Raw genomic sequence first — 110172 nt, 5'->3', positions numbered from 1 at the left:
GCGATGGTCTCGCCGTCCGGCCCGATCAGCCATTGCGCCAGATAAAGGCTGCCGCCGTCGCGCTCGGAGAGGCCGATCACGGCCGTGAGCTTGGCTTTGCGCACGGCATCGCGCAGTCGCTCGGCCTGCGGACTGTCATAGGACAGCGAATTGTCGAAATAGCGCTGCACGAAGCCACGGCCGATCGCCCAGGCCGGCGAGTCCATCCAGATGTGCCAGGGGTAACCGGGGATGAATGCCTCGGGGAATGCAATCAGCTTGGCGCCTTTCTCGGCGGCCTCCCCGATCAGCGCGATCGACTTGTCGATCGAGGCGTCGAGATTGAGCCAGACGGGGGCCGCCTGCACCACCGCGACCTTGTATTTCGGATGTTCGATGCCCATTGCCGCCTCCCTCGCCGGTTGATCGGAGACTACGTCCGATGCAGTCTATTGGGCCAAGCTTGGCGGCCGCGCGCTCGACCACGGCGGAACAAAAACTCGACTGAAAGGGATCGCCACCCGGTACGGAACTTGCCTGCACTCCGGCGAGATATGTGCCACCATGCGGTTTTGCTGGATATGAAAAGGAGGCCTGCCGATGACGATCCAGTTCACGACAGACGGCAGCCCCGGCTACCGGCGGCTTGCCCTCTGGCAGGACATCGTCTGCGACGTCTTCGTCGGGCTTGACTGCAAATCGGACCTCGGCAGCGCCTTCCATGGTTCGGTCACGCAGGTCCCGCTCGGCAACGCCGTTTGCTCCGAGGTCTGCTCGGATCGTCAGCATGTGTTTCGTACGCCCTCGCGCATCGCGCGCTCGGATCAGGATTATGTCCTTGTTGCGCTCGGCAATCGCGGCGATGGCGGCGTGGTGCAGGACGGCCGAGAGACCGTGATCCATCCCGGCGAGTTCGCGCTTTACGACACCACGCGTCCCTATGAGCTGAAGTTCAGAGACGCGTTCTCCCAGACCATCTTCAAGGTGCCCAGGAACATGCTGCAGCGTCGGCTCGGCGGCACCGAGACACTCACCGCAATCACCTTCGGGACCGATGTGCCGCTCGAGCGGCTCGCCTATGATTTCATTTTCAGGCTTTGCCAGAGCGCTGACCGGCTCGCGCCGAGCAGCGCCGTCGCCCTGTCGGAGCAAGCCGTCGACCTGCTTGCAATGGCGCTGAGCGAACGGCTCGGCAGGACGTCACTGCCATCCTCGACGCATCGCTCCGCCCTGCTCTATCGGCTCAAGGCGCATATCCGCGCGCGCCTCGCCGATCCCGACCTCTCGCTGGCCGAGACCGCCGCCGCGCTCGGCATTTCATCGCGTTACGTCAACGATCTCCTCGCCGACGAGGACACCTCTTTTCAGCGTCATGTGCTCGCCGAGCGTCTCGCCCAATGCCGGCGCGACCTCGCCTCGCCCGTGCTCAGCCACCGCCACATCAGCGAGATTGCGTTTGCCTGGGGCTTCAATGACGTCTCGCATTTTGGCCGCGTCTTTCGCGAGCATTTCGGGATGTCGCCGCGCGATTTCAGGCAGAGCCAGCTGCCGCACTGACATCCGGTACGCTCAGCCATCATCGCAAGCCTTCGTCTCAGGCGAAGGCCATGCTCGCCAATTCCAGATTGTCCCCTCGTGCAACCTGCATCAGGCTGGCCCGCATGAGGACTCACGCGACGATATCAGGATCGGAGCTGCTGCTGAGCGTGATCGCGTTCCGGCTCGCGGTGCTGGTCCTGGCGGGCTGGGGCTTGACGCTCCTGCCTCGGCAGACTTTGGACACCCAGCCCGCCTGCGTCCTCTCCTCCGCAGCCAGGATCGAAACGCAACCTCCGGCGACGACGATCAGCTCGCATGTCGCAGATGCAGCGGTCGATGATATGCGTCTGCACGACTAGGCCATTCCGCGGCAAGGCGGGTATGTCGGCAGGCGGTAGGACAACGCGTCTGCTTGCACTACGATCTGCCTCCACGGCCGCGCCAATCAATCAGCGGCCGCGAGGAGCAGTTCGATGGAATACCGACGCTTGGGCCGATCCGGCCTCATGGTGCCCGCTTTGAGCCTTGGCACGGGCACGTTCGGCGGCGTCGGCCGCCTCGCGGCATGGGGAACGACCGATGCGACCGAGGCGCGGCGCCTTCTGGACATTTGTCTGGAGGCCGGGGTGTCGATGTTCGACACCGCCAACGTCTATTCGCTCGGCGAATCCGAGCGGGTTCTCGGCGAAGCCATCAAGGGCCGCCGCGAAAAGGTGCTGGTCTCGACCAAGGCGACCTTCCGCTTCGGCGACGGCCTCAACGACCTCGGCTCGTCGCGGCAGCATCTGCTTGCGGCCATCGACGGCTCGCTGAGCCGGCTCGGCACCGACTATATCGACCTGTTCCAGCTCCATGGCTTCGACGCCCTCACCCCGCCTGAGGAGGTGCTCAGCACGCTGGACGTGCTCGTGCGCGCCGGCAAGATCCGCTATATCGGCGTCTCGAATTTCTCGGGCTGGCACCTGATGAAGTCGCTTGGTGTCGCCGACAAGCACGGCCTCCCGCGCTACGTCGCCAACCAGACCTATTATTCGCTGATCGGGCGCGACTATGAATGGGAGTTGATGCCGCTCGGCCTCGACCAGGGGCTCGGTGCCGTGGTCTGGTCACCGCTCGGATGGGGCCGCCTCACCGGAAAGATCCGCCGCGGCCAGCCGAAGCCTGAAGTGAGCCGCCTGCCCCAGACTGCCGACTTCGGACCGCCCGTGTCCGACGAACATGTCTATCGCGTCGTTGAGGCGATCGACGAGGTCGCCAAGGAGACTGGCAAGAGCGTCTCGCAGATCGCGCTGAACTGGCTGCTCCAGCGTCCGACCGTTTCAACGTTGATCATCGGCGCCCGCAACGAAGCGCAGCTGCGCGAAAACCTCGGCGCGGTCGGATGGAAATTGACCAAGGATCAGATTGCAAAGCTCGACGCCGCGAGCAAGGTGACGCTGCCTTATCCTTACTGGCACCAGCGGGGGACCTTCTCCGACCGCAATCCGCCGCCGGTGTAATTGACCTCCTCGCAAGGGCCGGCTTGATTTTTGAGCTGCATCAATCCGGTCCATGCCGATCGTGGCATCGTGCCCGCCTCGCGAGGCAGCCTGATGCGCCGATTTGCCATGAAGGCCCTGTTCACGATCCTCAACCTCAACCGCGAGGAGCGGACGCGGATCGACTGGGATCGCACCGCTATCGTCGCCTCCACGGCAGTGACGCTCGGGCTTGTCGCCCTCTATATCTATGGCAAGGCGACCTCGCGCTGGTGAGCGCGCAAACGGGGCGCAGATCCATGCCCGCAGCGCCGGCAGACCTGCTTCCGCCACAGGAACCGTCCGTGTCCTGCCGGGTTGCGATGGTCAGCGCAATTTCCTAATCCGGGGATCACCACGGCTCGAATCAAACACGCCTTCACCATGTCGTCTGTCCCGATCGAGCATGCCGACGGCCTGCCGCAACCTCAGCGCAACCAGGCGGTGCTGACGATTGCGCTCGGCATCCTCATGGCTGTCGTCGACAGTGCCATTGCCAATGTCGCGCTGCCGACGATCGCAGCCGACCTGAACGCGAGCCCGGCCTTCTCGATCTGGATCGTCAACGGCTATCAGCTCGCGATCACGATCTCCCTGCTGCCGCTGGCTTCGCTCGGCGAGATCGTCGGATACCGCCGCGTCTATCTGGTCGGGCTCGTGCTGTTCACGCTCGCATCCGCGTTCTGCGCGCTGGCACATACGCTGCCTCTGCTGACGACCGCGCGCATCGTCCAGGGGTTCGGCGCAGCCGGCATCATGAGCGTCAACTCGGCGCTGGTCCGCTTCACCTATCCGCGCAGCCTGCTCGGGCGTGGCATCGGGCTCAATGCGCTCGTGGTCGCCTTCTCTGCCGCGGTCGGGCCGACACTCGCCGCCGGCATCCTCGCGGTCGGCAGCTGGCCCTGGTTGTTTGCCATCAACGTCCCGCTCGGCGTGGTCACGCTCGTGCTCGGCCTGCGCAGCCTGCCGCATACAACGCCAGCAAGCCATTCGTTCGACTGGCAGAGCGCGGGGCTCTCAGCGATCACCTTCGGCGTCGGCATCGCGGCGATCGACAGCGTCGGCCACGGCGAGGCGACAATCACCTGTCTCGTCCAGTTCGCCATCGCGATCGTCGCCGGCGCTTTGCTCATCTATCGCGAGACGCACATGAAGTCGCCGCTGCTGCCGGTCGATCTGTTGCGCATCCCAGTATTCGGACTGTCGATTGCGACCTCGATCGCCTCGTTCTGCGGGCAGATGCTGGCCTTCGTCGCGATCCCCTTCTACCTCCAGAGCCGCTTCGGCTATTCGGCCGTGCATATGGGCCTCCTGATCACGCCGTGGCCGATCGCGGTGGCCTTCGCAGCCCCGCTGGCCGGCCGCCTGGTCGAGCATTATCCGGCCGGCCTGCTCGGGGGCATCGGGCTGACGCTGTTCGCCTGCGGCCTCGCCGCACTCGCTTTCCTGCCCGCAAGCCCGACGTCGCTCGACGTGGTCTGGCGGATGGCACTGGCGGGCGCAGGCTTCGGCCTATTCCAGACGCCAAACAACCGCACCATGATCGCGGCCGCACCGCGCGAGCGCGCCGGCGGCGCCAGTGGCATGCTGGGCACCGCGCGGCTGCTCGGCCAGACCACTGGCGCTGCGCTCGTCGCGCTGTTCCTCGGCCGCTATCCGATCGACGGAACCCGGATCGCGCTCCTCGCTGGCGTCGGATTTGCCCTCTGCGGCGCGATGCTGAGCATGTTGCGGCTGTCGCCTGCCGGCGCACGTGGCGCCGAACACGTCCGCGTGCAGGACGACCAGCGCCTGCGCGGCGAATAGCAGGCCCCCGCTCAGGTTACCGCTACTTCCAATCCCAACCTGTGCGTGGCTTAACTAGCTGGACATATGGCGTATTGCCCTCCCGCCCTGATTGCGCTTCAGTGGCAGCGGGGAATTAGGGGCATTTCATGCGTTCATTTGGAATTGTGGCGCTCAGCGTCATGCTGGGCGGCTGCGCGTCTGTCACGCGCGGCACGACCGAGAATATCAGCATTGCGTCAACACCGTCGGGCGCCGAAGCCGTCATCAGCGGAATGGAAGTACCGACGACCTGCACGACGCCCTGCTCCGTGGTCGTCAAGCGGAACGCAGATATCTCCATCACCGTCCAGAAGGCTGGCTACGAGCCGCAGATCGTCCCACTCAGCCGGGACATTCAGACCGGCGGAGCTGCTGGCTTTGCCGGCAATCTTTTGCTGGGGGGCGTCGTCGGCATGGGAGTCGATGCCGCGACGGGAGCAGCAACCGATCACAAGCCCAATCCGGTCATCGTGACGATGCAGCCGTCGGCCCCTCCCCGCGCACGGCCGCCCGCGCAGAAGAAACCGCGGCCGCCCGCGGCAGACGCACCCGAAGCCGGGACTTAGGACCCGGCACTCCAACGCAAATAAAAAGGCCGGCTTCTCAGCCGGCCTTTCGGTTCATGTGCGTCGATCAAGCCTTGACCAGCGGGCCCTTCGAGGTCGGCCCCTTGGAGCCGCCGGGGCCGCCCGGCTTGTTGGGCTTGCCCGGCGGGCGCTTGCGGGTGCCGGGCAGCTTTTCCTGCTTCGGCGTGACCGGGCCCTCGACGAACTCGAAGCCGATCTTCTCCTTGGTCTCGTCGGCCTCGTCCTTGACCAGAACGACGCGAACGTGGCCGCCACCCTTGAGCTTGCCGAACAGCACCTCGTCGGCCAGCGGCTTCTTGATGTGCTCCTGGATCACGCGAGCCATCGGCCGCGCGCCCATCTGCTCATCATAACCGTGCTGGACCAGCCAGGTCTTGGCGGGCTCGGACAGCTCGATGGTGACGTCGCGATCACCGAGCTGCGCCTCGAGCTGAAGCACGAACTTCTCGACCACGGTGCCGATCACCTCGACGCTGAGATGACCGAACGAGACGATGGCATCGAGACGGTTGCGGAATTCCGGCGCGAACTGCCGGTTGATCGCCTCGTGGTCGTCGCCTTCCCGCTTCGAACGCGTGAAGCCGAACGCCTGCTTGGCGAGATCCGAAGCACCCGCATTCGTCGTCATGATCAGGATGACGTTGCGGAAGTTGACCTGCTTGCCGTTGTGGTCGGTGAGCCTGCCGTGGTCCATGATCTGGAGCAGCACGTTGTAGAGGTCGGGATGCGCCTTCTCGATTTCGTCGAGCAGCACGACGCAATGCGGGTGTTGGTCGACGCCGTCGGTGAGCAGGCCGCCCTGATCGAATCCGACATAGCCGGGAGGCGCGCCGATCAGGCGCGACACGGTGTGCCGCTCCATGTATTCGGACATATCGAAACGCAGCAGCTCGACGCCGAGCGACGCCGCGAGCTGCTTCGCAACCTCGGTCTTGCCGACGCCGGTGGGCCCCGAGAACAGGTAGCAGCCGATCGGCTTCTCCGGCTCGCGCAGGCCGGCACGCGCCAGCTTGATCGAAGCGGCAAGCGACTCGATCGCCTTGTCCTGGCCGAACACTGTGCGCTTCAGGGTCTGCTCGAGATGCTTGAGCACCTCGGCGTCGTCCTTCGACACGCTCTTCGGCGGGATCCGCGCCATCGAGGCGATCGTGGTCTCGATCTCCTTGATGCCGATCGTCTTCTTGCGCTTGTTCTCGGCGACCAGCATCTGCGCCGCACCGGACTCGTCGATCACGTCGATCGCCTTGTCGGGCAGCTTGCGGTCGTGGATATAGCGCGAGGAGAGCTGCACCGCAGCCTCGATCGCCTCATTGGTGTACTTCAGCCGGTGGTAGTCCTCGAAGTACGGCTTGAGGCCTTTGAGGATCGCGATGGCGTCCTCGACCGTCGGCTCGTTGATGTCGATCTTCTGGAAGCGCCGCACCAGCGCGCGGTCCTTTTCGAAGTGCTGGCGATATTCCTTGTAGGTGGTCGAGCCCATGCAGCGGATCGTACCCGAGGCCAGCGCCGGCTTGAGCAGGTTCGAAGCGTCCATCGCGCCGCCCGACGTCGCTCCCGCACCGATCACGGTATGGATCTCGTCGATGAACAGGATGGCATTGGGATGGGCTTCGAGCTCCTTGAGCACCTGCTTGAGGCGTTCCTCGAAGTCGCCGCGATAGCGCGTGCCCGCAAGCAGCGTGCCCATGTCCAGCGAAAATACCGTCGCAGCCGCCAGAACCTCCGGCACCTCGCTGTCGACGATGCGCTTGGCCAGGCCTTCCGCGATCGCGGTCTTGCCGACGCCGGCTTCACCCACGAACAGCGGATTGTTCTTCTGGCGGCGGCACAGCACCTGGATCGCCCGGTTGATCTCGGAATTGCGTCCGATCACAGGATCGATCTTGCCGTCACGCGCCTTCTTGTTGAGGTTGACGCAATAGGTCTCGAGCGCCTCACCCTTCTTCTTGGTGTCCTCGCTGCCCTTGGTCTCGGTCTCTTCGTCGACACCGCGCACGGGCCGCGCCTCGGAGACACCCGGCCGCTTGGCAATGCCGTGGCTGATGTAGTTGACGGCGTCGTAACGTGTCATGTCCTGCTCTTGCAGGAAGTACGCGGCATGGCTCTCGCGCTCGGCGAAGATCGCGATCAGCACGTTGGCACCGGTCACCTCTTCGCGGCCGGAGGACTGCACATGGATTACCGCGCGCTGGATCACGCGCTGGAAGCCGGCGGTCGGCTTGGCGTCATCGGCGCCATCCGTCACCAGGTTTTCGAATTCGGTTTCAAGGTAGTTGACGAGACTCGTGCGGAGCTTGTCGAGATCGACGCTACAGGCGCGCATGACGGCGGCCGCATCGGAATCATCGATCAAGGAAAGCAGGAGATGCTCGAGCGTCGCGTATTGGTGATGACGCTCATTGGCGATCGCCAGTGCACGATGCAGGGATTGTTCAAGGCTTTGAGAAAAAGTCGGCATTCGCGTCCTCTATGGCCCCCACCATCATGATCGCCATCGCCCGGTCAGGCAACAACAACCTTTGTCACATATAGTTATACAAGATCGCGGCGAAAGACCGGTTCCGCGACTCGGCAGCTCGGCACCTGCGGTATTCTCGATGCAAAACCCGTTCCGATTTGGGCAGGATTCTTAGACGGATTCTCGCCGGTGCGAATTTCCGTAGTTTTGCCGATGGCCATAGACACTTCGCCGGGACAATACGCCGGTACACAACACCAAGGCATCACGCGACACTGCGTCATGCGCAAGGCTGGCTCGAACCTGCCGTGACGCGTCCTATTTCTTTTCCATCACGCATTGCAGCGGATGCTGGTGCTTCCGGGCGAAATCCATCACCTGCGTCACCTTAGTCTCGGCGATCTCGTAGGTGAACACGCCGCACTCGCCGATGCCATGATGATGAACATGCAGCATGATCTTCGTCGCGGCCTCGACGTCCTTCTGAAAGAACTTCTCCAGCACGTGGACGACGAATTCCATCGGAGTGTAGTCGTCGTTAAGGATCAACACGCGATAGAGGTTCGGCCGCTTGGTCTTCGGTTTGACCTTGGTGATGACGGACGTGTTAGGACCCGCCGGACCTCCGGAACGGTTCTCGTCATTGCTCATCCGGGGAGCGTGGGCGGCGGCGGACAGGTCGAGTCTGGAAGTCAGTTGCGGCATGGCTCAGGCGTTCAAAATTCCCCACGGAAGCGAGTGACGGTCGGCCCCGCCCTTTCGGAGCTTGGCACGGGCGCGCCACCTTGTTGGATCGCCGCTTCCAACCGGTCCGGTCAGGCCCGGATCAATTCTGGGGAATATGGGCCTGCCCCCGGCTCCCTGCAAGCGTGCAACAATCTGGCCGATATGGCCAAGGCAATCCCGATTCCCGCTCCGGGCGATCCTATCCAAGGTTAATCAATCCGGACCGATTTGACAAAAATTTCCGCCTCGACCGCCTAGAAGCAACTTGACCAGGAACCGGCCCTCAGCGTTGCGCGCCCGGACATCTCCGGTTTTCTACGGTCCGATTGAACTTGCCGACCCAGTCCCAGGACACGGCCTTCGGATGACGATCGTTGCGCGTTACCTTCGCGCACGTCTCGATGTTCAAGCACATACCGAGCTGCGCGCGGCACGCCGACGAAATCGTCACGACAAACGAAAAAAGCCCGGCTGAACCAGCCGGGCTTTTCGATTCCAGAAGTTCAGAAATTACTGGGCGGCCGGGGTGAACTTCGACACGACCGTCTCGACCGGCTTGAACGCCTGCTTGGCGAGGTCGCTGTAGAGGCCGGCGATTTTCTGCGATTCCGCGACGAAGGTCTCGTAGGAGGAGCGGGCAAAATCGGTCTGCGCTTCAAGCGCCTTGTCCAGCGACTTCACGCCGGAAAGCTTCTCGACGAAGGACTTGGTGTCCTCGAACGACTTCTTGGTGTAGTCGCCATAGGCGCTGGCGATCGCCTGGAGGCCGTGCTGCACCGAGGTCGCGGAAGCAACGCACGACTCGAAGTGCTCTTTCCCATAGTTCTGAAAGTCTTCAACCTTGAACATTTTGGAATCCTTTTCCTTGGCTCGCGTCCGGAAGCCCCGGCTCCCTGACTCTGCCCACAATTAGTGCAGCGCACAAAAAAGTCAAGAATCTTGTGCGTCGCACAAAAATCAATCCAACTTACGGAGATTCCCGGGCTTTCCCGCAAGGGTTCCTTAAGCTTTTGGAAACCGCGGCCCCCTACCCTGATTCCCTGGACGTGTTCACCTTCCGCAGACGGTCAAAAGCCGTTTGAGAACATCACCTTAGCCAGAACAGCGGCTCAGGCCCAACAGTCTCCCGCGGTGAGCACCAGCGGAGCGACAGCCTGAGCAGGTAATGATCCCGGGTCCGCAGGGCACAATTTCGCCTCACGAGCCGGTGATCAAGTCACAAACGGGGACGGGGTTCCATGCTTCGTAACAACTGGTCTTCCTCGCGCTTGGCGCGGGTTGGCGTTTTCGGGCTTCTTACGGCCGCCACAGCCGTCATTGTCACAACCGATGCCGCGGACGCACGGCGCTATCGGCGGCACTACGCGCACCACCGGGTGCATCGCGATGTCTCCGAGAGCTACAGCCCGCAATTCGCGTCGATCATCGTCGACGGCAATTCCGGCGCGGTACTCCAGTCGACCAGCCCCGACGGGCTGCGCCATCCCGCCTCGCTCACCAAGATCATGACGCTCTATCTGCTGTTCGAGCGTCTCGAGTCCGGCAAGATGAAGCTCGACACCGAGATGCCGGTGTCGCAGCACGCCGCCGATCAAGATCCGACCAAGCTCAATCTGCGTGCCGGTCAGACCATCCGCGTCGAGGACGCGATCAAGGGTCTCGTCACCCGCTCCGCCAACGACGCCGCCGTCGTGATCGCGGAAGCGATCGGCGGCGACGAGGACGATTTCGCCGCGATGATGACGCGCAAGGCGCGCGCGCTCGGCATGTCCAAGACGGTGTATCGCAACGCCAACGGACTTCCCAACGACGAGCAGGTGACGACCGCGCGCGACCAGGCCACGCTCGGCCGCGCCATCCAGGAGCGCTTTCCGCGCTACTACCGCTATTTCTCGACCACCTCGTTCACCTGGCGCGGCGAGCAGATCCGCAACCACAATCACCTGCTCGGGAGCGTCGAGGGCGTGGACGGCATCAAGACCGGCTACACCCGCGCCTCCGGCTTCAACCTCGTGAGCTCGATGCGCCGCGGCAACCGCCATCTGATCGGCGTGGTGCTCGGCGGCCGCAGCGGCGGTTCGCGCGATGCCATCATGCGCAACCTGCTCGCGGAGAACCTCGAGAAGGGTGCCACCACCCACACCGTCGTGGCGGTGACCGAGCGCAACAGCGCTGACACCAGCAACGACGTCGCCGATGCTTCGGATACCCCGGCCCGGCCCGCTGCGCCGGTTCAGGTCGCGGCTGCGCCCGCCCCCGAGACGGCCGCACCGCGTCTCGCATCGCGCCTGTCGGCGCTTGCAGCTGCGACCGCTGCAATGCCCCCGGTTCAGGCCAAGCCTGAAGCCAAGCCTACGGAGTCAAAGATCGAGCCCGCGCCGCTCACCAACGGTGTGATCGCGAGCCAGCCGCTCTCCCTCATTCCGGGCTCGTCCGAGCCAATGAAGCCGGTCCGGGTGAAAACGGTTCAGGTCAAGGCCGGCGCAGTGAAGGTCGCGTCCGCCGCACCGACGCAAGTTGCGCCACAGGTCACCAACACGATTTCGTCCCATAACGACGTCGCTGAGACTTCCGGCGCCGTCGTCGCCAGGGCCGACATCATCAACAAGCCGGAACCGGTCAGGACCGAAGCCGCCCGTGCCGAGTTGCCGCAGCAGCCGGCGGGCTTCGGCACCGGCAACGGCATCCTCGGCGTGCTGCCGGCGGCCACCGCCGCGGCCCCGGTCGCCAAGCTCGCCTCCGCCGATCCGGCCCCCCAGCCGATCCAGCTGAGCGCCACCACCAAGCCGGTCGTCACCCATAGCGGCTGGATCGTCCAGGTTGGCGCGCTCGAGAGCGAGAGCGAAGCCCAGCAGCGCATTGAAGCCGCCCGCAGCTCGGCCCGCGGCCTGCTCAGCAAGGCCGATCCCTTCACCGAGCCTGTTGTCGCCCGGGACAATCGCAAGCTCTACCGCGCCCGCTTCGCCGGGCTCGAGCGGGACCAGGCCGAGGCGGTGTGCAAGGCGCTGAAGCGCGCCGACATCTCCTGCATGACCGTCCGCAACTGATCTCTCTTACCTTCCAAGCCAAAATGCCCGCGCCTTGCGCGGGCATTTTTGTTTTGGGGATGTGGTGGCGCGGGAAGCTGTTCCGCGACAACCTCTCGTCAAGAATTTACGGTTAAAACTTTGCTCAAGGGATCGACCACGCCGACAATGGCGGGCATCGGGGCGACGGCAAACAGAGCAAGCGGGGCCCACGCGGTACGGGCGTTTGTGGCGTGGTGCCGGAGTTAGCCGTTATGCGTACGAAGCAGAGTATCCTTGGCCTCGTTTACCCGGGCAGCGAGGTACGTCGAGCCCCCCTGGTCGGGATGCAGTTTCTTCATGAGGGATTTGTGCGCCCGGCTGATGTCGTCGCGCCCCGCTCCCGGCTGCAAGCCAAGGATCTGATAGGCTTCCTCCGCCGTCATTTTGCCGCTCGCCGCCGTGCGGCGCTGCCCCCCTGCCGCGTTGCCCTGCGCGTTCTGACGCCAAGCGGGAAACCGGCGGTCCAGATAGCTTTCAAGTAAGGCCACGCTCTCAGCGTCGAACGCCGGGACCATTGCCAGCAGGCTAGCAAGATCGAACTCGTCGAGACTGCGCCCGGCGTAAGGCCCGGCGACGATCTGGCCCGACAGCTGGCCAGACTCATGGTCGAGCCGCATATCCAGGAATTGCGAGCGCACGTGCGAGGTCTGACCGGATGGGCGCGTTGCGCCACCGCCGAACAACCCACCCATATTGCCAAACCCCGCATTCGCCAACGGCGTCCAGCCAAGCAGTCCGGCGCCGAATATCCCGAGCGGGATCGCCACCGCCAGCTCGCCCCTCAAGCCGGTGAAGGCGGCCACCGCGAGCGCGACCACGCCGCCACCGAGCTTGAGGGCGCGCGCCAGCACCGCCGGATTGGCGGCGCGGAACATCTGCAGCAACAGATAGAGCGTGATAACGGCGACAACGCCGGCGATCAGGGTCATGGCCGGAATATAGTCGCGCTTCCGGCAAAATGCACAACATCCGCCTCCGCCGCGCTGGCCGGCTATTTCATCTGTCCGATTAGCTGCGCCGCGCCGCTCGCCGTCTTCGCCAATCTCAACAGCGCCTCGCGACCTCCGGCCGCGTAGGCCGCCGCAGCCCGCAACAACTCGCGCAACTGTGCCGCCGCACCCGGATCAAACCGGCACCAGGCGCCGCCGGTCAGACGCGCGATCTCGCGAAACGCCTGCTCGGCGCCCGCATCATGGCCTTCCTGAAACAGGAACACCGGCACCTTCAGCATGCCGAGCTCACCTGCCTTGGCGCAGAGCGCGTCGACCTTCTCCTCCATGGCATCGCCGACGAAAACCACGGCGCGCACGCCCGATGCAACCGCCTCGCGCCGCGCGTCCGTCAGCACCCTGCCAATCTGGGTGTCGCCGCCACGGCAATCGATCTTGCTCATCAGCGTCGCCAGTTTGGCGCTGTCGGAAATCCACCCGGTGGCGCGGCATTCGTTGTAACCGCGGTAATAGACGAGCCGAATGTCGAGGCTTCCGAGCGCTGCAGCCTCGCGAAACATGTCGGCCTGAAGCGCGCAGGCCATGTCCCACGTCGGCTGCCGGCTCATCGTCGCATCCAACGCAAAGATCAAGCGGCCCTTCGCGCCAGGTGCATGCGGCGACAGCGAACGCGCCTTGGCGACGAAGGCGGCGACGTCCTCCGACGTCGACGTCTTTGCCTGCGGCAACGCGCCGTCGCTTTCGGCTCTCGCCGACACGGCCTCGCCATTACGCGGTTTGATGGGGTCGCCGGGCATCCGAAGTTACACCTGGTCTCACACCACCAATGTGGATAGCGTGCCCTGCCCGGTCAATGTGCAAAGCCCCCGCGGGCGGAAGCCGGCGGGGGCTTTGAAACTCGTTTCCGATTATGACCGAATGGATCGGCTGGTTTCAGATCAGCTTTTGGCGGGTGCCATCAGCGCGACCGGACCGGGCTCCAGGATCTTGGGCGGAGCCGAACGGGTGTCTACCGGCGCGATTGCGCTGTCGGTGTCGGTCAGGAATTTATCGAGCATGCCCTGGATCGAGTTCTTGGCGTCATCCGGGCCGGTGTCGCGCATGTCGTTGTGCTGGAAGTCCGTCTTCACGACCTGAATGCCGGCCTTCTCGCACTCCTCGTCGGTCGGGATCACGCCCGGATCGGTCTTGAACTGCGGATCATGAGAACGGAACGACAGGATCTTGAACTTGCCCGCGGTCACGAACGGCACGCGGAGATTATCCAGCGTCACGACCTTCTTGACCTCATCCGGATACTGCTTGGCGAAGTACATCGTGATGTCGCCGCCCATGGAATGGCCGACCATCGTCACCCTGGAGTAGTCGGCGTTGGGCTGAACCTTCTTCATTTCCTGCATCGCCAGATGAATGTTGGCGACGCCGCGCAGAATTTGCGGCAGGCGGCCGACATAGAGTTCTCCGGGCTTGGTCACCATCGGAGGATCGGTCGGCAGATCATGCTGCGGGCTGACAACGAGATAACCGCGGGCGGCGAACGCGTTGGCGAGGAATCCGTACTCGGTATTCTTGACGGTGTTGCCGTGATTGATCACCGCGACCGGCATGGTGATCATGCCGGCATTTGCCTGCATTTCCTTGTCGCGACGGATCGCGATGTCGACAGGCACGGGACGATTGTCGCGCGAAGCGTCGTAGAAGGTGATGGTCTCGTGCTTGATGGCCCACTTGCTCGCCGTGAAATAGGCGACACCGCAGAGGGCTCCGACAGAAACCAGAACGGCAATTCCACGCTTCATTTTCGTCCTCAGCCTCAGGCCTTGCGACCTGATCCCTGTTGAAAATCGTGTTGTTCGAGGAGCTCTTCGGCCCCTTCGCGCCTATTCCCTAATATATGTCACAGCCGCGTGACAGGAAGGCTAAATATTGTGATCCAGCAGCCCTTTCATTGTGCGACGCACACGTTTGGTGAGCACCCTGTTCTGATACCGCTACGTCCGAATGCAGATGACCCTCCGACGCAACCCGTCACGATCGGGTTCAATCTCACAGTGAATGCCTGATGAAAACGGCTTTGCAGGCGTTCGGTTCCCGCAGGAACTCGCTGCCGTGATCGAGCGGAAGTAGCAACGTACCGCTTAGGCGCCGAGGATGTCGTGAACCTCGAGCGGCTTATCCACCTGGCTGAACCACTCTGCGCGATTTGCCGCACGTCGCCGGCCGCGCTCGTCGAGTGGCAGCTTGAGCTGGCGCAGCAGGCCCGTCACCTCTTCCCGCGCGGTGAGATGGCCGAGATTGGGCCGCATGCCGAGCGTCGTCTCGTCGATTTCGTCCAGCGCCGTCAGGCCGCGCGGGAAGAACTCGCGATAGACCACGCGTTCGGCGAAGCCATCGACGTAACGGAAGCCGAGCCGCAGCGACAGATCCTTCAGCCCCTCGGCGACAAGCTGCTTGTTGCGGGAGCCGAGCATCGACAGGCGGTTGCGCACCACGATCCAGTCGGTGGTCGAACCGTCGAGCTGGCGACGCTTGCGCCTGACGTCGCGCACCATCTCGGCGTAATGGCTTTCCCCGGTCACCGCGTAATTGGCGGGGTCGACGGTGCCGAGCACGTCGAAATCCAGGAAGCTGTCATTGATCGGCGTGACCAGCGTGTCGGCCATCGAATGGGCGAGCCGCATCAGATAGCTGTCGGTGCCGGGGGTATCGATGACGATGAAATCGAAACTGCTCTCGACCGCCGACACCGCCTCCATGAACTGCTGGAACTCGGAATTCTCGTTCTCGGCGATCTGCATGGTCTCGCCGAGCTTGATGCAGCGATGCACCGGAAGCTCGAGGTCGATCTTGCTGCGCCGGGCCCAGACGGAGCGGTTGTTGATGTAACGGGTGAAGCTTTGCTGGCGGCAGTCGAGATCGATAGTGGCGACGCGCTGGCCGGCTTTCAGGAGCGCAACCGCGATGTGCAGGGCGGTGGTCGATTTGCCGGAGCCGCCCTTCTCATTGCCGAGCACAACGACGTGCGCCGAGCCGGATTGGCTTTGGCTAGCCTGCACGAGCATGGCGATCCTCAACACCCCTGAACAATATCTTCGAGTTGGCCGCGTCTGCGGTCAAGTGAAATGCGTGACAGGATGACGAAATCACAAGTGCGCTGGTCATCATCATGAATCGTGTCGCGATGTCACATCAGTGATCCAGCCCACAAGGGCGCGACATCCTCATTACGACGGATGCTGTGCCGCATGTCGATGCATGGCGTCCACGATCGCGGCTTGTTAAGGTTATCCGGCTGCGCGGCAGGCCGCGCCCTCCCCCCAACCTTGCCGAGTCCTGATGTCACGAAGCCCCTTGATCACCCGCACGGTGCCCGCCCTGCGACGCGCCGTCGACAGTCTTCGCAGGCGAAAGGCCACGATCGCGCTGGTGCCGACCATGGGGGCCCTCCATGACGGGCATGTGTCGCTGGTGCGGCTCGCCAAGCAGCGTGCGAGTCGCGTCGTGGTCTCGATCTTCGTCAATCCAACCCAGTTCGCCCCGACCGAGGATTTCGGCGCCTATCCGCGGACCTGGAAATCCGACATCGCCAAGCTCGCAGCCGAGAACGTCGACATCGTCTGGCACCCCGGCGTCGAGGCGATGTATCCGGAGGGCTTTGCGACGCGCATCGTCCCGGAGGGGCCGGCGCTGGCCGGCCTGGAGGACCGCTTCCGCCCGCACTTCTTCGGCGGCGTCGCCACCGTCGTCGGCAAGCTGTTCACGCAATGCCGGCCGGATGTCGCGATCTTCGGCGAGAAGGACTTTCAGCAATGGCGCGTGGTGACACAGATGGCGCGCGACCTCGACCTCGGCGTTAAGGTGATCGGCTCCCGCACCGTGCGCGAGCGCGACGGGCTCGCGATGTCGTCGCGCAACGTTTACCTGTCGCCTGCGGAGCGGCAGACCGCCACCACCCTCTTCCGCGCCATGAAGGATAGTGCCGCGCGGATCCGGTCCGGCGAAGCCATAGCCAGCGCGATGGCCCGCGGCGCCGAGATGATCACGGCGGCCGGCTTTGAGCTCGACTATTTCGAGGTGCGGCGTGCCGACACGCTGGCGCCGGTCACCTCGCGCAAGGATGGGCCGCTGAGGATCCTGGTCGCCGCCAAGCTCGGCACGACGCGGCTGATCGACAATCTTGCGGTTTAGAGCAGTCCGAGATCGCGCAGCTCGCGCCGCATCGGCTCCGGCATGGCCGCAATGGTGCCGGCAGCGGACTTGCCGAGATCGGCCGGCACGGAATCATCCGTGAGATAGCGCCAGCCCTGGAACGGGCGCATCGGCCGCGGCGATACCGAAATCACCTTTGGCTGCATCACGATCCGGCAACGCCCGATACCGTCCTTGTCGCGGAACGGCTCGATGCCGATGATTTTCTCGCGCGCGGCGATCTCGCCCTTGATGACCCAATAGAGCGAGCCGCCTGCGAGAATCTCGGCGTCGCGCTTCGGCACCATGCGGGTGATATGGATGTGGCGTTGCGGCAGGCCTTTTTTCTTGGCCGTCTGCATCCGTTCGGCGACCCACCCCTTCAATTCCTTGACGGAGTCGCAGCCGACGGCAAGCTTGATCAGATGGAGTGGCATGGCCCAGCATTAGCGGGCCAGCCACGCCTTTTCAAAGCCGAACTAGTCGTTATCCGCAGCCGCAGGAGCCGTGGCCGGCGGCGGTGCCAGCGGAACCGGCGCAGCGGCCGGCGCGCGTGCAGCCTTCGGCGCGGGCGGCTTCTTCGCAGCCGGAGCCCCAGGCGCGGTGGCCTGAGCCGAGGTCGCAGCCGGAGCGCGTTGCGCCGGCGCTGCGGCCGCGTTGGCAGCCGGCGGCTGGCGTGTCGACGGCTCCGGATTCATGATGCTCACCGGCGGGGTCGACGAAGCGCTCGGGAACTCCGCATTGGTCGGCTTGCCCGTCGGCATCGACGGCGGCAGCGCGGCGACCGCGCCCGGGAATGGAGTGCCCGCCGGCGCCGAACCAGGCGCGTTCCAGGTCGGCGCGTAGCGCGCGACCAGCATGTCGTAGAGATGGGCGTCCATGTTGGCGGCGACCTGCTGCTGATCGGTCAGGGAGCGGAACGCGGCACAATCGAACTGGGTACAAGCGTCGCGCATGACCAGCACCTGCGCGACGAGGCCATAGCGATCGTGCTCCAGCGACTTGCGCAGCACCTTCAGGTCCGGTGTCAGGCTCTTCTCGGCAGTCGCGACATCACCAAGCGCGGTCAGGCGGTCGATCCGCGCGGCCGTGTAGGAGACGGCGGTAGCCGCCGCATCCGGCGAGCCGAACAGCGCCTTCTCGCAACCGACCTGCACGGCATCGCCGGCGATGTCGTCGAGGCACGACAGCGCCGGCAGGGTCGCGGTCACCGTGGCTTGTGTGCGGGCCTCCACAGTCGAGGTTTCTTGCCCGAGCGGCCCATAGATACGCATGGTGGCGGCCACCGCGATGCCGATGGAGAGCAGCGTGATGACGGTCAGCGCGCCGTTGGCGACCGATTTCTCGGCGCGCAGCAGCGTGATCAGCAGGATCAAGCCGAAGAAGCCGGCCGCCGCCAGCGTCAGCCACATCGGAAAGGCCGGCGAGCGCCAGACTTGGTCGAGCGACGAGGCCCATGCCCAGTTCATGCGCGATGTCCCCTCACGCGAGCAAAGAGCGAATGGTCAAGCGAGCACCGCGAACCGGTAACTGCCCCCGCGCCACCTTGCCGAGCCGAAGCGGGCCTTTTGACGGCAGGCGGAGCAAATTCCTCCGCGATGTCAATGCGTGGTGCTGTCAGCGCACTATGAGAGGGCGAGCTGGCTTTCCTTGGCGACCCGTTCGAAGGCTTCGGTCGAGCTCTTGATCCGGTATTGGCAGTCGTCGCCTTCCGTCGGCAGCAGGCGAATGACCTCGTATGCGCCACTCGCAGCCGGGCGCGCGACGTTGCTGGCCGTGAACAATACGCGCGTTCCCACGGGGAATTTATGCTTCAACGCCCATCTCCATCACTCAAACAGCGCCGGCCGTGCCCAGGGTCCCCACTGCGACGGACCGGCTGAAAACCCGATCCGACGTATAGCACGCGATGCGGCGTTTTGGCCAGCAGTATGCAGGCCAGGCAAACCCAGCAATCCCGCAGTGTTTTCAGGATGATAGATAGGGGTCGAGCGTTCTGCGATACCGTCGGAACCGCCCCACTCAGGCACCGTGGGGCAGATGGCCCTGCGGGCTTGCCTGATCCACGGCCTTGGGCAGCTCCTGGGCCAGGATCTCGCCGAGCTGGTCGACCGGAATGTTGTAGCGCGCGGCAAGCTGGCGGACGGTGTCGTTACCGAGCACGGCGCGGAGCTGGTCGGCCGAGATCGGCAGATTCTGGCCATTACCGAGCCAGGATTTGACCTGATCGCCGAAGCCCGCCTGCTGAAGCTTGGCGACGATCGCGCCTAAGCCCCCCTGGTTGTTGCTGCCGAGCACCTCGTTCAGCACGGCCGGCAGGACGGCGGCGCCGAGCTGGCCGAGCGCACTACGCAATGCGGGATTGTTTTCCAGTGAGTCCAGAATTCCCATTACCGTCCCCTCTCCTGAGCCGTCTTCCCTTCGATTGAGCGCTGCGAGCCGGCATGCCGTCAAGCCGCGCCAAATCACATTTCAAGCGAGCACGACCTTGTCGGAGCAGCGGTGCCGCTTCTCCGATCATGTCCACGATCAGACGCTCTCGAACTTTTCGATGACGAGCGTTTCGGCGAGCCCATCGCGGGTCCATTCCTGGAACGCCGGCATCGCCATCATCGTGTCCATATAGGCCTTGGCCTCCGGCGTGACCTCGATCGCGTAGGTGCGGAAGCGATGGACGACCGGAGCATACATCGCATCGGCTGCGCCGAAGCGGCCGAACAGGAACGGCCCGCCTGCGCCGTAGCGGGTCCGGCACGTGCGCCAGATCTCCTGCACGCGCGCAACGTTGGCCTTGGCGTCCGCCGACAGCGTCACGGGACGCACCGGACGATGCAGGTTCATGCCGCACTCGCTGCGCAGGGCCATGAATCCGGAGTGCATCTCGGCGCACACCGAACGGGCAAACGCCCGCGCCGCCAAATCGTCGGGCCACAGCTTCTTCTCCGGATAGCGCTCGGCGACGTACTCGATGATGGCAAGCGAATCCCACACCGTGACGTCGCCGTCGACCAACACCGGCACCTTGCCGGCGCGGCTGAAGGACAGGATCTGCTCCTTGTCCGCGGGATTGTCGGTGTAGAGCGGGATCACGGTCTCCACGAACGGGATGTCGTTGGCGCGGAGCGCGAGCCAGGGCCGCATCGACCATGACGAGTAGTTCTTGTTGCCGATCGCGAGCTTGAGCGCTGCCATGTCACTGGTCCTTCCGTAGGTCTTTCGGGTGCGGCTGCTTTTAACGCCATCGCCTGCCGCCAATCAATCGTTGCCGCTACCAGCCATGCGTGGCAATCGTGGCGGCTCGCGAGGAGAGAGACATGAGCAGGCATTGGGTCGACATCACCGCCGTCGGCTTCTTCATCATCGAATGGCTGGCCTATGCCGCCACGCTCGAGCATTCGGCCTATGGCCGCGACAGCCTGTCGGCGCGGATGAACCGCTATCGCGAGGTCTGGGTCCGCCGTCTGCTCGATCGCGAGACGCGCATGGTCGACATGCAGATCATGGCCTCGCTCCAGAACGGCACCGCCTTCTTCGCCTCCACCAGCCTGTTCGCGCTCGGCGGCGCGCTGGCGCTGCTGCATGCGACCAACGACGCCATCACCATTCTGGGCAAGCTGCCGATCGATCTCAGCCCCTCGCCCGCGCTGTGGGAGCTGAAATGCGTCGGCCTGGTGCTGATCTGTGTCTATGCCTTTTTCAAGTTCGCCTGGGCCTATCGGCTGTTCAACTATGTCGCGATCCTGTTCGGCGGCATGCCGCCGTCTTCCCTGCGCGACACGCCAGAGGCCGAGGCCCATGTCATCCGCACCTCGCGCGTGTTCGAATCCGCCGGCCGCCATTTCAACCGCGGCCAGCGTGCCTTCTTCTTTGCGCTCGGCTATCTTGGCTGGTTCGTCAGCCCCTGGGTGCTGTTCGTGACCACGGCCGCCGTGGTGGTGGTGACCTGGCGCCGGCAGTTCGCCTCGAGTGCCTGGGCGGCCATGGCGCCGGATGTGATCGCAGGCGACGAGGAGTTGAAGCGCGGTCATTGAGGCCGGCTCTTTCCATATCGTCATTGCGAGCGCAGCGAACCAATCCAGAATCCCTCCGCGGATACGCTCTGGATTGGTTCGCTGCGCTCGCAATGACGGAGTATGAGGAGACAGCTTCGCTCTTCCCGTTCACACAGAGTAGCAGACACGCCTTCGCGGCCTCGCGGCGCAATTCGCCCGAGCTTTGCTTGGTCACTCTGCCCTCTCGTCCGAGAGGGCGCAGGGAAGGCCGGGTGCTGACCTCGCACCCGCGGTCTGCTGCGCAAATGTAGCGCAGTGAAAGACCGCACAGCAGCATACAGGTGAAGCCCAACACACGGCCTTCCCTGCGCGATGGGTTGACGGCTTATGCCGTGCTCTCCCGGGAGCCGAATTCCTTCTGGCCTCCCTCGCCTCGCGAATTGACGATGTGGTTGATCCGGTTGGACGCTCCACATCTCCGCGACGGCTTGACCGTAGCAACGACGGCCGGGACCACACGGTTTTGCCGTACGCGCATTCGCCTGATGCCACAGGGTTTTCCCGCACTGTCGACGTTGCGGTAAAAATGTTGGCGAGACGAATTTCACAGCGCCGCTCGTCTGCACGCGGTTTCGGGCTCACAGGGACTACCCGCCCTGCCCGCACCCTCTCGTGCCGACGCTGCCGCGTCCACCGCATCCCCGGCTCGCAATTCGTGACGCCGTACGATCGCCCATCAAGGATGAGCCGGGACGGGCGACACATACGCCATTTCCGAATTTCGGTAAAGAAGAATATTTTCACACAGGTGCATTGACAGAGGGCGACACAGCGAAGCTGCGCGCACGCTGCCGCAGGATGAGCAAAGCGCAAGCGTGCCCAACAATCGATTGCGATTGGAGAGAGATCGCGGGCACGGTGCGTGGCGCCTCTGCCCAGCCTTCGAGACCTCCGTGATCGAGATCACGCGCACCACTTGACATTGCGCCCGCGTTTCCCCGACAACTCAAGCCGTGATCAGTTTTCCCAATATTGCCGACCTGCCGACGACGCCCTTCTCCGGGACCGATGTGGTTCGCGGCGTCGAATGCGCCACGTCCGACGGCGACGGTCCGGGACGCGTACGGGTCGAAGTCGACGGCAAGCCCGATGTTCTCGCCTTCTATGGCGCGGCGTCCGAAGGCACGCCTGATGATCCCGTCATCTTCCTGCGCGGCGATGCCGTGGAGAAGCGCGATGATGCCGTCGTGGCCAACGAATGGTACGTCGCGGCGACGGCCTACGACGTGCAGGCACTCGCCGAACAGTTCAGCGCCACCTTCCATCGCCCCTATCTGCATCTGGCGCGCCCCGGCATCTTGGGTTCGACGGGGCACCATCTCGACCGGCGCCGGCCGCGCGAGGTCGCGCTGGTCGATGCGGCGCTGACCCGCCTCAAAGCGCATTTCGGCTGGCGCCGTCTCAATCTCGTCGGCCAATCCGGCGGCGGCCATCTCGTGGCCGCACTGATCGCGCGTCGCGATGACATCGGTTGCGCGGTGATCACCTCGGGCAATACTGCGGTGGCCCAGCGCAATCGCGAGAACGGCTGGACCGCCGACATCACCGGACACAGCGATTTCCTCGACCCGATCGACCATGTCGCCGGCGTCGCGCACCATCCCCCGCAAAAGATCATCGTACTGACCGACCCGCACGACCAGCGCGTGTCGGCCTCGGTCCAGACTGCTTACGTCGAGGCGCTGCGCCGCGCCGGCGTCGCGGTGGACCACCGCCTCCTGCCGGCGTCAGGCAGACTTCGTCATGATCTGCAACTGCCGGGAATTTTGGCGGCGCTCACGTGGCTCGCGAGCGAACGACGAATGTGATCGCGTAGCCCGGATGAAGCCAACGGTTTGCGCGAATGCGCGCCCGATGACGGGCTCCGCGAAATCCGTGCTGCGACCTACGATCCGAAATCTCCCGGCGTGAACGACAGGTCCATCACCTTCCATTCCTCGTACTTGTCGACGGGCAACATCTTGTAGGGCTGGCAGGCCTGCAGGGCGCTCATCGCGGATTTCACGATGGCCACGCCCTTCGTCGACGGCGGGGCCTCGATCAGGATCGGCGGGCGGGCCAGCGCGCCGTCGGCGGTGAACACTGCGCGCAGCTTGACGCGCACCGCGTCGGTCGGCGCAACGTCCGACGGCAGTTTCGAACAGCTCCTCAGGTGCCGGCGAAGCTCGGCGACGACCTCGGGCGGCAGTTTGGCACCGATCGAATCCCTGGCATCGGCGCCGTCATCCTTGGGCGCGTTTTTCGGCTCGGGCGGCAATTCGGGCGGCAGGCCAAGCATCACACCGTATTTGACGGTCACGTCGGGCTGCGGCGCCTGATAGGCTGGAGGCGCAGCCTGTGGCTGTGGCATCGCGGGGGGCGGCTGTGCCGGCTGAGCCTGAGGTTGCGGCTGCGCGTTGGCCTCTTGCTTCTGGACCTGCGACGGCTGAGGCTGCTTCTGTTGCTGTTCGTGCGATGCCTGCTTTTGCGGCGCCGCCTTCTGCTCAACCGCAGGCTTCGGCGCGGCGTCCGGCTTGTCGGTGAAATCGAACTTCGGCAGCTTCAACTCGGGGAGCGGCTCCGGCGGCTTCGCATCCTGGGCCTTCTCCTCGACTTTGGCTTCCTCCTGCTTCACCTGGTCCGGCGTGACGATATCGACCGCGACAGTCTCGATCGGTGCGGAATGAAACGGATGGACCTCGCTGATAACGATGATCAGCGCCACCAGTGTCAGATGCGCGATGGCTGACGCCGCAACATCCGTCCGTATGATCTTCCGCAGGTCCATCGCCCGATCTTGGGTTGCCGTTCTGGTCCTAGCATAACCAAACCGACCCTCAATCCCATTTCGGGGCGAAGCCGAAATCGGTCAGACGGCCCTTCGGGCTGGCCAGCGCGGCGATCTGCGCCATCTCGGCATCTGAGAGCTCGAAATCGAAGATCTCGATGTTTTCCGACAATCGCTCGACACGTGAGGTTCTGGGAATCGCCGACACATTTTGTTGCGCCAGCCAGCGCAGGCAGATTTGTGCCGGCGTCTTGTGGTGGGCGCGGCCGATCGCGGCGAGCGTCTGATCCGCCTTGATGCGGCCCTTGGCGATCGGGCTGTAGGCAACCAGCGCCATCCCGTGCTGGTCGCAGGCCGCCTTTACCTTCGTCTGATCCAGATAGGGATGATATTCGACCTGGTTGCAGACGAGCGGCTCGCCCGACAGCGCGGCCGCCTGCTCGATCAGAGCCACCGTGAAGTTGGAGACGCCGATATGGCGGGTGAGGCCCATGCGCTTGGCATGTGCCAGCGCGCCCAGCGTCTCCTCCAGCGGCACATGCGGATTGGGCCAGTGCAACAGCACGAGGTCGACGGCGGGAAGCCGCAGCCGCACCAGGCTCTCCTTCACCGACCGTTCGAGATCGTGGGGCGCGAAATGATTGGTCCAGACTTTGGTGGTGACGAAGACGTCGTCGCGGCGCACGCCCGAGGCGCGCAATCCCTCGCCGACCTCGCGCTCATTGTCATAGACCTGGGCGGTATCGATGTGGCGGTACCCGAGCCGCAGCGCCTGCTCGACCACGCGCGCGCAGATGCGCCCCTCCAGCTCCCAGGTTCCGAGCCCGATCGCCGGTATCCTCGCGCCATTGGCCTCGACGAACAGCATGAGGAATCCTCTCTGTTGCGGCAGCCCAAGAGTCGTTAACACCATCATTATGGACCCGGCCCGCCAGAGTGCAACGGACGACGCCCGGTCCCGGTTGCGTATCTTCGGTGGAAAGCTAACGGGAGGTTCGTCTCAGGCCTTGGCGAGCGCCTGGAAGACCGTGTCGGGCGCATGCGCGATCACGGCCAGGAGGGCGCGGGCGGGCCCGCGTGGGGCGCGCTTGCCCTGCTCCCAGTTGCGGATGGTCTCCACGGGAACACCAAGCTTGGCGGCGAACTCCATCTGGGTGAGACAGGCGCGCCGGCGCAAATCGCGCACCGCGAGCGAGCCGGCTTCGGCCGGCGGGGTCTCGACGGCAGGCGGGACCGGCTGGACAGGAAACTCTTGCCCGTCCCGCAATTCAACGACCCGTCCGTCTGCCTTCAGCCGCAACCGCATGCTCATTTCCCCAAGCGGGAGGATCATGCGGGAGGTCGCTTAAAGTCGGATTAAAGCTGGCTGGCCGTCATTCCGGGGCGCGCCACTTGGCGCGAGCCCGGAATGACAGAACGGAGATGAGCCCTACTTCAGCCCGAACCACAGCGTCGCGATACCGAGGAAGGAGAAGAAGCCTACGACGTCAGTCACCGTCGTCACGAACGTGCCGGAAGCCACGGCCGGATCGGCCCTGACGCGTTCGAGCGCCATCGGGATCAGGATGCCGCCGAGCGCACCGGCGATGAGGTTGCAGATCATCGCGAGCCCGATGACGACGCCGAGGCCCGGGATCTTGAACCAGGCTACCGCGGCGATGCCCGTGATCACGGCAAAGGCGACACCGTTGATGAGGCCGACCAGCGTCTCGCGGATAACCACGCGCCAGGCGTTGGAGGAACCGAGCTCGCGGGTCGCGAGCGCGCGCACCGCGACCGTCATGGTCTGGGTCGCGGCATTGCCGCCCTGGCTCGCGACGATCGGCGCCAGCACGGCGAGCGCCACCATCTGCTCGAGCTGGCCCTCGAACAGGCCGAGCACGGAGGACGCCAGGAATGCCGTGGCAAGGTTGATCAGCAGCCAGTTGAAGCGGCCGCGCGCAATGGTGAGAAACGTGTCCGACAGCTCTTCGTCGCTGGTGACACCGCCGAGCGCCTTGAGGTCCTCGTCCGCCTCCTCCTCGATGACGTCGACGACGTCGTCGACGGTGATGACGCCGACCAGGCGATCCTGGGTGTCGAGCACGGGAGCCGCGACGAGGTTGTACTTGCCGAACATGTGCGCGACTTCCTCCTGGTCCTCCAGGACGGAGACGCGGCGGCGATCCTCGTCTGTCAGCTCGGTGAGCGGCACCGGGCGGCGCGCGCGCAGCAGCACGTCGAGCGGAACCGCACCCTGCCAGTGCTGATCCTTGTCGACGACGTAGATTTCGTAGAAGCGTTCCGGCAGATCGGGCGTATCGCGCATGTAGTCGATCGCCTGCCCGACCGTGAAATCCTGCGGCACGGCGATGAACTCGGTCTGCATCCGCCGCCCGGCGGAGTTTTCCGGATACAGCAGGCTGCGCTCGAGCGCGACGCGTTCCTGCAGCGGTAGCTTCTCGAGGATCTCCTCCTGCTCGTCCTCGTCGAGGGTTTCGAGCAGCTCGACCGCGTCGTCGGATTCGAGCTCGCGGACGCCCTCGGCCACCGTCTCGGGCGGCAGCTCGTCGAGAATCTCCTCGCGGACGGTCTCGTCGACCTCGTTCAGCGCGGAAAAGTCGAAATCGGCGCCGGTCAGCTCGACCAGGCGGACGCGATTGTCCGGCGCGAGCGCCGCGATGAGGTCACCGAGATCGGCCTCGTGGAGCTCGGCGACGCAGGCGCGCAGCGCGGCGCTGTCGGCGGCCTCGATCGCATGGGCGATTTCCTCGACGAATTCCTGCCGAATTTCACCGTCTTCATTGCGCATCGGCACGTGGTCGAGTACCGAGGTCTCAGCGGCAGGGGTACCGTCCATATGTTCATCCATGGTACGCCTCGCCGTCTGACAGATTGGGTTGATAATTTGGGCTGACGGTCACGCAATACCCACAAGGCAATCGCGAGCGCAATGGCAAAGATGCATCGACCGAAATGGACCTCGATCACCACGGGCCTGGCTCTGGCGAGCCTCGCCGCGATCGGCTCGGCCAAGGCCGCCGACTGCCCACGCAAGGACACGCTCGGCACCTCGCGCGTGCTCGCGGTCGACCCGAAAACCTACCCACGCGTCGGATTGAAGAGCTTCCCGCAGACCCTGCCGCTCGCGGATCACGAGGTGGTGCTGACCTTCGACGACGGCCCTCGTCCGCCCTACACGCAGAAGGTGCTGGCGGCGCTGGCGCAGGAGTGCGTGCGGGCGACGTTCTTCCTCATAGGCCAGTCTTCCGCCGAGTTTCCTGACCTCGTCAGGCGCATCGCCGCCGAGGGCCACACCGTCGCGCACCATTCCTGGTCGCATCCGATGACATCCAAAATCCCGTTCGAGCAGGCGAAGGAGAACTTCGATCGCGGAATCGCGGCCGATGAAGCCGCGCTCAACGGCGTCTCGACCAACACGCCCTCGACACCGTTCTTCCGCTTCCCCTATTTCGACTCGACGCCCGCGACGCTGGACCTCATGCAGTCGCGCGGCATCGCCGTGTTCGGCGCCGACCTGTGGGCGAGCGACTGGGAGGAAATGACCCCGGAGCACGAGCTGAAGCTCGTCACGGATCGCCTCAACGCCGTCGGCAAGGGTATCATCCTGTTCCACGATCCCAAGGCCCACACGGCCGCCATGATGCCGGTGTTCCTGCGATATTTGCGCGAGAACGGCTATCGCGTCGTGCACATCGTCCCGGCGGCCCCAGGGCAAAAAAGCGCTGAAATCGCGCATTGATGCCGGGATGTCACGCCTGACCAAAATGGGGTGATTTGAGCCCTATTAATACTCTGTTCATGCTATGCCGTGCAAAGATTGAGGCGAGCGCCAGGTGGCAAAGGTCTTTGCACCTGAACCGTTTTCCGACGTCTCCGACCTACTATGACGGCAAACGCAGATGAGGGCAGACCGGGTTCATGATCCGTAGTAGCGTTGTTGTCCGGACGCGATCGTGGGCCGTCCTGCTTCTGGGATTGCTGACCGCGGCGTCGCCAGCAGCCTTCGCGGCCGACTGCCCCGGTCATCCTGATGCGCTCGGCACCTCCCGCACCCTCGTCGTCGACCCGCGCGAGCATCCGCGCATCGGCACCATGCAGTATCGCGAGACGCTGCCGCTGAAGGACCACGAGGTGGTCCTCACCTTCGACGACGGTCCGCTGCCGAAATATTCCAATCAGGTGCTTCAGATCCTCGCCAACGAGTGCATCAAGGCGACCTTTTTCATCATCGGCGAACAGGCCAAGGCGAATCCGGAAGGCGTGCGCAAGCTGGTCGCGGCAGGCCACACTGTCGGCACGCACAGCATGAACCATCCGCTGACATTCGATCGCATGCCGCTCGACAAGGCCGAGGCGCAGATCAACGGCGGCATCGAGTGGACGTCGGCGGCGATGACCGATCCGTCCAAGCTCGCGCCGTTCTTCCGCATTCCCGGCCTGATGCGCGCCGACGGCGTCGAGAACCTTCTGATCTCGCGCGGCATTCAGGTGTGGAGCGCCGACTTCCCGGCGGATGACTGGCGGCATGTGTCGCCCGATCGCGTTTACCAGCTCGCGATCCAGCGGCTGGAGGCCAAGGGCAAGGGCATTCTGCTGCTGCACGATATCCAGGCGCGCACCGTAGCGGCGCTGCCGAAGATCATCCGCGACCTGAAGGCGCGCGGCTATCGCATCGTGCATGTGGTTCCCGCGACTGCCGACCGGCCGGCGACACCGACCGCCGCTGTGGAGTGGCTGCTGCATCCGCCGACGGAGACGACCCCGATCGCACGCTGGCCCGCCGCGCCCAACTTCGTGTTCGCGCAGACCGCAACACTGCCGGCGCCCGGCCTCGCCGATCTCAACGCACAGACCGCGCATCAACCGCTGGTGTTGCCGCGCAGGACCATGGCGCTCGCCGACGTCGCTGCCACCCTGCCCGCGCCCGGTCGCGATCTCTTTGCGATTCCCGAGGGCTCGGTCGAGGTGTTGCTGTCGACGACCTTGTCGCGGCGCGCCGCGACACGGGTCGCGATGGCGGCCGAGGCGTCGCATGCCGGCAAGGGCAAGGCTGGCAGGATTCAGGTGCGCCGAACCGCGCATGCGGCACACGCCATGCCGAAGCACGCAGCTCAAGCCAAGATCGCAGCGCCCCGCCCGACCCGGGTCGCCACCAGCGTGAAGAAGCGCGCCTGAGTAAAGGCCGTTACTGCCGCATGATGTTGGCGACGCAGAGCAGCACGATCAGCGCCAGGAAGAACAGGTCCATATAGGACTTGAGCTCGCCGTCGCGGCGCAGCCGCGCAACATCCACCACGATCTGCTTGCGCGCATTGGTTCCGCCAGAGCCGTCATTGATCGGCGCCTGCAGCCGCTTGGCTTCGGCTTCGAGCTTCTCGATCTTCTGGAAAAAATAAAAGGCGCGCAGCGTCGAGGCCGCGCGCATGCCGGCATAGACCAGCACCAGGATCGCGAGGATCGCCCGGTTCTGATACTTCTCCATGAAGTTCAAGCTGAAATAGACCAGCGCCATGAACGCGAAATTGGTCAGGAAGCGGTAGACGAAGCTTAGAAAGACCATGCTGGCTCCAGCCGAGAGAGGTCGCGCGAGGCCCGTCTACGCCAACCTTGTTTCAACAAAGATACCAGTGCCCGCGCGCCGCCGCCTTTTAGCCACGCGCCGCCATAATGCAAGCGAGCGCGCGAGCCGCCCGCCGTGTTCCACGCGCCACGCGCCGGCGGCGGCTCGATGGAGATTCGACGGAAGCTACGGTAGAGTGCTGCCGCCGCTACAGGCGAAGTCTGCGGATTGGGGTCTGCCGATGCCGAAGAAGGGAATCACGGGTCACGACGACTGGGTCCTGACCGAGGCGCTCGCGACTGCGCTGGTTGCACTGGAGCAGCTCGAGGCGAAGCACCAGCCGAGCGCGCATATGGACGACATTCGCAAGATGCTCTCGCACGGCAAGGAGCCGAACGCGGTGAGCTTGCATCTGGCCCAGGCCAAATGCCGCCTGTTCCCCGACCTCGATCCGCTCGAGATCTACCGGGAATACGGCATCGGCGATGAATACGGCTGATGGGCCCGCGCGGGGCCGCCTGCTTCCCGAAATGAGATTTGAAGGTGGTGCGCTCGGAGGGACTCGAACCCCCACGGTGTTACCCACTGCCACCTCAAGGCAGCGCGTCTACCAGTTCCGCCACGAGCGCAAGAAGATACCGGCCTGAGGTCGTTGGCTGGCCGGATCAGCGGTCGCCGATCTAACAAATCCATCAGGGGGATACAAGCCTGCAAGGGCCCCGAATTCCACAAGCTTGGCAGGAAAGTCTCCGCCCCGCCCGGATCGGCCCTATTCGGATGGCCGACCTTAGCGGATCCCCAGGCCGCTACCGCGTGCCCGGCGTCCGCGGCAGCATCTGCTTGACCTCGACCGCGATCCGGTTGCGGTCGACCAGCACGACGCCCGAGGCAACCGGCAGGTTGTTGGCCAACACCTTGACTTCGTCGGCCTCGGTTGCGTCCAGCTCGATGATGGCGCCGCGGGAAAGACGTAATACCTGATGGATCGGCATGGTGGTCGTCCCGAGGACGACCATGAGATCCACGGTGACTTTGTCGAGTGTGGGCACTGTCAGGACCGCCGCAACTGGGACTCAACGCCAAAGGACTTGGCATTTGCGCCTGTGATCATCACCACGTTATGGTTAGCCAATGGTTAATTCGCCTCGAAACCCCCGCCAAAACCAGCGTCAAGAGCTCGATCTGACGTCGTTTTCCACTGCCGGCGGCGAGCCCGTCGAATGGCGAATCTCGGACGCGCCGGTGCCCTATCCGGAGGCGGTGGCCGCCATGGAGGCGCGGGTCGCAGCGATTACGGCGGGCGAGGCGCCTGAGCTGGTCTGGCTGCTCGAACACCCCCCGCTCTACACCTCCGGCACCTCAGCCAAGGAAAGCGACTTGGTCGACGCCCGATTCCCGACCTTCGCCACCGGGCGCGGCGGGCAGCTCACCTATCACGGGCCCGGCCAGCGGGTGGCCTACATCATGCTCGACCTCAAGCGGCGCCGGCCAGACGTGAGGGCCTATGTCGCGAGCCTGGAGGAGCTGATCCTGAAGACGCTCGCGGCCTTCAACGTGCGCGGCGAGCGGCGCGAGGACCGGGTCGGCGTCTGGGTGAGGCGACCGGACAAGGGGCCCGAGCACGAAGACAAGATCGCGGCGATCGGCGTGCGGCTGAAGCGCTGGGTCTCGTTCCACGGCATCGCCATCAATGTCGAGCCCGAGCTGTCGCATTTCGCCGGCATCATTCCCTGCGGCGTTGCCGATCCCCGCTATGGCGTCACCTCGCTGGTCGATCTCGGCCAGCTCGTGACCATGGTAGATGTCGACATCGCGCTGCGGCAGGCGTTTGAAGAGCTGTTCGGGCCGACCCGCGCGCTGCTGCCGGAAACCGCGGCCTGACATTTCTGTTGGCGAGGCGCCGCGCGCGTTCTCGCTCGCCGTGGAATCGGCTATGCCTGCGCCAGGTGCCGCCCACGCCTCCCCCCTCCGCCGGGAAAGTACACGTCATACCGGGCGACGAAACCATCGGACCGACTATTCGAGCGCCAGGCATAAGGAGGGATTGCGCTTTCTGCTCGCAATGGGAGGTTTGACGATGAAATTGTCTGCACCGATCTATCATCTGAAGCGAAAAGCAAAGCGCCTGTCCCGCGAGGAAGACATCCCGCTGCACGACGCGCTCGACCGCATCGCCACGACGGAAGGCTTTTCCGCCTGGAGCATGCTCGCGGCAAAGGCCGGAGCACAAACGCCCGCCAACAAACTGTTTCCGCAATTCCGGCCGGGCGATCTCGTGCTGGTCGGCGCGCGTCCCGGTCAGGGCAAGACCTTGATGAGCCTCGAACTCGCCGTGGAGGCGATGAAGTCCGGCCAGCGCGCGGCATTCTTCTCACTCGAATACACCGAGAAGGACGTACTGGACCGCTTGCGGGCGATCGGCGTGGCGCCTGCGCAATTCGACAAATTGTTGGAGGTCGATTGCTCCGACGCCATCAGCGCCGATTACGTCGTCAAGCAAATGGCAAACGCCCCGCGCGGCACGGTCGTCGTGATCGACTATCTGCAGGTGCTCGACCAGCGGCGGGACCACCCCGACCTCACCGTTCAGGTGCGCGCGCTGAAATCCTTTGCGCGCGACAAGGGGCTGATCGTCGTCTTCATCTCGCAGATCGACCGCTCCTACGATCCCGCGATCAAGCCCTGTCCTGACATCCACGACGTCCGGCTGCCGAACCCACTGGACCTGACGTTGTTCGACAAGACGTGTTTCCTGAACAACACCGAGGTGCAGTTCCGCGCGGCGAGCTGACGATCAGGCCGCGGGCGAGATCGCTCACCCGCGGCTCGCAGCCTCACGCCGCAGCCAGCGGCACTTCGAGCTTGCCGGCGATGTACCGCCGCTCCTGGGTCAAGCCGCCGAAGCCATAGGCGTCGCCCTTGACCTCGTCGACATGCAGGTACGTCTCGGCATGCAGCGGGCCCAAAATCTCGGCCATGCGCTTGAACATCGCGGCGAGATAGGCCGCCTTCTCGTCCTTGGTGTTGGTGCCTTCGCTGACATGGATGTCGATCCAGTAGCTGGCGAGCTTCTGCTCGGCGAGCGACTTGCCGCCGGCGAACCAGTCGCCGGCATCGACCGACTTGACGATGATGGCGGTGACCTTGGGATCCTTGTGCAGGATTTTTGCGGTGAGCTCGGATACGGCGCTTGCGATGTCGGCCTTCAGCGACGGCGACTGGCGGGACGAGGTGTAGGATACGGTGATCAGGGGCATTGTCGTTCTCCTCAGGATGTCGCGCTGTTTGCGCGGCGTTGGGGAGAAAGCTAGACCACCACCTGTCATTTTGGTATCTTATCCATATTGATACCAGTGATAACCATTCATAATGACAGCCACACTCGACATCGCCACCGTCCGGGCCTTCCTGCTGGTCGCCGACCTCCAGAGCTTTACGCGCGCCGCGGAGGCGCTGGGCACGACGCAGGCCGCCGTCAGCCTCAAGCTGCAACGGCTGGAGACATTGCTTGGCAAACGTCTCGTCGAACGCTCGCCGCGCGCGGTCCGGCTCACCGCCGACGGCGCCAGCTTCCTCGATGGCGCCCGCGCGCTGATGGCAGCGCATGACCGCGCGCTGTCGGGTGAGATCCCAGCGGCGCAATCGCTCTCGCTCGGCATCTCCGACCACGCCGCAGGCCCCGAACTGGTGCCGCTGCTGGAGCGTCTGCATGCGATGTCGTCGAACCTCACGCTCGCCGTCACCATCGGCTTCTCGCGCGAGATGCAGGATGCCTATGACGCGGGCGCACTCGATGCGGTGATTGTCCGCCAGGAAGGTAGCCGCCGCGGCGGCGAGAAGCTGACCGAGGACGAATTCGGGTGGTTCGCGTCACGACGCTTCACCCTGCCGAAGGGCGAGCCGCTGCCGCTTGCAACCCTTGCCCCGCCCTGCGGCGTTCGCGCCATTGCCGTCCGCGCACTCGACAAGGGTGGCACCGCCTGGCGCGAGCGCTTTGTCGGCGGCGGCGTCACGGCGGTGGTCGCGGCCGCGCTCGCCGGGCTTGCCATCGCGCCGCTGGCGCGGCGGATCGCGCCTCCCGGGCTCATCGACATCGGGCCCGCGCACAAGCTGCCGAAGCTCGGCAGCTCGAAGGTGATGCTGCATTCGAAGGTCAGCGATCCCGCAAAACTGGCTGCGTTGCGCGCAGTGCTCGCAACGTTTCGCAGCGTGGCGGCCACCTGACGTCTCACAAAATTGCCTCGAACGCACTGCGCAGCGTCTCGTGCCGAAACCTAAAACCGCGGCTCAAGGCCTTGTTCGGCAGCACGCGCTGGCCGCCGAGCAGAAGCTCGTCGGCAAAGCCGCCGCCGATCCGGCGCAGCAGGCCGCCGGGAATGCGGAACACCGCAGGTCGGTGCAGACGGCGCCCCAACTCTTCCGTGAATTTTGCATTGGTGACCGGGATCGGTGCGGTGGCATTGACCGGCCCCGACAGATCGGGCGTCGCCATCACATAGGCGATCAGCCGGATCAGATCGTCGCGCTCGATCCAGGACATCCACTGCCGCCCGGTGCCGAGCGGGCCGCCAAGCCCGAACTCGAACGGCGTCAGCATCCGCGTGATGAAGCCGCCCTCCGTGCCCAGCACGAGACCGATGCGCAAGCAGACCACGCGGACGCCAAGCTCTTCCGCCGGCCGCGCCGCCTTCTCCCAGGCCGCGCACAGCTCGTGGCTGAAGCAGGCATGCGACTTCGCGGACTCCGTCAGCACCTGATCGGCCCACAGCCCGTACCAGCCGATGGCGGAGCCGCTGACGAGCACCTCGGGCTTGCGATCGAGCCGCGCGATCAGTTTGACGACGTCGCCGGTCATGTCGATGCGCGAGCCTATGATCTTCGCGCGCTTGGCTTCGGTCCAGAGGCCGTTGCCGATCGGCTCGCCGGCGAGATTGACGATGGCGTCGATGGATGTGTCCGCGGCAAGCTGGTCGAGGCTGGTGATCAGCGTCACCGGCGGCGGCAGCATCTCCGCCTTGGCAGGGTTGCGGATCAGCGCGATGACATCGTGCCCTGCCCCGCTGAGGCTCGCCGCGAGGCGGCTGCCGATGAAGCCGGTGGCGCCGGTGATCAGCACGGTCTTGCGCCCCGAGATCTTCTCAACGAGTCCTTCTGCCGGAACGCTCTTCATGCGGCCAAGCCGTCGCATTGCCGCAAAATCCCTGATGCCGCAGAGCGATGCGCCAACGGCGCAGGCGCTCGCGGCGATGCTGAGCAGGCCCTGATACACGACGCTCACACCAAAGGGCTGCGTCGCCCAATCGATCAGCACCGGTAGCAGTAGCACCAGGATCGCGCCGTAGTTGATCGCAAGCAGCGTGTGGTTGATCCGCTCGCTCGGCGGCAGCTTCCGGCTCAGATCCTCCTCGACGAAATCCATCAGCGTGATGACGATCTCGCCGACCAGCACGGCGATGATCGCAAGCGCCAGCACACCGTAGACCTCGAGCCAGCCGAGCAGCAGGAACAAGAGCGCATAGAGCATGTTGCGGATCCCGTGCAGCTTCAGCTCGAAGCGCTGCGACGGCCGCCACGCCAGGCGCTCGGTGAATTCGTGGTGATAGAAGGTATCGAACACGCCCATCACGATCTGGATGGCGATGAGCGTCCACAAGAGCGGGGTCATGACACGGCCTCCCTGAACACGGCGGACTGGTGGATCAGCGCGCCGTAACGCGGATGAATGACGTCGAGGGTGAAGCGGAAGGCGCCCTCGCCGAGATCGCTGTGCGTCACCGTGAGATCGCCCGGCGTGAGCCATTGCGGCAGCGGAATCCAGAGCCGTCCGAACTGCAGGCCGTAGCCGGCGCTGCGGAAGGTCAGCGTCTGGCCCTCCACCGCAATGCGCAGCGCCATGGAGACGCCGAAGCCGACATATTCCTCGAGCCCGGTCGGACCGGCGAAGCGCTTGGCCGAATGGATCACCTGCGGAAAGCCACGCTTGCGCGCGCAGATGCGGGTCCAGGTCTGGCCGCCGGTCGCGCTGTCCTCGGTGACCGTCACGATCATGGGCACACCGGTGTCGCGCCCCGTCGGCAGCGGCCCGCCGATCAGGCGCGCGACTTGCGAGAACCACCAGCCGATGTCGCTGAAGGAAACCTCGTCGACCACGCCGACATAGACCACGCTGTCACCGTCGGCGACGCGCTTGGAGAAGCGCCGCCAGGTTGCGAGCGGCAGGCGGCCCCAATCCTCGTCCGACAGCAATGCGCGGAAGCGGCGGTCGTCGAGCAGTTTAATGTGAGCGGAGGTTGGTGCGTTGGAGCCTGATAATCTCGCCGACGTCATCACAACCTCCTCAACACTATTTGGCCTTGCCTAGCGGCAGCAGGTTCGCGATCTTCTCGCCAAGCCGCATCAGGGCGACCACGCGCGGCCGCGGCACTTTCAGCATCTGCATGAACCAGTGGTCGGCGAGCTCGGTGAAGGCGAGCATCTCCTTCAGCCGTTTGCTCGCGACCGGATTGATGGCCGGATCGTCGGCAGCATCGGACACGCAGGCCCTGAGCGCCGTGATCGCCGGATCGAGCTCGCGCTCCTTGCGCCGGGCCGCGATGCGAGCCGCGACCTCCCAGATGTCAGTCTCGGCCTCGTAATGATCGCGGCGGTCGCCGAGGATCGGCACGCGCCGGATCAGGTTCCAGGCGAGCAGTTCCTTGAGCGAATTGGAGACGTTGGAGCGCGCCATGCCGAGCGTGTCGGCGATGTCCTCGGCCGTCATCGGCGCTTCGGCCAGATAGAGCAGCCCGTGGATCTGGCTGACCGAGCGGTTGACGCCCCACTGATCCCCCATGTCGCCCCAATGCAGGATGAAGCGCTCGACGGCGGCGGGCAGTTTCTTCTTTCCGGTTATTTCTGTCATGACAGAAACATCTGACCAATATGATCGTATGTCAAGTGCTCCTCGCGCCTTGCCTCTTGCATACCGTTCGCCCTATTTGCCTAAAAACGTCCCAGAAAGCGGGAACCAAACGCGCCCTGCAGCGTTTGTCCCCGTCGAGGCGGGGTCCGGAATGGTCAGAAAGTCCAGTCAACAGAGAGACTTGTTCGAAAGCGAGCGGAGTTTCCGGCTGTTGGTGGAGGGAGTCGCGGACTACGCGCTCTATATGCTCGATCCCACCGGCATCATCACGAGCTGGAACATCGGCGGCGAGCGGATCAAGGGCTATTCGCCCCAGGAGATCCTTGGCCAGCATTTCTCGCGCTTCTATACCGAGACCGACCGCGCCAACGGCAAGCCTGCCCGTGCGCTCGGCATCGCGCGGGACCAGGGCCGCTACGAGGAGGAAGGCTGGCGCGTTCGCAAGGACGGCACTTTCTTCTGGGCGAGTGTGGTGATCGACCCGATCTACGAGGACGGCACCCTCGTCGGCTTCGCCAAGATCACGCGCGACATCACCGAACGCCGCAACACCCAGATCAAGCTCGAGGCGATGCAGACGCAGCTTGCCGAGTCGCAGAAGTTCGATGCGCTCGGGCAGCTCACCGGCGGTGTCGCGCACGACTTCAACAATTTGCTGATGATCATCAGCGGCAGCCTTCACGTCCTGAAGAAGGGCGACCCCGACGATGCCAGATTGCGGCACGCAATCTCGGCGATCGAAACCGCCACCAAGCGCGGCGCCGCGCTGACGGGTCAGCTCCTGACTTTCGCGCGGCGGCAGAGCGTCAATCCGCAGGCGATCCATTTCGGCGATCGCATCGAGGCGATCCGCGAAGTGCTTCACGCCGGCGTCGGCAGTGCCGTTCGTCTGGCCTTCGAGATCGAGCGCGCGGTCTGGCCGATCAAGGCCGACGTCTCGGAGTTCGAGACCGCACTGCTCAACCTCGTCATCAACGCGCGCGACGCAATGCCCGACGGCGGCACTGTGACGATTGGCGCGCACAACGTTGTCCTCGACGATCCGCTCCATAGCGGCGAATACGTCGCCATTACGGTCGCCGATACCGGGCTCGGCATCCCCTCCGACGTGGTCGACAAGATCTTCGAGCCGTTCTTCACGACGAAGCCGGTCGGGAAAGGCACCGGTCTCGGCCTGTCGCAGGTGCACGGCTTTGCGCATCAGGCCGACGGCACGGTCAAGGTCGCAAGCGAGCTCGGCAAAGGTACGACCTTCACCATCCTGCTGCCGCGAGAAACCGGGGCGGCCGCACGGACCGAGACGCCTGCGGCGGCGCCGCTGCGCGGCAGCGGCACGGTGCTGCTGGTCGAGGACAATCCCGACGTTGCCCTGGTCAGCACCGGACTTCTGGAGCAGCTCGGCTACAACGTACGGCGCGTCGCCGATGCCGAAGCCGCCTTGCGTGAGGTCGAGACGAACGGCATCGACTTCGTCTTCTCCGACATCGTCATGCCCGGCAAGCTGGACGGGCTCGGCCTCGCCCATCGCCTCCGCCAGATCCGCCCCGGCCTGCCGATCCTGCTTGCCACCGGCTACAGCGACGTCGCAGCCGGCGTGCGCGGCGATTTCCCGATCCTGCGCAAGCCGTATGAAATCCACGAGTTGAGCGAGGCGATTTCGAAACTGCCGCGGTGACCCTTAACCTCTCCCCGCTTGCGAGAACGGTGCAAGGGAGCGCACCGCTGGCGCGGCGAAGAGCTTGGCTCACACGGTCGGCAACACCGAGAACGCCTCCCCTGCCCTGCGCAGATTCAGCTCATCCGCATTCGCCGTCTCGCTCGTCACACTGTCGACGCGCGACGACGGCGGGCCGTGGCGACACAGCGCGACCATGTCGGCGACATGGTTCGGCGCGCCGGCGAACAGCGCTTCCACGCCGCCGTCGCGGCGGTTGCGGACCCAGCCTTCGAGGCCGCTCGCGGTCGCCTGGTACTCGACCCAGGCCCGATAGCCGACGCCCTGCACGCGACCACGGATCATGACCTGAAGGATTGCGCGGCTCATTTTTTCAGCCCGAGAAGATCGGCGCTGCGCGCTTTGACGTCGGCTTCGCGCATGACGCGGTTGGTCAACTCCGCCGACGGCACCCCCTTCAACGCTTTCGGCGCCGTACCTTCGCGCAATGCCTTCTGAATCTCGTACACCGCCTGCGTCGCCGCCGCGATCGGCGCGTGGCCCTGGAGCGCAATGCGCACGCGCTGGCCGGCAAGATAATCGATCGCGTTCAATTCGTCTGGCGCGCCGCCGAGCACGATGGGAAGACGCGTTGCAGACGCGATCGCCTCGAGTTCGGCGCGCGACTTGATGCCGGTAAAGAATAGCGCATCGACACCCGTCGCCTCATAGGCCTTGGCACGTCTGATCGCGTCCTCAATCGAGGTGATCGAGGCCGCCCCCGTTCGACCCATGATGACCAGCGAGGGATCGGCCCGTCCGTCGAGGGCGGCTTTCATCTTGCCGACGCCCTCCTCCAGCGAGATCAGCTGCACCTTGGCTTCGCCAAAAGCCACCGGCAGCAGCGTATCCTCGATGGTGAGGCCGGCGGCGCCCGCGGTCTCCAGCTCCTGCACGGTGCGGCGCACGTTGAGTGCGTTGCCATAGCCGTGGTCGGCATCGACCAGCACCGGCAGGCTTGCGGCGCGCGACATCCGCCGCATCTGCTCGGCAAGCTCGGTGAGCGTGATCAGAGTGACGTCGGGATCGCCGAGCACGGCGAGCGAGGCGACCGAGCCGCCGAACATGCCGAGCGGAAAGCCGAGATCTTCGGCGATACGGATGGAGATCGCGTCATAGACCGAGCCGGGATGGACGCAAGTCCCGCCCGACAGGATCGATCGCAGTTTCTCGCGGCGGGAACGAAAGGCCATGGGATGTCTCGATGATTGCAACGCCCTCGCAGCATACTCCGTCATTGCGAGCGAAGCGAAGCAATCCAGAGATGCATCCGCGGAGGCAGTCTGGATTGCTTCGTCGCAAGGGCTCCTCGCAATGACGGTGGTTGCGGGCAAACTGGCCCGCCCCACTCTCGCCTTACGCAAACTCCAGGATCAGCGCGTCGACCGCGAGCGTCGCGCCGGCACTGGCGTGGATCTTCTTCACGGTGCCGTCCTGCTCGGCGCGCAGCACGTTCTGCATTTTCATGGCTTCGACCACCGCCAGCGTCTCGCCGGCCTTGACCTCCTGGCCTTCGGTCACCGCGATGGAGACGATGAGACCGGGCATCGGACACAGCAGCTTCTTGCCGGTGTCGGAGGCCGTCGTCACCGGCATCAACCGTGCCGAGGCCGCTTCCGCCTCGGTCCAGACATAGACCGGCACCTCGACGCCCTGATGCGCAAGACGAATGCCGTTGGCGATCGGGCGCGCCTGGACCGCGACGAAGTGACCGTCAATGGTGCCCTGCCAGACCGGATCGCCCGGCCTCCATGCGGACTGCAACAGATGCGCGTTGCCGGCCTTGCCGTCGGCATCGACGAAGCGGATCGCAATGGCATCGCCCTCACGCACAACCTCGAGCGAGATTTCCTGGCGGTCGAGCCAGACCGCGCGCCGGCGCTCGCGCTGCACGACGCGGCCGCCAAGCTGACCCGAGATCTGCCGCTTGCGCTCCCCTAACACATGATCGATGGCAGCGCCGACCGCAGCGATGCGACGCGCGACCTCGCCTTCGGGCACGCGCACCGCAAAGCCCTTGGGGAATTCCTCGGCGATGAAGCCGGTCGAGAGCCGGCCCTCGCGCCAGCGCGGATGATGCATCAAGGCCGACAGGAACGGGATGTTGTGCCTGATGCCGTCGACATAAAACGAGTCAAGCGCGGTCGCCTGCGCCTCGATCGCGGCCGCCCGCGACGGCGCGTGCGTGACCAGCTTTGCGATCATCGGATCGTAATGGATCGAGATCTCGCCGCCCTCCTGCACACCGGTGTCGTTACGCACCGTGATGCCGTCATGGCTCGCTTCCGCCGGCGGGCGATACTTCACCAGGCGCCCGATCGAGGGCAGGAAGTTGCGGAACGGGTCTTCGGCATAGAGACGCGACTCCACGGCCCAGCCGGTCAGCGTCACGTCCTTCTGCGCGATGCCGAGCTTTTCGCCGGCGGCAACGCGGATCATCTGCTCGACGAGGTCCACACCGGTGACGAGCTCGGTGACGGGGTGCTCGACCTGGAGGCGCGTGTTCATCTCCAGGAAGTAGAAGCTCTTGTCCTGGCCTGCGACGAACTCGACGGTGCCGGCGGAATCATAGTTCACGGCCTTGGCCAGCGCCACCGCCTGCTCGCCCATCTTGCGGCGCGTGGCCTCGTCCAGCAGCGGCGACGGCGCCTCCTCGATGACCTTCTGGTTGCGGCGCTGGATCGAGCATTCGCGCTCGCCGAGATAGATGACGTTGCCGTGCTTGTCGCCCAGCACCTGGATCTCGATGTGGCGGGGATCGACGATGAACTTTTCGACGAAGACGCGGTCATCACCGAACGAGGCCTTGGCCTCGGCCTTGGCCAGATTGAAACCTTCGGCGACCTCGGCCTTGGAATGTGCGATGCGCATGCCCTTGCCGCCGCCGCCGGCGGAGGCCTTGATCATCACGGGATAGCCGATCTCGTCGGCGATGCGGACCGCGTGCTTGTCGTCCTCGATGACGCCGAGATAGCCGGGCACGGTCGAGACATTGGCCTTGGCGGCCGCCTTCTTGGATTCGATCTTGTCGCCCATCGCGGCGATCGCGCCCGGGTTCGGGCCGATGAAGACGACGCCGGCGGCTTCCAGCGCCCGCGGAAACGCCTCGCGCTCGGACAGGAAGCCATAGCCGGGATGCACGGCCTCGGCGCCCGTCTTGCGGCAGGCCTCGACGATCTTCTCGATCAGCAGATAGCTCTCGGCCGCTGCCGGCGGGCCGATCAGCACGGCCTCATCGGCCATCTCGACATGGAGGGCATCACGGTCGGCCTCGGAATAGACGGCGACCGTCTGAATTCCCATCTTGCGCGCGGTCTTGATGACCCGGCAGGCGATTTCGCCGCGATTGGCGATCAGGATGCGTTTGAACATTGTTTGTCTTGAGCTTCGTCCCTTGGGCGGGACCCCCTCCGGGCCGTTGGCGGGCCGACGGGACGGGGCCGTATGCTTTCGTGGTACAGCAAAATGGGCCGGAGGCAACGGGCAAAATCCGGCCCGCTCTGGCGTACCAGCGCAAGACCGGATCGCGCCTGGTGAGCCCTGGGCGCCCTATTGCTTTCTGGCCTTGGCCACGTCCCGGACCAGGCTGTGAATGAAGCCCAGTTTGGCGACCACGGCCGGCGACAGGATGAAGGGATAGAGGTCGCGCAGGCCCATGGCGCGGTTGACGCTGTTCATGGCAAAGGTGAAGGGCAGCCATGCGTCGACGATCGCCTCAACGCCTTTCGCCTCATAGGGATTGAAGCGGATCCGCGTCGACAACTCCCCATCGCGGTCGACCTTGGGGCGCACCTCCATGCCGAACTCGCCAGCCATTTCCAGGGTATCGACGATGTGGAGGTAGTGCGCCCAGGTCTCGGCGAAATCCTCCCAGGGATGCATGGTCGCGTAGGCCGAGACGTAGTTCTGCTGCCAGTCCCGCGGCGCACCTTCGGCATAGTGGCGCTGCAACGCCTGACCGTAATCGACGGAATCATCGCCGAACACGGCGCGGCATTCCTCCAGCTTCCCGCCATCACGCACCAGCACGTCCCAGAAATAGTGCCCGACCTCGTGGCGGAAATGCCCGAGCAGCGTGCGGTAGGGCTCGCCCATCTCCAGCCTGCGCCGCTCGCGCTCGATGGTATCGGTCTCGGTGAGCGCGATCGTAACCAGGCCGTTGTCGTGGCCGGTCAGGACCTTCTGTCCGCTGTTCGGATCATCCGCGAGGAAATTGAAGATCAGGCCATGCTCGGGATCGTCCTGCCGGGTTTGGAGCGGCAGCTTCCAGCGGATCAACGAATAGAACAACCGGTGCTTCGCCACCTCCAGCTCGCGCCAGCCGGCGAGTTGCGCGGCATCGGAAAGATCTGGCACGATGCCGTTGTGGCGGCAGGCGCGGCAAAAGCCCGTGGTATCGCTACCGTCCGTCAGCCAGTTGCAGGCGTCGTACCCGGCGTTGCGGCACAGCATGCGTGCCCTGCCCTTGTCGGCGAGCGTGGCCCAGCCTTCCCCGTCGGGCTCGATCGCGGACATCGTCTCCTTCTCCGGCAGAAAGGCGACGCGATGGCCGCAGCGTTCGCAGGCGCGGTTCTCGAAATAGAGAACATTGCCGCAGTCCTGGCAGACAAAGAGCTTCAAGCTTTAGCCTCTTGGGAAAGGGAGCCTTACGATATCAGCTGTGGGGCCTCGCAGATACGCGCGCCGGCGGCCCATCGTTCCAATATCGGGGAACAAATAGCCAGCCCCGGCATTGGCTCATGCGCGCCCACGCCGTTCGGTGGGCGTTTGTTGAGCTATTCCCTTTTGAGCAATGGCTATCAGGCTTTGACTGTGTGAATATCGGTCCGGCACGTGCGCTCCCGCATCACAACGGCCGACGCCTTGAACGATCTTTTGCCCGAGACCATCGCCGCCGAGAGGCTGCGCCAACACCTCGAAGACATCGCGCGCGAGCGCGACAACGCCTATCGCGCGTTGCAGGAGCGCGAGGCCGAGCTCGCGCGCATCCAGCGCATCGGCAAGGTCGGTGGGCTCGAGATCGACTTCCGCGAAGGCTTCAAGAACCGCCGCTCGCCGGAATATCTGCTCGTGCACGGCCTGCCCCCTGAAGCAACCGACGAAACCTACGAGGATTGGGTCGCCCGGATCCACCCGGAGGATCGCCAGCGTACGATCAAGCATCTCTTCGAGACGCTGAAGAGCGAAAGCGGCGATTATGCCGACGAGTACCGCATCATACGGTCGAACGACGGCGAGACTCGCTGGATCCGCGTCGTCGCCAAGATCGAGCGCGACAAGGACGGCCGCGCGCTCCGGCTCGTGGGCGCCGACTTCGACATCACCGACCAGATGCTCGCCCGCGAGACGCTGCGCGAGAGCGAGGAGCGTTTTCGGCTGATCGCCGACAGCGCGCCGGTGCCGATCTGGGTGACAAAGCTCGACCGCACGCGCTCCTTCGCCAATCAGGCCTATGTCGACTTCGTCGGCCTGCCCTACGAGCAGGCCATTGTCTTCGACTGGCGCAAGGTGCTGCACCCCGACGACCTCCCGCACGTCTTGCAGCAGTCCGTGCAAGGCGAAGCGTCGCTCAAGCCGTTTGTGCTGGAGGCGCGCTACAAGAATGCATCCGGCGAATGGCGCTGGCTGCGATCGGAATCCCAGCCACGCTGGGATCCGACCGGCAAGCATATCGGCTTCATCGGCGTTGCCCACGACGTCACCGTTGCCAAGCAGGCCGAGATCGAGCTGCGGCAACTCAACGAGACCCTGGAAGAGCGCATCGTCGAGCGCACCGCCGAGCTCGAATCCAACGAGGCAAGGCTGCGTGCGATCCTGGAGACCAGCAATCAGTATCAGGGACTCGTCAACCTCGAGGGCGAGCTGCTCTACGCCAACAAGACCGCGCTCGACGGAATCAAGGCGCGCTCCGAGGACGTCATCGGCAAGCTGTTCTGGGACACGCCCTGGTTCACCGGCACGCCCGGCGTGAGCACAACCGTGCGCGAGGCGTTCCAGACCGTGCTGCGCGGCGAACCAGTGCGAATTGAGATGCGGCTGCGGTTGCCGATCGGCGAGCGCGATTTCGAGTTCGGCATGCGTCCGGTGCTCGACCGCCACGGCAACATCACCGGCGCCGTGCCGGAAGCCGTGGACATCACCGAGCGCCGCCGCGGCGAGGAAGCGCTGCGGCAGTCGCAGAAGATGGAGGCGATCGGCCAGCTCACCGGCGGCGTGGCTCACGATTTCAACAACCTCCTCACCATCATCCGTTCGGCGACCGACTTCCTGCGCCGGCGCGAGTTGCCGGAGGAGCGCCGCCGCCGCTATGTCGATGCGATCTCCGACACTGTCGAGCGCGCCTCAAAGCTGACGGCGCAGCTGCTGGCCTTCGCGCGCCGGCAGCCCCTGAAGCCGCAGATCTTCAACGTCGGCAGCCAGGTCGAGGGCGTGGCGCAGCTGGTGCGGCCGCTGGTCGGCGGCCGCATCGAGATCGTGGTCGAGATCGACGATGCCGATTGCTTTACGGTGGCGGACATTGCGCAGTTCGAGACTGCGCTGATCAACCTCGCCATCAACGCCCGCGACGCCATGGACGGCGAAGGCCGCCTCACCATCGCCGTCCGCAAGGTTCAGGGCATCCCGAACCTGCGTGCGCAATCGGCGCGCGGCGGCCATTATGTCGCGATCTCTCTCACCGACACCGGCAGCGGCATCGCCCCCGAAAACATCGACGCCATCTTCGAGCCGTTCTTCACCACCAAGGAGGTCGGCAAAGGCACCGGCCTCGGCCTCAGCCAGGCCTTCGGCTTCGCAAAGCAGTCCGAGGGCGACATCGCGGTGACGAGCGCGCCCGGACAGGGCGCGACTTTCACGATCTACCTGCCGCAGGTGCAGAGCCCCACCGCCGAGAAGGAGGCTGCAGCGCTGACCGGCGAGGCCGCCACCACCGGCCGCGGCTATCGCGTGCTCGTGGTCGAGGACAATGACGATGTCGGCCAGTTCTCGACCGAGCTTCTGGAAGACCTCGGCTACGTCACCCGCCGCGTCGCCAACGCCAACGCGGCACTCGCCATCCTCGGCGAGAACGAATTCGCGGTCGACCTCGTGTTCTCCGATGTCATCATGCCCGGCATGAACGGCGTCGAGCTCGCCGGCGTCATTCGTGAACGCTATCCAGGCTTGCCGGTCGTGCTCACCTCTGGCTACAGCAACGTGCTTGCGGAAAACGCCCATCGCGGCTTCGAGCTGATCCAGAAACCGTATTCGGTGGAAGCCCTCTCGCGCATCCTGCGCAAGGCGATCACGGAGAAGCTGTCGGTGGCAAGGTGAGTGCGAGCCAACCCACACGGTGTCGTCCCGGTGAAGGCCGGGACCCATAACCACGAAAAGGTGTTTGGCGAAGATTGCCAATGACCATCTCGTGTCAAACTTCTCCCTGTGGGTATGGGTCCCGGCCTTCGCCGGGATGACGGCGGAGTGTTAGGATATACCTGCCTAAATAAGGACGAACGAAGCGATACCTGCCCCCATGAAACCCGCCCTCCTCTCCGCCTGGCAGGCCTGGGCGCTCCTCTCCGCCTGCTTCGCCGCATTGACCGCGATCTTCGCCAAGGTCGGCGTCGAGAACATCAATCCGGACCTCGCGACCTTCATCCGCACCATCGTGGTGCTGCTCGCCTTCTCGGTGCTGCTGCTCTTCACCGGGCAATTCGCCGTACCCTCGGCGGTCTCGTCGAGGACCTGGCTGTTCCTGGTGCTGTCGGGCCTCGCGACCGGCGCGTCGTGGCTGTGCTATTTTCGCGCGCTGAAGCTCGGACCTGCCACGCTGGTGGCGCCGATCGACAAGCTCAGCGTCGTGCTGGTGGCGCTGTTTGCCTTCGCCTTTCTCGGCGAGCGGCCGACCGCGCAGGGCTGGATCGGGATCACCATGATCGGCGCCGGCGCAGTGCTGCTGGCGATCAAGTTTTGACGAGCCCGGCGTGATCAGGGGAACCAAGCCGACATCATGAAGGTTGCTGCCGGGCTATTTGGAGCCTCGATCGAGAGACCGATGTCGCGCGAGAACCCCGATCAGGCAAGGCAAGCCGGCCGCGCGCTGGATGCGGCCAACTTCTTTCTCGCCGACGTCCGCGACGGGCTCGGCCCCTATCTCGCCGTCTATCTCCTCACCGAGCAGCATTGGGACGAGGCACGTATCGGCCTCGTGATGTCGATCGCGATCATCGCCGGCATCGTGGCCCAGACACCGGCAGGCGCACTGGTCGATGCGACCCGCGCAAAGCGGCTGGTGATGGCCGTGGCGGCCATCATGGTGACGTTCGCCTCACTGTCGCTGCCCTTGTTTCCAACTTTCCTGGCGGTTGCGATCTCGCAAGGCATCGCGCAGGCTGCCGCCGTGGTCTTTCCTCCCGCAATCGCCGCCGTCTCGCTCGGCATCTTCGGCCACGCCGCTTTCACCCGCCGGATCGGCCGCAACGAGACCTTTAATCACGCCGGCAACGCGGTCGCGGCGGGACTCGCGGGCGTGTTCTCCTACTGGTTCGGCCCGACTGTCGTGTTCTATCTGCTTGGCGCCATGGCAATCGCGAGCCTCGTCAGCATCCTGGCAGTTCCCGCCCGCGCAATCGATCACGATCTCGCCCGCGGGCTGCACGGCGCGGAAACCGACAGCGAACGCGAGCAGCCATCCGGTCTCGATGTTCTCCTGACCTGCCGGCCTCTGCTCGTCTTTGCGATTTGCGTTCTGTTGTTCCATCTCGCCAACGCGGCGATGCTGCCGCTGGTTGGGCAGAAGCTGGCGCTGCAGGACAAGAACATGGGTACCAGCCTGATGTCGGCCTGCATCGTCGCGGCGCAACTGGTCATGGTGCCATTCGCGATGCTGGTCGGCGCGAGAGCCGACCGCTGGGGCCACAAGCGCTTCTTTCTCGCCGCGCTCCTGATCTTGCCGATCCGGGGCGCGCTTTACACGCTCTCGGATAATCCGTTCTGGCTGGTCGGCGTGCAGTTGCTCGACGGCGTCGGCGCCGGCATTTTTGGCGCGATCTTCCCCGTCATCGTCGCCGACCTCATGCGCAACACCGGCCGCTTCAACGTCGCGCAAGGCGCTGTGATCACCGCCCAGAGCATCGGCGCCGCGCTGTCGACGACGCTCGCCGGCTTCGTCGTGGTTGGCGCGGGCTATGGCGCGGCTTTCATCATCCTCGGCACGATCGCGGCGATCGGCGCCCTGGTCTGCCTCCTCGCTTTGCCCGAGACGCGGCAAGTCGCAGATGAAGGTTTGCGCCCACAGGGGAAGACAGCGGCGTCGGCTTCCGCTATCGCTGCCGAATAACCCCATTTCAGCATAGGATTGAACGTGCCGTCTGACGCCATCTGGGCCTGGAGCATCATCGTCGCCGCGACCGCCGGCGTCATCATCCGCCCTTTTCGCCTGCCCGAGGCGATCTGGGCCGTGCTCGGCGCCGCTGCGCTGGTCTTGCTCGGCTTCCTGCCATGGAAGGATGCGGTCACCGGAATCGAGAAAGGCATCGACGTCTATCTCTTCCTGATCGGCATGATGCTGATCGCCGAGCTGGCGCGGCTTGAAGGGCTGTTCGACTATCTCGCAGCGCTTGCGGTGGAATATGCCGCAGGCTCGCCGCAGCGGCTGTTCCTGCTGATCTATATCGTCGGCACGGTCGTCACCGTGCTACTATCCAACGATGCCACCGCGATCGTGCTGACGCCCGCCGTCTATGCCGCAACGCGCGCCGCCGGCGCCAAGCCGTTGCCCTATCTCTTCGTGTGCGCCTTCATCGCCAACGCCGCGAGCTTCGTGCTGCCGATCTCCAACCCCGCCAATCTCGTCGTGTTCGGCGCGCACATGCCGCAGCTGACAGAGTGGCTGCGCCTGTTCGCCCTACCCTCGGCGGCCGCGATCCTGCTCACCTACATCGTGCTGCGCCTGACCCAGCATCGCGCTCTGAAGGAGGAGACCATCGCGCGCAGGGTGCCGCATCCAAAGCTTGGCCGCGGCGGCAAGCTGACGGCGGTCGGCATCATCGCCATCGGCATCGTGCTGGTCACGGCCTCGGCACTCGATAAGCAGTTGGGCCTGCCGACCTTCATCTGCGGCGTGGTCACGGCCGCCATCGTGCTGCTGATCAACCGCCAATCGCCATTTCCCGTGCTGCGCGGTGTCTCCTGGAGCGTGCTACCGCTGGTCGGCGGTCTCTTCGTAATGGTGGAGGCGCTGGTGAAGACCGGCGTGATCGGTCAGCTCAGCGCGCTCTTGCACCAGGCCGTTGAGCAATCCGTCTCGAAAGCCGCCTGGAGCGTCGGCATCGCCACCGCGATTGCCGACAACATCGCCAACAACCTGCCCGTCGGTCTCGTCGCGGGCTCGGTTGCCGCCAGCGATCATCTGCCCGCCTCCGTCGTCAGCGCCATCCTGATCGGCGTCGATCTCGGGCCCAATCTGTCGGTAACAGGCTCGCTCGCCACCATTCTCTGGCTGGTCGCGCTGCGGCGGGAGAAGATCGAGGTCGGCGCCTGGCCATTTCTCAAGCTCGGCCTGCTGGTCACGCCGCCGGCCTTGATAGCCGCGCTGGCGGCCGCCATCCGGTAATCGCGCGCAATTTGCGGCGCATCAATGTGGCCGGCAAAGCCGAACCTATACTCCTTTCCGTCGCGCAGCCTCATAGGGCGCGGCAAGGAGGTCTATCGTGCAGATCCAGTCAAAGGCATTGCCGCAGAGTTTTTCCCTGCGTCGCGCGTTGCTCGGCTTCAGCGAGCCGGGCGAATCATCCCATCCGATGCTCGTCTTTACGGCCGTGGTGCTGTTGGCCCTGTTCGCCATCGTGCAGATCGACCTGCACAGCGCCCAGCTTCAGGCCATCGGCCTGCTCGGCCAGGCGGCGACCGGGATTGATCCCGTGTTCATGAGCCCATAGGGCACGACGGTTCGCCGAGCGGCGCCTTAGTACCCCAGCGCCCTCGGTAGCGCCGTGCTGATCTCCGGGACAAAAGCGATCAGGAGCAGGCAGAGGAAGAGTATTCCGAGATACTTCAAAATCGGCACGATGGTGTCTTCGAGCCGCACACCGCCGATGAGGCACGCACCGTAAAGGCCGAGACCGAGCGGTGGCGCGAATAGTCCGATTCCCATGCCAACGACAAGGATGACCCCGTAGTGGAGGGAATCGATGCCGAGTTGCCGAGCAACGGGCATCAGCAGCGGCGCGAAGATGATCAGCGCGGCGGCTCCCTCCAGAACAGATCCCATCACGATCAAGATCAGAATAGACAGAAGGAGAAAAACCCATCGTCCGTGCTGGGCGGTCAAGGCAACCAGGAGATCCGCAATCGCATGCGGGATCTGCTGAAGGGTCAGCACATAAGCGAGGCTCTGAGCAGCCGCCACGATGAACAGAACCATCCCCGAGCGCACGGCGGCGTGCCGCATCACCGAGCCGACTGCCGTCCAGGTCATCTCACGGAACAAGACCCACCCCACCGCGAGTGCATAGACGACCGCAAAGGCAGAAATCTCCGTCGCGGTCGCAAACCCCGATCGGTAGCCGCCGAAAATCAGCACGATCAGACCGAATGCCGCAAAGCCGCTGGTCGCCATGCTGGCCATCGACTCGCCCCCCGCCCCGACGATCGCCGCCTGGGTCGTGCGACGCCCCGCGACAATAGAAACGAGAATGAGCGCCAGCGCCATCAACGCCGAGGGCAGCAGGCCAGCCATGAACAGTCCGCCGATCGACAAATTCGCGACGAAACCAAGAATGATGAGATTCACACACGGAGGAATGGTCTCGGCCATCACCGCCGAGGCCGCGAGCAGAGCGACCGCATCGCCGGGCTTCTGCCCGGATTTGCGCGCAGCCGGCACCAAGACAGAACCGACGGCCGCGATGTCAGCCATCTTCGAGCCGGAGATGCCGGAAAAGATGACCATCGCGAGAACCATCACGACGTCGAGACCGCCACGGATTCGGCCAGCGCCTCTCTGCAGAAGCGAGATCAAGCGAACGGACATGCCGTTCGCCTCCATCAAATAGCCGACCAGGATGAAGAACGGGACAGCAAGCAACACAAAATTGTCGATGCCGCGCGCCATCTGCTGGGCAAGAAATTGGCCGGGCAACATGTCGCCGCACCAGACAAAAACGAGCGCGGAAAGTGCCAGGACGAAAGCGATGGCGACGTTGGCCATCAGCGATGCAACGAAGACCAGCCCCATGATCCATGGCAACCCGGGCGTGGTGTCGGGTGCGAGCGACAGCCACGCCGTCCAGATGGCGGCCAGGATTGCGTAGCCGATAAGTGCCGCGACCGTATCCCGCCGGCGGAAGCGCAGGCAGGTATCGATCGCGAAGAGCATCATGGCCGCCGTCGCAACGCATAGCGGAGCGAAGAAGACTTCCTGCGGAAGCCCAGCCCCGACCGTCTGGCCTGCCGTTTCAATCAGCAGTTGGGTTGCGTAGCAGAACGACGCAGCCGCGATGAGCACAACAAGCGCAGCCACCGCGGCATCGACCTGCTCTCGTCGGCGGGGCCTGAGCCGATCGACAAAGAAAGTCACGCCGGCATTGTCGCCGCGCGCCAAAGCCGCGGCTGCGCCGAGAAAGGTCACGGCGAGGAGCAGCGCCCGCGCAACGTCGTCGCTCCACTCGACTGGCGTGTCGAACAAGTGGCGGGCCAGGACCGAACCGACAACGACAAGAAGATCGGCTGCGAGCAGAGCCGTTGCGGTCCATTCAAGAGCGAGCAGCAGGCCCTTCATGAAGGCCGGCCAGACGCCTCCGACTGCGAGCCCCCCGGCTCGCTCCACCGTGACAGGCGTTGTCATCCATCACCCGTTTTCGGTTTGACGGATCGCATCCAGCAACGGCTTCGCGGCGGGCGTCCGGTCGGCGAAGCGATCCCACATCGGTCGAACGTGGTCCCGGAACGCGTTACGATCACACTCCGCAATGGTCACGCCGAGCTTTTTCAACTCCGCCATGGCGTCGGCCTCAATCTGACCGGCCCTGGCGAAGTGTTCATCCGTGGCCTGCTGGACGGCCTTGACCAGCCCATCACGCTGCGCCGCCGGTAGTTTGGTCATGGTGCGGTCGCTGATGAAAGCGCCGAAAGGCGTGTGGATGTGCCTGGTCAGCGTGAAGTTCTTGGCGGTTTCATAGAACTTCGCGGAGATGATTGTCGGAGCGTCGTGCTCCAGCCCATCGATCACTCCGGCCTGGAGGCCGGTGTAGATCTCGCCGAATGCCATCGGCGTTGCAGCAGCCCCCATGAGTTTGACGGTCTCCGTCACGACAGGGTTCGGAAGGCATCGTATCTTCTTGCCAGCGAGTTCCGCAGGATCCTTGAACGCGAACTTCGTCATGAAGTTTCGCGCCCCGAGATTCCGTCCCCAGGCGGGGAAATGCACACCGGCCTTCTTCACCAGGAGCTGTCGCACGGCATCGCCCGCGGGTGACGCTGCTACTCTCCGCACATGGTCATAGTCCTGGAAGATATAGCCGAGATCGAACGCGCCGATCTCGGGCACGACGTTGGTCCAGATCGGCGTGCCGACGAGCATCATGTCGACCACGCCGGATTTCACCTGGTTGACGACATCAGCCTCCTGACCAAGCTGATTGTCAGGGAAGAACTGCGTCGCAAGCTGGCCGTCGGTCGTCTCCTTCAGCCGCGACAGGAAGAGATCATACCAGATCCGCGCCGCCGAAAATTTCGGATCATTTGGAAATGACGTCGAAACCTTAAGCGCCGTGGCGGCCGCAGCCCGCCCGATCAGGGTTGGAGCTGCGAGTCCTCCTGCGATCCCCGCCAAAATCACGCGGCGCGAAAACTTGGTCATGATGTCTCCCCTCCAGTTTGTTATTGAGCGTTGTCCGCTCAGTCGTTCTCGTAGCCGTAGACTTCCGGCAGGATGAAGATTGCGGCGAGCAATCCGATCAGCGGGAAAATCGCGACAAAGAGCGTGGCGTTGGCCTGACCAATCGCGGCGAACAGCGACGGGAACAGGAAGATCGCCAGGAACGACGGCAGCTTCACGAACATGTAGGCGAAGCCGCTGGCGGTGCCGCGATACTTGGGCTTGGCGACCATGGTCGGGATCGTCATGCAGTTCGAAGCGTCCCAGTAATGCCCCCACAACATGGCGGCGGCGGCGAACGGCAGCAGGATCTTGTTGTCGGTGTAGAGCGCAAAGGCCGCGACGAGCAGTGAGACCAGCACAATCGAGAAGCCCGCGATCGAGATGCCGCGATGGCCGATCTTCGGTGTCAACAAGGGTCCGACCCAGCCCGACAGCCCGGCGAAGGCAAACAGCGCCATCGTCACCAGATTGTTGCCGAGAATGGACGACACGCCAACCATGGCGAACAGCACCGGCAGGTAGAACGCGAAGGTCGAGAACTCGCTCGCTTGCATGAAACAGGCAATCCAGCCGTAGACCGTCGCGCGCCAACGGATCGGGTCCTGCTTGAGGTCGGCGAGGAAGGCGCGAGTCGATACCTTCGGCATCACGACATCCTGGTCGGGCAGCATGGCGAGATCGTCGTTGAACATCTCGCGCGCGACCTGCTTGGCTTCGCGATAGCGCCCCTTCTGAACCAACCACACGGCCGTCTCCGGCACATCGTGACGCATGATCAGGATGATCAGCGCCGGCAGGGCACCGAGGCCGAGCGTCACGCGCCACAGCGTCTCGTGATGGATGTCGAGCAGCAGGAAGATCACGATGACGCCGATGGTCAGCACCTCGCCGACGGCGAACATGAACTGCCAGCGGTTGCCCATGACCTCGCGCTCACCCTTGGCCATGGATTCCATGATGTAGGTGTAGCCGGTCGAAATATCCGAGCCGAGCGGGATGCCGAGCATGAAGCGGATCACGACGAGCCATGTGACGTTGGGCACGAAGGCCTGCGCCAGCGCCAGAATGATGAACATCACCATCGTCACCAGGAACATGACGCGGCGGCCGATCTTGTCCGACAGCCAGCCGCCGAGCAGCGCGCCGATCAGGGCGCCGCCTTGCGTCCCTGCTGCGGCGAGGCCCAGCATCAGCGGATCGGGATTGTATTGTTCCTTGATGAAGATCAGCACGAAAGCGATCGAATAGAGATCCCAGGCCTCGACCAGGATCGAGGCCATCATCAGCCAGCCGACCTTGTTGCCCTTGGGACTGTAGTTCGTGATGAGGTAGCGGACCGCAGCTTCGCTCGCCGTCGGTTGTGGCACAGCCATCGTTGACATATATTTTGTCCTCCCTTCAGAATTTTTTACGTGCCAAGCAGCGGCTCGATGCTGCAATCGAGCAGGCGCGGATCGATCCCCGCCTCCATGCCGACGAAGATCGAATCCATGAAATCGATGAGGGCATCGCTCGCCTTCACCGCGTCCTCGACGCGACGACCGGCAACTGCGGCCAGGATGCCGAGATGATGATCGATCGTACCTGACAGATCCGTCTGTCCCGGCATGAAGCGGTGATGAATGTAGCCGATGCGGCGATACAGCGTGTGCAGCGGCCGCAACGTATGCACCAGGAACGGCTCACCCGCCGCCTCCAGCACCAGCGCATCGATGCGGCGGTCGATGCTGTTGAACTCGTCGAGGGTCAGGGTGGCGCGGCGCTCGCGCAGCACACGTTCGATATGGAGCGCCTGATTGCGATGCGAGAGGCTGGCGCGATCGGCCGCGAGGCGGATCACGAAACGCTCCATATCGCGCCGCAAGCCCAGCAGCATGCGCTCGCGCGCAAGATCGATCGGCGCGATGTGCAGGCCATGGCGGGGCCGGATGATGATGAGCGTGTCGGCGGAGAGACGATTGACGGCGTGATGCACCGGCGTACGGCCGAAGCCGGTGATCTGCTGCAATTCCAGCATGGTCATGAACTGGCCGGGCTTGAGCTCGCAATGAACCAGGAGCTCCTCGATCTTCTGATAGGCCAGCTCGAAGAAATTGAGACGGTTGCGCCGCGAGGGCCTGCGCTCGCCGCCGTCCTCGTTCCTCACAACCTCGAGCGCGCGCTTACGCCGTGCCATGCATGCCTCCCTTGGGCCACGCTGTCGTTGCAGAGCGGCGCCGTATTTGTGATATCCTTAAAACATGTTGTGATATATTACAAGCGGGCGTAAGACTTCTCCATGGCCCGCGGCATGCTGCGGCGCGAAATGAAGACAAGCAGGCCGAGAGCCTGTCATGGGAGGAAATGGCCATGAAGATCACGTCGATCGAGACGCTGCGCACGGAGGAATTCTCAAACGTCATCTGGGTGCGCGTTCACACCGATGCGGGCGTGATCGGTCTCGGCGAAACGTTCTATGGCGCGGGCGCGATCGAAGCGCAGATTCACGACACTTTTGCCGGCCGCCTGCTCGGCCGCACCCCCCTCCATATCGAAGCGATTCACCGCGACATGCTGAACCTGCCGATGGCGCAGTCCTCCACCGGCGTCGAATATCGCGCGGCATCAGCCATCGACATCGCGCTGTGGGATCTGTTCGGCAAGGTCTGCAATCAGCCGGTGCACCAGATGTTGGGCGGCCTGTGCCGCGACAAGCAACGCATCTACAACACTTGCGCCGGCACCCAATATGTCCGCTCCACCAATATCAGCCCGGTTTCGAACTGGAATCTCGGCGCCTCCAAGGGACCTTACGAAGACCTCGACGGCTTCATGAACCGTGCCGATGCGCTCGCCGAAAGCTTGCTGGAGAGCGGCATCTCAGCGATGAAGATCTGGCCGTTCGATCCAGCCGCACAGGAGAACAAGGGGCTCTACATTACGGCTGCACAGATGAAGCAGGCGATCGAGCCGTTCGAAAGGATCCGCAAGGCGGTCGGTGACAAGATGGAGATCATGGTGGAATTCCACTCCTTGTGGAATCTCCCGACCGCAAAACAGATCGCGCGCGCGCTCGAGCCCTACAAGCCGACCTGGTACGAAGACCCGATCCGCATGAACTCCCCGCAGGCGCTGGCCGAATATGCGCGCTCGACCGACGTCTGGGTTTGCGCCAGCGAGACGCTGGGCTCGCGCTTCCCCTACAAGGACATGCTCGACCGCGACGCCATGCACGTGGTGATGGCCGATTTGTGCTGGACCGGCGGCCTCACCGAAGGCCGCAAGATCGCAGCGATGGCCGAGACCTATCATCGGCCTTTCGCCCCGCATGACTGCATTGGGCCAATCGGCTTCATCGCCGCTATCCACATGTCGTTCAGCCAGCCCAACACGCTGATCCAGGAATCAGTGCGCGCCTTCTACAAGGGCTGGTACAATGAGCTCGTCACGACGATGCCAACCATCAAGGACGGCTATGTCTTCCCGATGGAGGGTCCCGGCCTCGGCGTCGACCTTCTGCCCGCCGTATTCGATCGCTCCGATCTGATCGTGCGCCGGTCCAACTCTTAAGGACTTCTCAAGATGAGCACTGCCCTCTTCGACCTTTCCGGCCGCACGGCGCTGGTGACCGGCTCCTCCCGGGGCCTCGGCCGCGCCATTGCCGAGGGCATGGCCAAGGCCGGCGCCAAGATCATCGTCAACGGCGTCGACGCCAAACGCGTCGAGCAAGCGGTCGCCGAGTTTCGCGCTGCCGGGCATCAGGCCGAAGGCGCTGCGTTCAACGTCACCGACGAGCCCGCGATCGTCGCAGCGTTCAATAATTTCGACAAAAAGGGCATTGCGATCGACATCGTCGTCAACAATGCCGGCATCCAGCATCGCAAGCCGCTGGTCGAGTTCACCACCGACGAATGGCGCAAGGTGATCGAGACCAATCTCACCAGTGCTTTCGTGATCGGCCGCGAGGCAGCCAAGCGCATGATCCCGCGCAAGCACGGCAAGATCGTCAACATCGGCTCGCTCGCCAGCGAGCTGGCGCGCCCGACCATTGCGCCCTACACTGCAGCGAAGGGCGGCATCAAGAATTTGACCCGCTCGATGGCGGTGGAATGGGCCCAGCACGGCATCCAGGCCAACGCGATCGGCCCCGGCTACATGCTGACCGATATGAACGAGGCGCTGGTCAACAACCCCGACTTCAACAACTGGCTGATGGGCCGCATCCCCTCCAAGCGCTGGGGCAAGCCGGACGAGCTGGTGGGCGCGGCAATCTTCCTCGCGTCGGACGCCTCAACCTACGTCAATGGCCAAATCATCTATGTCGACGGCGGTATGACCGCCGCGATGTAATCGCGAACACCGAGGAGCAAGCCCATGCGCGCTGTCGTCATTCATGCCCCGAAAGATCTGCGGATCGACAATTATCCTGATCCGGCGCCCGGCCCGGGCGAGGTCCGCGTCAAGATCGCCAATGGCGGCATCTGTGGCTCCGACCTGCACTACTATCACCACGGCGGCTTCGGCGTCGTCCGCATCCAGCAGCCTATGGCGCTGGGGCACGAGATCGCCGGCGTCGTCGCTGCGGTCGGTGACGGCGTCACCAACGTGAAGACAGGTACCCGCGTCGCGGTCAATCCGAGCAAGCCGTGCGGCCAGTGCCTGCATTGCCAGGAAGGCATGCGCAACCAGTGCCTCGACATGCGCTTCCTCGGTAGCGCGATGCGCTTTCCCCATGTGCAGGGCGGATTTCGCGAGTTCATCACCGTCGACGCCACGCAGGCCGTGCCGATCGCCGACAAGCTCTCGCTGGCGGAGGCCGCGGTCGCCGAGCCGCTCGCTGTGTGCCTGCATGCCGGCAAGCAGGCCGGCCCCCTGCTCGGCAAGCGCGTGCTGATCACCGGCTGCGGCCCGATCGGCGCCCTGATGATTCTGGTCTCGCGCTTTGGCGGCGCATCCGAGATCGTCGTGACCGACGTGGCCGACGCTCCGCTCGCGGTCGCCAAGAAGCTCGGCGCGACGCACGCGATCAACGTCGCGACCAATGCCCCCGCGCTCGATCCCTGGCGCGCCGGCAAGGGCGTGTTCGATACGCTGTTCGAAGCCTCGGGCAACCAGGCCGCGCTCCGCACTGCACTCGACGTTCTGCGCCCCGGCGCGACGCTGGTGCAGCTCGGCCTCGGCGGCGAGATGACATTGCCGATCAATTCCATCGTCGCCAAGGAATTGCAGCTCCGCGGCACCTTCCGCTTCGATCCCGAATTCGAGCTGGCGGTGCGGTTGATGGGCGAAGGCCTGATCGACGTGAAGCCGCTGATCACGGCGACCATGCCGTTCGAGAACGCGGTTGCCGCCTTCGAGCTTGCCACCGACCGCTCGCAGTCGATGAAGGTGCAGCTGACGTTCTAGGATGTCATCAGAGCTATTGGTTCTCGATCAGCCGTTCGCTGACCAGGCGGACGGCACCGCGCTTCCAGGAATAATCCGCGCCCAGGCGCAAGCCGCTGTCGCCGCGTGACACGACGGCGCCGGTTCTGGCATCGCGAACCTGGAAACCGAGCGTGTACTCGGTGCGGCTGACCCGCCGCACCACGCCGATCAGAGACTGGTCCGCGCCGAGCTTTTGCGCGATCGCGGCCTCGCACCCATCGCAGTCGCGCAGAGCGCGCGCGCTTGCCTCGCTGCTCGCGCTGTCGACATCGACGATGCGATAGCGGCCGGATTGGCCCAGGGCCTCGCGCACGCTGCCAGTCACTTCGGCGAGGTAAGACGCATCCGACATGGCCGAGGCGCCCGCCGAAGCTGCGGTCGCGTCCTCCAGCTCGAAATTGAACACGGCAAGCGCAACCGGCGCGGGTGCGCCAAGCGCTGCCATGATCTCGCGGGACACAAATATCTCGGCGCGCTCCCACGATTCGTCATTGTCGCCGCGGAAGGTGTAGAGCTTGTCCATCACGAGCTTCCTGGCGCCGACGTCGATCACGGCGACCTTGGCCCATTGCACCAGCGTGCTCGTCTTCTGGATACCGCCGATAACCTTGAAGGCCGCGCCGTCCTGCACCGACGACGCAAGCCGGTAGCGCGGGTCGGCGGAGATATTCCGCCGGAGCGCGACCATAAACGTCTGGAGGCGCCGCTCATGGACGGCGCCCTGATCGGTCGGCTCGGCCGAGGTATCGGTATAGCTGAAATCATCGAGAGCGATGGCGGTGGCATCAGTGGCTGCGGCCTGGCCACCCAACCCGGCCCCCATGAGAGCGAGGAGGGAGAGGAACGACAGGATACGGCGCATCGCGGGCCTCGCATGGCGGAAAGACCGCAAGCTAGGCGAACGTTTCGCACACCACAGCCGTTGCCATCCCGATCAGCGCCGGGAAAATTTCACGACGTTGCACTGCGGTAAGCGTGCCGCTTTGCGCGGCCAGCGTTCTGCCCTTTAATGCGGGGGCGACAATTCCGTTCGTACCAGGTGCCCGCCGATGTGGAACCGCCCGAGATTCGATCTCAAGGTCCGCCTGACCTTGCGCGTGGCCGCCATATCGGCCGCCTGCTTCGCCGCGATATCAGCCTATTTCCTCATCACCGCCGACCGCGCAGCACATGCACGGATTGACAGCATTGCCGCCATCGTGGCGAAGACGCTGGAGCTGCAGCAGGGCAAGGTCCTGTGGGCGGCGAGCCCGCGCTCGGACTTTCCCAACCTCGACCCTGTTTCGGCCTATGTGATGACCCCGGGCCTGTGCCTCGCCTTCCGCGGCGTCGGCGGTGACATCCTCCAGCGCTTCTGTAGCGGCGCGCCCATACCGGCGGACCCGCCACCGCAGGCTTTCGCGGCGTTTTATCACAGCCTGTTCGACCCCGGCCGCGAAGCGGCGCGGCCCGTGATCCTGCGCGGAACGAAGCTCGGCGACGCGGTGGTCTCGGTTGATCCGGCCGTGCAGACGGCGGAAGCTTGGCACGAGGCCGGCCGTCTGATGCTGGCGCTTGCGATCGCGCTGCCGCTGCTGTGCGTCCTGGTCTACGCCGCGCTGGCCCGCGCGCTGCGCCCGACCCGCATGATCCGCACCGGCCTCGAGCGGATCGCCGCCAATGACCTCACCGCCCGGTTGCCGCCGTTCGACCTCGCCGAGCTCTCCGCGGTTCGCGACGTCTTCAACCATCTCGCCGAAAGCCTTGATACCGCGCTCGCCGAACGCGCCGAGCTGACGCGGAAACTGATCGCGCTCCAGGATGAGGAGCGCCGCCATCTCGCGCGCGAGCTGCACGATGAATTTGGCCAGTCACTGGCTGCGATCCGCGCGCTCGCCTCCTCCGCCCGCCAGACCGCCGCGCAGGACTGCCCTTCCCTGCTCGGCGAATGCGACGGCATCGCGCGGACCGCGACCGGCATGATGGAGACGCTGCGCGGCGCACTGTTCCGGCTGCGCCCGCCGGATGTCGAGGAGCTTGGCCTCGTCGCCAGTCTCGAAGGGCTCGTCGCCGGCTGGAATGGCCGCAGCCGCGGCGAGACCCGCTTCTCGATCCGCTTCGATGGCACCTTCGAGACCCTGCCGGCCACGACCAGCGCCAACCTTTACCGCATCGTGCAGGAGGCGCTCACCAACGCTGCCAAGCATGCCGGCGCCACCAAGGTGAGCATGGAATTGGCCATGCACGCCGACGAGATCGCGCTCGCGATCAACGACGATGGACGCTCTACCGAGCCCGCCACGAAATCCGGAATGGGCCTGCTCGGGATGCGCGAGCGGGTTGCGGCGCTGCGCGGCCGGCTCAGCTTTGAGGCCGGCCCCAACGGCGGCTCTTCGCTGCGCGTGGTCATTCCGCTCGCGGCCACAAATCCGCGGGCGCTGGAGCACGCGGCATGACCGCGACGATCCTGCTGGTCGACGACCATTCCGTCGTCCGCGAAGGCTATCGCTCCGTGCTCCAGAAGCAGCCGGGCCTGCGCGTCATCGCAGAGGCCGGCGACGGCGCCGAGGCCTATCGCCTGTTCAAATCCGAGGCGCCCGACCTCGTCATCATGGATCTCAGCATGCCCGGCATCGGCGGCGTCGAGGCCGTCAGGCGCATCAGGCAATGGGACAAGGCGGCAAAGATCCTCGTCTTCACCATGCATGAGAATGCCGGTTTCGCCGTGCAGGCGATCCGCGCCGGCGCGAGAGGTTACGTCACCAAGACCAGCCCGCCGGAGACGCTGGTGCGCGCGGTGATGGATGTACTCGCCGGCAAGATCGCGATCAGCCCCGACATCGACCACGAACTGGCGCTGAGCCGGATCAGCGGCGAGAGCTCGGCCGCCGACGTCCTCACCCCGCGCGAATTCGAGGTGCTGCGGCTGCTCCTCGCCGAGAACACGACGGACGAGATCGCCGAGACGCTGCACGTCAGCCCGAAGACGGTGGCGAATTTGCACTCGCTGATCAAGGACAAGCTCGGCGTCGGCTCCGACATCGAGCTGGTCCGGCTGGCGCTGCGGCAGGGAATCTTGACGGAGCCCGATCTCGGCGGCGCCTGACCCTCAGGCCAGATAACGGGTGAGATAGCCTTCCATGGCATAGAGCGCACACAGCGCGAGGCTCGACCAGACGGCCGCACTGAAATACAGGAACATCCAGGTCAGCTCGCCCTTCCAATGCGCGATGTCGTGGGTCACCACCCAGCGCGTCGCAACGTCATGCAGGCCCTCGATGAAACCGAGGAACCTGCCGCCTTCGGCGTGCCCTGCCCGCCAGCGGCTGAGATACATCGGCACATCGACGGTGACGAGGAAGGCGAGGAAGCAGGCGATACCGATGATGCCTGACATCAGCGCCCAGCGCACCGGGCCCTGGAATTCCGGCATCAGGCGGCACAGCGCGATGCCGGCGAGGAAGAACGTCACCGCCCACAGCGAGTTCTCGATCGCGTTGAAGAGGAAGTTGGTGGTCACCACGGCGTACCAGGAGAAGCACTCCGCAATGACAATGATCGGCACGATCACGAGCGCGATGTTCACCGCGGTCTCCGCGCCCGTCATCCGGCCGAGCTGATGCAGGATGATTGCCCATTGCGCGACGAAGCAGAGCTCGGCGACGGTCGCGACCGTGCGGCCGACGAACACGCTCGAGAGCCAGGTGTCGAACAGGCAGATGCGCTGTACATCGGCGCGCGGCAGCACCGAGCGGAAGGCGCAGCCGAACACATAGCCCGCGCACAGCAGGAACATCAGGCCAATATCCGAACCGCCGCCGACGCTGCCGGCCACGGTCGGATAGAACTCACGGTACAGCATGAACCAGACGAGAATGTTGGCAGCGCTGACCAACGTCAGGGACCCCCACCACCACGCGAGGGGATTTGACCGCGCCCGCCACTGCAACATGAATCGCTCCGCCGTTGCCGTCTTGACATCCAACGGTAGCAATTCTGTCATAAATCTGCAGCACGGCGCGACAAAAATCTGCGTGACGGCACTGTCATAATTCGCCTGCGCACTGTCACAATTGCAAAGGCGACGACGCTTCCAAACGTCGCCCGGGGGCGCTTTTTCGAAGGCCCCCGGAACAACGTAAACGTTCTATCTCTTCATTCCGCCGACATAGGCCGCGAGCTTATCCAGCGTCTGGTAGCCATACTCGACGGCGCCGAAGCCGATCATGCCGTCGCGCTGCTCGGCGCTCGCTGCCAGCTGCCGCATCATCAGGACGGTCTTGCCGTTGCTTTGCTCGGCAAAGGTGATGGTGAAGCGGAACATGCCGGGATCATCGTCCTGATCGACGCCATGGTCCATCTCCATGAATGACGGCCGCTCGATGCGGCGAAAGCGCATGCGGTTCGGATAGACGGTGCCATCGGGGCCGATCATGTTGAAACGCCAGACGCCGCCGACGCGCACGTCGATCTCGAAAGTCTCGATCTTGAATCCCTTCGGCCCGAACCATTGCGGCAGGTGCTTCGGATCGGACCACGCCTCGAACACCAGATCGCGCGGCGCGTCGATCACGCGCGACATCACGATCTCGCGGTCGATCGACCATTGCGACAGGGCAGCATTGGCAGAACTCGTCATCACTCAGCACCTTTCCGTTTGCTTGTCTTGTTGGTTGTCTTGTCTGTCGTCTTCGACGGCCGCCTGGCGGCCGCCCTCTCCTTCTTGAGCTTCATCACATAGGCTTCGAACCGGTCGAGACGCGCCTCCCAGATCGCGCGCTGATGCTGGAACCAGTCTTCCGCACCGACGAGCGCCTCGGGGCTGAGGCGGCAGGTGCGCACGCGGCCGGACTTTTCCGACCGCACGAGCCCGCTCAGCTCCAGCACGTGGATGTGCTTCATGAAGCTCGGCAACGCCATATCGAAGGGCTCGGCGAGCTCGCCGACCGAGGCCTCGCCGGCACACAGCCGCATCACGATCGCCCGCCGCGTGGGATCGGCAAGCGCCGCAAAAACCTGGTCGAGCTGGGACAATTGGTTAGCCATTAAGCTAACTATAGGCGCGCCGCGATCCGGCGTCAATAATTGTTAGCTCATAAGCTAAGTCTTTTTCCACGACCGCGGATATGGAACCGACAACGCGCAATCGTGAATTGGACGCTGCCCCCACCTCGCTAAGATGGTCACCGGGGGTGCTTCGCATCATCAGTCAGAGCACGTGCCGCCTGTTGTCATCTCCCCACAAATCACAAGGCGAACTCTCGCCCGCGCCGCGCTCGTTCCCATTGTGGCCGTGCTCACCGGGCCTCGCCAAGCCGCGGCGGATTCGGACATGATCGCGCAGATGCGCGACATCGTCGCCGCCGAGCTCGCGCCGACCACGACGCCGGAGCATCCGGGCGGTCTCGCCGCCGCGCTCTATGCCGGCCGCCATGTCGAATTCTTCAGCTACGGCTTTGCCGACGGCGCCACCAAACGACCGGTTACACCGGACACGCTGTTCAACCTCGCCTCTTTGAGAAAACCGTTCGAGGCAACGCTGGTGGCGCTCGGCATGCTCCGCGGCGAGCTGCGGTTCGACGATCCCCTGCCGAAATTTCTGCCGGAGCTGAACGGCGATTATGTTCGCAAGGTCACCGTCGGCGAGCTCGCCACGCACACCTCCGGCTTGCTGCTGCCGACCGATCACCCGCCCTGGCCGAACGACTCCTACTCGCTGGCTCAGTTCATCGCGATGCTGAACGCCTGGACGCCGCCCCCGGGCGTCGCGCCCGGCAAGCAGCGCATCTACAGCCATGCGGCTTACGTCCTGCTTCAGCTCGTGCTCGAGCGCTGCTACCGCACGCCGATCGCAAAGCTGGCGGAGAGCCGTATCCTCACGCCGCTCGGCATGCACGCAACGTCCGTTCCCGAACGCGGATCGGATAATCGTGCGATCACGGACGAGGCCACGCTACGGCGCGCCGTGCAGGGCTATTCCGACCAGGGGACCGCGATCGGCCCGATCGGCGACCAGCAGAGCTATTTCGACTTCCCCGGCACCGGCCAGATGTTCTCCTCCGCACGGGATCTTTCGACATTCGTCGCGGCTTGCGTCGACGGCCGCGCGATCGACCCGCGCTTGCGTGAGGCGCTGCGGATGACACAGCGCGAAACTTTCCACGTCGACCAAAGGTTCGGCCAGGCCACGTTCGGGCAAGCGATGGCCTGGGAGACCGTGCACCTGCCCGACGTCACCATCGTCGACAAGCCGGGCGGCCTCAACAACGCATCCGGCTATATCGGTTTGGTGCCGGCACGACGGATCGGCATCGCGCTGCTCGCCAACCGCGGCGAGTATCCGCACGAGATCGCCCGCTACAAGATCCTGCCAGCGCTGGCGAGGCTAGTGGCGCACAGCTGAGCTTCAAGACAGAAAGCCCCGGCCAAACCGGGGCTTTCGGCGCGAGAGCCGGATCGGGATGCTCAGTACCTGGCGACGACAGGCCCGCCAAACTTGTAATTCACGCCGACGCGCACGATGTTCGACTTGATGTCGACGGAGTGGGTGTACACGTTGCTCGGGAAGGATATGGCCGGCACAAAGGCTGCCAAATTGTTGCTGGTCGCGCTGGCGCGGCCGAGATCGACGTAGAGGTATTCAGCCTTGAGCGACCAGCCACCGCCGAAGGCATATTCGGTGCCGGCACCAGCAGTCCAACCGACGCGGGTGTCGCGGATCGTGCCCGACTCAGTCGCGGCCGCGAACGTATCGGTGAAGTTGAAATTGCCCTTCACCTCTGCGATCGCCGCACCGCCCGTAGCGTAGAGCAGCCAGCTTGGCGTAGCGAGGAGGCCAATGCGACCGCGGATCGTCGCGAGCCAGTCAGCCGAGACCTGCGATGATACGGTGAAGCCGGTTGGCGCGCAGCAGGGATAGAGCGCGGAGCCCGTCGCACTGCCCTTGAAGCCGAAATAGTTGATGTCGCCCTCGAGACCGAAGACGGCGCGGTCAACCTGCCAATTGTAGCCGGCGGTGAAGCCTCCAGTCACGCTGGAGCCGTTGACGTTCTGGGCGCCGACCGCAGCGATGGCGGGAACGCTGCTGGCTGCGAAGTAGCCGGTTGGACTAAACACGGTCGATGTCGTCGGGTCCGCACTGCCCCATTGCCCGCCGACGTTGCCGCCGACGTAAAAGCCGGTCCAATTATAGGTAGCCGCCATCATCGGCGCCTTGGTGTAATGCGCCGCGAGATCGGCGGCCTGAACGGACGCACTGCCCAACACAGCCATTGCCGCCGCCAGCAAAAACTTTCTCATTCCAGTCTCCTTGCCCCACGCGCTCGAAACGCGCGCTTTCCGAATGCACCAGCCGGGTGCTTCCGGCACGGGCTAGGCATAGGCGGTCCATCGCCCATCGTCTTGGGCTGCAACGAAGTTTGCAGGGACTGTGACGCAGTGCGCGGGCCGCCACGCCCGAACGGTGACGAGTGTGACTCAAATGCCACGGCGCGGTGACGCGCAGGGCAGCCTTGTGTCGCGCTGCGACAAGCAGGCAAACGCGAAACTCGAATCGGCTCCTGCCGGCGCGGCATGAGATGCCCGTTGTCGTCCCATTCAGATGGGGCAGCGGCGCTTGCCTATTGCGTGTGAGCGTTGCCGTTGACTCGCAATCACGGCCGCCTACACTCCGCAGATTGCTACTACGAATTGTTGAGACATGGAGCTACGGCCATGGCCTCCGATTTTTTCCTCAAGTTCGACAGCTTCGACGGATTTCTCGCGCACAAGCTCGATCACGACTTTCTCAAATTCGGACATGATTTCGATCGCGTCGGCGATGCACTCACCGATGTTTTCTCCGACGCCCTGAAGTTCGACGATCACAAGGTCGCGGTCGACTTCAAGTACGACGTCGAGCACGTCGGCTTCGACTTCATCAAGCTCGGTTTCGACACGCTGAAGCTCGACGATGTCCTGCATAAATTCGACGACGTCATCCTCAAATATGCCGACCAGACGCCGACCGTCACCGCGTTCGCCGAGACCGGCGGCGACGGCAGCTCGCTCAAGCTGTCCGACGACTTTATCAAGCTCGACACGGATTTTCAGACCGCGAGTTTTGAGGCGATCAAGCTCGGAATCGATACGCTCAAGCTGCATCTATCAAGCGAAGGCGCCAATGAATCCTTCATCAAATGGGCCGGCGATCTCTCCGATTTCAGCACCGGTCTGCACAAGGTGGGCGACGACTTCCTGAAGGTGGGCGAGGATTTCCTCAAGCTCGGCACTCTGTCAAATTCCGAGACGATCGATCAGGCCTTCATCAAGCTCGGCGGAGGCGCGCTGAAGGTCAGCGACGACCTGCACAAGGTCAGCGACGACTTCCTCAAGATCGTCACCGACATCACCAGATCCGGAGACAATTTCGGCACGCTCAAGATCGACCAGATTGCCCTGAAGTTCGGCGACGATTTTCACAAGCTCGATGCGGATTTGCACAAGCTCAACATCGACGTCGGCGCCCTCGGCGACGACTACATCAAGCTTGCTGGCGCGCTGACCGGCCATGGGCCGGGCGGCGGTACGACGACCTCAGTCGACAGCGATGGGCTGCACCAGCTTCTGCAGCACGCCCATGATTTTTCGCTGTTATAGCGATGCCTGATCCGGGAACCCGCGCGCAACTGCCTTAGACGATCCCGAGCCGCCCCAGCAGCGGCACGACGCTGTCGTCGATCGCGGCGATTTTGGTGGCGATCTGCGCGCGGACCTCGTCCGCTGAGAGCTTTCGGCCGTCCTTCTCAAAACTCCCGCCACCGAGAGCGGTGAGGCTCGCGAGCAGCGCGGCCGGATCGGCGATGCCTTTGCGCCTGGCCTGCATATAAAGCTGCGTGAGCGGATCCACCCTGATCCCGCCGCCGGTAACGGGCGAAGCCAGATAACGCAGCTCTGTCGTCTCCTTGGCACGCGCCGTCACCGCCGCGTTGAACGCCTGCGTCGACCTTTGCCGCACCGCCTCGTCCTCAAGCGGCAGCGCTGGGGCGAGGTGCCCCTGCCCGACCAGTACTTTGATCGCGTCGGTGAGCGAGGCCCAGCCCAGCGTCGTCTCCGGCAGGCGCTCCACCACCTCGCGCAAGGTGAGCGGAGCGGCGGCAAAAGCATCGATCACGGGCTGGTACAGTTCGCTGCGCAGTTGAAAGCGGCCAAGCGGCGCATCGAAGGCCAGCTCGATATCGTCGCGCGGGCTCGTCAGCACGAAGCGCGATGCCAGCCAACGGTCCCGCGCAGCCATCGGCGTCATCGGCGCAAAACCCTTGGCAAAGATGTCACGACGAAACTGACGGCCGATGATCATGTCGCGCGTGGTCTCGTTGATCAGGGGATCGGCGAGGTCGGCCAGCAATGCCTGCTGCGCGTCCGTGAAATTGACGCGATCGACATGATCGGTGAGATGGGCCGAGCCGAGATAAGTGAGCTTTGCCGCAGCGAGTTCCTGGGCGAGATCGGCAAAGGTGAACGCCTGCCAATCCCGCGTCAGAAGCTCGTGTGCGAGATAGGACGCCGGAAGCTTGCGCAACCGCTCGAGCTGCACGGCGGCCTGCGGATACATCCGGTAGAAGTGCGCGCCGGCCTCCTTCAGCCGGTCGGCGAGCGCGAGCGCCTGGTCCAGCGCGCGGTTCGACGAGACCTGCGGCTGAGCGCCCTGCAATTGCACCATCAGCCGCCGCAGGGGTGCCATCCCCGCCCAGCCGGGCATCGCGTCGTAAGAGACGTAGACGAGGCCGCCGGGCTTCAGCCGCCGCCGGATCAGCGCGACGATCGCCTTGCGATGATCTGCACCGATCCAGCTATAGACGCCATGTAGCGCGATGATGTCGAACTCCGGCACCGACGCGTCATCGGCGAGCTCGGCGAAATCGGCCTCGCGAAAGACGATGTTATCGAGCCCGGCGGCATCGGCAAGCGACCGTGCACCCGCGATATGGGTCGGGTTGAAATCGGCGGCGAACACCTTCGTGTTGGGATTTGCGGCTGCGACGATGGTGGCGGTCAGCCCCTGCCCGCAGCCGAGATCGCAATAGGACAGCGCCTCGCCGCGTCCGCCGGGCGCCGCCACGCCCTTGGCGAGCGCGGCGAAACTGAGCATGGCCGGGACCTGCACGCGGCAGAAATCGTGCACATAGGCCGTGTCGACGATGTATCCGGATCCCCAATCGGCCATGCGACCCTCGCGAGGACATCCAACAACGCTTGCCCAGCTTGTTTGAGCATGGTCTTTTCGGAAAACCGCTTCACGCCTTTCCGGACCCTGCTTACAGGCTCGCACAAGTCGGCTAACGGCTCAAGCGAGGCCCGCGGTCCTCAGACCGAGCGGGTCAGCCCGCCATCAACGCGGATGTTCTGGCCGGTGATGTAGGCGGCGCCATCGGACGCGAGGAAGGAGATCGTTGCGGCGATCTCCTCGACCTTGCCGTAGCGCATCAGCGGCACGCTGTCGCGGCGTGCATCAGTCTGCGGCAGGCTGTCGATCCAGCCGGGCAGCACGTTGTTCATACGGATATTGTCGGCCGCATGGGTGTCGGTGAAAATCTTGGTGAAGGCGGCAAGGCCCGCACGGAACACGGCCGAGGTCGGAAACATGGAACTGGGTTCGAACGCCCAGGCGGTCGAGATGTTGATGATGGCGCCGCCCTTCTGCGCCTGCATCACCGGCGTCACCAGCCGGGTCGGACGAATCACGTTGAGGAGATACGTGTCGAGGCCAAGATGCCATTGCTCGTCGGTAATCTCGGTAATCGCCGCGCGCGGGCCGTGGCCGGCGCTGTTGACGAGCACGTCGATGCGTCCCCACTCCGCCAGCGCCCCGTCGACGAAGCGCTTCAGATCGTCATTGGACTTGTTCGAGCCGGTCACACCGAACCCACCGAGCTCGACCGCGAGCGCCTCGCCCTTGCCGGAGGACGACAGGATTCCCACGCGAAAGCCGTCGGCTGCAAGCCGGCGCGCGGCCCCTGCTCCCATGCCGCTGCCACCTGCGGTAACGAGCGCGACCTTCTCTGCTGCCATGATCGATCATCCCTGTGATAGCGTTGAGGCGAACCGAAGGCCCAGCCTGTCATCAGGCCTTCTACAGCCAGACTTGTCCGCAAGCCAGACTTGCCAACGAGCCCCATCGCCACGAGGCACCACGACATGAGCGATTTGCAGATCCGCAATTTGCGCCCCGATGAGATCTCCATCGCAATCGACTGGGCCGCGGCGGAAGGGTGGAATCCGGGCCTTGCCGATGCCCGCTGCTTCGCGATTCCGGACGCGGACGGTTTCTTCGTCGGCGAGATCGACGGCGAGCCGGTCGCCACCGTCTCCTGCGTCAATTACGACGATCGCTTCGCCTTCCTCGGCTTTTATATCGTGCGCACAGGCTTTCGCGGCAGAGGTTACGGCCTGCGTATCTGGAACGCCGCGATCGCGCATGCGGGCGCGCGCGTGATCGGGCTCGACGGCGTCGTCGCGCAGCAGGACAACTACAGGAAGTCCGGCTTCCAGCTCGCTTACGCCAACATCCGTTACAGCGGGACTGCCGCCGTTCCATCTCGCTCGCCCGCTGATGTCGTTGCGCTCGACACGATCCCATTCGCGGTTGTGGACGCCGACGACGCAACAGTCTTCCCGGCGCAGCGCAGCGCTTTTCTGCGCGCCCGGATCAATACGCCTGGACACGTCGGACGCGCGTTGATGCGCAACGGCAAGCTTTCCGCGTGGGGGGTGATCCGCCCCTGCCGGGCGGGCCGCAAGATCGGCCCACTGGTAGCCGATCACCGCGCCGCCGCCAACACCATCGTGCAGGCTTTGCTGGCCAGCCCCGGAAGCAACGAGATTACGCTCGACATCCCCGCGGTGAACCGCGAAGCTATCGTACTTGCGGAATCCCTTGGCCTGAAGCCGACGTTCGAAACGGCGCGAATGTACACTGGTGCAGTCCCATCGCTGCCGCTCGACCGCGTGTTCGGCGTATCCAGTTTTGAGCTAGGCTAGTACCACTTTTGATATAGCCCCCTTCCGGCTTGAAAATTGTAATCTGCTTCACGTCGCCGCGGCGACTTAGCGTGTAGTCGTATCGCATCCGCCGATTTTGCCGGCCGGCTCGATCAGCATTTTTCTCACAACGAAATTTCATGCGGGAGGATTTTCATGACCGAGGCCAGAGGCAAGGCTCGCCCTTCGCAACATACGGCCGACGACCTGCAGCGCCCCGGGATCGCGGCTGCGCTGCTGCTTGCCGTCGTGACGGCCTTGGGACTGCACACTGTCGTCTCGGCGCCAGCGCTACGCGAGGCCGCCGAGACGGAGCTCGCGCGCGTCATTGCGGATGAGGATCGGGATGTCTGCGGCCAGTTCGGGCTGCGCTCGGGAACGATCTCTTTTGCGGCCTGCAGCCGCGAGCTCGCGAGCGTCAGGCGGAAACAGTCCGAGCGCGACCAGGCTGCCGCGGCAGGAATTCTCTAAAGCAATCGATAATGCGATGCGCCGCTCAGTAGCAACGCATGACGTTGACGGTGTGCTCGCCGCCACCGCGCCCGGGCACGGTCACCTGCTCGGTCGGACAACTCGGCACATAGGGCCGGTCTGACGGAACGACGTTCGGCGGGAAGCGATGCGACCAGTCCCAGGGAATGTCATAGGTGTACGTGTAGCGCACGTCGGTGGAGACCGGCTGCCCAGGATCGACGAAAGGCTGGTTGGAGCCTGCATTGTCGTAGAAGAACCCGCCGCCGCCCGGCCAGTAGACCCAGGGCGTGGTGCGGCCGCGGAATCGTGCGCCCGGTGCCATCGGCGGATGGACTGCGGCCGGCGGTGTGGCCGCGGTCACCATGCCATGCGGCGCGACACCGCCCGCTCGCGCAAAACTGTCGCTGGAACCGAGGAGCAGCGCGGCTGCGCCGAGCGAGGCGAGCAACGCCCCATATGATCTGGACATCATGATACGCACCACACTCGTTTGGCTTCGCGAACTCGCTCCCCACCCCCACGCTAGGCCGGGCTGTCGCCCACCCGCAAATGTATAATTAATTATTGGTTAAGGCGCGGGATTAACGGGGAACCAGGTGCGGCAGAACGCCCGGCATTTTCGGCTGGTTCAGGCAGGTGGACGACAACACCTTGCCCAGCCTAGTTGGACAAAACGGGCAAACTGCCCGTCAATCGGCGCAGCCAAAATTCCACCTTATCGAAATTCCGAAATCGCGCAGTCAGAAGGCTCGGGCGAAATGCGCCGGGCGGATGCGAGGGCGTGTCTGCGATGGAGATCGCTAGCTGGAGAAGTGAGGCCTGCACCTTGCTCCGTTATTGCAATGACGGTCGACGCAGCTGTGCTCGACACCACGCTGTCCTGCCCCTTTCGCACCCCGCAATGCCGAATCTGTGGAGGCCTGGCCGCCTCCCCCTCACTTCTGCATGCCCATTCGCCCTTGTAACAAAACCGTCATGCAGCAAAACTAAACGATTGCCGGGGGCCGCGGTTCGGCGGCCAAGCCGCCTCACCGCTAGGAGATTTTGATGCGCCGTTCACTGGTGTTGCTGTCAGCCGGGCTGACAGTGTTGTCCACCGGATTTGCCTCCGCCGAAAACAACACGCCCCGCAACCTGATCCTGTTCATTCCCGACGGGCTGCGCGCGCTGAAGATCACTCCTGAAACCGCGCCTGCGATGGCCGAGGTCCGCGACAAAGGCGTCAACTTCAAGAACTCGCATTCGCTGTTCCCGACCTTCACCATGGCCAACGGCTCGGCGATGTCGACCGGTCACTACCTCGGCGACACCGGCGTGTTCTCCAACACGATCTGGACCAACTACACCTCAAGTCCCGCCGGCAACACCGTGGTCCCCTTCATCGAAAACGACGCCGTGCTCGGCGACATCGACGAGCATTTCAAGGGCGACTATCTCAACGAAGACACCGTTTTGAAGATGGCGCGCGACAAGGGCCTGAGCACGGCCGCCATCGGCAAGGTCGGACCGACCTATCAATGGGACCACACAGATCATCCGGAAAAGCCAGGCAAGCATTCGATCGTCATCGACGACTCCACCGGTGGCAAGGCCAGCGTGGCATTGTCGGACGAGATGAAGGAAGCCCTGACCAAGGCCGGCCTCCCCCTCGTCACCCCGAGCCGCGGCGACAACGCCAAGGCGGGCGACGCCAAGACGCCCGGCACCACCGTTGCCAACGTCGCGCAGCAGGCTTATTTCGCCGACGTCGCCACCAAGGTGGTGATGCCGATGTTCAAGGCGCGCAACAAGCCGTTCGTGCTGGTGTTCTGGTCGCGCGACCCTGATGGCACCCAGCACAACCAGGGCGACAGCCTCAACCAGATCCTGCCGGGCATCAACGGCCCGAGCACGATGGCGAGCATCAAGAACGTCGACAACAATCTCGCCCAGATCCGCAAGGCGCTGGACGAGCTGGGCCTCGCCGCGAACACCAACATCATGATCCAGGCCGACCACGGCTTCTCCACCATCTCCAAGGAGAGCAAGACCAGTCCCTCGGCCAAGGTCAGTTATGACGACACGCCGAAGGATTTCTTGCCGATGGGCTTCGTCGCCCTCGATCTGGCAAAGGCGCTCGACCTGCCGCTGTTCGACCCCAACGACAAGAACGCGGTCGCCACCGGCAACGCCCATCCGAAGGCCGGCAACGGCGTGCTCGGCAAGGATCCGACCAAGCCCGAGCTCGTCGTCGCCACCAATGGCGGCTCGGACCTGATCTACCTGCCGAACAAGGACAAGAAGCTGGCGGCCAAGACCGTAAAGGCGCTGCTGGAGCAGGACTACGTCTCCGGCCTGTTCGTGGACGACTCCCTCGGCCGCTTCCCCGGCACGCTGCCGTTGTCGAGCATCAATCTACGCGGCAAGGCGGCGACACCGACCCCGGCGATCGTCGTCAACTTCCGCTCCTATGCCAGCGAGTGCGGCGAGGCGCCGACCAACTGTTCGGTGCAGGTGGCCGACACTGTGCTGCGCCAGGGCCAGGGCATGCACGGCAGCTTCAGCCGCGGCGACACCTACAATTTCATGGCCGCGATCGGTCCGGACTTCAAAGCCGGCTTCGTCGACGAGTTGCCGGTCAGCAACGCCGACGTCGGCATGACCGCGGCCCGGCTTCTTGGCCTGCGCGGCTCACAGAATGGTGGCCTGGTCGGCCGGGTGATGTCGGAAGCCCTGCCCAACGGCATCGTGCCGAAAGCGTACAAGGCCGTGGAGAAGTCGAAGAAGAAGTCCGAAAACGGGCTCGAGACCGTGCTCAACGTCCAGCGGGTCGGCAGCCAGCGCTATTTCGACGCCGCTGGCTTCCCCGGCCGCACGCTGGGCCTGGAGCCGGATGCCGGCAAACAAAAAACGGCGGGGAAATAACCCCGCCGCTCCGTCGCGTCTTCAAAGAAGCGCGATCAATCACATGCCGATGTCGAACACGCTCGGCAATTGGCCCGCCAGAGGCAGCGCGGTGGCGCCCAGGAAGGTCGCCACCATCGCCATCAGGCGACGGTTGTTCTGGCGCTTGCCGCGCATCTGGCCGGCGATCCATTCAAGCATCTCGCTCTTGACCTTCGAGGCATAGGACGGCGCCCAGCTCTCGATGTCGGAGTCCTGCGCCAGCGCGATGCTGCGCGGCGGCACCTTCAGGCCCGAGGCGCTCGCCGCGTAATGGGCGACGGCCTTGGCCAGCAAATCGTCGAACCGGCCGTCGTCGGCGCGCTCGGTCGCGGCTTCATTGATCTCGAACAGCACCTCGGCTTCGGCGCGGCTCACCGGCTGGTCGTTGACCGCCGTGGCGGTCAGGATGCGAGCGCACCAGGCGGCGTCATCGGCATCGATGGAACGGGAAAAGTGCACCCGGCCCTTGGTGGTCGGGCCTTCGCCCGTGATCACGCCGTCGCGCACGATGGAGAGCGCATGGGCCGCGGTATCGCGGCAAGACGGTTCGAGGGACGACGGTTCAACGGACTTTTCAGCGGACTTGGGCAGTGCGGCAGACATAGTTCACTTCCAGATTTCTTCTGATCGACCAGCATTTTCATGCGGGCGTAAAGGGGTGGTTAACGATTCGGTATGGGGATCGCGACTTTTCTCAATGGTTGCCGATTAGTCGCTGCGAGGACCGTTTCGGTTCCGGAGAGCGTCGGGCGGGCGTGATGCGGGTCATAAAAGGCTTTATCGGGGCAACCGAGACCGTGAAGCCCCGGTGGAGATGTTTCGCCGCAGGCGTGTCCCGGTAACAGAAAGGTGCTAGGAATTCGGCCTTTCAGAGAAGGAATTCACATTTTACTTCAAGCGGTTCACTTGAGGTCGGCAAGATCCTATACTGAGCTGGACGGCAGACGGAAATTCCCAAGTAAATTCAATGCGATGAGGTCAAACCATGACACTTCCGATCGGTACCACCGCCCCCGACTTCGAAGCCGAGACCACCGAAGGGAAGATCAAGTTCCACGACTGGATCGGCAATAGCTGGGCACTCCTGTTTTCGCACCCGAAAGACTTCACGCCGGTTTGTACGACCGAGCTCGGCGCTCTCGCCAAGTTGAAGCCGGAATTCGACAAGCGCGGCGTCAAGCTGATGGGCCTCTCGGTCGATCCGGTCGACCGCCACTCGAAGTGGTCCGAGGACATCAAGGAGACGCAAGGCGCGGCCCCGAACTATCCGATGATCGGCGACACCGATTACAACGTCTCGAAGCTGTACGGCATGCTGCCGGCGGCGATCTCGGGCGATCCACTCGCCCGTACTGCCGCCGACAACCAGACCGTCCGCAACGTCTTCATCATCGGGCCGGACAAGAAGATCAAGCTGGTGCTGGTCTATCCGATGACCACGGGCCGGAACTTCCACGAAATCCTGCGCGTCATCGACTCGCTCCAGCTCACCGCCAAGCATCGCGTCGCAACCCCGGCCGACTGGCAGCAGGGCGAGGACGTGATCATCGCGGGCTCGGTTTCCAACGACGAGGCCAAGACGATTTACCCGCAGGGCTGGAAAGAACCGAAGCCTTACATCCGGATCGTGCCGCAGCCGAAGTGACGGGCTGCGGTTGCACCCGCAACCGCTGATCGTCATCCCGGGATGGTCCGACGGACCAGACCCGGGATCTCGAGATTCCGGTTTCGTCCAACGGACCGCCCCGGTATGACGGTGTTAGGTCACACGATCCGCTACCAAAAGACCCGCGGTCGACGAGACCGCGGTCACCACCGCGCCCCAGCCGATGTCGAGAAACGCGACCGGCCAGGTCCAATGCTTGAGCAGCGCCAGCGCGGTGAGATCGAACGTGGCATAACAGAACAGCCCGAACAGCGCGCCATAGAGCAGCGTCGACGGCCATGTCGCGCCAGCTGCACCACTGACGAAGATCAGGACACCGGCGACATAGAGCAGATAAAATAGGATCGCCGGCAGAGGCTTCAGCTCGCCCAGCATGCCGCCGACTTCCGCGGTGAAGAAGCCCTTGGCGATCAGGCCGAGGAACAGGAAGTCCAGTCCGGTCAGGACGATCAGGGTCGCGGCATAGAGAACGGCGATGCGGTTCACGGGCGGCCTCCCTGCCCGCGACGCGCGGGCAGTCACATCATGCCGTCAGTTACGTCACGACGGGCCGATGGTTTCAGCCAGCCAAGCCGGGGATCAAGCCGCCTGCACGCGATCGAGGAAGCCGTCGACCTCGGTCTTCAGATTCAGGCTCTCGCCTGACAGCGCCTTGGCGGAGGCAAACATCCGGCTCGAGGTCTCACCCGTCTCGCTCGCGCCTTCGGCCGCTTGACGCACGTTGACAGCGACGCTCGCCGTGCCCGAGGCCGCCGCGCGAACGCTGGCCGCGATGTTGTGGGTGGCGGTCCGCTGCTGCTCGACCGCAGCCGAGATCGAGCCGGCGATGCCGCTGATGCGCTCGATCGTCTTGGTGATCGCCTTGATGGCGGTCACCGACTCTTCAGTCGCAAGCTGCATGCTCGCGATCTGGGTCGAAATCTCGTCGGTCGCTTTCGCCGTTTGGCCGGCCAGCGTCTTGACCTCCTGGGCCACCACCGCGAAGCCGCGCCCCGCATCGCCCGCGCGCGCAGCCTCGATGGTGGCGTTCAGCGCCAGCAGATTGGTCTGCTCGGCGATCGAGGTGATCAGCTTGACGACGTCGCCGATGCGCGCGCCGGCTTCCGACAGCTGCGCGATGCGCTGGTCGGTGGCCTCGGCCTGCTGCACCGCCTCGGCGGAGATCGCGTTGGATTCCTGCACGCGGCGGGTGATCTCGGAGATCGACTGCGACAGTTCGTCAGACGCCGACGCCGCCGAACGGACGTGGTCGGAGGCCTCCTCGGACGCACCGGCCGATTTCGCCGACAGGTCGGCGGTGGAGCGCGCGGCGTCGGTCAATTGCCGTGCCACCCGTTCGAACTCGCCGGACGAATGCAGCACCTTGTCGAGGATGCCGCCGACGCCGCCGCGGAACTCGTGCACGAAATTGCGCAGATCGGCTTTGCGCTGCTCGGCCGCCGCAGAAGCAGCTTCCGCCTGCTCGCTGCGCAGCCGCGCCCGCTCCACTGAATTGCTCTTGAAAACCGCCACCGTACGGGCGATCTCGCCGATCTCGTCGGCGCGGTCCTCGCATTCGATCGCGACGTCGCTCTCGCCGTTGGCGAGCGCCGTCAGCGAGTGCGTGACCGAGGTCAGCGGCCGGGTGACGCGGCGAACGACCAGCATGGTGAGCACCAGGACCAGCAGCGCTGCAACGCCGGCGGCGGCTGCCATGCTCGAAATCGCCTGGTTCAGCATGGCTTCGAACTGCGCCATCGGGATGCCGACATAGAGAATGCCGATAACCTTCCCCGCGCCATCCTGCACCGGAAAATAAGCGGTCATGAAGGATTTGCCGAACAGCGTCGCCGGGCCCTTATAGGCCTCGCCACGGCGCAACACGGTCTGCGCCGGATGGTCAGCGGCGAGCTGGGTACCGACGGCGCGGTCGCCATTCTCTTTCTTCAGGTTGGTCGAGCGGCGGACGAACTGGCCGCTCGCATCGTCGAACACGAACAGGGTCGCGCTGCCGCCGACATAGGACACCACGCGATCGACGATGGCGTGATCCTTGAAGTCTGGCATCTTGGCGATCTCGGCGCGCGCCACCGTGCCATCCCGCATGGCAATCTTGGCATCGGGAACGATCTCGGCGAAGGCCAGCGCCAGCGTGCGCAGATTGACTTCGATGTCGCGCAATGCGCGATCATTGAAAGCAGAGGTGAGCGACCAATAGCCGGCGCCGACCACGAGCGCCGTATTCATGGCAATCAGCAGCACCGCACACAGGACGGATTTGGTGCCGAGCTTGAAGTGCGGCAGAAACTTCGCCGTTAATGATTTGGACATGAATGGAACTACCCCCGGAACTCCTGCATATTCATGCAATCGGCTTACGACCCCATTAACGGTCGTTCACAGCGCCGAACGTCGCATGTTTTCCAAATCGTGAACGAGGACACTCCCTGACCCCGCCAAGCCCCCCGCCTGTCATCGTCTGGTTTCGCGACGACCTCCGCCTGTCCGATCACCCCGCCCTCCATGCCGCCACCAAATCCGGCGCGCCGGTGATCTGCCTCTACGTGCTCGACGACGCCGCCGGCCGGGCCCCCGGCGGCGCGGCGCGCTGGTGGCTAGCGCAATCGCTGCGGGCGCTCGGCGCCGACGTCGCCGCGCGTGGAGGGTCATTCGTCCTGCGCAAGGGGCCGGCGGCCCGGGTAATCGCTGACCTGGCACGCGAGAGCGGTGCCGGCGGAGCCTACTGGAACGCGGTCGCTCAGGCCCCGCATCAAGCCATCGAGAAACAGCTCGAAGCAGCGCTTGCAAAGCTTGGCGTGGATTCGCAAAGTTTTCCCGGCGACTTGCTCGTCCCACCCGCGGCGATCCGCAACAAGGAAGGCCGCGGCATGCGCGTGTTCACGCCGTTCTGGCGGCGGGTGCTGTCGCTCGGCGACCCGCCCAAGCCGCTGCCCGCACCGAAGGAGCTGCGCCCCGCATCGAAGGTGACCGGCGACACGCTTGAGAGCTGGAAGCTCGAACCAACCACGCCCGACTGGGCCGGCGGCCTGCGCGACACCTGGACGCCGGGCGAGACCTCCGCCCGAGCGCGCCTGCGCGACTTCCTCAAGCACGCCGCGCGCGGCTATGTCCGCGACCGCGACCGCCCAGACCACAAAGGAACCTCAGGTCTCTCGCCGCATCTGCGGTTCGGCGAGCTCAGTCCGCGCCAAGTCTGGCACGCCGCGCGCTTCGCAGCCGCCGAGAATCCAGCGATCGGATCCGGTATTGAAAAATTCCTCAGCGAGCTCGGTTGGCGCGAGTTCTGCCGCCATCTGCTCCACGACCACCCGAACCTTGCCACCGAAAACCTGCAAACCAGCTTCGACGATTTCCCCTGGAAGAGCGACAAGAAAGCGCTTACCGCCTGGCAGCGCGGTCGCACCGGCTATCCGATCGTCGATGCCGGCCTGCGCGAGCTCTGGCACACCGGCGTGATGCACAACCGGGTGCGGATGGTTGTCGCCTCGTTTCTGGTCAAGCACCTCCTGATCGACTGGCGCGACGGCGAGGCCTGGTTCTGGGACACGCTGGTCGATGCGGATGCCGGCAGCAATCCGGCCAACTGGCAATGGGTCGCCGGCTGCGGCGCCGACGCGGCACCTTACTTCCGCGTCTTCAATCCCGTGCTGCAGGGCGAGAAGTTCGATCCTGATGGAACCTATGTTCGGCGCTGGGTGCCGGAACTGAAAGACATGCCCGCGAAGCTGATCCACCAGCCATGGCAGGCGACGCCGATCGAGTTGGCCAGTGCCGGCATCACATTGGGCAAGACTTATCCGCAACCGATCGTCGATCACGCCAAGGGACGCGAGCGCGCGCTCGCCGCTTACGCAAAGATCCGCAAAGGTTGAGCGTTGCTTTGACACAATTATGAAACTCGCTATCGTCGTCGCTCCATGCAAAACCGTGGGGGACACGATATGGACGACGATAAGCCGATGACCGAGCAGGCGATGGAGACGATCACCACCGCCGTGGAAGCGACCAAGGACGCCGCAGTCACCGCCGTGAAGAAGGTGAAGAAGGCCGCCAAGAAAGTCGCAAAGAAGGTAGCGCCGAAGAAGGCAAAGAAGGCTTCCAAGAAGAAGGCCAAAAGGGCTGCCAAGAAGGCTGCCAAGAAGTCGTCGAAGAAAGCAGCCAAGAAACCCGTGAAGAAGGCCGCCAAGAAGACCGCGAAAAAGGCTGCCAAGAAGAAGAAGAAGGCCAAGCGCTGATCGCGGCTCGAGAACCGGTCTCCGGGGGCGGGCGCGCCCGGAGACTTCCTACCCTCTCCGCTTCGACGCGCGCCGACCCGGGTGGTGAACGCCCTTCGGATCGCGAAACTCGCTGCGATGGCCACGCCGGTCTTCGGCGTTGAAGCGCCGCCGCTTCGCAGGCGAGCCGAACGCCTTGATCACCTTCCTGCCATTGACCTTCTTGATGACGTAGCCCCCCTCGGTCATCGAGAACGGCGCTTTCAACGTTCCCTTGTGGTCGAACTTGGTGCCGCCGGGATGCTTGAAGGGCTCGAACCAGGACGGATAGACGAAATTCGACATCGGTAGTCCGTCGACATCGAAAGAGTCCTCCTCCACCGCATCGCAGACCTCATAGGCATATTGGGTGTTCGGATTCTTGTCGGCCCAGAGATTGGCCATGGGGTCGAGCACCATCTCAAACAGCTCATGCGAAGCCGCCACGCTGATCGGCTCCTGCCCCAGCGCCTTGACGAAGATTTTCGAGATCGGCTGGCCGCGATGGGTCAGCTCGTGGCGCCCAAGCATGTTCTTGTGCAGGGCATCGTCGAAATAGACCAGTTGCCAGTCGGCGGCCTTCGGCTTGCGCGTGACATAGAGGTCAACCGGATAGCCCCATACCGGCAGGAAATGCTTGTCGTAACACTTCTGGAGCGCCGCGGTGAGCCGGTTCATCGCGCGATCGTCGATCGTCTCCCTGGCGTAGTTGATGCAGGCAATCCGAACCGGCTTCATGGTCCTGCCGAGCAGTGAGCGTCTCGCCTTCTTCATGGAAATCACCGTGTGAAAGGGCCGCTGAAAAGAGGTCAGCCTAACACGACCGCTTCTGCACGTCAGGGATGTATTCCGGCGGCCCGGCCCTACGAGCCGAAGCGCCGGTTGACCACGAACACCGCGGCGGCGCACATCGCCATGCCGGCGATCGCCACCGCGTCCAGCTTTTCCCCGAACAGCAGATAGGCCATCAGCGCAGTCACCGCAGGCACCAGATAGAACAGGCTCGCAACCGACGTCGCCGCCGCGTGGCGGATCAGCCAGTACAACAGACTGATCGATCCAATCGAGAGCGCGACCGCAAGCCAGGTCAGCGCGAGCACGAACTCCCGCGTCCAATGCACGACACGGTCCTCGAACAGGAAGGCGCCGATCGCGAAGAAAATCGTGACCGCCACATATTGCACGAGATTCCCCGCGCGCCAGTCGATGTGGTTGCAGTAGCGGCGCTGATAAAGCGTGCCCAGCGTGATGCTAATCAGCGAGACCACCGAGGCGAGCCAGCCGAGCCCGGCCTCACCCGTCATGGGGCGATTGTGCAGGATCAGCGCCACGCCACCGAGCCCGAGCAGCAGGCCGCCCCACTGCACCGGCGTCACCTTCTCGCCAAGCCAGCGATTGGCGATGGTCGAGGTGAGGATCGGCTGCAGGCCCGGAATGAGTGCGGAGAGTCCCGCCGGAATCGAATGCGCGATCGCGATCGCGGTGCCGCCGAGATAGAAGCCGTGAACGAGAATGCCGGCGACTGCGCTATGCGCAATGCCAATGCGATCGGGCCATTTCGGACGGACAATGCCCGCAATGATCGCCATCAAGCCGACCACCACCGCCATTCGGATGGCGAGATAGGTCAAGGGATCGGCGTTGTTGATGACGTATTTGGTGCCAATAAAGCCGGTGCTCCAGAGCAGCACGAACAGCACCGGCGCCGCCCGCGCGGCCAACTGATCTTGATTATGGTTCATTGCCGCTCTCATTGCCCGAGCGGGCGCGGTGCGGCAATGCGAATTTCGGATGCTGCGCTGCGAGGGAGACGCCGGCTCGGATCAGCCGGTCACCATTCTTCCGGACAGGGATCGATGATCTTCCAGAGCTCGACCCCGTTCTTGATCTTCTTCATGTCGGTGGTGAGCCCGCCATTGCGGCGGATCCAGTCCTTCACCGTATTGGGATAATAGGACATCAGGTCGGACGTCCCCTCCGCGCTCGTGACCTTGATGCCGAAGGTAAAAGCCTTGTCGTAATATGCCTGGTGAAAACCGAGGCTCGCGCGCGGTGTCACGCAGATCTTGTTCATCGGCACGATACCGAGCACCAGCGTGCAGGCCGAGTTGCAGATACCGTCGATGATCACGCGCTCGCCCGTCTCACGAACGCGCTTGTACTTGGCCTTGTACTCCTCGACATAGCCGCCGTGGTCGCGGGTGATGTGCAGCTCGGCCCGCACGGGCGCGGCGGCGAAGAGCAAGAGCAGGCTGAGGAGCGTGATGCGCATGGCAGCGTGACGGTGAAAACCTTGCAGGAACGAACCGGCCTCGAAGAGTCCCCAATGAAAACCCCAAGGAGCCGGCGGGAGGAATCTTTGAGCGGATTCTCTTTGGCCATACTTGTGTGGGGAATTCGTTAAGCATCCCGAAAAGGCCAAAAATGGGCAGGCTTCGACCGCTCTTCCGGCAATTCTGTCACACTCACCCGGGAATCTGCGGGATCAGCCCCGATTTCCGCCCCTCCGACGGGTGCCCCGGCGGCCCGAAATGGCTATAGATGGCTGACCAATTGCGCGGGTTCCGGAGAATCGAAATGAGCAAGTTGACGCTTGTAGCCGCGGTTGCTGCCCTATCGGCCGCAATCCTAGCCCCTAGCCTCGCGGAGGCGCGGGTGCATCACCGGTATCATCGCCACTACGCCCATCCGCTGCCCTACCCGATCAGCTATCTGCACAATTACGGCCCGGGTATCACCCCCGGCACCTTTGCCTTCTACGATGGGCCGTCCACGAACCACTGCTACCAGAGCGCAGCCGCTTATGTCGGCCAGGACCGCCGGCGGCACCCCTGCTACTGAGGGGCGCCGCGGCGTCGCTCGCGACGGGAGCCCTATCCGACGGCCCCGGACAGCAGCACCTGCTTCTCGATCTCGTAGACCGGCAGCTTGACGAGATCCTTGCCGACCTCGCCTTTGAGCGCCCTGCGCACGGCGTCCGTATAATCGCCACGGATCATGCCCAGCGCACGCGGTGAGGCCACCATGGTCAGGGCCGAGGTCTCCCCGGCGCTGAGTGCGGTATCGAGTCGTTCGGCGAGACTGCGCAGAAAGGTGCGTTCGGCCTCGTCGTGCCAGTCGGTCTGCTCCGCCGAGCTGCGGGCGCCGCCGACAGCGGCATGCAGCCTACCGGGCGCGTCGGTCCCTTGCGCGGCCGTCGAGGGATTGGCCTGCTCGCGAACCTCCCTGGTATGAAGGTTCGGAAACATCTCATCGCCGAGATTTTCCAGGATGAGCGCCTTGCGTCCGTCGCACACGACGAGCCAGTCGCCCTTGTCGATCCTCATCTTGTTCATTGCACTGCTCCAAACAATTGGCCGCCTTGCTTCCAACCGACGCGCACGGCCGGTCCGACTGCGCTTCGAATTCCTCGAAAGACGGTCCACGTGACGAGACTAGGGAGGAAGCTGGACCTGCGAATTGCGCAGGATCAAGGATCGTGGGCAAACGCCCTGCCCTTGGCGATGAGCACCAACCTGGGATAGCTTGGCGATGCTTTGATCATGGCTACGGCGGTCTGGCTGAAGATTTATTCATCAGCATTACATTTCGGTTCTGCCACAATTTGATCAGAACAACTTCGATATCCTGTATTGCGTAAGCGGAGGAAGACATCATGAAGCTTAAGATCGGCCTCGTCGCCGCGTCCCTGTTCGGTGCCCTCGCGGCATCGTCGACAGCGTCGGCCATGCCCGTTGCGCCGGCACCTGCAACGCCGCAGGTCTCCAACGTCGAGCAGGTCCGTACGGTCTGCAACGCCTGGGGACGCTGCTGGTGGCAGCCGAACGTCTATTACGGCTACGGACCTGGATATTATGGGCCGCGGCCTTACTACGGCCCGCGTTATTATCGCCCGCGTTACTATGGCTATTACGGCTATCGCCGCTGGTGAGATTTGGAGGGGCCCCTTGGGGTCCCTTCGCTTTTGCGAGATGCTGCGGGCGCGGGTCTGACGCCGTTCCAAAACTGATCTAGATCAAAGATGTAATTTGTCGCGCCGTCATTTTGTGCCGATGGCCGATTTGATTGTTTTCCGGTGCCCGCAGACGGGCATGAATGTGCAGACCCATCTTGAGAAGCGGCAGGGGCACGAGGGATCGAGCTTTGAGTCCTTCACCTGCCCTGCCTGTACGAGGCTCCATTTCATTGATCTGACCACCGGCCAGCCGATGAGCCGGGACCGTTGACGCTGGCACTGATCCGACACCCGTCGTGGCATGATGTCCGCAATACTACGGCCCGGAATCCGGTTTACTGAATCGTCGTGTTTCGCCATTGATGGCCACGTACCGACGTTCATTTTATTGTCACATTTCAAGATCCGGCAGACGCATGTTCTTCGACGCTCTCGCCCCGTCCTCCGCCCTCCAGCTGACCCGGTTTACCGATGTCGACGCGTTTCGACCGGCTGAGTCCCTGGAAGACGCTCGCAGCATTCCCCTCGACGTCGCCAATTTCGCCGCGGCGCGAGCGATCGTGAACCTGCCGGCGTGCCGGATCATCGTCGCGAGGTCGTTTGCGCGCATCTTGGAGACCACCTACCGCGCGCCGGGCGGTATGGTGATCCTGCCAATGAGCGACGATCTGCGCGCCAGTTCGAGCGGAATGGATATCGACTCGCGCTTCTTCATCGCCATGCGCGGCAATCACCATTGTCATTTCGTCGAGCCCCAGATCAATTATCATGCGCTGATCTTGTTCTCGCCGACACTCAGGGATCGCGGCTGGTTCGATCGCGCCGACGCATTGTGGCTTCGCATCGCGGATTCCGCCGCCCATCTCTACGCGCGGCAGCTTGTGCAAGACATCCTCAGGACCGCCTCGATCGAGCCGCACATGTTCGAGACCACGGAGGTCGCGGCACACCTCCAGGAGGGCCTGCTGCTCGCCTTCGACGACCTGTTTCAGATTGATCCGTTGTCAGAGCGCTGCGCGCCGAGCGCAGGCGCTCGATCCGCGCGGCTCGTGCAGCAGATCGACGATTACGTCACGGCCTATCCGACCACTCCGATCTATACCGCCGATCTTGCCGGTGAATTCGGAGTTTCGATCCGCACACTCAGCAGCGCGGTGAGCAAGGTGCGCGGCATGAGCCTGCATCAATACATCCGCTTGAAGCGGCTGTGGGCCACCCGCACGCAACTCCTCAGGAGTGGGGGCGCCTCAGTCGCCACGTGCGCGCGCGCCCAGGGCTTTCATCACCTCGGCGAATTTGCCGCTGCCTACCGCGCGACCTTCCACGAGGCGCCTTCGGACACGCTGGCGCGGGCGCGGCAAACCGGTCTTTCCGCCAACTGATACGCACTGCGGATCACCTCCGCTGGCACATCAATGTCGGCCCCACGGCTTAAGGCTGGACAGTTGGCAAATGGCGCGCTCGGAGAGATTCGAACTCCCGACCCTCGGAATCGAAATCCGATGCTCTATCCAGCTGAGCTACGAGCGCCTTGACCCCGGGTATTGGGCCACAAGCCGAAGCGCCGCGGTGGTTCGCTGGCAAGCCAGCACTCCGACGACGTTCGGATCGGTTCGAATTAGCAGAGAGGTCAGACAATAAAAAGCCCTCTCCGCCCTAATAGAGGGAGACAGAGGTACTGTTACCAAGTTGTGTTGAAAAGGCCGAAATGCGGCTGCTGGGCCACCAGCATCATCGGCTGGCCGCGCTGCGGCGCCGGATGGGCGCGAGCCACCTTGCGCTTGGGCTGAGCCGAGGCTTGGACCTGCGGCGCTTGGACCTGCGCAACCTGGGCCTGAGCCTGAGGCTTGGCATCAGCCTTCCTGGCCGTGGCCGCATCGGCCTTCGGCGTAAACTGGGCAAAGGTCTCGCGCACCCGCGACTTCGCCGCCATCTCGGCCAGCGCGTCCGCCTGTACCGGCGGCTGGGGCGCCGCGGCAGCTGCCGCCTTCACCGCCGGAGCGGCCATCGCCGGCTGGCTGGTGTCGAGCACCACACGATCAGGCAGATGACGGTCGGACCGAATCCGGATCAGCGGCTGGTCGTAGCCAGCACTCGCAACAACCTGCGCAGCCGGCGACACCGGCCAAACGAAATCGGCCGCAAATAATAGTGCGAGCAGAGCTCCACCGACGAACATGAAATACCGAAAGATGGGCATTGGCCGCGCTCCGCCCCCCGCATCCCCGCGTGGGCCTTTCGCCTTAACCGGCGATACTCTAATTGGTTCCTGCGCCCAGCCTTTGGTTCAAATGGCAACGCCAAGATTCTGACCAAGGGGCAAGGACGGTAACTTTTCCGCTAGCGGAATGCGCGTCCTTTAGACGCGCCGCGCCGTGACCAGCGAACATTTCGCCTGATCGGCATTCACATTGACGAAACCGACAGGGACGCGCGCAAAGGTCTTGCGGCTCTTCATGCCGACGGTATCGGCCAGCACGCGGCTACGGTCGGTGAGATGGCCGCCGTCGCGTCGCGTGAAAGCGCAAACAATCTCGACATCCTTTACGGCATAGTCATTGTCGTTTCGCACGGTGAAGGTCACCAGCGCCTTCGAGCCGAGCCCGCCACGGCGCCAAGTCTGCGATGAGATCTTCATCCGGTCGAGACCCGCAACCTCCGCAGCGGAGGTATCCGAAGCAATCATCGGGGGAGCTGGATCGACACTTGCCAGCGCCAATTTCACCGGCTCGGTTTGCGCGACATTGCCTTCGGAGGGCGGCATCAGAAGCCAGGCGGCCCCCCCAATGACGATCCCGGCCAGCAGCGACAAAACACCTCGCTTAGCCCAAACGCTTGAAGCGGGGTCGGACCGTGACGGCTCCTCGCCCTTCGCGACGAAGCTTCCCAGCCCGATCCGGCCAAACCCTGCGCTCATGGGTGCGTTACCCGCCTACGTCTTCAATCCGTGAGACGAACTAAGGTTCCCGCGACCGCGCGAATCTCGGATAGGAGCCACGGTGGCGATCATCGTTCGTGATCGCTAACATGCGTTGCAACATCGCGAAGCCCCTATCGAGAGGAATCGAAATGCCAGTCGTCGTCACGTGGGATCATATCCATCTGCGCAGCCCCGATCCGGAAGCGACCGCGGCTTGGCTGCGCGATATCCTCGGTGGCGAGATCGTGCACGCACCGGGGCGGATCGACGTCAACCTCGGCGGCGCAAAGATCTTCATCGCACCGCTGGAAGGCGACAGCGCCGTCAGCCCGCCGCCCCCGCACCCGCATCAGGGCCTCGACCATTTCGGGCTCACGGTGAAGGACATCGACGCAGTCGCCGCCGAGATCAAGGCGAAAGGCGTGACGCTCACGCGCGAGCCCACCACGATCCGGCCCGGCGTTCGCATCTGCTTCATCCGCGGACCCGAAGGCATTTCCATTGAGCTGCTCGAGCGCGACAAGAAGTACACCTGACGCGGACCATCGCGCCAAGCGAGCTTGCTGCCGCATTAGGTCATGCTACCGGGCATAAAGCAGCGGATGGTGACGCCCATATAGCCGTAGATCGGCCACACCATGGTACGTCCGACCCGATTGGGCTCCGAGATTACGGCCTCCTCGGGCACGTCGACCCAGACAAGCTCCTGCTGCTTGCCTTCGATGACGTAGCCGAGGCGCGGGATGCGGACACGATAGTGCCCGTCCTTGCTCTCCCAATCGGAGTCCGAGATCGCCGAACCGTCGGCGTCGGAGCAGCATGGCCCCTTGCCGCTGCGCAAGCCGTCAAACCAGGCCTTCAGCTCCGTGCTGGTGTTGACGAACTGTCCGCGGTCGCGTGCGTGCCCGAGGGGCGCGACCAACGTGACCAGCGTCAGCGCGCAAGCAAGGCTTGCCGCGCTTCGCCACCGCGGGCGACGGCCAATCCGCCGCCATTGTGTTTCGCAAATCGTGGGACGCGCACTGTACAGACGCGGCTTGTCGCCGCCGGAATCGATCCAGTTGCTCACGTTTGTCTTGCTCCAGCACCCCGCGGCCAGTGCAACGATTTTCATGCATTTCGCGGGCCAACTCTGATTCGCAACGACTGGCCTCGCTGCATGATGAGACCGTCATATCTGCGTCACAGACAAGCCGGGACGACTACGGTTCTCGTGCCGGCACGGAACACCGCCGCCGGCAAAACTGCCGCGTTGCGCCAGGGGTTGGGCTTTGGCATAAAAGCTTCACCGGTTACGCCATTGGGCGATGGCGGCCGGCCGACGGGACGTTATGAAGAACGGCCTCTATTCGATTCACGTGAGCCTGCTCGATGGCCGAGTCGGTAAGGGCAGCGGCGTGATTCTTTTTCGCGACGGCAAGATCCTTGGCGGCGATGCTTACCTTTATTACACGGGCAGCTACGTGGTGAAGGACGACCACACCTTCAAGGGCGAAGTGCTGGTGCAGCGGCACACCTCGCCGCGCGGCGATGACAATCCGCTGTTCGGCGGCCCTGCCCCTGTCGGGATCGGCGTCAGCGGTACCTACACGGACACGCGCGCGGAAATGACCGGCACGGCGCTGGTCGGCAAGGCCAGCCTGATTTTCGGCGCCACCCTGCACAAGCTCGCAGAGGCCGACTAGAGACAAAGCTATTCGGCGGCCTGCTCCAGCGGCGCGGTGCGCGGCAGGATCATCTGGATGCGCGTGCCGCCGCCCGGCTCGGAATCGAGGTCGAGCCGTCCACCAAGCCGGTTGGTGACGATGCTGTAGACGATGTGCAGCCCGAGACCGGTACCGCCCTGGTCGCGCCGCGTCGTGAAGAACGGATCGAAGGCGCGCCGGCGCACGTCGAGCGACATGCCGCAGCCATTGTCGGAGACGATGACCTCGACATTGTCCTTGCCGGACTCGCGCACCTGGATGTCGATAATGCCAGGACGTCCGTCCGGGAAGGCGTGCGCCACCGAATTCAGGAACAGATTGGTCAGCACCTGGCCGTACGGGCCGGGATAGCTGTTCATGGTCAGGTTGGGCTGGCACTCGACGTTGAGCGTCAGGTTCTGCTTGCGCAGGCCCGGACGCAGGCTCATCACCACCTGCTCGGTGAGATCGGCGAGGTCGAAGCTGCGCTGGTCCGAATAATTGCGATCGGCCGCGACCTGCTTGAACGACTGGATCAGCTCGGCCGCACGATTGAGGTTGGAGACGAGCTGCGAGGATGCGTCGCGGCTGGTGTTGAGGTAGTCGTTGAGGGTCGAACGGCGGAGTTCGCCGCGTTCGACGTCGGCGCTGAACATTGCCGTCTTGCGCTCGAGTGCGGAAGCGACGGTGAGGCTGATGCCGACGGGATTGTTGACCTCGTGCGCAACGCCGGCGACCAGGCGTCCGAGGGCCGCGAGCTTCTCCGCCTCGATCAGCGAGGCCTGGGTCTCGCGTAGATTGCGCAGCGCGGTTTCGGCCGCGTCCTTGGCCTTCCGCATCTCCTGCTCGCCGCGCTTGCGCTCACCAATGTCGAGCGCCACGGTAACGATCCGTTCGATCTCGCCCTCGGCATCGAGCAGCGGCAGCTTGTTGACCAGCCATTGCCGCATGTTGCCGGATGCGTCCTTGTACTCCTCCTCGTAGAAGCCGAGACCTTTCCGCAAGCTCAGCACGCGCTTGTCGTTCTCGTCGGTCTTCGCCGCGCCATAGCGCGACATCAGATCCGCGGTGGTGCGGCCGAGCGCGTCGCCGGGTTCGATGCCGAAAATGCCGGCCATATAGCGGTTCATCAGCACGTAACGGAGGTCGCGGTTCTTGACGTTGATGACAGCGGGCACGGTGTCGATAACCTGCTGGAGCAGACGCCGGCCTTCGGCGATCGCGTCTTCCGCACGCTTCTGATCGGTGATGTCGCGCAGCGTACCCTCGTAGCGGACGATCGCGCCCTGCTCATCCCGCGCGCCGGTTGCGCTGTCGGAGAGCCAGAGGATGTTGCCGCTGCGCTGGCGCACCTGATACTCGAACTCGCGCACCATGCCGTCGCGGTGCATCAGGCGCTGGTACTCCTCGCGCGCCTTGGGGTCGACATAAATTGTGTGGGCGATGTCGTTGATGCTGTCGATCAGGTGCTGCGGACTATCATAGCCCATCATCCGCGCTAGCGCCGGATTGGCATTGAGGAGATCGCCGGCCGGCGTCGTCACGTAGATGCCGTCGACCGAGCCCTCGAACAATTTGCGATAGCCTTCTTCCGCCAGCCGCTGCTCGGTGAGCGCGCGCACCGCCGCCTCGCGGGCCATGTCGGCCTCCTCGAGTGCGCGACGAAACACCTCGGCGGCGCGTGCGATGTCGCCGATCTCATTGTTGAGGTCGGCCGACGGGATCGACGTATTCTTCTCGCCCGCCGCAAGGGCGCGGATGGAGCGCGCGATCTGAGCCAGCGGACGCACCGTCCGCCGCACCACGAATCCGGCGGCGAGAATGCCGATCAAGACACCCATGCTGCCGAGCACGATGCTCTGCCATCGCGCCTCCGCAAGCGTCCGGGCGAAATCGCGCGACAGCACATGGCCGCGACGGTCGCTGACGTCACGGAGCAATTCGGTGACGCGACCGATCAGCCTGCCTTCGGTTCCCAGCACCTCGCGGTCGATGTCGGCAATCTGCCGTTCTCGAACGGCGACCGCGATGATGGCATCGGCGTAGTTGTTGACGGCCGATTTCAACCTGCTATCGGCGATCTCCATCGTCCGCATGCTCTGCGCGGCCTGCTCGGCAGCGGATGGATTGCGCGCCAGCAGCCCGAGCGCGATCCGGCTCTGGGCTTCCGACAGGCGGGCGGCAAGCTCACGATCCCCGCCTTCGGAGACCGCCGCATCGAACTGGTCGCGCAGCGGCGGCAGCCCGGCAAGCAATTGCGCGCGCCGGTCGATCAGGGTGGAGATCCGCTCCAACCCGCTGCGGTATGTCGCCAGCCGCTCGGACACACCATCGATCATGTCCTGTTGCTCGGGAGCGAGCTCGATGCGGGTCTTCTTGAGAATCTCGCTCAGTGTCGAGGCGGCCTCGCCGACCTGCTTGAATTGGATGCCCGCGCCAGGATCGGTGACGAAGTCACGTGCGGCAAGCCGCAAGTCGTTCATGCGACGGTCGATATCTTCGGCGAGATCGCCGACGCTTTGCAGCCGCTGAAGCTCGGCGAAGGTGGCGTCGATATGCCGGATGGCGATCACGCTGGCGGTCGAGGTGACGATGATGACCGCCAGGACCAGGATGAAGCTGCCGAATGTCATCTGGCCGATCGACAGCGAAAATGATCGCTTCGGCGGCGGATTTGGCGGCGTTTCGACAGACATTGGGGCGGAACCGGACTCCATTCCCGCCCAATATACGCTGTATCGCCCCTCCGGGGGAACATGCCTCCGCCGGCTGGAACGAGCTGTTTTTCATGATGGTTTAACTGCAGTCGGCCGCCGGACCGGGATGGTCATGGCGGCGACGCCAAGGACGACGCAGGCGAGCCCAACCCAAGCGGTCTGGCTCAGGGTCTCGCCAAGGAAGGCAACGCTGATCGCGACCCCGATCGGGACGCGCAGATAGGCCTGGGCGGTGGTGCCGACCGAGCCGAGGGTCTGGATCAGGCGGAAATAGATCGCGAACGCCGCCGCGGTCGAAAAGGTCGCGAGGGCAAGCAACGCCAGGACCGAGCTCAGCGAGGGCGACAGTGTCCAGGGCTGCTCGCTCACGAGTGAGGCCGGGATCAGCACGGCCGCGCCCGCCAGCAGCGAGCCGGCGGCGGGCGCCATGGGATCGAGGCCCTTGAAGCTCCGGCCGAAGATCGCGGCGCAGGCGTAGCAGATGGTGGCGGCGACGATCGCGGCCTCCGCAATGATACCGCTGCCGATGTCATGGAAGGCATCGACGCCGACGATCAGCAGGATGCCGGCCATGCCAGCGGCCACGCCGAACAACTTTCGCGGCATCGTCGCCTCGTGGCGGGTGACCATCGCCGTGAGCAGGAAGGTGAAGATCGGTCCGGCCGAGTTGAGGATGGTGGCGAGCGCGGCGCCGACATGGCGCTCGCCCCAGGCGATCAGGGTCCAGGGGATGACGCTGTTGAGCACGGCCTGGAACGCAAAGCGCCGCCAGGTTGCAGCATCGGTCGGCATCCGGACGCCCCGCGCCCACATGATGATGAGGAGCAATACACCCGCGATCGCCGTGCGCGCGGCGATCAGCGTGACCGGCGGGATGGTGGCGACGCCGAGCTTGATGAAGGTGTAGGAGCCGCCCCAGAGCGTCGCGAGCGCGACCAGCAGCGCGAGCTCGACGGCGATGTTGGTGTCCTGTCGGTTCTCCATGGCGCGCTCCGTCCCGTTGTCAGGACGGAACTTAACGCGCGCGTGGTCACAAATACTTCGGTTGATGTCGAAGTGTGCTAGCCGACCGCGCCGACCTCGAACACCTCGCCGTCATAGCCGGCCTCGCGGGGAATGCGGAGCTGACGGCCGCTCTCGGTCTTGGTCATCACAGGCATCACCGTGACGATGGACATGCCCTTGGCATGATCGAGCGCGGCGCTCACGCTACCCTGCTTGGCAAGTCGGATCAGATTGCGGGTGGTCGGGAACGGCAGCTTGAAGCGGCCGCTCTCGCCTCCCTCCACCGCCTCGCGCGCCGACAGCCAGATCGAGTCGGTCGACTCGCGGCCATCATGCGCGCCGAGTTGATCGGGCGGTGCCGCCGCGAGGAAAAACCAGGTGTCGAAGCGCTTCGGCATGCCCTCCGGCGTGATCCAGTGCGCATAGGGCACGAGCGTGTCGAGCGCGAGTTGCAGGCCGTTGTCGGCCAAAATGCTCAGGAAGCTGATCTTGTGCTCGTTGAGCGCGACACGGTGCGCATCGGCGATCTCGCCGGCTCGCTTCGCATCAACCGGCGCGCCCGAGTCCTTCGCGCGCGCCAGCAAAATACCGCTCTCCTCAAAGGTCTCGCGGACCGCGGCGATGCGAAAACCACGGTCTGCTTCGCTAAGCCCGTCGCCACCCGAATACAGATCTGACCGCTGGACGATCTCCTGATCGCCGGCATCGACGCTGCCGCCGGGAAACACCAGCGCGCCCGAGTTGAACTCGATCTGATGATGGCGAACCATCATGAAGATCTCCATCTCCTTCGCGCCGTCGCGCAGCAGGAGGATCGTCGACGCGGGACGCGATGCTGATGTCTCGGGCATTCAACTAACCCGCGGCGCTGGATTGCGGGCCGAGATTGGCACGCTTGTCGAAACGGGCAACGCGCGACAGCAGATAATCGACCTCGGCCTTCGCCGTCGCCGTCATCGTCGCGCCGGGCTTGCGCTGGGCGCTGGAGGCGATGATGCCGCGCTTCTGGAGCACGTATTTGCGCACGGTCAGGCCGACGCCGGGCTGCTGCTCGTAGCGGATCAGAGGCAGATGCGCGTCGAAGATGTCATGTGCCGCATCGCGCTTGCCGGCCTTGGAGAGGTTCACGACGTCGATCAGAAGCTCCGGGAAGGCGTAACCGGTCATGGCGCCGTCGGCGCCGCGCTCCATCTCGAAATCGAGGAACGTGCCGCCATTGCCGCAGAGGATCGAGAGCGGACGAAGCGAGCCGTCCTTCTGGAAACCGCGCAGGGTCGAGATCTTCTCCAGACCCGGCCAATCCTCGTGCTTGAGCATGACGCAATTCGGATTGTCCATGACGATCTTGCGGATCACGGCCGGCGTGAACACCACCGAGAGCGTCAGCGGATAGTCTTGCAGCACCCAGGGAATATCGGGCCCGATGGCCTCGGCCGCCTGCTTGAAATAGCCGGTGATCTGGTCGTCGGTGCGAAGCGAGGGCGGCGGCGCAATCATCACGCCGGCCGCGCCTGCGTCCATCGAGGCCTTGGCCAGCGAACGCATGGTGGCAAAGCCCGGCGCGGAGACGCCGACAATCACCTGCATTTTCTTGGCGCGCTTGACGTAGCGCACCGCCACCTGCTCGGCCTCGGCGGCATCGAGCTTCGGCGCCTCACCGAGGATGCCCAGCACAGTGACGCCGTCGCAACCGACCTCCTCGTAGAAATCGGTCAGGCGGTCGATCGAGCGCTCGTCGATGCGGCCGTCGTCGTGGAACGGCGTCGGCGCGATTGCAAAAGTGCCCTTGGCATCGGCGGTGAGTTTCATCGTCGTCCTTGTCTCTCACTTTTTGTCATTCCGGGGCGGCTCGCAGAGCCGAACCCGGAATCTCGAGGTTCCGGGTTCACGCTTCGCGTGCCCCGGAACGACCATGGCCTAAAACCTTCGCGCGCCCATCTTGATCTGCTCCTCGGAGAAGAAGATCTCCTTGGCATGCTCTGCGATGTCCTGGGCTTTCCAGCCCGAGTGCGGCGGTTTCCAGCCTTCCATTTCCATCATCCGCATTTCGCGCACGCCGCGGGGCCCGGACACGCCCAGCACCTTGCCGGTCTGGTCGCCCGACAAATCGCTGACCATGTATAGCACGGCCGGCGCGATGCCGTCCGGTCCCAGAGCCGCACCTGGGTTCTCCTTATAGCGGGGCAGGTCTGCGGTCATGCGGGTCAGCGCGCCCGGCGCCAGCGTCCAGATCCGGATGTTGTATTTCCGGCCCTCGATGGCCAGCACGTTGGACAGGCCCCAGATGCCGCCCTTGGCCGCGCCGTAATTGGTCTGGCCGAAATTGCCGATCAGGCCGGAGGTCGAGGACGTGTTGACGATGACGCCACCGCCGTTTTCCCGCATCCAGCGAAACACCGGCATGGTGCAACAAAAGGTGCCCTTCAAATGGACCTTGATCACCTTGTCCCAGTCGGACTCGCTGGCTTTGTGAAAGGTCTGGTCGCGCAAAATGCCGGCATTGTTGACGAGGATGTCGGCGCGGCCGAAATGCTTGATGGCGTCGTCGAACACCGACTGGCCGCCTTCCATGGTGGAGATGTCGGCGCCGTTGGCGACCGCCTGGCCGCCCTCGGCCTTGATCGCGTCCACCACGAGTTGCGCCATCGATTTGTCGGCGCCGGAGCCGTCACGGGGGCCGCCGAGATCGTTGACGACAACCGAGGCCCCTTCCCGCGCGAACAGCTTTGCATAGGCCTCACCAAGCCCCCCGCCCGCACCGGTGATCAGCGCAACCTTGCCATCGAGTAGTCCCATGGTGGCTTCTCCCTGTTTGTATTTGTCATTCCGGGGCAGCCCACAGCGCTGAACCCGGAATCCAGAGGTTGTAGCGCGAGATTCCGGGTTCGCGCTTCGCGCGCCCCGGAATGACGGAAGGGCCTAACCCAGCACCGTCTTGCCGTTCTTGATCACGGTGACGCCACGCGACTTCACCTTGGCTTCGAACGAGATCGTATTGCCGTCCTTCCAGAGGTCCATGGTGACGGTCTCGCCGGGATAGACCGGCGAAGAGAACCGCGCGACGTGCTGGCGGAAGGCGGAAGCGTCGTAATCAGCAAAGGTCTGCAACACGCCACGGCAGGTGATGCCGTAGGTGCACATGCCGTGCAGGATCGGACGCGGGAAGCCGGCCTTCTTGGCAAACTCCGGATCGGAGTGCAGCGGGTTGCGATCGCCGCAGAGGCGATAGACCAGCGCCTGGTCGGGGCGCGTGACGATGTCGATGGTCTTGTCGGGGCTACGCGTCGGGATCTTGTGCGGATCGGGCTGGGTCAGGTTCGGACCGCCAAAGCCGCCGTCGCCGCGGGCAAAGCGCGAGGCAACCAGCGTTGCGAGCTTCTCGCCCTTCTCGTTCTTCAGCACGGTCTGATGGCTGATGACGACGCCCTTGTCCTTGCCCTTGTCGTAGACCTCGACAACTGTGGAGTCGGCGGTGATGTTGGCGGCGACCGGCAGCGGCTGGTGAAAGGTGATGTCGCGCTCGCCGTCGACCACCATGACGCGATTGAGGTTCATCTCGCCGGGGCCAGAGCCCCATGCCGCAACGGACGCAAAGGTCGGCACCACCTTCAGCGGCCGCGGTGTGAACGTGCCCTCGTTGACGAAGGCGAGCTCGTTCTCGTCCATGGGATCGGCGCCGAGACCGATGCCGTAGGCGTAGAGCATGACTTCACGATCGCTGTAGGAATATTTCTGGCCGATGTTTTTCAGGCCTTTGAGTTCTTCGTATCTGGCGGACATTTTTCTGGTTTCCTCCCCGGAATTTCACCGGCGCTCATTGATGCGCCCTCTCCCCTTGTGGGAGAGGGCTACGAGGTGCCGGCCACACGCCCGTTTGGGTGAGGGGTTGCTCCCGCGTTGAACACTCTCTCTGCCGAGCGATACCCCTCATCCGGCGCTTCGCGCCACCTTCTCCCACGGGGGAGAAGGGAAGAACCTCAGGCCGGCGTAAAAAACGGCAGCGGCGCACCATCGGTCGGCTTGAACACCACCTTCACCTTCTGTCCGACCTTCAGCTTGTCGAGATCGCAGTCGACGAAATTGGTCTGCACCGACGGTCCCTCCTTCAGCGTGACGTAGCCGATCGCGTAGGGGCCGGTCGGCGACTTCCGCATCAGGCTATAGGTATAGATCGTGCCTTCGCCCGAGGCTTCTTCCCACACCGTCTTGTCGGAATAGCAGAACGGGCAGATCGAGCGCGGGAAGTAATGCGCCTCACCGCAGGCGGTGCAGCGCTTGATCATGAACTTGCCCTGCTTGGCCGCGTCCCAGAACGCAGCGGTCTCCGGATTGGTCACCGGGGCTGGATATTTCTTTGCATCTACCATCACACGCGCTCCAGAATGGCCGTCGAGGCGGCGTGGCGAACACCCAAAAGGCCGCCGGTGCCGTGGGCGATGGCAAGATCGCAATTCCTGACCTGCACCTTCGGATGCGCCTCGCCGCGCAGCTGCCTCACGGCCTCGATGATCTTGGTCATGCCGCCGCGGTTGACGGGATGGTTGCTGCACAGGCCGCCGCCATCCGTGTTGAACGGCAGCTTGCCGACGCCCGAGATCAGATTGCCGTCGGCGACGAACTTGCCGCCCTCGCCCTTCTTGCAGAAGCCGAGGTCCTCGAGCTGCATCAGCACCGTGATGGTGAAGCTGTCATAGATCGAGGCGTATTTGATGTCCTTCGGCGTGATGCCGGCTTCCTCGAACGCACGCGGCCCGGACCAGATTCCGGCCGAGTAAGTGAGATCGAGATCCTTGCCGCCGCGCGGCCCCTTCATCGCCTCGCCGTGACCGATCAGCTTGACCAGCGGCTTCTTCAGGCTCCTGGCGATCTCGGGCGTCGTCACAATCAGCGCGCCGCCACCATCGGAGACGACGCAACAATCCATGCGATGCAGGGGATCGGAGATCATCGGCGAGTTCAGGACGTCCTCGACGGTGACGACGTCCTTGAGCATCGCATGCGGATTGTATTGCGCATGATGCGAGGCCGCGACCTTGATCCAGGCGAGTTGCTCGCTCGTGGTGCCATAGTCGTGCATATGGCGCATGGCACACATGCCATAGGCGTTGTGGGTGGTCGCACCGTAAGCGGATTCGAAATCGGCTTCCGCACCCGCCGCGCGCGGCGGCATCACGCCGGTGCGCGGCTTGCCGGCAAGCGTAATCAGCGCGATCGAGCACTTGCCCGCCGCAATCGCTTCAGCGGCGTGACCGAGATGGATGATGTAGGAACAGCCACCGGTCTCGGTGGAATCGACGTGACGGAGCTTCTTGGTGTTCAGCCCGAGATAATCGACCATCGGCCAGGCGCCGCCCGGCGCATCGCCCGCGCAGAAATAGCCGTCGACATCATCCTTGCTGATGCCGGCATCCTCGATCGCGCCCTTGGCGACCTCAGCATGAAGCTGGGCGGTGGATTTGTCCGGCGCATGCCGGGTCGGGTGTTCGTAGATCCCGGCAATGTAGGCCTTGCCCTTGATGGTCAAAACAGAGGTCTCCGCTCGCGTTTCTTCTTAGCTCTTTTTTCTGAACCGCACCGGCCTGATTGGCAAGCGCGGAAATATTCCGTCGGGCGAGAGCGTAGCGGGTTGGCGCAAGTGCTTACTCAATCCGTCATCCCAAGGCGCGACTGACGCGATGCAAGGCATCGCGCGCCGGGAGCCTCGAAGGATGCACTGAGACCGCTCCACGACGGCCAAAACCCTAAAGGTGTTTTGCCCGACGGCACAAGCGATTTTCTATTTATCGGAAGAGGCTCTTTTTGCTGAAAACAACCCCATGCACAGTAGAACGGTGGTTGATTTCAAACGGGAAATCGCGAGGTGGGCAAAGCGACTTGTCCGTAGCTCGAAGAGCGAAGGCGGAAGTGTGCCCGCGTCTTCGGCACAATTTCGGCGAGACGGTGGGCACGGCGCGTAGCGCCTTTGCCCACCCCACGGGACCACCCTACTCCGCCGCGATCTGCCTTGGCGCGGGCGGCGGGCTCGCCAAATCGGCGGCGAGCTGGGCGTAGCGGGCCTTGGCGTCGGCGACGGCCTTCTCCTTCACCGGGCCGTAGCCGCGGATGCGGTCGGGCAGCGAGAGCAATTCGACCGACGTGTCGATCGTGACCGGCGACAACAGGCCGAGCACGGTGGCGACGTCCTTCTCGTAGCCGACGATCAAATCGTGCTCGAGCTTGCGGTCGGCGCTGCGGCCGAAGATGTCGAGCGGGGTGCCGCGGAGGAATTTGAGCTTCGCCAACACTCCGAACACCTTCAGCATCCACGGGCCGAAGGCGCGCTTCTTCGGACGGCCCAGCGCATCGACACCGCGGCTGAGGATCGGCGGCGCCAGGTTGAAGCTGAACTTGAAGTCGCCCTCGAACTGATCGCGGAGCTGCTGCGCGAAGGCGCCGTCGGTGAAGAGCCGCGCGACCTCGTACTCGTCCTTGTAAGCCAGCAGCTTGGCATAATTGATCGCGACCGCGCGCGGCAGCGCATCGCCATAGGCCCCCTTCACGGCGGCGTCGCGCACCCGGTCGACCAACTTGCGGTAACGCTTGGCCAGGCGGCCGTTCTGGTAAGCAGTGAGATGCTTGGCGCGGTGCTCGATGACTTCGTCGAGCGTCATGGCGTCCAACGTCTTCGGCGCGGCGACCTCGTCGGTTCCCTTCAGCATCTCGGCCAGGCGCGCAGGGTCTGCGACCGCGAGGCGGCCGAGGCGGAAGGCTTCCTTGTTCATCTTGATCGAGACGCCGTTGACCTCGATCGCCTGCTCGATCGAGTCCGCGGACAGCGGCAACAGGCCCTTCTGATAGGCGTAGCCCATCATCATCATGTTGGTGGCGATGGAGTCGCCCAGCAGTTGCTCGGCCGGCTTGGTGAAGTCGAAGAAGACGGAGTCCTTGTGCAGCGCCGTCTCCAACAGTCCCGTCAGCTTGCGGGTCTGGAAGTTGAAGTCGCGGTTGAGGACGAAATCCGCGGTCGGAATGACGTGGCTGTTGATGATGCCGCGGGTGCGGCTGGTATCGCAAAGCGAGATCGTGTCCTTGGCGACCGCGACCACCTCGTCGGCGGCGAGCACGACGTCGGCGGTGCCGGTGACGATGCGCGAGCAGGTCACCTCGGCCGGATGGTCCGAGAGCCGCACGTGGCTGAGCACCGCCCCGCCTTTTTGCGCGAGGCCGGACATGTCGAGGATCATCGAGGCCTTGCCCTCGATGTGAGCGGCCATGCCGAGCAGCGCGCCGATCGTGAGCACGCCGGTGCCGCCGACACCGCCGACCGCGATATTATAGGGCTTATCGAGCGTCGGGCGCGAGGCCGGCTCCGGCAACTCGCCGATGTCGCTGAGCTCTGCCGGCGCGCGGTGGCGCGGCGCACCGCCGTCGATGGTGACGAAGGACGGGCAGAAGCCCTTGAGGCAGGAATAATCCTTGTTGCAGGCGGACTGGTTGATGGCGCGCTTGCGACCGAACTCGGTCTCCAGCGGCTCGACCGAGATGCAGTTCGACTGCACCGAGCAGTCGCCGCAACCTTCGCAAACGGCCGGGTTGATCATGACGCGACGCGCCGGATCCTCCATCAGGCCGCGCTTGCGGCGGCGGCGCTTTTCGGCGGCGCAGGTCTGCACGAAGACGATAGCCGAGGTGCCCTTGAACTCGCGGCACATCTTCATGACATTTTGAAGCTCGTCGCGATGGTATTTCTTCACGCCCGGCGCGATGGTATCGGCCGGATAGGTGTCGGGCGATTCCGAGACGAGATAGATCTCGCTGATACCCTCGGCGTGAAGCTGGGCCATGATCTTCTGCGGCGAGAGATCGCCGTCGTGGCGCTGGCCGCCGGTCATCGCGACCGCGTCGTTGTAGAGGATCTTGTAGGTGATGTTGGCCTTGGAGGCGATCGACTGGCGGATGGCGAGACTGCCCGAGTGGAAGTAGGTGCCGTCGCCGAGATTGGCAAAAATGTGGTTCTCGTTGGTGAAGGGCGCGATGCCAACCCACGGCACGCCCTCGCCGCCCATATGGGTAAAGGTCTCGGTCGAGCGGTCCATCCACAGCGCCATGAAGTGGCAGCCGATGCCGGCGAGCGCGCGGCTGCCCTCGGGGACCTTCGTCGATGTGTTGTGGGGACAGCCGGAACAGAAGTAGGGAGTTCGGGACACGGGCGCGGTGGGCACCATCTGGGTCGCCTGGCGGCCGTTGAACCAGTCGGCCTTGGCGCGGAGCATTTCCGCGATCTCGGGGTTGAGATTAAGCCTAAGAAGCCGCTCGGTCAGCGAGGTCGCGAGCGAGGCGACGCTGAGCTCGGCAGAGAACGTCAGGAAGCGCTTGTCATGCTCGTCCATCTTGCCGACGATGCGCGGACGGACGTCGTCGCGCCAGTTGAACAGCTCCTGCTTGACCTGGTTCTCGACGATCTCGCGCCGTTCCTCGACGATGAAGATCTCCTCGAGTCCGACAGCGAACTGGCGCACGCCTTCCGGCTCCAGCGGCCAGGGCATGCCGATCTTGTAGAGACGGAGACCGATCTTGGCGGCGACTTCTTCGGTGATGCCGAGCTCGCGCAGGGCCTGCCGCACGTCCTCGTAGCTCTTGCCTGAGGCCATGATGCCAAAGCGGGCGTTCGGCGAATCCATGGTGACGCGGTTGACCCTGTTGGCGCGCGCGAACGCGATCGCGGCAAAGCCCTTATAGTCCTGCAGGCGCCGGTCCTGTTCGAAACGATCGTCGGGCCAGCGCAGATTGAGGCCGCCGGGCGGCAGCTCGAAATCCGGGGGAATGATGAAGGGCTTCATCTCGTCGGTGAGGTCGATCTCGGCGGTGGTCTCCACCGTCTCCGTGATCACCTTCATGCCGACCCAGCAGCCTGAATAGCGCGACATCGCGATGCCGAGCAGGCCCATCTCGATCATCTCGTGGATGCTCGAGGGATAGAGATACGGCATCAGCGCCGAGATGAAGGCGTGGTCGGACTGATGCGGAACGGTGGAGGATTTGGCGCCGTGGTCGTCACCGGCGAGGCACAGCACGCCGCCGTTCTTGGCGGAGCCGGCCGCATTGCCATGGCGGAACACGTCGCCGCAGCGATCGACGCCGGGGCCCTTGCCGTACCAGATGCCGACCACGCCGTCATATTTGGCGCCGGGCGAGAGGTTGAGCTGCTGGGAGCCCCAGACGGCGGTCGCCGCCAGGTCCTCGTTCACGCCGGGCTGGAATTTGATGTTGTACTGCTCGAGGTGCTTGCGTGCGGCAAAGAGCTGCTGGTCGTAACCGCCGAGCGGCGAGCCGCGATAGCCGGAGATGAAGCCCGCGGTGTTCAGCCCCGCAGCGCGGTCGCGGCGAATCTGGGCCATGGGCAGGCGGACCAGCGCCTGGATGCCCGTCGTGAAAATATGGCCGGTGTCCTGGGTGTATTTTTGATCGAGACTGATCGGACCCTGGTTGATGCCCATGTCGTCCTCTTTGCCGCCCTGTTCAGGTCTTTGTCGCGTTACGTCCGCTTAAGCCGTTGCCTCCCCGTTGTTTTTAGCTAGGGCGCGCCGACCATCAGCGCCACTCTATGTCGGATATTTAACGCGGCGCATCACAAATCTGGAGCTTCCGCAGCGGCGGGAAAAAAACGCAATTTCGTGGCCGGAAAGGCATTGGCGATTTTCAATTTGTGTCACCATAGCCCGGCGCCGCGAAATGACATGACGCCATATGATGCGAACGGGCTGATGAGTCGCAGCAAGAAGGGTCGATGATGCGGAGGATTCTCGCTGGCCTGGTCTTGTGCAGTGCGGTTGCGAGCGCAGCCGTCGCGGCCGAGCCGTCGCCCGAGCTGATCGCCTACGGCAGGACGCTGGTCGAGGCCGGCGACTGTGCGGGCTGCCACACCGCCGATCCCGCAAAGCCGTTCGCCGGCGGCAAGCGCATCGACACGCCGTTCGGCGCGATCTATGCCCCGAACCTGACGCCGGACCGCGACACCGGGATCGGCGGCTGGAGCGATGCCGATTTCACCCGCGCCGTTCGCTATGGCTCCGCGCCGGACGGCTCGCTTTATTACCCGGCCTTCCCCTACCCGTACTTCACCCGAATGACCAAGGACGACACGCTGGCGATCCGCGCCTATCTCGGCACGCTCGCGCCCGTCGCCCGCCGCAACAAGCCGCCGGAGCTGCGCTGGCCGTTCGGCTATCGCAGCCTGATGCGGGCCTGGAACCTGCTGTTCTTCACACCTGGCCTGTTCGAGCCGGACCAGAGCAAGAGCGCGGCATTGAACAGAGGCGGCTATCTCGTCACCGGTCTCGGCCATTGCGGCGCCTGCCACACGCCGAAGAACTATTTTGGCGCGGACAAGACCGCGCAGGCGCTCTCCGGCAGCGAGCTCGGCGGCTGGTATGCGCCGCGGCTCGATGGCGCCGCGCGCACGGGATTGCAGTCGTGGAGTGCGGAGGACATCACCGAATATCTGCAAAGCGGCCGCAACGCCAAGAGCCACGCCGGCGGCCCCATGGCCGAGGTGATCGTCAATTCGACCTCGAAGATGAGCGATGGCGATGTGCGGGCGATCGCGGTTTACTTGAAGAGCCTGCCGCCAGCACGCCGCGAAACGATCGTGACGCCGCCTGACGACGCCGAGATGAAAGCGGGCCAGGCAGTCTATGCAAAGCTCTGCATCGCCTGCCATGAAGCCGACGGCAGCGGCGCGCCACGCATCTACCCCCCGCTGCCGGCGAACGCGCTGCTGCAATCGATCAACCCGTCCTCCACCTTGCGCATCATCCTCGACGGCGCGCACACCGTGACGACGCCGCGGGCGCCGAACACCGGGGAAATGCCGGGCTATGCCAGGCAATTGTCCGACGAGGAGATTGCGGCCGTGACGAACTACATCCGCAATTCCTGGGGCAATGCCAGCCCGCTGGTGACGCCGGCGCAGGTGGCGAAGGCGCGCGGGCAAGCGCCGTAATTCCCGCACCGCCACGAGGGTGAGGGGCTGCTTCCGCGAAACTAGTGACAGTGGGACTCGTGGAGAGTCCCCCCTCACCGGATTGCATCTTCGATGCAATCCGACCTCTCCCCGCACGCGGGGCGAGATAAGAAAGCGCCGCTACCGCTCCTCATCCCCCGTGAACACGAATTTCGGCATCTCCCATTTGTAGCGCACCGCGAGCAGGCGGAAGCTGATGCCGAGGACGAACGTCAAAATGGTCCAGAGCTCGGCGTTGAGCTTGAGGCCGAACGCGGTGGCGTAGAACAGTCCCGTCACCACCGAGACGCTGGCGTAGAGCTCGGAGCGAAACAACAGCGGCACGTCGTTGCAGAGCACGTCGCGCAGCACGCCGCCGGCGCAGCCCGTCACCATGCCGGAGACGATCACGATCGTCAGCGAGGCATCCATCTGCCAGGCGACGTCGCAGCCGGTCATGGTGAAAACGACGAGGCCAATGGCATCGAGCACGATGAAGGCAAGCTTCAGCCGATGCACGAGCCGCGCGAACAGGATGGTGAGGAAGGCCGCGCCGCCGGCGAGCGCGAGATAGATCGGATTTTGCACCCAGGCCAACGGATAGTGCCCAAGAAAGAGATCGCGCAGCGTGCCGCCACCGAGCGCGGTGATGCAGCCGAGGAAGCAGACGCCAAGCCAGTCCATGCTGCGGCGCCCAGCGGCGAGCGCGGCGGTCATGCCCTGCGCAGCCACGGCAACCAGCGAGAGGAAATGCAACACGCTATCGGTCGGCGGCAGGCTCCACATCGCCTTGTTCCCTTCTTCCTCCACGGAACCGACGCGCCGGGTTCCCAGGGGAACAGGTTCCCGATTCCTCGCCTGAGGGCAACATGCGACGAAAGCATAACGCGCGCGGAACAGAATCTCGCAGCTGAGGGTTGTCAGGACGCAATCAACGAGGAGACCCAATCGATGGCTGACGACCGTTTTCCCAACGATCCGTACCGCCCGAACCTCGCCGACGATGAGTACCTTCGCGCGGCGCGCCGGGATTCCGACCTTCAGGCCGATCCCGAGCTGGGTGAAGGCCCCGCCTCCAGTGGCAAGGTCGCGCTGTTCGCCGTGGCCATAGCCCTGGTGCTGGGCGCCGTGTTCTATGGCCTCAACAACACCACCACGGGGAACCAGGCGAGCAATACGCCTGCAACGCAGACAGCGCAGCAGACGGCTCCGGCCAATCCGGCCGCGCCTCCCGGCATGCGCGACGTGACGCCGCGCAACAACGCAGCGCCCGGCGTAACCACAGGCGCCGCGCCGAGCAAGCCGGCCGCTCCGGCGGACACGCCCGCTGCAAAGCCGGCGCCGGATACGCAGACCCCGTCTGACGGCGCCAAGTAGCGATTTGCAACACGATGCGACAGCGGCGGGATCGAGAGGTCCCGCCGCTTTTCGTTTGGCCTGTTGTGGCGCTAGCTGAACATCTTGTTGAGCTCGCCGCCGGAATAGCCGCTGGCAAGCTCGGTGAACGTCCCCTTCTCCGCCATCTCCTTCGCTGCACGCATGAAGCCGCCCCAGGCGGCGCGGGCGAGCGAGCCGCCGACGCTGATGCGGCGCACGCCGAGATCTTCGGCCTCCTTCAACGACAGGCCGGAGGCACCGATCAGCAGGTTGAACGGCTTTGGTGCGACAGCCTTCACCACCGCGGAAATATCCTCGCGCGTCTTCAGGCCCGGTGCGTAGAGACAGTCGGCGCCGGCATCGGCATAGGCCGTGAGCCGGTCGATGACGAGCTTGAGATCGGTGACACCCCAGAGATACGCCTCGCAGCGGCCGACCAGCAGCGTGCCGCTGTCGCCGATCGCCTTGCGCGAGGCCTTGATGCGCTCGACCGCGAGCGCGCGATCGTACAGAGGCTTGTCCTTGTCGCCGGTGGAATCCTCGATCGACAGGCCGGCAACGCCGGTGCGCACACCGCGCTCGACGTTGTCCGCGACCTTGTCCGGCTCGATCGCAAAGCCACCCTCGAAATCCGCATTCACGGGGATGTCGACGGATGAGCTCAGTGCTGCCAGATGCTGACAGACATCCTCGACGGTGACGCGGTTGTCGGCCTTGCCGATGGTCCAGGCAAAGCCCGCGCTCGACGAGGCGATCGCCTTGAAACCGAGATGCTGCAACGCCTTGGCGCTGCCGACATCGACCGGATTGGGCAGGATGAAGCAACCGCTCTCGTGCATCTTCCTGAACGTCGCGCGCTTGTCAGCAGTCGTCACATGCATGTTTCTCTCCCTTGTTGGCCGCGCAGAGATAGGGACGCGTGCAGGGCAGCGCTAGTGCGCGCCCGCGAACACGCTAGTGCGCGTCGTGCACGGCGCGGCTGTCCTTTGGCGCCTGCTCGCGATCGTTCATGCCGTAGTCGCGGATGACGCTGGCAATACGCAGATGGTAGTCGGCGAAGATCCGCGCCCTGCCCTTGGCCTGGGTGCGCCGATGCTCCATCGTGTTGCGCCAGGCCTGGACGGCGGCCTCATCACGCCAGAACGATACCGACAATATCTTGCCCTTCTCGGTCAGGCTTTCGAACCGCTCGACCGAGATGAAGCCGTCGATGGTCTGCAGGAGCGGCTTCAGATCGGCCGCGAGGTCGAAATAGTCCTGGCGATGTTCCGGCTTGGGCCAGACCTCGAAGATCACGGCGATCATGGGCGTCTCCTTCGCGTTGGTGGCCTACACTACCACCTTGCGCAGGAAGGTGCGCTCCTCCGCAAGGATGAATTTATTCTCCTCGGCGAAGTGGAAGTTCGCCATGCCTTCGGCATCCTGCCGCAGCCGCGCGCGATAGGCCTCGTAGGCGGCGAGACTTTCGAAACCGATCAGCGCGAAGGCGATATTGTTGGTGCCCTCATGCGGCATGAAATAGCCGATCAGGTCGCCGCCGCATTTCGGAATGATGGTGAGCCAGCGCTTCGAATACTCCTCGAACTGCGCACGCTTGAACGGATCGAGCTGGTAGCGGATGAAGACGGTGACGGACATGATGGGCTCCATGATCTGTCATTGCGACAAGCGAGCGACGCCGTCGCCGCTAAAGCATCTGGATTGCTTCGCTTCGCTCGCAATGACGTGTTTGCCGCAACACGCTACATCCTTGCCCGACCACAATGCTTCGGCTACCATCGAAGCATGAAATCAGGACCCGACATTGCCATGGTCGCCGCGCTGGTCGGCGACCCCGCCCGCGCCAACATGCTCACGGCGCTGATGAACGGACGCGCGCTCACCGCAAGCGAGCTCGCGCAGGAGGCCGGCATCACGCCGCAGACCGCGAGCTCGCATCTGGCCAAGCTCGAGGCCGGCGGCCTGGTCGAGCCGGAGAAACAGGGCCGGCACCGCTATTACCGCCTCACCGACGACGACGTCGCCGGCGTGCTCGAAGGCCTTGCCGGGCTTGCCGCGCGCACCGGCCACATGCGCGTGCGCACCGGGCCGAAGGATCCGGCGCTGCGTCGCGCGCGGATCTGCTATGACCATCTCGCCGGCGATCTCGGCGTGCAGATGCTCGACACCATGCGCGAGCGAAATCTGGTCAGGCAGAAGAAGCAGGACATCGAGTTGACGGCCGAGGGCGAACGCTTCCTTGCGAAACATCTGCAGATCTCGCCTGACATGCTCAGCCATCCGCGCCGCCCGGTTTGCAAGGCCTGTCTCGACTGGAGCGAACGGCGCCACCATCTCGCCGGCACGCTGGGGGCCGCGATGATGCAGCGTTTTGCCGAGCTAAAATGGGCCGCGCGCGACGCCACGCCCGGCAGCCGCGTGGTGAATTTCACCCGCACCGGCGAGAAGCAGTTCGCCGCGCTATTCGGGAATGGCAAGGACTAGTCACGCAAATCGCGTGCGATCACACGTTCGCGTGTGAATGGCAGCCTCCGTCATGGTCGGGCTTGACCCGGTCATCCATCGCTTTAAGCGCACTGTCGTTCCGGGATGGTCCGAAGGACCAGACCCCGAAACCTCGAGATTCCGGGCTCGGTCCTGCGGACCGCTCCGGAATGACGTTCTGCAAACTTAGAGACCTCAATGAACCGCATCTTCTCGGCAGCGCTCGCTGCCGCTCTCGTGACTGTCCCGTTTGCATCACGCGCCGCCGACACGCCGCAACGCGAGCCCTACGGCATCGCGCTCGAAGGCTTCGCCTATCCTTATCCCGTGCATCTGCTGCCAGTCGTGAATGACGGCGAGCGGCTCAGCATGGCCTATATGGACGTCGCGCCGGCGCAGCCGAACGGCCGCGCCGTGGTGCTGCTGCACGGACGCAATTTTCCGTCGAGCTATTGGGCACCGGTCATCAGAATGCTGAACGATGCCGGTTATCGCGTCGTGGTGCCCGACCAGGTCGGCTTCGGCAAATCCTCCAAGCCCTCAGGCGAGCTGCATTTCGATACACTGGCGCGCAACACCATCGCGCTGCTCGATCATCTCAAAATCGACAAGGCGGATGTCGTCGCGCATTCGCTCGGCGGCATGCTGGGCGTGCGCATCGCCCGCGGCTACCCTGATCGTGTCGCCCATCTCGTGCTGACCGCGCCGATCGGCCTTGAGGACTACCGTCTCTATGTGCCGCCGACGCCGACCGAGACAATCATCGAGGCCGAGGAAAAGCTCACCGCCGATGGCTATCGCAAGCAGCTCCAGACCAATTATGCGATCAAGCTGCCGCCGGACGCGATCACGCCGTTCATCGATGCCCGCTTCAACATCAAGGGCAGCCCGGATTATCCGCGCTGGCTGCACGCTTTCGTCAGCTCCGGCCAAATGATCTATCGCGAGCCGGTCGCGCACGAGATTCCGCTCATTACCGAACCGACGCTGTTCATCATGGGCGCCGACGACCACAATGCGCCCGGCCGGGCGAATGCACCGGAGGCGTTACGGGCGAAGATGGGACAGAACGCCGAGCTGGCGAAAGCGCTCGCGGCCAAGATGCCGAATGCGCGCGCCGAGGTGGTCCCCAACACCGGCCATCTCGTCTTCCTGGAGGCGCCCGAGAAGTACAAAGAATTGGTGCTGGGCTTTCTCGGCCACTGAAGCGTTTTCGAGCGAAGTGGATACCGCTTCGCGTTCAGGAAAACGCGTCCAACAAAACTCCAGAGCCCGTTCCGATTCATCTGGACGGGGCTCTTGCGTCATCCGTGTCGCCTGAGGCCGCATGCGACGAATGTTCATGCCGCATTCAGGTCATGATTGGCAGGCTTGGATCGCAACGTGCCGATATGTCGCAAAAATTAACATGTCGAATCGTATGGTTTGATTCATTGTGCGCCGCAAGCGCCTAGCTCCCGAGAGTCTCCTCTGAGACTGCCCCCCAAGGACGAGAAGGAAGATCAAATGAAATATCTGTTTGCCGCCGTGATGCTCGCCAGCGCCGTCGTCGGCTTCAGCGAGGCAGCCAGCGCCGCCAATGGTTGCGGCCCGGGCTGGTACCGCGGTCCCTATGGCGGCTGCCGTCCGATGCGTGGTGGTGTCGTCGTCGGCCCCGGTCCGGTCGTGGTCGCCCCGCCGGTCGTCGTGGTGCGTCCGCGCGTGTGCCCCTATGGCTTCCGCTGGTACGCCGGCCGCTGCCGTCCGTTCTGATCTTTCGCGCTTGCGAAATGGCCGCGCGGATTCAGCCTGCGCGGCCATTTTCGTTGTGACGGTGCGCGCATAGCAAAAAGGGGATCGCAAATCGCGATCCCCTTTTTCAGTCCAGGCGTGTCGTTACCAGTGACGCCAGTGGCGACGATGCCAGTGACGATGACGCCAGCCCCAATGGCGGTGGCGCCAGCCCCAGTGACGGCGATGCCAGTGGCCGCGGCCATGCCAGTGCACCTGCTCGGGCTTGAGCTGGGCTGCCTCCTCGCTGCTGGTGACGGCGGGATGAGCGTCGGGATTGCCCTGAGGTATGCCGCCATTGCCGAGCGGCTGCGGCGCCAGTGGCGCGGCCTGTGCGGCGGCGGTGAACGCGGCGGCTCCGGCCGCGACACCGAATGCAAGTTTCAAAAAATTCCGACGCTCCATGACAAGTCCTCTGCTTGATCAATCAAGTGATGCAGCGGAAGTGTCGCGGTGGCGACATGAACTGCCGCTGAATTGCGCGTTCAGGTTCAAGGCATCGGTGACGATGGCGCGGGCGACGAAGCAGGCAGCGGACATCGGATTTCCTCCTGTTGTTTGGCCGCAGCATAGAAGGTTATAGTGCCGGCAACAAAAAGCCCGCGCGACGGAACATGACGATCGCGCGACATCGGGGAAGGACCGGCCATGCGCAGGATCATCACGGGCCTCATCGCGATCGCCGGTCTCTTTCCCCTCTCCTCGCGTGCCGAAATCGTCCGCTTCGACATCCTGGAGCGCGTGCCGGCCTTCGCCGGACGCAGCTTTGGCAATGTCGGCACCTATGAGCGCATCACCGCGCGCGCGACGTTTGCGCTCAATCCGGCCGACGACCGCAACGCCGTCATCACCGATCTCGCGCTCGCCCCACGCAACGGTGAAGGTAAGGTCGAGGCCACCACTGATGTCGTGATCCTGCGGCCCAGCGATCCCGCCCACAGCAACGGCACGCTGTTATTAGAGGTGCCCAACCGCGGCAGAAAGCTCGCACCGCAATTGTTCGACGATTCCGCCCAGCCTGGCGCCAACAATGCCGATAAGGCCGAGGATGCCGGCATTGGCTTCCTGCACCGTCAGGGGTTTACGATGGTGTGGGTCGGCTGGCAGGGCGACATCCCCTCCAAGCCGGGACAGCTTGCGATGACTGCACCGGCGATCAAGACGATCACCGGCCCTGCGCGCGAAGAAGTCATCTTCGACAATTCGGCCAACCCGGCGCGCGCGACGCTGACCTGGCCCGCCGCCGACACCGCCAATCTCAACGTCACCGTGCGCGCGGCCTGGGCCGACGCGCGGCAGACACCGTCCGGCCTCTCCGCAAAGCTATTAGATCCCACGACGGTCGAGATCACCCGCCCCGACGGCTTTGACGCCGGTGCGCTCTACGAAGTCACCTACACCGCGCGCGATCCGGTTCCGCTCGGCATGGGCTATGCGGCCGTGCGCGATGTCGTCAGCTTCCTCCGCCGCGACGAGACGCAAGCGAACCCGCTGCTCGACGGATTGCATCCGTCGGTCAGCCGCGCCATCGGCTTTGGCGTGTCGCAATCCGGCCGCTTCCTGCGCGACTTCCTCTATCTCGGCTTCAATGAGGATCTGCAGGGCCGCACCGTGTTCGACGGCTTGATGCCGCACGTCGCGGGCACGCGGCGCATGGCGACCAATGTCCGCTTCGGCCAGCCGGGCCGCAACCCGCGCCACATGCAGGATCCGGCGTGGCAGGCCGATCTCTTCCCCTTCACCTATGCAACGCTGAGCGATCCCTATTCCGGCAAGACAGACGGCGTGCTGCGCCGCTGCTCGCTCTCCGTCACCTGCCCGAAGGTGATGCAGACCGACAGCGAGCACGAATGGTGGACCTCGCACGCGTCGCTGCTGGTCACCGATCTCGCCGGCAACCACCTCGACCTTCCCGACAATGTCCGCGCCTATATGATCGCGGGGACGCCACATTTCGCCGACGCCAACGACGCGATGAAGAAGGGCGTGCCGGCGATGTCGCTGCCGCAAAACCCGATGCATGCGGGCATGCCGATGCGCGCGCTGCTCACCGACCTCAATGCCTGGATCAGCGATGGCACGAAACCACCCGCAAGCCGCGTCCCCATGCGCGCCCACGGCACGCTGGTCGCAGCGCAAGGCGCGGTGCCGACGGATATCCCCGGCCTGCCCTATGCCGGCATCCACACGCTCGCCGCTTTCTCCGATCAGAGCGTCCTGCCGCCCAAGGTGATCGGCCGCTATCCCGTCTTCGTGCCCAAGGCTGATGATGACGGCATGGCCATCGCGGGCATCCGCCAGCTCGCCCTCGCCGTGCCACGCGCGACCTACACCGCCTGGAATCCGCGCGCACAGGGGTTTGGCTCGACCGCGCTCTATCCATTGCAGGGCGCTGTCGTGCCATTCGCACCGACGGAAGCCGCACGGAAAGAGGTGCACGACCCCAGGCTGTCGATCGCGGAACGTTATGCCGATGACGGCGCATATGTAGCTGCCGTGAAACGTGAGGCCGCGCGGCAGGTGGCAGAACGGATTCTGTTGCCGGAGGATGCCGAGCGCGCGGTGGAAGCCGCGAAACAAGGCAAGCTGGCGAAGCTCGGGCAATAAACCAAGCCCACCCCACGATCTCTGCGCCCCGAGAAAAAACATCTCGCCGCTGTCGGAACGCGCGCCCTTCATCCGTCCTCTGCCAGACAGCACGGAGACATCGCATGGCCAACCTCATCCTCACCACGTTCGACTGGGTTCCCCCGCCTCCGCGTGGCTTCGTCCGCGACCTTCGCGTCCGCTGGGCGCTGGAAGAGGCCGCGTTGCCCTACCGCGTCGCGAGCATGCCGTTCAACGGGCGCGGCGCCGAACATCT

The 110172-nt window shown here is 64.2% G+C and carries 110 protein-coding genes and 2 tRNA genes (2 of these 112 running past the window's edge); 47 read left to right on the top strand and 65 right to left on the bottom strand.

From position 1 onward, the window contains the following. On the bottom strand, window positions 1–383 hold the beginning of the coding sequence (locus ACWAT4_RS17580; protein WP_449731001.1) for a carbon-nitrogen hydrolase family protein. 634 nt of this gene lie to the left of the window's left edge; the window shows 383 of its 1017 coding nt (coding positions 1–383); it begins with the start codon at window positions 381–383; the stop codon falls past the left edge of the window. A 196-nt stretch (window positions 384–579) separates the two neighbouring features. Here ACWAT4_RS17580 and ACWAT4_RS17575 point away from each other — a divergent pair, with 196 nt between their 5' ends. The 6 genes from ACWAT4_RS17575 (at window position 580) to ACWAT4_RS17550 (ending at window position 5428) form a co-directional block, all read left to right on the top strand. Beyond that, entirely contained in the window at window positions 580–1536 is a 957-nt protein-coding gene (locus ACWAT4_RS17575; protein WP_449731000.1) for an AraC-like ligand-binding domain-containing protein, read from the top strand. 104 nt (window positions 1537–1640) lie between these two features. After that, a complete protein-coding gene (locus tag ACWAT4_RS17570; protein ID WP_212428472.1) occupies window positions 1641–1877 on the top strand; it encodes a hypothetical protein in 237 nt (78 codons plus the stop codon). A gap of 114 nt (window positions 1878–1991) precedes the next feature. Continuing rightward, entirely contained in the window at window positions 1992–3017 is a 1026-nt protein-coding gene (locus ACWAT4_RS17565) for an aldo/keto reductase (RefSeq protein WP_449730999.1), read from the top strand. 93 nt (window positions 3018–3110) lie between these two features. After that, a complete protein-coding gene (locus tag ACWAT4_RS17560; RefSeq protein ID WP_212428474.1) occupies window positions 3111–3272 on the top strand; it encodes a hypothetical protein in 162 nt (53 codons plus the stop codon). A gap of 147 nt (window positions 3273–3419) precedes the next feature. Beyond that, window positions 3420–4841 carry an MFS transporter gene (locus tag ACWAT4_RS17555; RefSeq protein ID WP_212428475.1) on the top strand — a complete coding sequence of 474 codons (1422 nt, stop codon included), beginning with the start codon at window positions 3420–3422 and terminating at the stop codon, window positions 4839–4841. A gap of 128 nt (window positions 4842–4969) precedes the next feature. Beyond that, window positions 4970–5428, top strand: a complete 459-nt coding sequence (locus ACWAT4_RS17550; RefSeq protein WP_212303899.1) for a PEGA domain-containing protein — start codon at window positions 4970–4972, stop codon at window positions 5426–5428. 67 nt (window positions 5429–5495) lie between these two features. Here the strand turns inward: ACWAT4_RS17550 and clpA are convergent, their stop codons facing one another. From clpA to ACWAT4_RS17535, 3 genes are all read right to left on the bottom strand, one after another. Beyond that, window positions 5496–7907 (bottom strand): ATP-dependent Clp protease ATP-binding subunit ClpA, encoded by a 2412-nt coding sequence (clpA, locus tag ACWAT4_RS17545; RefSeq protein ID WP_212303900.1) that lies wholly within the window; start codon window positions 7905–7907, stop codon window positions 5496–5498. Window positions 7908–8225: 318 nt separating this feature from the next. Further along, on the bottom strand, window positions 8226–8558 hold the full coding sequence (gene clpS / locus ACWAT4_RS17540) for an ATP-dependent Clp protease adapter ClpS (RefSeq protein WP_027530069.1): 333 nt from the start codon (window positions 8556–8558) through the stop codon (window positions 8226–8228). A gap of 585 nt (window positions 8559–9143) precedes the next feature. Then, on the bottom strand, window positions 9144–9482 hold the full coding sequence (locus tag ACWAT4_RS17535; protein WP_212303901.1) for a phasin family protein: 339 nt from the start codon (window positions 9480–9482) through the stop codon (window positions 9144–9146). Between the two features lie 389 nt (window positions 9483–9871). Between ACWAT4_RS17535 and ACWAT4_RS17530 the strand changes: the two genes are divergently transcribed. Then, window positions 9872–11680 (top strand): serine hydrolase, encoded by a 1809-nt coding sequence (locus tag ACWAT4_RS17530; protein ID WP_212303902.1) that lies wholly within the window; start codon window positions 9872–9874, stop codon window positions 11678–11680. A gap of 224 nt (window positions 11681–11904) precedes the next feature. On the opposite strand, the gene ACWAT4_RS17525 is transcribed toward ACWAT4_RS17530, so the two are convergent. From ACWAT4_RS17525 to ACWAT4_RS17510, 4 genes are all read right to left on the bottom strand, one after another. Then, window positions 11905–12630, bottom strand: coding sequence for a DnaJ domain-containing protein (locus ACWAT4_RS17525; RefSeq protein WP_212303903.1), 726 nt, complete (start codon window positions 12628–12630; stop codon window positions 11905–11907). Window positions 12631–12692: 62 nt separating this feature from the next. After that, a complete protein-coding gene (locus ACWAT4_RS17520; protein WP_212303904.1) occupies window positions 12693–13448 on the bottom strand; it encodes a VWA domain-containing protein in 756 nt (251 codons plus the stop codon). A 141-nt stretch (window positions 13449–13589) separates the two neighbouring features. Beyond that, on the bottom strand, window positions 13590–14450 hold the full coding sequence (locus ACWAT4_RS17515; protein ID WP_212303905.1) for an alpha/beta fold hydrolase: 861 nt from the start codon (window positions 14448–14450) through the stop codon (window positions 13590–13592). 339 nt (window positions 14451–14789) lie between these two features. Next, a complete protein-coding gene (locus ACWAT4_RS17510) occupies window positions 14790–15713 on the bottom strand; it encodes a division plane positioning ATPase MipZ (RefSeq protein ID WP_212303906.1) in 924 nt (307 codons plus the stop codon). Between the two features lie 274 nt (window positions 15714–15987). Here ACWAT4_RS17510 and panC point away from each other — a divergent pair, with 274 nt between their 5' ends. Beyond that, window positions 15988–16839, top strand: a complete 852-nt coding sequence (panC, locus tag ACWAT4_RS17505; protein WP_212303907.1) for a pantoate--beta-alanine ligase — start codon at window positions 15988–15990, stop codon at window positions 16837–16839. On the opposite strand, the gene ACWAT4_RS17500 is transcribed toward panC, so the two are convergent. From ACWAT4_RS17500 to ACWAT4_RS17480, 5 genes are all read right to left on the bottom strand, one after another. Then, window positions 16836–17276: a DUF1489 family protein gene (locus ACWAT4_RS17500; RefSeq protein ID WP_212303908.1), complete on the bottom strand. Its 441-nt coding sequence runs from the start codon at window positions 17274–17276 to the stop codon at window positions 16836–16838. The two genes, panC and ACWAT4_RS17500, sit on opposite strands and share 4 nt — an antisense overlap. Before the next feature lie 42 nt (window positions 17277–17318). After that, entirely contained in the window at window positions 17319–18308 is a 990-nt protein-coding gene (locus tag ACWAT4_RS17495; RefSeq protein ID WP_212303909.1) for a hypothetical protein, read from the bottom strand. A 156-nt stretch (window positions 18309–18464) separates the two neighbouring features. Beyond that, window positions 18465–18656 (bottom strand): hypothetical protein, encoded by a 192-nt coding sequence (locus tag ACWAT4_RS17490; RefSeq protein ID WP_036015225.1) that lies wholly within the window; start codon window positions 18654–18656, stop codon window positions 18465–18467. A gap of 205 nt (window positions 18657–18861) precedes the next feature. After that, window positions 18862–19230, bottom strand: coding sequence for a YidB family protein (locus ACWAT4_RS17485; protein ID WP_212303910.1), 369 nt, complete (start codon window positions 19228–19230; stop codon window positions 18862–18864). A gap of 138 nt (window positions 19231–19368) precedes the next feature. Continuing rightward, window positions 19369–20031: a glutathione S-transferase family protein gene (locus tag ACWAT4_RS17480; protein ID WP_212303911.1), complete on the bottom strand. Its 663-nt coding sequence runs from the start codon at window positions 20029–20031 to the stop codon at window positions 19369–19371. A 122-nt stretch (window positions 20032–20153) separates the two neighbouring features. Between ACWAT4_RS17480 and ACWAT4_RS17475 the strand changes: the two genes are divergently transcribed. Next, window positions 20154–20870, top strand: a complete 717-nt coding sequence (locus ACWAT4_RS17475; protein ID WP_449730998.1) for a DUF599 domain-containing protein — start codon at window positions 20154–20156, stop codon at window positions 20868–20870. Window positions 20871–21844: 974 nt separating this feature from the next. Then, window positions 21845–22699 carry an alpha/beta hydrolase family protein gene (locus ACWAT4_RS17470; protein ID WP_212301495.1) on the top strand — a complete coding sequence of 285 codons (855 nt, stop codon included), beginning with the start codon at window positions 21845–21847 and terminating at the stop codon, window positions 22697–22699. A 77-nt stretch (window positions 22700–22776) separates the two neighbouring features. Here ACWAT4_RS17470 and ACWAT4_RS17465 read toward each other — a convergent pair whose 3' ends face one another. From ACWAT4_RS17465 to mgtE, 4 genes are all read right to left on the bottom strand, one after another. After that, window positions 22777–23658: a hypothetical protein gene (locus ACWAT4_RS17465; protein WP_449730997.1), complete on the bottom strand. Its 882-nt coding sequence runs from the start codon at window positions 23656–23658 to the stop codon at window positions 22777–22779. Between the two features lie 49 nt (window positions 23659–23707). Beyond that, a complete protein-coding gene (locus tag ACWAT4_RS17460; RefSeq protein ID WP_212301497.1) occupies window positions 23708–24526 on the bottom strand; it encodes an aldo/keto reductase in 819 nt (272 codons plus the stop codon). Window positions 24527–24658: 132 nt separating this feature from the next. Continuing rightward, window positions 24659–24970 (bottom strand): helix-turn-helix domain-containing protein, encoded by a 312-nt coding sequence (locus ACWAT4_RS17455; protein WP_212301498.1) that lies wholly within the window; start codon window positions 24968–24970, stop codon window positions 24659–24661. Between the two features lie 117 nt (window positions 24971–25087). Then, on the bottom strand, window positions 25088–26509 hold the full coding sequence (mgtE, locus tag ACWAT4_RS17450) for a magnesium transporter (RefSeq protein WP_212301499.1): 1422 nt from the start codon (window positions 26507–26509) through the stop codon (window positions 25088–25090). 81 nt (window positions 26510–26590) lie between these two features. Between mgtE and ACWAT4_RS17445 the strand changes: the two genes are divergently transcribed. Continuing rightward, on the top strand, window positions 26591–27400 hold the full coding sequence (locus ACWAT4_RS17445; RefSeq protein WP_212301500.1) for a polysaccharide deacetylase family protein: 810 nt from the start codon (window positions 26591–26593) through the stop codon (window positions 27398–27400). A gap of 179 nt (window positions 27401–27579) precedes the next feature. Next, the gene (locus ACWAT4_RS17440) at window positions 27580–28836 is read left to right on the top strand and encodes a polysaccharide deacetylase family protein (protein ID WP_449730996.1); all 1257 of its coding nucleotides are present in this window, start codon (window positions 27580–27582) and stop codon (window positions 28834–28836) included. A 10-nt stretch (window positions 28837–28846) separates the two neighbouring features. Here ACWAT4_RS17440 and ACWAT4_RS17435 read toward each other — a convergent pair whose 3' ends face one another. Further along, a complete protein-coding gene (locus ACWAT4_RS17435) occupies window positions 28847–29221 on the bottom strand; it encodes a hypothetical protein (protein ID WP_212428483.1) in 375 nt (124 codons plus the stop codon). Between the two features lie 241 nt (window positions 29222–29462). On the opposite strand from ACWAT4_RS17435, the gene ACWAT4_RS17430 reads away from it, so the two are divergent. After that, on the top strand, window positions 29463–29720 hold the full coding sequence (locus ACWAT4_RS17430; protein WP_212301503.1) for a hypothetical protein: 258 nt from the start codon (window positions 29463–29465) through the stop codon (window positions 29718–29720). Between the two features lie 45 nt (window positions 29721–29765). Here the strand turns inward: ACWAT4_RS17430 and ACWAT4_RS17425 are convergent. After that, a tRNA-Leu gene (locus ACWAT4_RS17425) sits at window positions 29766–29850 on the bottom strand. A 177-nt stretch (window positions 29851–30027) separates the two neighbouring features. Next, window positions 30028–30270 (bottom strand): FliM/FliN family flagellar motor switch protein, encoded by a 243-nt coding sequence (locus ACWAT4_RS17420; RefSeq protein WP_011088012.1) that lies wholly within the window; start codon window positions 30268–30270, stop codon window positions 30028–30030. An 82-nt stretch (window positions 30271–30352) separates the two neighbouring features. Here ACWAT4_RS17420 and lipB point away from each other — a divergent pair, with 82 nt between their 5' ends. Next, window positions 30353–31102 (top strand): lipoyl(octanoyl) transferase LipB, encoded by a 750-nt coding sequence (gene lipB, locus ACWAT4_RS17415; protein WP_449730995.1) that lies wholly within the window; start codon window positions 30353–30355, stop codon window positions 31100–31102. Window positions 31103–31298: 196 nt separating this feature from the next. Then, a complete protein-coding gene (locus ACWAT4_RS17410) occupies window positions 31299–32012 on the top strand; it encodes a DNA helicase (protein WP_449730994.1) in 714 nt (237 codons plus the stop codon). Window positions 32013–32055: 43 nt separating this feature from the next. Here the strand turns inward: ACWAT4_RS17410 and ACWAT4_RS17405 are convergent, their stop codons facing one another. Then, the gene (locus tag ACWAT4_RS17405) at window positions 32056–32478 is read right to left on the bottom strand and encodes a tautomerase family protein (protein ID WP_212301506.1); all 423 of its coding nucleotides are present in this window, start codon (window positions 32476–32478) and stop codon (window positions 32056–32058) included. A gap of 112 nt (window positions 32479–32590) precedes the next feature. Here ACWAT4_RS17405 and ACWAT4_RS17400 point away from each other — a divergent pair, with 112 nt between their 5' ends. Then, the gene (locus ACWAT4_RS17400; protein WP_212301507.1) at window positions 32591–33445 is read left to right on the top strand and encodes a LysR family transcriptional regulator; all 855 of its coding nucleotides are present in this window, start codon (window positions 32591–32593) and stop codon (window positions 33443–33445) included. 4 nt (window positions 33446–33449) lie between these two features. On the opposite strand, the gene ACWAT4_RS17395 is transcribed toward ACWAT4_RS17400, so the two are convergent. The 3 genes from ACWAT4_RS17395 to ACWAT4_RS17385 are packed head-to-tail and all read right to left on the bottom strand — an operon-like array spanning window position 33450 to window position 36122. Beyond that, on the bottom strand, window positions 33450–34886 hold the full coding sequence (locus ACWAT4_RS17395) for a TIGR01777 family oxidoreductase (protein WP_449730993.1): 1437 nt from the start codon (window positions 34884–34886) through the stop codon (window positions 33450–33452). Continuing rightward, on the bottom strand, window positions 34883–35548 hold the full coding sequence (locus tag ACWAT4_RS17390) for a DUF4166 domain-containing protein (protein ID WP_212301509.1): 666 nt from the start codon (window positions 35546–35548) through the stop codon (window positions 34883–34885). Before ACWAT4_RS17390 ends, ACWAT4_RS17395 begins: the two co-directional genes overlap by 4 nt. A 16-nt stretch (window positions 35549–35564) precedes the next feature. Beyond that, window positions 35565–36122, bottom strand: a complete 558-nt coding sequence (locus tag ACWAT4_RS17385; protein WP_212301510.1) for a GbsR/MarR family transcriptional regulator — start codon at window positions 36120–36122, stop codon at window positions 35565–35567. A gap of 151 nt (window positions 36123–36273) precedes the next feature. Between ACWAT4_RS17385 and ACWAT4_RS17380 the strand changes: the two genes are divergently transcribed. Next, window positions 36274–37797, top strand: a complete 1524-nt coding sequence (locus ACWAT4_RS17380; RefSeq protein ID WP_212428489.1) for a PAS domain-containing sensor histidine kinase — start codon at window positions 36274–36276, stop codon at window positions 37795–37797. Window positions 37798–37866: 69 nt separating this feature from the next. Here the strand turns inward: ACWAT4_RS17380 and ACWAT4_RS17375 are convergent, their stop codons facing one another. The 4 genes from ACWAT4_RS17375 to ACWAT4_RS17360 form a co-directional block, all read right to left on the bottom strand. Then, window positions 37867–38166, bottom strand: a complete 300-nt coding sequence (locus tag ACWAT4_RS17375) for an acylphosphatase (RefSeq protein WP_212301512.1) — start codon at window positions 38164–38166, stop codon at window positions 37867–37869. Further along, window positions 38163–39029 carry an isocitrate lyase/PEP mutase family protein gene (locus ACWAT4_RS17370; RefSeq protein WP_449730992.1) on the bottom strand — a complete coding sequence of 289 codons (867 nt, stop codon included), beginning with the start codon at window positions 39027–39029 and terminating at the stop codon, window positions 38163–38165. Before ACWAT4_RS17370 ends, ACWAT4_RS17375 begins: the two co-directional genes overlap by 4 nt. A gap of 163 nt (window positions 39030–39192) precedes the next feature. Beyond that, window positions 39193–41208 carry an acetyl-CoA carboxylase biotin carboxylase subunit gene (locus tag ACWAT4_RS17365; protein ID WP_449730991.1) on the bottom strand — a complete coding sequence of 672 codons (2016 nt, stop codon included), beginning with the start codon at window positions 41206–41208 and terminating at the stop codon, window positions 39193–39195. A 177-nt stretch (window positions 41209–41385) separates the two neighbouring features. Then, window positions 41386–42456: a zinc-binding metallopeptidase family protein gene (locus tag ACWAT4_RS17360; RefSeq protein WP_212428491.1), complete on the bottom strand. Its 1071-nt coding sequence runs from the start codon at window positions 42454–42456 to the stop codon at window positions 41386–41388. Window positions 42457–42669: 213 nt separating this feature from the next. On the opposite strand from ACWAT4_RS17360, the gene ACWAT4_RS17355 reads away from it, so the two are divergent. The 5 genes from ACWAT4_RS17355 (at window position 42670) to ACWAT4_RS17335 (ending at window position 48752) form a co-directional block, all read left to right on the top strand. Then, entirely contained in the window at window positions 42670–45147 is a 2478-nt protein-coding gene (locus ACWAT4_RS17355; protein ID WP_212428492.1) for a PAS domain S-box protein, read from the top strand. A gap of 199 nt (window positions 45148–45346) precedes the next feature. Then, window positions 45347–45787, top strand: coding sequence for an EamA family transporter (locus ACWAT4_RS17350; protein ID WP_212428313.1), 441 nt, complete (start codon window positions 45347–45349; stop codon window positions 45785–45787). Between the two features lie 81 nt (window positions 45788–45868). Next, on the top strand, window positions 45869–47152 hold the full coding sequence (locus ACWAT4_RS17345) for an MFS transporter (protein WP_449730990.1): 1284 nt from the start codon (window positions 45869–45871) through the stop codon (window positions 47150–47152). Between the two features lie 24 nt (window positions 47153–47176). After that, window positions 47177–48427: an arsenic transporter gene (locus ACWAT4_RS17340; protein ID WP_449730989.1), complete on the top strand. Its 1251-nt coding sequence runs from the start codon at window positions 47177–47179 to the stop codon at window positions 48425–48427. Window positions 48428–48524: 97 nt separating this feature from the next. Continuing rightward, window positions 48525–48752, top strand: a complete 228-nt coding sequence (locus tag ACWAT4_RS17335; RefSeq protein ID WP_212428314.1) for a hypothetical protein — start codon at window positions 48525–48527, stop codon at window positions 48750–48752. Window positions 48753–48778: 26 nt separating this feature from the next. Here the strand turns inward: ACWAT4_RS17335 and ACWAT4_RS17330 are convergent, their stop codons facing one another. The 4 genes from ACWAT4_RS17330 to ACWAT4_RS17315 form a co-directional block, all read right to left on the bottom strand. Continuing rightward, complete coding sequence (locus ACWAT4_RS17330) at window positions 48779–50593, bottom strand: TRAP transporter large permease (RefSeq protein WP_449731224.1); 1815 nt, start codon at window positions 50591–50593, stop codon at window positions 48779–48781. Between the two features lie 69 nt (window positions 50594–50662). Further along, entirely contained in the window at window positions 50663–51673 is a 1011-nt protein-coding gene (locus ACWAT4_RS17325; protein WP_212428316.1) for a TRAP transporter substrate-binding protein, read from the bottom strand. A gap of 38 nt (window positions 51674–51711) precedes the next feature. Next, complete coding sequence (locus ACWAT4_RS17320) at window positions 51712–53076, bottom strand: MFS transporter (RefSeq protein ID WP_449730988.1); 1365 nt, start codon at window positions 53074–53076, stop codon at window positions 51712–51714. A gap of 26 nt (window positions 53077–53102) precedes the next feature. Next, the gene (locus ACWAT4_RS17315) at window positions 53103–53870 is read right to left on the bottom strand and encodes a GntR family transcriptional regulator (RefSeq protein WP_449730987.1); all 768 of its coding nucleotides are present in this window, start codon (window positions 53868–53870) and stop codon (window positions 53103–53105) included. Between the two features lie 173 nt (window positions 53871–54043). On the opposite strand from ACWAT4_RS17315, the gene ACWAT4_RS17310 reads away from it, so the two are divergent. From ACWAT4_RS17310 to ACWAT4_RS17300, 3 genes are read left to right on the top strand one after another with little or no spacing between them, the layout of a single operon-like run. Continuing rightward, window positions 54044–55243, top strand: a complete 1200-nt coding sequence (locus ACWAT4_RS17310; RefSeq protein WP_449730986.1) for a mandelate racemase/muconate lactonizing enzyme family protein — start codon at window positions 54044–54046, stop codon at window positions 55241–55243. A gap of 12 nt (window positions 55244–55255) precedes the next feature. After that, window positions 55256–56023: an SDR family oxidoreductase gene (locus tag ACWAT4_RS17305; RefSeq protein WP_212301524.1), complete on the top strand. Its 768-nt coding sequence runs from the start codon at window positions 55256–55258 to the stop codon at window positions 56021–56023. 24 nt (window positions 56024–56047) lie between these two features. Beyond that, on the top strand, window positions 56048–57079 hold the full coding sequence (locus ACWAT4_RS17300; RefSeq protein ID WP_212301525.1) for an L-idonate 5-dehydrogenase: 1032 nt from the start codon (window positions 56048–56050) through the stop codon (window positions 57077–57079). A 13-nt stretch (window positions 57080–57092) separates the two neighbouring features. On the opposite strand, the gene ACWAT4_RS17295 is transcribed toward ACWAT4_RS17300, so the two are convergent. After that, window positions 57093–57962, bottom strand: coding sequence for a DUF3280 domain-containing protein (locus tag ACWAT4_RS17295; RefSeq protein ID WP_212301526.1), 870 nt, complete (start codon window positions 57960–57962; stop codon window positions 57093–57095). Window positions 57963–58149: 187 nt separating this feature from the next. Between ACWAT4_RS17295 and ACWAT4_RS17290 the strand changes: the two genes are divergently transcribed. Continuing rightward, window positions 58150–59535, top strand: coding sequence for a sensor histidine kinase (locus ACWAT4_RS17290; RefSeq protein WP_449730985.1), 1386 nt, complete (start codon window positions 58150–58152; stop codon window positions 59533–59535). Further along, window positions 59532–60185, top strand: coding sequence for a response regulator (locus ACWAT4_RS17285; protein WP_449730984.1), 654 nt, complete (start codon window positions 59532–59534; stop codon window positions 60183–60185). Before ACWAT4_RS17290 ends, ACWAT4_RS17285 begins: the two co-directional genes overlap by 4 nt. A 3-nt stretch (window positions 60186–60188) precedes the next feature. Here ACWAT4_RS17285 and ACWAT4_RS17280 read toward each other — a convergent pair whose 3' ends face one another. From ACWAT4_RS17280 to ACWAT4_RS17270, 3 genes are all read right to left on the bottom strand, one after another. After that, window positions 60189–61031 (bottom strand): hypothetical protein, encoded by an 843-nt coding sequence (locus ACWAT4_RS17280; protein WP_212301529.1) that lies wholly within the window; start codon window positions 61029–61031, stop codon window positions 60189–60191. A 195-nt stretch (window positions 61032–61226) separates the two neighbouring features. Continuing rightward, window positions 61227–61718: an SRPBCC family protein gene (locus ACWAT4_RS17275; protein ID WP_449730983.1), complete on the bottom strand. Its 492-nt coding sequence runs from the start codon at window positions 61716–61718 to the stop codon at window positions 61227–61229. Beyond that, window positions 61718–62125, bottom strand: coding sequence for an ArsR/SmtB family transcription factor (locus tag ACWAT4_RS17270; RefSeq protein ID WP_212447381.1), 408 nt, complete (start codon window positions 62123–62125; stop codon window positions 61718–61720). The genes ACWAT4_RS17275 and ACWAT4_RS17270 overlap by 1 nt, the downstream gene beginning before the upstream one ends. A gap of 286 nt (window positions 62126–62411) precedes the next feature. Here ACWAT4_RS17270 and ACWAT4_RS17265 point away from each other — a divergent pair, with 286 nt between their 5' ends. Continuing rightward, on the top strand, window positions 62412–63482 hold the full coding sequence (locus tag ACWAT4_RS17265) for a serine hydrolase (RefSeq protein ID WP_449730982.1): 1071 nt from the start codon (window positions 62412–62414) through the stop codon (window positions 63480–63482). A gap of 62 nt (window positions 63483–63544) precedes the next feature. Here the strand turns inward: ACWAT4_RS17265 and ACWAT4_RS17260 are convergent, their stop codons facing one another. After that, a complete protein-coding gene (locus tag ACWAT4_RS17260) occupies window positions 63545–64378 on the bottom strand; it encodes an outer membrane protein (RefSeq protein ID WP_212301533.1) in 834 nt (277 codons plus the stop codon). Window positions 64379–64792: 414 nt separating this feature from the next. Between ACWAT4_RS17260 and ACWAT4_RS17255 the strand changes: the two genes are divergently transcribed. After that, the gene (locus tag ACWAT4_RS17255; RefSeq protein ID WP_212301534.1) at window positions 64793–65716 is read left to right on the top strand and encodes a hypothetical protein; all 924 of its coding nucleotides are present in this window, start codon (window positions 64793–64795) and stop codon (window positions 65714–65716) included. A gap of 34 nt (window positions 65717–65750) precedes the next feature. On the opposite strand, the gene ACWAT4_RS17250 is transcribed toward ACWAT4_RS17255, so the two are convergent. Both ACWAT4_RS17250 and ACWAT4_RS17245 read right to left on the bottom strand, forming a co-directional pair. Continuing rightward, window positions 65751–67283: a class I SAM-dependent methyltransferase gene (locus ACWAT4_RS17250; RefSeq protein ID WP_212301535.1), complete on the bottom strand. Its 1533-nt coding sequence runs from the start codon at window positions 67281–67283 to the stop codon at window positions 65751–65753. Between the two features lie 140 nt (window positions 67284–67423). Continuing rightward, window positions 67424–68128: an SDR family oxidoreductase gene (locus ACWAT4_RS17245; protein WP_212301536.1), complete on the bottom strand. Its 705-nt coding sequence runs from the start codon at window positions 68126–68128 to the stop codon at window positions 67424–67426. A gap of 126 nt (window positions 68129–68254) precedes the next feature. Here ACWAT4_RS17245 and ACWAT4_RS17240 point away from each other — a divergent pair, with 126 nt between their 5' ends. Then, window positions 68255–69097, top strand: a complete 843-nt coding sequence (locus ACWAT4_RS17240; protein ID WP_212301537.1) for a GNAT family N-acetyltransferase — start codon at window positions 68255–68257, stop codon at window positions 69095–69097. Between the two features lie 156 nt (window positions 69098–69253). Further along, complete coding sequence (locus ACWAT4_RS17235) at window positions 69254–69568, top strand: hypothetical protein (protein ID WP_212301538.1); 315 nt, start codon at window positions 69254–69256, stop codon at window positions 69566–69568. A 25-nt stretch (window positions 69569–69593) separates the two neighbouring features. On the opposite strand, the gene ACWAT4_RS17230 is transcribed toward ACWAT4_RS17235, so the two are convergent. Then, window positions 69594–70043, bottom strand: a complete 450-nt coding sequence (locus tag ACWAT4_RS17230) for a hypothetical protein (RefSeq protein ID WP_212301539.1) — start codon at window positions 70041–70043, stop codon at window positions 69594–69596. A gap of 575 nt (window positions 70044–70618) precedes the next feature. Between ACWAT4_RS17230 and ACWAT4_RS17225 the strand changes: the two genes are divergently transcribed. Then, on the top strand, window positions 70619–72475 hold the full coding sequence (locus tag ACWAT4_RS17225) for an alkaline phosphatase family protein (RefSeq protein ID WP_449730981.1): 1857 nt from the start codon (window positions 70619–70621) through the stop codon (window positions 72473–72475). A 39-nt stretch (window positions 72476–72514) separates the two neighbouring features. Here the strand turns inward: ACWAT4_RS17225 and ACWAT4_RS17220 are convergent, their stop codons facing one another. After that, window positions 72515–73099, bottom strand: a complete 585-nt coding sequence (locus tag ACWAT4_RS17220) for a hypothetical protein (protein WP_212301541.1) — start codon at window positions 73097–73099, stop codon at window positions 72515–72517. A gap of 382 nt (window positions 73100–73481) precedes the next feature. Here ACWAT4_RS17220 and ACWAT4_RS17215 point away from each other — a divergent pair, with 382 nt between their 5' ends. Continuing rightward, complete coding sequence (locus ACWAT4_RS17215) at window positions 73482–74141, top strand: peroxiredoxin (RefSeq protein ID WP_449730980.1); 660 nt, start codon at window positions 73482–73484, stop codon at window positions 74139–74141. A 114-nt stretch (window positions 74142–74255) separates the two neighbouring features. Here the strand turns inward: ACWAT4_RS17215 and ACWAT4_RS17210 are convergent, their stop codons facing one another. Beyond that, on the bottom strand, window positions 74256–74648 hold the full coding sequence (locus ACWAT4_RS17210; RefSeq protein ID WP_449730979.1) for a DUF2177 family protein: 393 nt from the start codon (window positions 74646–74648) through the stop codon (window positions 74256–74258). Between the two features lie 93 nt (window positions 74649–74741). Further along, a complete protein-coding gene (locus ACWAT4_RS17205) occupies window positions 74742–76472 on the bottom strand; it encodes a methyl-accepting chemotaxis protein (RefSeq protein ID WP_449730978.1) in 1731 nt (576 codons plus the stop codon). Between the two features lie 170 nt (window positions 76473–76642). Between ACWAT4_RS17205 and ACWAT4_RS17200 the strand changes: the two genes are divergently transcribed. Both ACWAT4_RS17200 and ACWAT4_RS17195 read left to right on the top strand, forming a co-directional pair. Beyond that, window positions 76643–78034, top strand: a complete 1392-nt coding sequence (locus tag ACWAT4_RS17200; RefSeq protein WP_449731223.1) for a cryptochrome/photolyase family protein — start codon at window positions 76643–76645, stop codon at window positions 78032–78034. 69 nt (window positions 78035–78103) lie between these two features. Next, complete coding sequence (locus ACWAT4_RS17195; RefSeq protein ID WP_449730977.1) at window positions 78104–78397, top strand: histone; 294 nt, start codon at window positions 78104–78106, stop codon at window positions 78395–78397. Window positions 78398–78445: 48 nt separating this feature from the next. Here ACWAT4_RS17195 and ACWAT4_RS17190 read toward each other — a convergent pair whose 3' ends face one another. From ACWAT4_RS17190 to ACWAT4_RS17180, 3 genes are all read right to left on the bottom strand, one after another. Then, the gene (locus tag ACWAT4_RS17190; RefSeq protein WP_449730976.1) at window positions 78446–79189 is read right to left on the bottom strand and encodes a hypothetical protein; all 744 of its coding nucleotides are present in this window, start codon (window positions 79187–79189) and stop codon (window positions 78446–78448) included. Window positions 79190–79278: 89 nt separating this feature from the next. Continuing rightward, window positions 79279–80157, bottom strand: coding sequence for a DMT family transporter (locus tag ACWAT4_RS17185; RefSeq protein ID WP_212428339.1), 879 nt, complete (start codon window positions 80155–80157; stop codon window positions 79279–79281). A gap of 89 nt (window positions 80158–80246) precedes the next feature. Next, a complete protein-coding gene (locus ACWAT4_RS17180; RefSeq protein ID WP_449730975.1) occupies window positions 80247–80687 on the bottom strand; it encodes a hypothetical protein in 441 nt (146 codons plus the stop codon). Window positions 80688–80992: 305 nt separating this feature from the next. On the opposite strand from ACWAT4_RS17180, the gene ACWAT4_RS17175 reads away from it, so the two are divergent. Next, window positions 80993–81256, top strand: coding sequence for a hypothetical protein (locus ACWAT4_RS17175; RefSeq protein ID WP_212447395.1), 264 nt, complete (start codon window positions 80993–80995; stop codon window positions 81254–81256). A 32-nt stretch (window positions 81257–81288) separates the two neighbouring features. Here the strand turns inward: ACWAT4_RS17175 and ACWAT4_RS17170 are convergent, their stop codons facing one another. Next, a complete protein-coding gene (locus ACWAT4_RS17170; protein ID WP_212301550.1) occupies window positions 81289–81750 on the bottom strand; it encodes a baeRF12 domain-containing protein in 462 nt (153 codons plus the stop codon). Between the two features lie 320 nt (window positions 81751–82070). Between ACWAT4_RS17170 and ACWAT4_RS17165 the strand changes: the two genes are divergently transcribed. Together ACWAT4_RS17165 and ACWAT4_RS17160 are read left to right on the top strand one after the other, a co-directional pair. Continuing rightward, the gene (locus ACWAT4_RS17165; RefSeq protein ID WP_212301551.1) at window positions 82071–82346 is read left to right on the top strand and encodes a hypothetical protein; all 276 of its coding nucleotides are present in this window, start codon (window positions 82071–82073) and stop codon (window positions 82344–82346) included. A gap of 440 nt (window positions 82347–82786) precedes the next feature. Continuing rightward, window positions 82787–83752 (top strand): AraC family transcriptional regulator, encoded by a 966-nt coding sequence (locus tag ACWAT4_RS17160; protein WP_212301552.1) that lies wholly within the window; start codon window positions 82787–82789, stop codon window positions 83750–83752. Window positions 83753–83823: 71 nt separating this feature from the next. Here the strand turns inward: ACWAT4_RS17160 and ACWAT4_RS17155 are convergent. The 3 genes from ACWAT4_RS17155 to ACWAT4_RS17145 all read right to left on the bottom strand — a co-directional run bounded on the left by ACWAT4_RS17155 (window position 83824) and on the right by ACWAT4_RS17145 (window position 85287). After that, window positions 83824–83900, bottom strand: a tRNA-Arg gene (locus ACWAT4_RS17155). A 151-nt stretch (window positions 83901–84051) separates the two neighbouring features. Beyond that, on the bottom strand, window positions 84052–84570 hold the full coding sequence (locus tag ACWAT4_RS17150; RefSeq protein ID WP_449730974.1) for a hypothetical protein: 519 nt from the start codon (window positions 84568–84570) through the stop codon (window positions 84052–84054). Between the two features lie 159 nt (window positions 84571–84729). Next, window positions 84730–85287 (bottom strand): hypothetical protein, encoded by a 558-nt coding sequence (locus tag ACWAT4_RS17145; protein ID WP_449730973.1) that lies wholly within the window; start codon window positions 85285–85287, stop codon window positions 84730–84732. Window positions 85288–85439: 152 nt separating this feature from the next. Between ACWAT4_RS17145 and ACWAT4_RS17140 the strand changes: the two genes are divergently transcribed. Beyond that, window positions 85440–85826, top strand: a complete 387-nt coding sequence (locus ACWAT4_RS17140; RefSeq protein WP_212301555.1) for a VOC family protein — start codon at window positions 85440–85442, stop codon at window positions 85824–85826. Window positions 85827–85861: 35 nt separating this feature from the next. Here ACWAT4_RS17140 and ACWAT4_RS17135 read toward each other — a convergent pair whose 3' ends face one another. Further along, window positions 85862–86359, bottom strand: a complete 498-nt coding sequence (locus ACWAT4_RS17135; protein WP_212447400.1) for a hypothetical protein — start codon at window positions 86357–86359, stop codon at window positions 85862–85864. A 262-nt stretch (window positions 86360–86621) separates the two neighbouring features. Here ACWAT4_RS17135 and ACWAT4_RS17130 point away from each other — a divergent pair, with 262 nt between their 5' ends. After that, a complete protein-coding gene (locus ACWAT4_RS17130; protein WP_200473625.1) occupies window positions 86622–86975 on the top strand; it encodes a GrlR family regulatory protein in 354 nt (117 codons plus the stop codon). A gap of 8 nt (window positions 86976–86983) precedes the next feature. Here ACWAT4_RS17130 and ACWAT4_RS17125 read toward each other — a convergent pair whose 3' ends face one another. From ACWAT4_RS17125 to ACWAT4_RS17085, 9 genes are all read right to left on the bottom strand, one after another. Continuing rightward, window positions 86984–89671 (bottom strand): PAS domain S-box protein, encoded by a 2688-nt coding sequence (locus tag ACWAT4_RS17125; RefSeq protein WP_449730972.1) that lies wholly within the window; start codon window positions 89669–89671, stop codon window positions 86984–86986. A gap of 90 nt (window positions 89672–89761) precedes the next feature. Then, entirely contained in the window at window positions 89762–90676 is a 915-nt protein-coding gene (locus ACWAT4_RS17120) for a DMT family transporter (protein WP_449730971.1), read from the bottom strand. Window positions 90677–90753: 77 nt separating this feature from the next. Beyond that, window positions 90754–91548: an NUDIX hydrolase gene (locus tag ACWAT4_RS17115; RefSeq protein WP_449730970.1), complete on the bottom strand. Its 795-nt coding sequence runs from the start codon at window positions 91546–91548 to the stop codon at window positions 90754–90756. 4 nt (window positions 91549–91552) lie between these two features. Further along, the gene (locus tag ACWAT4_RS17110) at window positions 91553–92506 is read right to left on the bottom strand and encodes a dihydrodipicolinate synthase family protein (protein ID WP_232992465.1); all 954 of its coding nucleotides are present in this window, start codon (window positions 92504–92506) and stop codon (window positions 91553–91555) included. A gap of 108 nt (window positions 92507–92614) precedes the next feature. Beyond that, window positions 92615–93493 carry an SDR family oxidoreductase gene (locus tag ACWAT4_RS17105; RefSeq protein ID WP_212428346.1) on the bottom strand — a complete coding sequence of 293 codons (879 nt, stop codon included), beginning with the start codon at window positions 93491–93493 and terminating at the stop codon, window positions 92615–92617. A gap of 123 nt (window positions 93494–93616) precedes the next feature. Beyond that, the gene (locus ACWAT4_RS17100) at window positions 93617–94477 is read right to left on the bottom strand and encodes a MaoC family dehydratase (protein ID WP_212428347.1); all 861 of its coding nucleotides are present in this window, start codon (window positions 94475–94477) and stop codon (window positions 93617–93619) included. 197 nt (window positions 94478–94674) lie between these two features. Continuing rightward, complete coding sequence (locus tag ACWAT4_RS17095; RefSeq protein ID WP_449730969.1) at window positions 94675–95064, bottom strand: Zn-ribbon domain-containing OB-fold protein; 390 nt, start codon at window positions 95062–95064, stop codon at window positions 94675–94677. Continuing rightward, the gene (locus ACWAT4_RS17090; RefSeq protein WP_449730968.1) at window positions 95064–96221 is read right to left on the bottom strand and encodes a thiolase domain-containing protein; all 1158 of its coding nucleotides are present in this window, start codon (window positions 96219–96221) and stop codon (window positions 95064–95066) included. The genes ACWAT4_RS17095 and ACWAT4_RS17090 overlap by 1 nt, the downstream gene beginning before the upstream one ends. A gap of 460 nt (window positions 96222–96681) precedes the next feature. Further along, entirely contained in the window at window positions 96682–100173 is a 3492-nt protein-coding gene (locus ACWAT4_RS17085; RefSeq protein WP_449730967.1) for an indolepyruvate ferredoxin oxidoreductase family protein, read from the bottom strand. A gap of 293 nt (window positions 100174–100466) precedes the next feature. On the opposite strand from ACWAT4_RS17085, the gene ACWAT4_RS17080 reads away from it, so the two are divergent. Next, complete coding sequence (locus ACWAT4_RS17080; RefSeq protein WP_449731222.1) at window positions 100467–101678, top strand: c-type cytochrome; 1212 nt, start codon at window positions 100467–100469, stop codon at window positions 101676–101678. Between the two features lie 141 nt (window positions 101679–101819). On the opposite strand, the gene ACWAT4_RS17075 is transcribed toward ACWAT4_RS17080, so the two are convergent. Then, the gene (locus ACWAT4_RS17075; RefSeq protein WP_212301821.1) at window positions 101820–102464 is read right to left on the bottom strand and encodes a trimeric intracellular cation channel family protein; all 645 of its coding nucleotides are present in this window, start codon (window positions 102462–102464) and stop codon (window positions 101820–101822) included. Window positions 102465–102629: 165 nt separating this feature from the next. On the opposite strand from ACWAT4_RS17075, the gene ACWAT4_RS17070 reads away from it, so the two are divergent. Next, the gene (locus tag ACWAT4_RS17070; RefSeq protein ID WP_212301566.1) at window positions 102630–103055 is read left to right on the top strand and encodes a hypothetical protein; all 426 of its coding nucleotides are present in this window, start codon (window positions 102630–102632) and stop codon (window positions 103053–103055) included. A gap of 71 nt (window positions 103056–103126) precedes the next feature. On the opposite strand, the gene ACWAT4_RS17065 is transcribed toward ACWAT4_RS17070, so the two are convergent. From ACWAT4_RS17065 to ACWAT4_RS17055, 3 genes are all read right to left on the bottom strand, one after another. Further along, window positions 103127–103936: an isocitrate lyase/PEP mutase family protein gene (locus tag ACWAT4_RS17065; RefSeq protein ID WP_449730966.1), complete on the bottom strand. Its 810-nt coding sequence runs from the start codon at window positions 103934–103936 to the stop codon at window positions 103127–103129. Window positions 103937–104009: 73 nt separating this feature from the next. After that, on the bottom strand, window positions 104010–104360 hold the full coding sequence (locus ACWAT4_RS17060) for an antibiotic biosynthesis monooxygenase family protein (RefSeq protein WP_212428352.1): 351 nt from the start codon (window positions 104358–104360) through the stop codon (window positions 104010–104012). 24 nt (window positions 104361–104384) lie between these two features. Next, window positions 104385–104693, bottom strand: a complete 309-nt coding sequence (locus tag ACWAT4_RS17055; RefSeq protein WP_212301569.1) for an NIPSNAP family protein — start codon at window positions 104691–104693, stop codon at window positions 104385–104387. A 147-nt stretch (window positions 104694–104840) separates the two neighbouring features. On the opposite strand from ACWAT4_RS17055, the gene ACWAT4_RS17050 reads away from it, so the two are divergent. The 3 genes from ACWAT4_RS17050 (at window position 104841) to ACWAT4_RS17040 (ending at window position 107291) form a co-directional block, all read left to right on the top strand. Further along, complete coding sequence (locus ACWAT4_RS17050; protein WP_212301570.1) at window positions 104841–105539, top strand: ArsR family transcriptional regulator; 699 nt, start codon at window positions 104841–104843, stop codon at window positions 105537–105539. 198 nt (window positions 105540–105737) lie between these two features. Continuing rightward, window positions 105738–106745, top strand: coding sequence for an alpha/beta fold hydrolase (locus tag ACWAT4_RS17045; protein ID WP_449730965.1), 1008 nt, complete (start codon window positions 105738–105740; stop codon window positions 106743–106745). 300 nt (window positions 106746–107045) lie between these two features. Beyond that, window positions 107046–107291 (top strand): GCG_CRPN prefix-to-repeats domain-containing protein, encoded by a 246-nt coding sequence (locus ACWAT4_RS17040; RefSeq protein WP_449730964.1) that lies wholly within the window; start codon window positions 107046–107048, stop codon window positions 107289–107291. Window positions 107292–107414: 123 nt separating this feature from the next. On the opposite strand, the gene ACWAT4_RS17035 is transcribed toward ACWAT4_RS17040, so the two are convergent. Continuing rightward, entirely contained in the window at window positions 107415–107714 is a 300-nt protein-coding gene (locus ACWAT4_RS17035; protein WP_449730963.1) for a twin-arginine translocation signal domain-containing protein, read from the bottom strand. A 243-nt stretch (window positions 107715–107957) separates the two neighbouring features. Here ACWAT4_RS17035 and ACWAT4_RS17030 point away from each other — a divergent pair, with 243 nt between their 5' ends. Both ACWAT4_RS17030 and ACWAT4_RS17025 read left to right on the top strand, forming a co-directional pair. Then, window positions 107958–109916, top strand: coding sequence for an alpha/beta hydrolase domain-containing protein (locus tag ACWAT4_RS17030; RefSeq protein ID WP_449730962.1), 1959 nt, complete (start codon window positions 107958–107960; stop codon window positions 109914–109916). A 104-nt stretch (window positions 109917–110020) separates the two neighbouring features. After that, window positions 110021–110172 carry the start of a glutathione S-transferase family protein gene (locus ACWAT4_RS17025; protein WP_449730961.1) on the top strand. Its footprint extends 502 nt past the window's final position, so the window shows 152 of its 654 coding nt (coding positions 1–152); the start codon lies at window positions 110021–110023; its stop codon lies beyond the right edge, outside the window.

It is taken from the genome of Bradyrhizobium sp. T-1 (genome assembly GCF_053592855.1).
The sequence above is the reverse complement of the archived record's forward strand: the minus strand, read 5'-3'. Positions and strand labels throughout refer to the sequence as shown.

What these genes read in the sequence shown, in the direction of transcription:
- ACWAT4_RS17270 (WP_212447381.1), bottom strand. Translation starts at nt 62,125, where the DNA reads ATGGCTAACCAATTGTCCCAGCTCGACCAGGTTTTTGCGGCGCTTGCC.
- ACWAT4_RS17310 (WP_449730986.1), top strand. Translation starts at nt 54,044, where the DNA reads ATGAAGATCACGTCGATCGAGACGCTGCGCACGGAGGAATTCTCAAAC.
- ACWAT4_RS17120 (WP_449730971.1), bottom strand. Translation starts at nt 90,676, where the DNA reads ATGGAGAACCGACAGGACACCAACATCGCCGTCGAGCTCGCGCTGCTG.
- ACWAT4_RS17080 (WP_449731222.1), top strand. Translation starts at nt 100,467, where the DNA reads ATGCGGAGGATTCTCGCTGGCCTGGTCTTGTGCAGTGCGGTTGCGAGC.
- ACWAT4_RS17065 (WP_449730966.1), bottom strand. Translation starts at nt 103,936, where the DNA reads ATGCATGTGACGACTGCTGACAAGCGCGCGACGTTCAGGAAGATGCAC.
- clpS (WP_027530069.1), bottom strand. Translation starts at nt 8,558, where the DNA reads ATGAGCAATGACGAGAACCGTTCCGGAGGTCCGGCGGGTCCTAACACG.
- ACWAT4_RS17300 (WP_212301525.1), top strand. Translation starts at nt 56,048, where the DNA reads ATGCGCGCTGTCGTCATTCATGCCCCGAAAGATCTGCGGATCGACAAT.
- ACWAT4_RS17275 (WP_449730983.1), bottom strand. Translation starts at nt 61,718, where the DNA reads ATGACGAGTTCTGCCAATGCTGCCCTGTCGCAATGGTCGATCGACCGC.
- ACWAT4_RS17105 (WP_212428346.1), bottom strand. Translation starts at nt 93,493, where the DNA reads ATGGGACTACTCGATGGCAAGGTTGCGCTGATCACCGGTGCGGGCGGG.
- ACWAT4_RS17515 (WP_212303905.1), bottom strand. Translation starts at nt 14,450, where the DNA reads ATGAAGCGTGGAATTGCCGTTCTGGTTTCTGTCGGAGCCCTCTGCGGT.
- ACWAT4_RS17290 (WP_449730985.1), top strand. Translation starts at nt 58,150, where the DNA reads ATGTGGAACCGCCCGAGATTCGATCTCAAGGTCCGCCTGACCTTGCGC.
- ACWAT4_RS17145 (WP_449730973.1), bottom strand. Translation starts at nt 85,287, where the DNA reads ATGAGCGCAGGGTTTGGCCGGATCGGGCTGGGAAGCTTCGTCGCGAAG.
- ACWAT4_RS17070 (WP_212301566.1), top strand. Translation starts at nt 102,630, where the DNA reads ATGGCTGACGACCGTTTTCCCAACGATCCGTACCGCCCGAACCTCGCC.
- ACWAT4_RS17405 (WP_212301506.1), bottom strand. Translation starts at nt 32,478, where the DNA reads ATGCCCCTGATCACCGTATCCTACACCTCGTCCCGCCAGTCGCCGTCG.
- ACWAT4_RS17250 (WP_212301535.1), bottom strand. Translation starts at nt 67,283, where the DNA reads ATGGCCGATTGGGGATCCGGATACATCGTCGACACGGCCTATGTGCAC.
- ACWAT4_RS17170 (WP_212301550.1), bottom strand. Translation starts at nt 81,750, where the DNA reads ATGAACAAGATGAGGATCGACAAGGGCGACTGGCTCGTCGTGTGCGAC.
- ACWAT4_RS17110 (WP_232992465.1), bottom strand. Translation starts at nt 92,506, where the DNA reads ATGAAACTCACCGCCGATGCCAAGGGCACTTTTGCAATCGCGCCGACG.
- ACWAT4_RS17240 (WP_212301537.1), top strand. Translation starts at nt 68,255, where the DNA reads ATGAGCGATTTGCAGATCCGCAATTTGCGCCCCGATGAGATCTCCATC.
- ACWAT4_RS17485 (WP_212303910.1), bottom strand. Translation starts at nt 19,230, where the DNA reads ATGGGAATTCTGGACTCACTGGAAAACAATCCCGCATTGCGTAGTGCG.
- ACWAT4_RS17130 (WP_200473625.1), top strand. Translation starts at nt 86,622, where the DNA reads ATGAAGAACGGCCTCTATTCGATTCACGTGAGCCTGCTCGATGGCCGA.
- ACWAT4_RS17320 (WP_449730988.1), bottom strand. Translation starts at nt 53,076, where the DNA reads ATGTCAACGATGGCTGTGCCACAACCGACGGCGAGCGAAGCTGCGGTC.
- ACWAT4_RS17555 (WP_212428475.1), top strand. Translation starts at nt 3,420, where the DNA reads ATGTCGTCTGTCCCGATCGAGCATGCCGACGGCCTGCCGCAACCTCAG.
- ACWAT4_RS17570 (WP_212428472.1), top strand. Translation starts at nt 1,641, where the DNA reads ATGAGGACTCACGCGACGATATCAGGATCGGAGCTGCTGCTGAGCGTG.
- ACWAT4_RS17280 (WP_212301529.1), bottom strand. Translation starts at nt 61,031, where the DNA reads ATGTTGCAGTGGCGGGCGCGGTCAAATCCCCTCGCGTGGTGGTGGGGG.
- ACWAT4_RS17400 (WP_212301507.1), top strand. Translation starts at nt 32,591, where the DNA reads ATGACAGCCACACTCGACATCGCCACCGTCCGGGCCTTCCTGCTGGTC.
- ACWAT4_RS17050 (WP_212301570.1), top strand. Translation starts at nt 104,841, where the DNA reads ATGAAATCAGGACCCGACATTGCCATGGTCGCCGCGCTGGTCGGCGAC.
- ACWAT4_RS17235 (WP_212301538.1), top strand. Translation starts at nt 69,254, where the DNA reads ATGACCGAGGCCAGAGGCAAGGCTCGCCCTTCGCAACATACGGCCGAC.
- ACWAT4_RS17435 (WP_212428483.1), bottom strand. Translation starts at nt 29,221, where the DNA reads ATGGTCTTTCTAAGCTTCGTCTACCGCTTCCTGACCAATTTCGCGTTC.
- ACWAT4_RS17165 (WP_212301551.1), top strand. Translation starts at nt 82,071, where the DNA reads ATGAAGCTTAAGATCGGCCTCGTCGCCGCGTCCCTGTTCGGTGCCCTC.
- ACWAT4_RS17330 (WP_449731224.1), bottom strand. Translation starts at nt 50,593, where the DNA reads ATGAAGGGCCTGCTGCTCGCTCTTGAATGGACCGCAACGGCTCTGCTC.
- ACWAT4_RS17560 (WP_212428474.1), top strand. Translation starts at nt 3,111, where the DNA reads ATGCGCCGATTTGCCATGAAGGCCCTGTTCACGATCCTCAACCTCAAC.
- ACWAT4_RS17525 (WP_212303903.1), bottom strand. Translation starts at nt 12,630, where the DNA reads ATGACCCTGATCGCCGGCGTTGTCGCCGTTATCACGCTCTATCTGTTG.
- ACWAT4_RS17040 (WP_449730964.1), top strand. Translation starts at nt 107,046, where the DNA reads ATGAAATATCTGTTTGCCGCCGTGATGCTCGCCAGCGCCGTCGTCGGC.
- ACWAT4_RS17325 (WP_212428316.1), bottom strand. Translation starts at nt 51,673, where the DNA reads ATGACCAAGTTTTCGCGCCGCGTGATTTTGGCGGGGATCGCAGGAGGA.
- ACWAT4_RS17535 (WP_212303901.1), bottom strand. Translation starts at nt 9,482, where the DNA reads ATGTTCAAGGTTGAAGACTTTCAGAACTATGGGAAAGAGCACTTCGAG.
- ACWAT4_RS17190 (WP_449730976.1), bottom strand. Translation starts at nt 79,189, where the DNA reads ATGAAGAAGGCGAGACGCTCACTGCTCGGCAGGACCATGAAGCCGGTT.
- ACWAT4_RS17030 (WP_449730962.1), top strand. Translation starts at nt 107,958, where the DNA reads ATGCGCAGGATCATCACGGGCCTCATCGCGATCGCCGGTCTCTTTCCC.
- ACWAT4_RS17295 (WP_212301526.1), bottom strand. Translation starts at nt 57,962, where the DNA reads ATGCGCCGTATCCTGTCGTTCCTCTCCCTCCTCGCTCTCATGGGGGCC.
- ACWAT4_RS17045 (WP_449730965.1), top strand. Translation starts at nt 105,738, where the DNA reads ATGAACCGCATCTTCTCGGCAGCGCTCGCTGCCGCTCTCGTGACTGTC.
- ACWAT4_RS17575 (WP_449731000.1), top strand. Translation starts at nt 580, where the DNA reads ATGACGATCCAGTTCACGACAGACGGCAGCCCCGGCTACCGGCGGCTT.
- ACWAT4_RS17390 (WP_212301509.1), bottom strand. Translation starts at nt 35,548, where the DNA reads ATGACGTCGGCGAGATTATCAGGCTCCAACGCACCAACCTCCGCTCAC.
- ACWAT4_RS17255 (WP_212301534.1), top strand. Translation starts at nt 64,793, where the DNA reads ATGGCCTCCGATTTTTTCCTCAAGTTCGACAGCTTCGACGGATTTCTC.
- ACWAT4_RS17205 (WP_449730978.1), bottom strand. Translation starts at nt 76,472, where the DNA reads ATGTCCAAATCATTAACGGCGAAGTTTCTGCCGCACTTCAAGCTCGGC.
- ACWAT4_RS17185 (WP_212428339.1), bottom strand. Translation starts at nt 80,157, where the DNA reads ATGAACCATAATCAAGATCAGTTGGCCGCGCGGGCGGCGCCGGTGCTG.
- ACWAT4_RS17350 (WP_212428313.1), top strand. Translation starts at nt 45,347, where the DNA reads ATGAAACCCGCCCTCCTCTCCGCCTGGCAGGCCTGGGCGCTCCTCTCC.
- ACWAT4_RS17565 (WP_449730999.1), top strand. Translation starts at nt 1,992, where the DNA reads ATGGAATACCGACGCTTGGGCCGATCCGGCCTCATGGTGCCCGCTTTG.
- ACWAT4_RS17175 (WP_212447395.1), top strand. Translation starts at nt 80,993, where the DNA reads ATGAGCAAGTTGACGCTTGTAGCCGCGGTTGCTGCCCTATCGGCCGCA.
- ACWAT4_RS17365 (WP_449730991.1), bottom strand. Translation starts at nt 41,208, where the DNA reads ATGTTCAAACGCATCCTGATCGCCAATCGCGGCGAAATCGCCTGCCGG.
- ACWAT4_RS17550 (WP_212303899.1), top strand. Translation starts at nt 4,970, where the DNA reads ATGCGTTCATTTGGAATTGTGGCGCTCAGCGTCATGCTGGGCGGCTGC.
- ACWAT4_RS17455 (WP_212301498.1), bottom strand. Translation starts at nt 24,970, where the DNA reads ATGAGCATGCGGTTGCGGCTGAAGGCAGACGGACGGGTCGTTGAATTG.
- ACWAT4_RS17460 (WP_212301497.1), bottom strand. Translation starts at nt 24,526, where the DNA reads ATGCTGTTCGTCGAGGCCAATGGCGCGAGGATACCGGCGATCGGGCTC.
- ACWAT4_RS17410 (WP_449730994.1), top strand. Translation starts at nt 31,299, where the DNA reads ATGAAATTGTCTGCACCGATCTATCATCTGAAGCGAAAAGCAAAGCGC.
- ACWAT4_RS17500 (WP_212303908.1), bottom strand. Translation starts at nt 17,276, where the DNA reads ATGCCACTCCATCTGATCAAGCTTGCCGTCGGCTGCGACTCCGTCAAG.
- ACWAT4_RS17465 (WP_449730997.1), bottom strand. Translation starts at nt 23,658, where the DNA reads ATGGACCTGCGGAAGATCATACGGACGGATGTTGCGGCGTCAGCCATC.
- ACWAT4_RS17160 (WP_212301552.1), top strand. Translation starts at nt 82,787, where the DNA reads ATGTTCTTCGACGCTCTCGCCCCGTCCTCCGCCCTCCAGCTGACCCGG.
- ACWAT4_RS17375 (WP_212301512.1), bottom strand. Translation starts at nt 38,166, where the DNA reads ATGAGCCGCGCAATCCTTCAGGTCATGATCCGTGGTCGCGTGCAGGGC.
- ACWAT4_RS17060 (WP_212428352.1), bottom strand. Translation starts at nt 104,360, where the DNA reads ATGATCGCCGTGATCTTCGAGGTCTGGCCCAAGCCGGAACATCGCCAG.
- ACWAT4_RS17245 (WP_212301536.1), bottom strand. Translation starts at nt 68,128, where the DNA reads ATGGCAGCAGAGAAGGTCGCGCTCGTTACCGCAGGTGGCAGCGGCATG.
- lipB (WP_449730995.1), top strand. Translation starts at nt 30,353, where the DNA reads ATGGTTAATTCGCCTCGAAACCCCCGCCAAAACCAGCGTCAAGAGCTC.
- panC (WP_212303907.1), top strand. Translation starts at nt 15,988, where the DNA reads ATGTCACGAAGCCCCTTGATCACCCGCACGGTGCCCGCCCTGCGACGC.
- ACWAT4_RS17285 (WP_449730984.1), top strand. Translation starts at nt 59,532, where the DNA reads ATGACCGCGACGATCCTGCTGGTCGACGACCATTCCGTCGTCCGCGAA.
- ACWAT4_RS17305 (WP_212301524.1), top strand. Translation starts at nt 55,256, where the DNA reads ATGAGCACTGCCCTCTTCGACCTTTCCGGCCGCACGGCGCTGGTGACC.
- clpA (WP_212303900.1), bottom strand. Translation starts at nt 7,907, where the DNA reads ATGCCGACTTTTTCTCAAAGCCTTGAACAATCCCTGCATCGTGCACTG.
- ACWAT4_RS17440 (WP_449730996.1), top strand. Translation starts at nt 27,580, where the DNA reads ATGATCCGTAGTAGCGTTGTTGTCCGGACGCGATCGTGGGCCGTCCTG.
- mgtE (WP_212301499.1), bottom strand. Translation starts at nt 26,509, where the DNA reads ATGGATGAACATATGGACGGTACCCCTGCCGCTGAGACCTCGGTACTC.
- ACWAT4_RS17115 (WP_449730970.1), bottom strand. Translation starts at nt 91,548, where the DNA reads ATGCCCGAGACATCAGCATCGCGTCCCGCGTCGACGATCCTCCTGCTG.
- ACWAT4_RS17125 (WP_449730972.1), bottom strand. Translation starts at nt 89,671, where the DNA reads ATGTCTGTCGAAACGCCGCCAAATCCGCCGCCGAAGCGATCATTTTCG.
- ACWAT4_RS17430 (WP_212301503.1), top strand. Translation starts at nt 29,463, where the DNA reads ATGCCGAAGAAGGGAATCACGGGTCACGACGACTGGGTCCTGACCGAG.
- ACWAT4_RS17315 (WP_449730987.1), bottom strand. Translation starts at nt 53,870, where the DNA reads ATGGCACGGCGTAAGCGCGCGCTCGAGGTTGTGAGGAACGAGGACGGC.
- ACWAT4_RS17345 (WP_449730990.1), top strand. Translation starts at nt 45,869, where the DNA reads ATGTCGCGCGAGAACCCCGATCAGGCAAGGCAAGCCGGCCGCGCGCTG.
- ACWAT4_RS17495 (WP_212303909.1), bottom strand. Translation starts at nt 18,308, where the DNA reads ATGAACTGGGCATGGGCCTCGTCGCTCGACCAAGTCTGGCGCTCGCCG.
- ACWAT4_RS17395 (WP_449730993.1), bottom strand. Translation starts at nt 34,886, where the DNA reads ATGACCCCGCTCTTGTGGACGCTCATCGCCATCCAGATCGTGATGGGC.
- ACWAT4_RS17195 (WP_449730977.1), top strand. Translation starts at nt 78,104, where the DNA reads ATGGACGACGATAAGCCGATGACCGAGCAGGCGATGGAGACGATCACC.
- ACWAT4_RS17095 (WP_449730969.1), bottom strand. Translation starts at nt 95,064, where the DNA reads ATGGTAGATGCAAAGAAATATCCAGCCCCGGTGACCAATCCGGAGACC.
- ACWAT4_RS17180 (WP_449730975.1), bottom strand. Translation starts at nt 80,687, where the DNA reads ATGCGCATCACGCTCCTCAGCCTGCTCTTGCTCTTCGCCGCCGCGCCC.
- ACWAT4_RS17510 (WP_212303906.1), bottom strand. Translation starts at nt 15,713, where the DNA reads ATGCTCGTGCAGGCTAGCCAAAGCCAATCCGGCTCGGCGCACGTCGTT.
- ACWAT4_RS17035 (WP_449730963.1), bottom strand. Translation starts at nt 107,714, where the DNA reads ATGGAGCGTCGGAATTTTTTGAAACTTGCATTCGGTGTCGCGGCCGGA.
- ACWAT4_RS17385 (WP_212301510.1), bottom strand. Translation starts at nt 36,122, where the DNA reads ATGACAGAAATAACCGGAAAGAAGAAACTGCCCGCCGCCGTCGAGCGC.
- ACWAT4_RS17220 (WP_212301541.1), bottom strand. Translation starts at nt 73,099, where the DNA reads ATGTCTGCCGCACTGCCCAAGTCCGCTGAAAAGTCCGTTGAACCGTCG.
- ACWAT4_RS17215 (WP_449730980.1), top strand. Translation starts at nt 73,482, where the DNA reads ATGACACTTCCGATCGGTACCACCGCCCCCGACTTCGAAGCCGAGACC.
- ACWAT4_RS17260 (WP_212301533.1), bottom strand. Translation starts at nt 64,378, where the DNA reads ATGAGAAAGTTTTTGCTGGCGGCGGCAATGGCTGTGTTGGGCAGTGCG.
- ACWAT4_RS17075 (WP_212301821.1), bottom strand. Translation starts at nt 102,464, where the DNA reads ATGTGGAGCCTGCCGCCGACCGATAGCGTGTTGCATTTCCTCTCGCTG.
- ACWAT4_RS17055 (WP_212301569.1), bottom strand. Translation starts at nt 104,693, where the DNA reads ATGTCCGTCACCGTCTTCATCCGCTACCAGCTCGATCCGTTCAAGCGT.
- ACWAT4_RS17225 (WP_449730981.1), top strand. Translation starts at nt 70,619, where the DNA reads ATGCGCCGTTCACTGGTGTTGCTGTCAGCCGGGCTGACAGTGTTGTCC.
- ACWAT4_RS17085 (WP_449730967.1), bottom strand. Translation starts at nt 100,173, where the DNA reads ATGGGCATCAACCAGGGTCCGATCAGTCTCGATCAAAAATACACCCAG.
- ACWAT4_RS17370 (WP_449730992.1), bottom strand. Translation starts at nt 39,029, where the DNA reads ATGGCCTTTCGTTCCCGCCGCGAGAAACTGCGATCGATCCTGTCGGGC.
- ACWAT4_RS17230 (WP_212301539.1), bottom strand. Translation starts at nt 70,043, where the DNA reads ATGATGTCCAGATCATATGGGGCGTTGCTCGCCTCGCTCGGCGCAGCC.
- ACWAT4_RS17520 (WP_212303904.1), bottom strand. Translation starts at nt 13,448, where the DNA reads ATGCCCGGCGACCCCATCAAACCGCGTAATGGCGAGGCCGTGTCGGCG.
- ACWAT4_RS17445 (WP_212301500.1), top strand. Translation starts at nt 26,591, where the DNA reads ATGGCAAAGATGCATCGACCGAAATGGACCTCGATCACCACGGGCCTG.
- ACWAT4_RS17380 (WP_212428489.1), top strand. Translation starts at nt 36,274, where the DNA reads ATGGTCAGAAAGTCCAGTCAACAGAGAGACTTGTTCGAAAGCGAGCGG.
- ACWAT4_RS17100 (WP_212428347.1), bottom strand. Translation starts at nt 94,477, where the DNA reads ATGTCCGCCAGATACGAAGAACTCAAAGGCCTGAAAAACATCGGCCAG.
- ACWAT4_RS17140 (WP_212301555.1), top strand. Translation starts at nt 85,440, where the DNA reads ATGCCAGTCGTCGTCACGTGGGATCATATCCATCTGCGCAGCCCCGAT.
- ACWAT4_RS17265 (WP_449730982.1), top strand. Translation starts at nt 62,412, where the DNA reads ATGATCGCGCAGATGCGCGACATCGTCGCCGCCGAGCTCGCGCCGACC.
- ACWAT4_RS17530 (WP_212303902.1), top strand. Translation starts at nt 9,872, where the DNA reads ATGCTTCGTAACAACTGGTCTTCCTCGCGCTTGGCGCGGGTTGGCGTT.
- ACWAT4_RS17480 (WP_212303911.1), bottom strand. Translation starts at nt 20,031, where the DNA reads ATGGCAGCGCTCAAGCTCGCGATCGGCAACAAGAACTACTCGTCATGG.
- ACWAT4_RS17150 (WP_449730974.1), bottom strand. Translation starts at nt 84,570, where the DNA reads ATGCCCATCTTTCGGTATTTCATGTTCGTCGGTGGAGCTCTGCTCGCA.
- ACWAT4_RS17475 (WP_449730998.1), top strand. Translation starts at nt 20,154, where the DNA reads ATGAGCAGGCATTGGGTCGACATCACCGCCGTCGGCTTCTTCATCATC.